General features: G+C 64.0%; 78 protein-coding genes and 2 tRNA genes (2 of these 80 cut by a window edge). 54 read left to right on the top strand and 26 right to left on the bottom strand.

What is annotated here, in order from left to right; translation table 11 throughout:
- A protein-coding gene (glnE, locus tag BMX85_RS09045) for a bifunctional [glutamate--ammonia ligase]-adenylyl-L-tyrosine phosphorylase/[glutamate--ammonia-ligase] adenylyltransferase (RefSeq protein ID WP_090316062.1) crosses the window boundary here: on the bottom strand, positions 1-1,474 show its 5' portion. Its footprint begins 1,316 nt before the window's first position; only the first 1,474 of its 2,790 coding nucleotides appear in the window; it begins with the start codon at positions 1,472-1,474; its stop codon lies beyond the left edge, outside the window.
- Positions 1,475-1,654: 180 nt separating this feature from the next.
- Between glnE and BMX85_RS09040 the strand changes: the two genes are divergently transcribed.
- The 3 genes from BMX85_RS09040 to tldD are packed head-to-tail and all read left to right on the top strand — an operon-like array spanning position 1,655 to position 8,241.
- Positions 1,655-5,890 carry a YhdP family protein gene (locus BMX85_RS09040; protein ID WP_090316059.1) on the top strand — a complete coding sequence of 1,412 codons (4,236 nt, stop codon included), beginning with the start codon at positions 1,655-1,657 and terminating at the stop codon, positions 5,888-5,890.
- Between the two features lie 50 nt (positions 5,891-5,940).
- Positions 5,941-6,738: a carbon-nitrogen hydrolase family protein gene (locus BMX85_RS09035; RefSeq protein ID WP_229210362.1), complete on the top strand. Its 798-nt coding sequence runs from the start codon at positions 5,941-5,943 to the stop codon at positions 6,736-6,738.
- Between the two features lie 42 nt (positions 6,739-6,780).
- Positions 6,781-8,241, top strand: a complete 1,461-nt coding sequence (tldD, locus tag BMX85_RS09030; protein ID WP_090316056.1) for a metalloprotease TldD — start codon at positions 6,781-6,783, stop codon at positions 8,239-8,241.
- 54 nt (positions 8,242-8,295) lie between these two features.
- Here tldD and BMX85_RS09025 read toward each other — a convergent pair whose 3' ends face one another.
- Complete coding sequence (locus tag BMX85_RS09025; RefSeq protein ID WP_229210361.1) at positions 8,296-10,968, bottom strand: TonB-dependent receptor; 2,673 nt, start codon at positions 10,966-10,968, stop codon at positions 8,296-8,298.
- Between the two features lie 554 nt (positions 10,969-11,522).
- Between BMX85_RS09025 and aroG the strand changes: the two genes are divergently transcribed.
- On the top strand, positions 11,523-12,602 hold the full coding sequence (aroG, locus tag BMX85_RS09020) for a 3-deoxy-7-phosphoheptulonate synthase AroG (RefSeq protein WP_090316047.1): 1,080 nt from the start codon (positions 11,523-11,525) through the stop codon (positions 12,600-12,602).
- A gap of 268 nt (positions 12,603-12,870) precedes the next feature.
- A complete protein-coding gene (locus BMX85_RS09015) occupies positions 12,871-15,792 on the top strand; it encodes a TonB-dependent receptor domain-containing protein (protein ID WP_090316045.1) in 2,922 nt (973 codons plus the stop codon).
- 52 nt (positions 15,793-15,844) lie between these two features.
- On the opposite strand, the gene BMX85_RS09010 is transcribed toward BMX85_RS09015, so the two are convergent.
- The 3 genes from BMX85_RS09010 to BMX85_RS09000 form a co-directional block, all read right to left on the bottom strand.
- Positions 15,845-18,685: a TonB-dependent receptor domain-containing protein gene (locus BMX85_RS09010; protein ID WP_090316042.1), complete on the bottom strand. Its 2,841-nt coding sequence runs from the start codon at positions 18,683-18,685 to the stop codon at positions 15,845-15,847.
- Positions 18,686-19,098: 413 nt separating this feature from the next.
- Entirely contained in the window at positions 19,099-21,771 is a 2,673-nt protein-coding gene (locus BMX85_RS09005; protein WP_090317624.1) for a TonB-dependent receptor, read from the bottom strand.
- A gap of 434 nt (positions 21,772-22,205) precedes the next feature.
- A complete protein-coding gene (locus BMX85_RS09000; RefSeq protein WP_229210360.1) occupies positions 22,206-24,983 on the bottom strand; it encodes a TonB-dependent receptor in 2,778 nt (925 codons plus the stop codon).
- A gap of 574 nt (positions 24,984-25,557) precedes the next feature.
- Between BMX85_RS09000 and BMX85_RS08995 the strand changes: the two genes are divergently transcribed.
- The 14 genes from BMX85_RS08995 to BMX85_RS08930 all read left to right on the top strand — a co-directional run bounded on the left by BMX85_RS08995 (position 25,558) and on the right by BMX85_RS08930 (position 46,154).
- Positions 25,558-26,496 (top strand): ABC transporter permease, encoded by a 939-nt coding sequence (locus BMX85_RS08995; protein ID WP_090316038.1) that lies wholly within the window; start codon positions 25,558-25,560, stop codon positions 26,494-26,496.
- Positions 26,493-27,518 (top strand): ABC transporter permease, encoded by a 1,026-nt coding sequence (locus BMX85_RS08990; protein WP_090316035.1) that lies wholly within the window; start codon positions 26,493-26,495, stop codon positions 27,516-27,518. Before BMX85_RS08995 ends, BMX85_RS08990 begins: the two co-directional genes overlap by 4 nt.
- Complete coding sequence (locus BMX85_RS08985) at positions 27,518-29,284, top strand: ABC transporter ATP-binding protein (RefSeq protein ID WP_177196715.1); 1,767 nt, start codon at positions 27,518-27,520, stop codon at positions 29,282-29,284. Before BMX85_RS08990 ends, BMX85_RS08985 begins: the two co-directional genes overlap by 1 nt.
- Positions 29,285-29,309: 25 nt before the next feature.
- Positions 29,310-30,272: a VTT domain-containing protein gene (locus BMX85_RS08980; protein WP_090316029.1), complete on the top strand. Its 963-nt coding sequence runs from the start codon at positions 29,310-29,312 to the stop codon at positions 30,270-30,272.
- A 208-nt stretch (positions 30,273-30,480) separates the two neighbouring features.
- On the top strand, positions 30,481-31,506 hold the full coding sequence (locus BMX85_RS08975; protein ID WP_090316026.1) for a glucokinase: 1,026 nt from the start codon (positions 30,481-30,483) through the stop codon (positions 31,504-31,506).
- Positions 31,507-31,824: 318 nt separating this feature from the next.
- A complete protein-coding gene (gene scpB / locus BMX85_RS08970) occupies positions 31,825-32,619 on the top strand; it encodes an SMC-Scp complex subunit ScpB (protein WP_090316023.1) in 795 nt (264 codons plus the stop codon).
- Entirely contained in the window at positions 32,606-34,918 is a 2,313-nt protein-coding gene (locus BMX85_RS08965; RefSeq protein WP_090316020.1) for a pseudouridine synthase, read from the top strand. Before scpB ends, BMX85_RS08965 begins: the two co-directional genes overlap by 14 nt.
- A 258-nt stretch (positions 34,919-35,176) precedes the next feature.
- Positions 35,177-35,665 carry a ribosome maturation factor RimP gene (gene rimP, locus BMX85_RS08960; protein WP_090317618.1) on the top strand — a complete coding sequence of 163 codons (489 nt, stop codon included), beginning with the start codon at positions 35,177-35,179 and terminating at the stop codon, positions 35,663-35,665.
- Positions 35,662-37,227 carry a transcription termination factor NusA gene (gene nusA, locus BMX85_RS08955; protein ID WP_090316017.1) on the top strand — a complete coding sequence of 522 codons (1,566 nt, stop codon included), beginning with the start codon at positions 35,662-35,664 and terminating at the stop codon, positions 37,225-37,227. Before rimP ends, nusA begins: the two co-directional genes overlap by 4 nt.
- Before the next feature lie 46 nt (positions 37,228-37,273).
- Positions 37,274-40,144 (top strand): translation initiation factor IF-2, encoded by a 2,871-nt coding sequence (infB, locus tag BMX85_RS08950; protein ID WP_090316015.1) that lies wholly within the window; start codon positions 37,274-37,276, stop codon positions 40,142-40,144.
- A gap of 97 nt (positions 40,145-40,241) precedes the next feature.
- The gene (gene rbfA / locus BMX85_RS08945; RefSeq protein WP_090316012.1) at positions 40,242-40,664 is read left to right on the top strand and encodes a 30S ribosome-binding factor RbfA; all 423 of its coding nucleotides are present in this window, start codon (positions 40,242-40,244) and stop codon (positions 40,662-40,664) included.
- Between the two features lie 17 nt (positions 40,665-40,681).
- A complete protein-coding gene (gene truB / locus BMX85_RS08940; RefSeq protein ID WP_090316008.1) occupies positions 40,682-41,617 on the top strand; it encodes a tRNA pseudouridine(55) synthase TruB in 936 nt (311 codons plus the stop codon).
- Positions 41,618-41,937: 320 nt separating this feature from the next.
- Positions 41,938-43,770 carry a translational GTPase TypA gene (gene typA / locus BMX85_RS08935; protein WP_090316005.1) on the top strand — a complete coding sequence of 611 codons (1,833 nt, stop codon included), beginning with the start codon at positions 41,938-41,940 and terminating at the stop codon, positions 43,768-43,770.
- A gap of 143 nt (positions 43,771-43,913) precedes the next feature.
- Positions 43,914-46,154, top strand: coding sequence for a DUF3141 domain-containing protein (locus tag BMX85_RS08930; RefSeq protein WP_090316002.1), 2,241 nt, complete (start codon positions 43,914-43,916; stop codon positions 46,152-46,154).
- Between the two features lie 15 nt (positions 46,155-46,169).
- On the opposite strand, the gene BMX85_RS08925 is transcribed toward BMX85_RS08930, so the two are convergent.
- Positions 46,170-46,640, bottom strand: a complete 471-nt coding sequence (locus tag BMX85_RS08925; protein ID WP_307172930.1) for a GNAT family N-acetyltransferase — start codon at positions 46,638-46,640, stop codon at positions 46,170-46,172.
- A 48-nt stretch (positions 46,641-46,688) separates the two neighbouring features.
- Here BMX85_RS08925 and BMX85_RS08920 point away from each other — a divergent pair, with 48 nt between their 5' ends.
- The 7 genes from BMX85_RS08920 to BMX85_RS08890 all read left to right on the top strand — a co-directional run bounded on the left by BMX85_RS08920 (position 46,689) and on the right by BMX85_RS08890 (position 52,466).
- Positions 46,689-47,273, top strand: a complete 585-nt coding sequence (locus tag BMX85_RS08920; protein ID WP_090317613.1) for a helix-turn-helix domain-containing protein — start codon at positions 46,689-46,691, stop codon at positions 47,271-47,273.
- Positions 47,274-47,294: 21 nt separating this feature from the next.
- Complete coding sequence (locus tag BMX85_RS08915; RefSeq protein WP_143067935.1) at positions 47,295-47,900, top strand: hypothetical protein; 606 nt, start codon at positions 47,295-47,297, stop codon at positions 47,898-47,900.
- Positions 47,901-47,951: 51 nt separating this feature from the next.
- A complete protein-coding gene (dusA, locus tag BMX85_RS08910; RefSeq protein WP_090315996.1) occupies positions 47,952-48,986 on the top strand; it encodes a tRNA dihydrouridine(20/20a) synthase DusA in 1,035 nt (344 codons plus the stop codon).
- A 337-nt stretch (positions 48,987-49,323) separates the two neighbouring features.
- Entirely contained in the window at positions 49,324-51,069 is a 1,746-nt protein-coding gene (locus BMX85_RS08905; protein ID WP_229210359.1) for a methyl-accepting chemotaxis protein, read from the top strand.
- 93 nt (positions 51,070-51,162) lie between these two features.
- Positions 51,163-51,498 carry an energy transducer TonB gene (locus BMX85_RS08900; RefSeq protein ID WP_090315990.1) on the top strand — a complete coding sequence of 112 codons (336 nt, stop codon included), beginning with the start codon at positions 51,163-51,165 and terminating at the stop codon, positions 51,496-51,498.
- A gap of 68 nt (positions 51,499-51,566) precedes the next feature.
- The gene (locus tag BMX85_RS08895) at positions 51,567-51,914 is read left to right on the top strand and encodes an energy transducer TonB (RefSeq protein ID WP_090315987.1); all 348 of its coding nucleotides are present in this window, start codon (positions 51,567-51,569) and stop codon (positions 51,912-51,914) included.
- 144 nt (positions 51,915-52,058) lie between these two features.
- The gene (locus BMX85_RS08890) at positions 52,059-52,466 is read left to right on the top strand and encodes a hypothetical protein (RefSeq protein WP_090315983.1); all 408 of its coding nucleotides are present in this window, start codon (positions 52,059-52,061) and stop codon (positions 52,464-52,466) included.
- A gap of 364 nt (positions 52,467-52,830) precedes the next feature.
- Here the strand turns inward: BMX85_RS08890 and BMX85_RS08885 are convergent, their stop codons facing one another.
- From BMX85_RS08885 to BMX85_RS08865, 5 genes are all read right to left on the bottom strand, one after another.
- Positions 52,831-53,280, bottom strand: a complete 450-nt coding sequence (locus tag BMX85_RS08885) for a hypothetical protein (protein WP_090315980.1) — start codon at positions 53,278-53,280, stop codon at positions 52,831-52,833.
- Between the two features lie 305 nt (positions 53,281-53,585).
- Positions 53,586-53,661, bottom strand: a tRNA-His gene (locus BMX85_RS08880).
- A 114-nt stretch (positions 53,662-53,775) separates the two neighbouring features.
- Positions 53,776-54,624: a glutamate racemase gene (gene murI / locus BMX85_RS08875; protein ID WP_090315977.1), complete on the bottom strand. Its 849-nt coding sequence runs from the start codon at positions 54,622-54,624 to the stop codon at positions 53,776-53,778.
- A complete protein-coding gene (locus tag BMX85_RS08870) occupies positions 54,624-56,153 on the bottom strand; it encodes a fumarate hydratase (protein ID WP_090315975.1) in 1,530 nt (509 codons plus the stop codon). The genes murI and BMX85_RS08870 overlap by 1 nt, the downstream gene beginning before the upstream one ends.
- Positions 56,154-56,189: 36 nt before the next feature.
- Entirely contained in the window at positions 56,190-56,786 is a 597-nt protein-coding gene (locus BMX85_RS08865) for a TIGR00645 family protein (RefSeq protein ID WP_090315972.1), read from the bottom strand.
- Between the two features lie 251 nt (positions 56,787-57,037).
- Here BMX85_RS08865 and acs point away from each other — a divergent pair, with 251 nt between their 5' ends.
- Positions 57,038-59,026, top strand: coding sequence for an acetate--CoA ligase (gene acs, locus BMX85_RS08860; RefSeq protein ID WP_090315970.1), 1,989 nt, complete (start codon positions 57,038-57,040; stop codon positions 59,024-59,026).
- Between the two features lie 49 nt (positions 59,027-59,075).
- Here acs and BMX85_RS08855 read toward each other — a convergent pair whose 3' ends face one another.
- Positions 59,076-61,124, bottom strand: coding sequence for a hybrid sensor histidine kinase/response regulator (locus tag BMX85_RS08855; RefSeq protein WP_090315967.1), 2,049 nt, complete (start codon positions 61,122-61,124; stop codon positions 59,076-59,078).
- A 296-nt stretch (positions 61,125-61,420) separates the two neighbouring features.
- Here BMX85_RS08855 and BMX85_RS08850 point away from each other — a divergent pair.
- The 5 genes from BMX85_RS08850 (at position 61,421) to BMX85_RS30010 (ending at position 63,971) form a co-directional block, all read left to right on the top strand.
- Positions 61,421-61,510: transfer RNA gene (locus BMX85_RS08850), tRNA-Ser, on the top strand.
- Positions 61,511-61,959: 449 nt separating this feature from the next.
- Complete coding sequence (locus tag BMX85_RS31560) at positions 61,960-62,382, top strand: site-specific integrase (protein WP_090315964.1); 423 nt, start codon at positions 61,960-61,962, stop codon at positions 62,380-62,382.
- A 311-nt stretch (positions 62,383-62,693) separates the two neighbouring features.
- On the top strand, positions 62,694-62,930 hold the full coding sequence (locus tag BMX85_RS30020; protein WP_143067934.1) for a hypothetical protein: 237 nt from the start codon (positions 62,694-62,696) through the stop codon (positions 62,928-62,930).
- Positions 62,917-63,621: a zinc ribbon domain-containing protein gene (locus tag BMX85_RS30015; RefSeq protein WP_143067933.1), complete on the top strand. Its 705-nt coding sequence runs from the start codon at positions 62,917-62,919 to the stop codon at positions 63,619-63,621. Before BMX85_RS30020 ends, BMX85_RS30015 begins: the two co-directional genes overlap by 14 nt.
- Positions 63,622-63,653: 32 nt before the next feature.
- The gene (locus tag BMX85_RS30010) at positions 63,654-63,971 is read left to right on the top strand and encodes a hypothetical protein (protein WP_143067932.1); all 318 of its coding nucleotides are present in this window, start codon (positions 63,654-63,656) and stop codon (positions 63,969-63,971) included.
- Between the two features lie 477 nt (positions 63,972-64,448).
- Here the strand turns inward: BMX85_RS30010 and BMX85_RS08840 are convergent, their stop codons facing one another.
- Both BMX85_RS08840 and BMX85_RS08835 read right to left on the bottom strand, forming a co-directional pair.
- On the bottom strand, positions 64,449-64,745 hold the full coding sequence (locus BMX85_RS08840; protein WP_090315961.1) for a hypothetical protein: 297 nt from the start codon (positions 64,743-64,745) through the stop codon (positions 64,449-64,451).
- Positions 64,746-64,880: 135 nt separating this feature from the next.
- Complete coding sequence (locus BMX85_RS08835; RefSeq protein ID WP_090315960.1) at positions 64,881-65,117, bottom strand: hypothetical protein; 237 nt, start codon at positions 65,115-65,117, stop codon at positions 64,881-64,883.
- A 118-nt stretch (positions 65,118-65,235) separates the two neighbouring features.
- On the opposite strand from BMX85_RS08835, the gene BMX85_RS08830 reads away from it, so the two are divergent.
- Positions 65,236-65,916 carry a hypothetical protein gene (locus BMX85_RS08830; protein ID WP_090315957.1) on the top strand — a complete coding sequence of 227 codons (681 nt, stop codon included), beginning with the start codon at positions 65,236-65,238 and terminating at the stop codon, positions 65,914-65,916.
- Positions 65,917-66,048: 132 nt separating this feature from the next.
- On the opposite strand, the gene BMX85_RS08825 is transcribed toward BMX85_RS08830, so the two are convergent.
- Positions 66,049-66,699, bottom strand: coding sequence for a PEP-CTERM sorting domain-containing protein (locus tag BMX85_RS08825; protein WP_090315953.1), 651 nt, complete (start codon positions 66,697-66,699; stop codon positions 66,049-66,051).
- 193 nt (positions 66,700-66,892) lie between these two features.
- Between BMX85_RS08825 and BMX85_RS08820 the strand changes: the two genes are divergently transcribed.
- From BMX85_RS08820 to BMX85_RS08755, 14 genes are all read left to right on the top strand, one after another.
- Positions 66,893-68,176, top strand: coding sequence for an MFS transporter (locus BMX85_RS08820; RefSeq protein WP_229210358.1), 1,284 nt, complete (start codon positions 66,893-66,895; stop codon positions 68,174-68,176).
- Positions 68,173-69,819: a glycoside hydrolase family 43 protein gene (locus BMX85_RS08815; protein ID WP_090315949.1), complete on the top strand. Its 1,647-nt coding sequence runs from the start codon at positions 68,173-68,175 to the stop codon at positions 69,817-69,819. Before BMX85_RS08820 ends, BMX85_RS08815 begins: the two co-directional genes overlap by 4 nt.
- 133 nt (positions 69,820-69,952) lie before the next feature.
- Entirely contained in the window at positions 69,953-73,363 is a 3,411-nt protein-coding gene (locus tag BMX85_RS08810) for a GDSL-type esterase/lipase family protein (RefSeq protein WP_090315946.1), read from the top strand.
- A 138-nt stretch (positions 73,364-73,501) separates the two neighbouring features.
- Positions 73,502-74,725, top strand: a complete 1,224-nt coding sequence (locus BMX85_RS08805; protein WP_090317610.1) for a XylR family transcriptional regulator — start codon at positions 73,502-73,504, stop codon at positions 74,723-74,725.
- Positions 74,726-74,881: 156 nt separating this feature from the next.
- On the top strand, positions 74,882-76,849 hold the full coding sequence (locus BMX85_RS31485; protein WP_307172929.1) for a D-xylose 1-dehydrogenase: 1,968 nt from the start codon (positions 74,882-74,884) through the stop codon (positions 76,847-76,849).
- Positions 76,850-76,853: 4 nt separating this feature from the next.
- Complete coding sequence (locus BMX85_RS08795; protein ID WP_255372378.1) at positions 76,854-78,644, top strand: IlvD/Edd family dehydratase; 1,791 nt, start codon at positions 76,854-76,856, stop codon at positions 78,642-78,644.
- A gap of 163 nt (positions 78,645-78,807) precedes the next feature.
- Complete coding sequence (xylF, locus tag BMX85_RS08790) at positions 78,808-79,815, top strand: D-xylose ABC transporter substrate-binding protein (RefSeq protein ID WP_090315940.1); 1,008 nt, start codon at positions 78,808-78,810, stop codon at positions 79,813-79,815.
- A 132-nt stretch (positions 79,816-79,947) separates the two neighbouring features.
- Positions 79,948-81,474 carry a D-xylose ABC transporter ATP-binding protein gene (gene xylG, locus BMX85_RS08785; protein ID WP_090315937.1) on the top strand — a complete coding sequence of 509 codons (1,527 nt, stop codon included), beginning with the start codon at positions 79,948-79,950 and terminating at the stop codon, positions 81,472-81,474.
- Positions 81,475-81,493: 19 nt separating this feature from the next.
- The gene (locus tag BMX85_RS08780) at positions 81,494-82,636 is read left to right on the top strand and encodes a sugar ABC transporter permease (protein ID WP_090315934.1); all 1,143 of its coding nucleotides are present in this window, start codon (positions 81,494-81,496) and stop codon (positions 82,634-82,636) included.
- Between the two features lie 437 nt (positions 82,637-83,073).
- On the top strand, positions 83,074-86,082 hold the full coding sequence (locus BMX85_RS08775) for a TonB-dependent receptor (protein ID WP_090315931.1): 3,009 nt from the start codon (positions 83,074-83,076) through the stop codon (positions 86,080-86,082).
- A 66-nt stretch (positions 86,083-86,148) separates the two neighbouring features.
- Positions 86,149-87,750, top strand: a complete 1,602-nt coding sequence (locus tag BMX85_RS08770) for a GH35 family beta-galactosidase (protein ID WP_229210357.1) — start codon at positions 86,149-86,151, stop codon at positions 87,748-87,750.
- 25 nt (positions 87,751-87,775) lie between these two features.
- Complete coding sequence (locus BMX85_RS08765) at positions 87,776-90,652, top strand: glycoside hydrolase family 31 protein (protein WP_090315925.1); 2,877 nt, start codon at positions 87,776-87,778, stop codon at positions 90,650-90,652.
- A gap of 88 nt (positions 90,653-90,740) precedes the next feature.
- Positions 90,741-93,089, top strand: a complete 2,349-nt coding sequence (locus tag BMX85_RS08760; protein ID WP_090315923.1) for a glycoside hydrolase family 95 protein — start codon at positions 90,741-90,743, stop codon at positions 93,087-93,089.
- Positions 93,086-95,857, top strand: a complete 2,772-nt coding sequence (locus tag BMX85_RS08755) for a glycoside hydrolase family 2 TIM barrel-domain containing protein (RefSeq protein WP_229210356.1) — start codon at positions 93,086-93,088, stop codon at positions 95,855-95,857. The genes BMX85_RS08760 and BMX85_RS08755 overlap by 4 nt, the downstream gene beginning before the upstream one ends.
- 246 nt (positions 95,858-96,103) lie before the next feature.
- On the opposite strand, the gene BMX85_RS08750 is transcribed toward BMX85_RS08755, so the two are convergent.
- Both BMX85_RS08750 and BMX85_RS08745 read right to left on the bottom strand, forming a co-directional pair.
- Entirely contained in the window at positions 96,104-96,973 is an 870-nt protein-coding gene (locus tag BMX85_RS08750; RefSeq protein ID WP_177196699.1) for an alpha/beta hydrolase family protein, read from the bottom strand.
- Between the two features lies 1 nt (position 96,974).
- A complete protein-coding gene (locus BMX85_RS08745; protein ID WP_090315919.1) occupies positions 96,975-97,754 on the bottom strand; it encodes an alpha/beta fold hydrolase in 780 nt (259 codons plus the stop codon).
- A gap of 155 nt (positions 97,755-97,909) precedes the next feature.
- On the opposite strand from BMX85_RS08745, the gene BMX85_RS08740 reads away from it, so the two are divergent.
- The gene (locus BMX85_RS08740; protein ID WP_090315916.1) at positions 97,910-98,794 is read left to right on the top strand and encodes an alpha/beta hydrolase; all 885 of its coding nucleotides are present in this window, start codon (positions 97,910-97,912) and stop codon (positions 98,792-98,794) included.
- A 128-nt stretch (positions 98,795-98,922) separates the two neighbouring features.
- On the top strand, positions 98,923-100,524 hold the full coding sequence (locus tag BMX85_RS08735) for a methyl-accepting chemotaxis protein (RefSeq protein WP_090315912.1): 1,602 nt from the start codon (positions 98,923-98,925) through the stop codon (positions 100,522-100,524).
- 2 nt (positions 100,525-100,526) lie between these two features.
- Here the strand turns inward: BMX85_RS08735 and BMX85_RS08730 are convergent, their stop codons facing one another.
- The 6 genes from BMX85_RS08730 to BMX85_RS08705 form a co-directional block, all read right to left on the bottom strand.
- The gene (locus BMX85_RS08730) at positions 100,527-101,921 is read right to left on the bottom strand and encodes a DUF3422 family protein (protein ID WP_090315908.1); all 1,395 of its coding nucleotides are present in this window, start codon (positions 101,919-101,921) and stop codon (positions 100,527-100,529) included.
- Positions 101,922-102,010: 89 nt separating this feature from the next.
- Complete coding sequence (locus BMX85_RS08725; RefSeq protein WP_090315905.1) at positions 102,011-103,042, bottom strand: 2-hydroxyacid dehydrogenase; 1,032 nt, start codon at positions 103,040-103,042, stop codon at positions 102,011-102,013.
- Positions 103,039-103,587, bottom strand: a complete 549-nt coding sequence (locus tag BMX85_RS08720; RefSeq protein WP_090315902.1) for a DinB family protein — start codon at positions 103,585-103,587, stop codon at positions 103,039-103,041. Before BMX85_RS08720 ends, BMX85_RS08725 begins: the two co-directional genes overlap by 4 nt.
- 20 nt (positions 103,588-103,607) lie before the next feature.
- Positions 103,608-105,155 carry a hypothetical protein gene (locus BMX85_RS08715; protein ID WP_090315899.1) on the bottom strand — a complete coding sequence of 516 codons (1,548 nt, stop codon included), beginning with the start codon at positions 105,153-105,155 and terminating at the stop codon, positions 103,608-103,610.
- 55 nt (positions 105,156-105,210) lie between these two features.
- Positions 105,211-106,485: an NAD(P)/FAD-dependent oxidoreductase gene (locus BMX85_RS08710; protein ID WP_090315896.1), complete on the bottom strand. Its 1,275-nt coding sequence runs from the start codon at positions 106,483-106,485 to the stop codon at positions 105,211-105,213.
- A 96-nt stretch (positions 106,486-106,581) separates the two neighbouring features.
- Positions 106,582-107,298, bottom strand: a complete 717-nt coding sequence (locus BMX85_RS08705; protein ID WP_090315893.1) for an HAD family hydrolase — start codon at positions 107,296-107,298, stop codon at positions 106,582-106,584.
- Positions 107,299-107,400: 102 nt separating this feature from the next.
- Here BMX85_RS08705 and BMX85_RS08700 point away from each other — a divergent pair, with 102 nt between their 5' ends.
- The 3 genes from BMX85_RS08700 (at position 107,401) to BMX85_RS08690 (ending at position 109,576) form a co-directional block, all read left to right on the top strand.
- Complete coding sequence (locus BMX85_RS08700) at positions 107,401-108,408, top strand: LysR family transcriptional regulator (RefSeq protein WP_229210354.1); 1,008 nt, start codon at positions 107,401-107,403, stop codon at positions 108,406-108,408.
- A gap of 108 nt (positions 108,409-108,516) precedes the next feature.
- The gene (locus BMX85_RS08695) at positions 108,517-109,116 is read left to right on the top strand and encodes a LysE family translocator (protein WP_090315890.1); all 600 of its coding nucleotides are present in this window, start codon (positions 108,517-108,519) and stop codon (positions 109,114-109,116) included.
- A gap of 37 nt (positions 109,117-109,153) precedes the next feature.
- On the top strand, positions 109,154-109,576 hold the full coding sequence (locus BMX85_RS08690) for a hypothetical protein (RefSeq protein ID WP_229210353.1): 423 nt from the start codon (positions 109,154-109,156) through the stop codon (positions 109,574-109,576).
- Between the two features lie 13 nt (positions 109,577-109,589).
- Here BMX85_RS08690 and BMX85_RS08685 read toward each other — a convergent pair whose 3' ends face one another.
- On the bottom strand, positions 109,590-111,092 hold the full coding sequence (locus BMX85_RS08685; RefSeq protein WP_090315888.1) for a CYTH and CHAD domain-containing protein: 1,503 nt from the start codon (positions 111,090-111,092) through the stop codon (positions 109,590-109,592).
- A 68-nt stretch (positions 111,093-111,160) separates the two neighbouring features.
- Entirely contained in the window at positions 111,161-112,096 is a 936-nt protein-coding gene (gene gluQRS / locus BMX85_RS08680) for a tRNA glutamyl-Q(34) synthetase GluQRS (protein WP_090315885.1), read from the bottom strand.
- A 126-nt stretch (positions 112,097-112,222) separates the two neighbouring features.
- On the opposite strand from gluQRS, the gene BMX85_RS08675 reads away from it, so the two are divergent.
- A complete protein-coding gene (locus tag BMX85_RS08675) occupies positions 112,223-113,854 on the top strand; it encodes a M28 family peptidase (protein WP_090315882.1) in 1,632 nt (543 codons plus the stop codon).
- A 124-nt stretch (positions 113,855-113,978) separates the two neighbouring features.
- Positions 113,979-114,872, top strand: coding sequence for a family 43 glycosylhydrolase (locus BMX85_RS08670; protein ID WP_090315879.1), 894 nt, complete (start codon positions 113,979-113,981; stop codon positions 114,870-114,872).
- Between the two features lie 84 nt (positions 114,873-114,956).
- On the opposite strand, the gene BMX85_RS08665 is transcribed toward BMX85_RS08670, so the two are convergent.
- Positions 114,957-115,343, bottom strand: the 3' portion of a protein-coding gene (locus tag BMX85_RS08665; RefSeq protein WP_090315876.1) for an MFS transporter. The gene runs 792 nt beyond the window's last position; the window shows 387 of its 1,179 coding nt (coding positions 793-1,179); its start codon lies off the right edge, out of view; it ends in the stop codon at positions 114,957-114,959.

The raw sequence follows: 115,343 nt of genomic DNA, 5'->3' as shown, positions 1-115,343 counted from the left end.
GGCTCGCTTCCGGCAACGATTGCAGGCGCGGCGCCTGCCAGGTGGCGATCAGGCGCTTGGTGGCGACCTCGGGGGCGTCGAAGCCCAATTCGGCGAAGCGGGCGATCATGGCGTCCCGGTTGTCGGGGTCGGCGCATTCGTTGCTCGACTGCGGATTGATGTCGTTGTCGCTGCCGCTGGTCTTGTCCGAAAACATTTCGTCGAACTGCCCGGCGACGAACTGGCGGTGGGCTTCGAGCTGGGTCAGCAGGGTGGCGCCGTCGGGCAGGCCCATCATCCGCGCCACCAGCAACTGGTCGGCCTCGTTGGCCGGGAGGGTATGCGTCTGGGCGTCGTCCAGGTATTGCAGGCGGTGCTCCAGATTGCGCAGGAAGGTGTAGGAAGCCAGCAGTTGATAGACGATGGCGTGGCTTAGCAAGCCTTTTTCGGCGATGATGCGCAGGGTGGTGCGGGTCGAGCGGTCGCGCAGCGCGGCGTCGCGGCCGCCGCGGATCAGCTGGAATACCTGCGCCAGGAACTCGATCTCGCGAATACCGCCGCGGCCCAGCTTGACGTTGTTGCTGCGGTCCGGATGCAGCCGCTCCTGGCGGTTCACCTCGGCGCGAATCTGCGCGTGCATGTTGCGGATGGCGTCGATGACGCCGAAGTCCAGATAACGGCGGAACACGAACGGCCGCACGATGGCGTCGAGCGCGTCGATTTCCTCGGGTTGGCCGGTGACGGCGCGCGCCTTGACCCAGGCGTAGCGTTCCCATTCGCGCCCTTGGACGATCAGGTATTGTTCCACCATGTTGAAGCTGGCGGCCAGCGGACCGGAGCCGCCGTTGGGCCGCAGGGCCATATCGACGCGGAACGTGTAGCCATCTTCCGTGATCTCCGCGATGGCGGCGATCAGCTTCTTACCCAGGCGGATAAAGTATTCGTGGTTGGACAGGGTGCGCTGGCCGGGCGCGGCCACCGCCGTGTCGCCGTCCTCGGGGTAGACGAAGATCAGGTCGATGTCGGACGAGACGTTGAGCTCCCGCCCGCCCTGTTTGCCCATCGCCAGCACGATCAACTCTTGCGGCAAGCCGGATTCGCGCCCGGTCGGCGTGCCGTGGGCGGCGGTCATCTCGACGCTCAGTTCGCGCAGGTGCCGCTGGATGGCGAAGTCGGCGAAACGGGTCATGGTCTCCACCACCTCGGCCAGATTGGCCCGGCCTTCCAGGTCGCGGCGGATCAGTCCGCACACCAGCAGGTTGCGCAGCCTGCGCATGGCGCGCTGCAACGGCAGCGGCGCGGCGCCTTCCGCCACGCAAGCCGCCTCCTTGGCGAGATACGCGTCGAGGTCGATGTCGGCCAGCGTGATTTGCGCGATTTCATCGACTTTGGCGGCGCGGTCCGGCGCGGCGGCCAGCCAGCGTTGATAGAAGCGCGACGCGGTTGGCGCGACGGACGGGGCGGCTGAGGCGGAGTTGACGGCGGTTGGGTTCATTGGCTGCGATTATCCCGATGCAAATAAGTTGGCCCCCGCCGGACACGTAAAACCGACGCAACAAGGGCTAACAGGCGCTGTGTTAGCGGTGCGATGCGGTAGAATGCGCAGACTGGGATGCTTGAAAAAACCGAGTGTAGCGATTTTATTTGACGCATGGCCTGATTTATTAGCTTATTGATGCAAAAACAAGAAGAGGAGACCGTGACAGACGAGGGGCCGTTGGCTGCCCGCTGGCACCGGCTTCGTGCCGCCTACCGTTTCTGCAATCTGGCCACCCACCATGTGCTGGGGTTCTCGGTCAAGCTTCTTCTGCTACTGTATTTCGCCTTCACCATCCTGTTCCTGGTGCTGCGCTATGCCGTGCTGCCGAATATCGACCACTACAAGGGCGATATCGAGCGCGCCGCCAGCCGCGCGGCCGGCAACCAGGTCACCATTTCCCGCATTTACGCTGCCTGGAACGGCTTGCGTCCCAGCCTGTACCTTGGCGATGTCGTGCTGCACGACAGCCAGGGCCGGCAGGCGTTGGCGCTGCCCGGCGTGTCGGCCACCCTGTCGTGGTGGAGCGTGCTGGCCGGCGGCCCCCGTTTCGAATCGCTGGTGCTGACCCGTCCCGACCTCGACCTGCGGCGCGAAGCCGACGGCCGCCTGTTTGCGGCCGGCATGTATCTCGACCCCGACAAACCGAGCGACGGCAAGGCCGCCGACTGGCTGCTGTCGCAGCGCGAGATCGTCATTCGCGACGGCCGCGTGCGCTGGACCGACCGCCTGCGCGCAAATAAGCCGGCGCCGCTGGCGCTGGAAGGCGTCACCCTGGTGCTTCGCAACAAATGGCTGCGCCACCAGCTCGCGCTCAAGGCCACGCCGCCGGCCGCGCTGGCCGCGCCGCTCGACGTGCGCGCCGACTTCAGCCATCCCGCGTTCGCCAGCCGCGTGTCCAACGTGTCGATGTGGAAAGGCGAGCTGTACGCCGACATCCGCGACACCGACGTCGCCGCCTGGAAAGCCTGGATCGATTTCCCGTTCGTGCTCAACAGCGGTGGCGGCTCGCTGCGCACCTGGCTCGGTTTCGACCAGTCGCGCCTGACCGCCGTGACCGCCGACGTGGGCCTGCGCGACGTCTCGGCGGTGCTGGGCCAGGACTTGCCGCGGCTCGAGCTGCGCGAGCTGACCGGCCGCATCGCCGCCCGCGAGGACAGCCCGGCTTTCGCGTCGGCGGCCGCCAAGGGCGCCGGCGTGCAAAAGTTCGGCGAGCGCGGCCACAGCATCGAGCTGACCAACCTGACCCTGACCACCAGCGACGGCCTGGTGATGGCGCCGACGTCGCTGTCGGAAACGTATGTGGCGGCCACCGCGTCGAAGCCGCAGAAATTCCAGCTGCGGGCGCCGCAACTGGACCTGCGCACCGTCGCCGGCCTGGCCGAGCGCCTGCCGCTGAGCGCTGCCCGGCGCAAGCTGCTGGCCGACGCCGCCCCGCGCGGCCTGCTGCGCGACTTTGCCGCCGAGTGGAGCGGCGCCTTCCCGGCGGTGCAGTCGTACCGCGTCAAGGGCGAGCTGGTGGGCGTCGGGCTGCAGCCGCAGCCGCCGCGTCCGGCGCAGCCGAAGGCCGGCAAGACGCCGGCCACCGCCGCCGTGCCCGGCATTCCCGGCTTCGACAACCTGACCGGCTCGATCGACGCCACCGACAAGGGCGGCCGCTTCAGCCTGGATTCGCGGGACCTGGTATTGCAGATGCCGGACCAGTTCAGCGACGCGGCCATGCCGTTCGACAGCCTGAACCTGAAGGCGCGCTGGTCGTTCGAGCCGGACAACCAACTGCTGTTGCAGATCGATGAAATGGCGTTCCTGCAGCAGGGCCTGAGCGGCACCTTGCGCGGCACGCACACGATGCCGCTGGCGGGCAAGGGCATGGGCAAGGCCGACCTGACCGGCAGCTTGAACAACTTCGAGCTCAACCGCATCGACCGTTTCCTGCCGATGCAGACGCCGCACGACCTGCGCGCCTGGCTGAGCGGCGCGCTCGAAGGCGGCGTCGCCAGCGACGTCAGCGTGCGCCTGCGCGGCGACCTGGCGCATTTCCCCTTCCATGGCGAGCACGCGTCGCAAGGCGAGTTCCGCGTCGCCGGCAAGCTGACCGAAGGCAAGCTGAATTACTCGCCGAATCATTACCTGCAAGACGGCAAGGTGCTGGGCAAGGACGGCAAGCCGCTGCCGCTGTGGCCGCAGGCCGAGCACATCAAGGGCAGCTTCGTGTTCGAGCGCGCCCGCATGGAAATCCATGGCGACACTGCCACCACCGGCGGCGCCGCGCTGACCAGGGTCAAGGCGGTGATCCCGGACCTGACGATCCACGACGCGATGCTGGAGATCGACGGCAACGCCGCCGCGCCGATGCAGGAATTCCTCAAATACGTCGCCAACAGCCCGGTATTGAACTGGATCTCGCACTTCACCGAGGATACCCAGGCCAGCGGCAACGCCACCTTGGCGCTCAAGCTGCAACTGCCGCTGTCGCACATGATCGACGCCAAGGTGCAGGGCGCGTTGCAGCTCAATAACAACGACATCACCTTGATGAACGACTTGCCGCCGGTGCAGGCGGCGCAGGGCAAGATCGAATTCAACGAGCACGGCGTCAACCTGAACCAGCTGTCGGGCATCTTCCTGGACGGGCCGATTTCGATCACCGGCGGCAGCCAGCGCGACAACGCCATCGTCATCAAGCTGGGCGGCATGCTGACGGCCGACGGTTTCCGCAAGCAGTACACGATGCCGGTGATGCAGCGCCTGGGCAGCCATTTCTCCGGCGCCACGCGCTACAACGGCACGGTGACGGTGCGCGACCACCAGTTGACGGTGGCGGTCGATTCCAGCCTGGCCGGGTTGGGGCTGGACTTGCCGGCGCCGGTCGGCAAGGCGGCGCCGGACGCGCTGCCGCTGCGATTCCTGCTGACCAGCGGGCTGACGCCGGACGCCAACAACTCGCTGCACGACGAGATCCGCATCGCGCTGGGCAGCAGCATCGCGGCGCGCTACCAGCGCCAGAAGATCGTCAAGTCGCCATGGAAACTGGTGCGCGGCGGCATCGGCGTCAACACGCCGGCGCCGGAGCCGGACAGCGGCCTGGCGGTCAACATCAGCCTGCCGGCGCTGAACGTCGACTCCTGGCTGGACTTCGGCGGCAGCGTGGCCGGCAAGAATGCGCCGACGCCCGCGACCGCCCCCGCGACCGCCGACGCCACCGCGCCGGACGCCGACGCCGCCGACTTCGCCCAGTACGTGGTGCCGGACACCATCGCCGCCCGCAGCATCGAACTGATCATCGGCGACCGCAAGCTGGAAAATGTCGTCGTCGGCGTCAGCCGCCAGAAAACGGTGTGGCAGGCCAGCATCGATTCGACCCAGGCCAACGGCTACCTGACCTGGAGCGAGCCGTCCACCGGCCACGGCCTGGGCAAGGTGACGGCGCGCCTGTCGTCGCTGGTGATCCCGGCGTCGGCGTCGAAAGAAGTGCAGGACCTGCTGTCCGACGGCAAGAGCGCGGCCGCGTCGATCCCCGCGCTCGACGTGGTGGTCGAGCGGCTCGAACTGTTCAACAAGCCGCTGGGCCAGTTGGAGCTGCAAGCGAGCAACGCGCAACTGCCGAGCGAGAAGGCGCGCGAATGGCGCATCAACAAGCTGTCGCTGGCCAACGCCGACGGCGAGCTGACCGGCACCGGCAAATGGGTCACGCGCGAAGGCGCGCACAACACCAGCCTCAATTTCAAGCTGGACATCGCCGACGCCGGCAAGTTGCTGGACCGCTTCGGCTTCGTCGGCACCGTCAAGAACGGCAAGGGCGCGCTCAGCGGCGACATCGCCTGGAAAGGCCTGCCGTATTCGCTTGATTTGCCGAGCCTGGAAGGCCAGATCACGATGAACGTGGAAAAAGGCCAGTTCCTCAAGCAGGACCCGGGCGCGGCCAAGCTGCTGGGCGTGCTGAGCCTGCAAGCCCTGCCGCGCCTGCTCAAGCTCGATTTCCACGACGTCTTCTCCGAGGGCCTGGCGTTCGACGGCATCACCGCCAACGCCAGCATCCACCAGGGCATCGCCAAGACCGACAACTTGAAAATGCACGGCGTCGCCGCCACGGTGTTGATGGACGGCACCGCCGATATCGCCAACGAGACCGCCAACCTGCATGTGGTGGTGATTCCGGAAGTGAATCTGGGCACGGCGCCGCTGGTCTACGCGCTGGCCGTCAATCCGGTCATCGGCCTGGGCAGCTTCCTGGCGCAGCTGTTCCTCAGCGCGCCGGTGATGCGGGCGCTGACCTATCATATGCAGGTCACGGGGCCGTGGAAGGCGCCCGTGGTCACCAAACTCGACGGCGCCAAGGCGGAGCCGCCGCCGGCCGCCAAGGGCGCGCAGTGATCCGCGCCGACCCGCCGCCATTTCCCGCCCCAGCCACGATTGGAACCGCCATGACTCAAGTCGCCGCAGTACAAATGATTTCCTCGCCGTCCGTGACGGAGAACATCGCCACCGCGCGCCGGCTGGTGAAGCAGGCCGCCGACGGCGGCGCCAGCCTGGTGCTGTTGCCCGAGTACTGGGCCATCATGGGCCTGAGCGACAGCGACAAGGTGGCCGTGGCCGAGCCGCTGGGGCGGGGCCCGATCCAGGACTTCATGTCCTCGCTGGCGCGCGAACTGGAGATCTGGCTGATCGGCGGCACCCTGCCGCTGGCGTCGGACGACCCGGAAAAAGTCGTCAACACCACCCTGGTCTACAACGCCCAGGGCGAGCACGTCGGCCGCTACGACAAGATCCACCTGTTCGGCTTCACCAAGGGCACGGAGTCGTACAACGAATCGAAAACCATCGTGCCGGGCAAGAACGTCGGCGTGGTCGAGGCGCCGTTCGGCAAGGTCGGCATGTCGGTCTGCTACGACCTGCGCTTCCCCGAGCTGTACCGCGCGATGGGAGCGGTCTCGCTGATCGTCGTGCCGGCCGCCTTCACCTACACCACCGGCCAGGCCCACTGGGAAATCCTGCTGCGCGCGCGCGCCATCGAGAACCAGTGCTACGTGCTGGCGGCGGCGCAGGGAGGCATGCATCCGAACGGCCGCCGCACCTGGGGCCACAGCATGCTGGTCGACCCGTGGGGCGCGATCAAGGACGTGCTGGCCGAGGGCGAGGGCGTGGTCAAGGGCGACATCGATCCGCTGTTCATCGACGGCGTGCGCCAGAGCCTGCCGGCGCTGAAGCACCGCACCATGTGAACCCCGTACAATTGCGCAACCATCCCGAACCGGAGCACCATCATGAAGCCTTTTGAACCGAACCTGTCCACCCTGGCCGTCGCCCGCGATATCCTGCTGACGCCGTTCGGACTGGACGAGGCCAAGCTGCTCAAGACGCTGGGCGCGATGTTCACGCACAAGGTCGACTATGCCGACCTGTATTTCCAGTTCACCAAAAACGAGGGCTGGAGCCTGGAGGAGGGCATCGTCAAGACCGGCAGCTTCTCGATCGACCAGGGCGTCGGCGTGCGCGCCATCTCCGGCGACAAGACCGCCTTCGCCTACTCCGACGAGATTTCCGAAGCGGCGCTGCTGGACGCGGCCGCCGCGACCCGCACCATCGCCCGCGCCGGCGCCGGCAAGATCAAGGTGGCCGGGGCGATGACGCCGACCGGCGGGCGCTCGCTGTACCTGCCCAACGATCCGCTGGCGTCGCTGGACGCGACCGCCAAGGTCAAGCTGCTCGAGCGCATCGAGAAGATGGCGCGCGCCAAGGATCCGCGCGTGGTGCAGGTGATGGCGGGCCTGGCCGGCGAATACGACGTGGTGCTGGTGGTGCGCAGCGACGGCGTGCTGGCGGCCGACATCCGGCCGCTGGTGCGGGTCTCGCTGACGGTCATCGTCGAGCAGAACGGCCGGCGCGAGGTGGGCTCGTCCGGCGGCGGCGGCCGCTACGATTACGCTTACTTCAGCGACAGCTTGCTCGACTTCTACGCCACCGAGGCGGTCAAGTCGGCGGTCGTCAACCTGGACGCGCGCCCGGCGCCGGCCGGGCCGATGACGGTCGTGCTGGGACCGGGCTGGCCCGGCATCCTGCTGCACGAGGCGATCGGCCACGGCCTCGAGGGCGACTTCAACCGCAAGGGTTCGTCGACGTTCTCCGGCCGCATCGGCGAGCGCGTCGCCGCCAAGGGCGTGACGGTGGTGGACGACGGCACCCTGGCCGATCGCCGCGGTTCGCTCAACATCGACGACGAAGGCAATCCGACCCAGTGCACCACGCTGATCGAGGACGGCATCCTGAAAGGCTACATCCAGGACACGATGAACGCGCGCCTGATGAAGATGCCGGTGACCGGCAACGCCCGGCGCGAATCGTTCGCGCACCTGCCGATGCCGCGCATGACTAACACCTACATGCTGGGCGGCGACAAGGACCCGGAGGAGATCCTGGCGTCGGTCAAGAACGGGCTGTACGCGGTCAATTTCGGCGGCGGCCAGGTCGACATCACCAACGGCAAGTTCGTGTTCTCGGCCAGCGAGGCGTATATGGTGGAGAACGGCAAGATCACGTATCCGGTCAAGGGCGCGACGCTGATCGGCAACGGCCCGGAGGTGTTGAACCGGGTCGCGATGATCGGCAACGACATGCGGCTGGACCCGGGTGTCGGCGTGTGCGGCAAGGAAGGGCAGAGCGTGCCGGTCGGCGTCGGCCAGCCGACCTTGCGCATCGACGGCGTGACGGTTGGCGGCACCGCGTAAATCGGTACAAGCTGAAACCGAACCCCTGCATCCGGGGTCCGGTTCAATCATACGTTAAAACTTATACGTCGCCTTCACATAAAACGTCCGGCCCAACGGATCGGTGTAACGCGGATCGTAACCACTCTGGAACGTCGTGCCCTGGTTGGTATATGGCGGATTGGTGTCGAACAGATTCTTGATCCCCACCGTCAAATCCGTATTCTTGATCCCGGCATAACTGGCCGACAGCGAATACGTCGAATACGCGCGCACCTTGTGATAATAAGCGTCCGCCACGTCGTTCTGGTCGACATAACCGCTCATGTACTTGTTGGCGAAACTGGCGCTCCACGGACCCTTCTTCCAGTTGATCGCCGCGTTGTGCTTCCAGCGGAACACCGGTGAATTCTCCGCATAGACGCCGACATTTTCCACATACGCGCCGCCCGGTTCGTTCTGGTATTCATAGCTGTGCACCCAGGTGCCGTCGACCACGAAGCTGAAGTCGCCGGCCGCGCTGCGCGGCAATTTCCAGCGCAGGCTGGCGTCGATGCCCGACGTGTGCACCTCGCCCAGGTTGTCCAGCACCGCGTTCACATACTGCAAGGTCTTGCCGTCGGCCGAGTAGACGAAGTAGCTGGCGTACTTGTCGTAGTTGTCGAAGATGGTGGTCTCCGACACCGTGCCGATCTTGTCCTTGATCTTGATATTGAAATAGTCGAGCGACATGCTGAGCGCGTTGGTCGGCTCGAACACCGCGCCGATGCTGAAGGTCTTCGATTTCTCCGGGTTCAGATTGATGTTGCCGCCGCTGCGGATGTACTGCTGCTGGTTGCACGCCAGGTTGGGATTGGCGCCAGCCGCCGCCGTGCCGCCGGGACACAGCACCGGATCGTCATACGAGTTGCTGGTGAAGGTCGACGTGGCCGGACCGTGCAGGTCGTACAAGGTCGGCGCGCGGAAGCCGGTGTTGAACGAGGTGCGCAGCAGCAGTTCCTTGGCCGGCTGCCAGCGCAGGCCGATCTTCGGATTGAAGCTGCCGCCGACGTCGTTGTAGTGGTCGTAGCGCGCGGCCATCGACAGCTCCACGTCCTTGGCCAGCGGCACGCTCAGCTCCGAGTACAGCGCGGCGATGTTGCGCTGGCCGGCCTGGTCCTGGGCGTCGGCATAGCCCGAGCTCGACGCCTGCGAGGCCAGCTCGGTGTTGACGTCGTAGCTGGCCTTGTCGTGACGGAACTCGGTGCCGACGGCGAAGCCGACCGCGCCGGCCGGCAGGCGGAAGATCTCGCGGCTGACCTTGGCGTCGACGCCGACGCTGGTCATCTTGGCCGACAGGTATTCGCCGCGCAGTTGCGCCGCGTCGATGTAGGCCTGGCCCGCGGCCGATTGCGCGCCGAACGGATTGAGCGTGCCGTTGAGCACGCCGGCCTGCATCAGCGAGTCGTTGGTGTAGCCGCCGACGAAGGCGCTGCTGGCCTTGCTGACGGCCCAGGTCAGGCCGACGTTGTAGTCCCAGCCGGCCACCAGGCCCTCCGAGCCCAGCACCAGGCGGTCGGAGATGCTGGTGTCGTAGCCCATGCGGTTGCCGGCGGCCACGGTGCGCCAGTTGACGCTGAGGTTTTCGCCGGTCAGCCCGGCGACGGCCGGCACGCCGCCGCTGCCGCCCGGATAGTACGGGCTGGCCGAGGTCAGGGTCAGGCCCGTCAGCGGCGACGGCGCGATGGCGCTGGCGTTGGTGCTGCGGCTGTGCAGGTATTCGACCGTGGCGAGGTTGTCGCCGCCCAGCTTGAAGGTGGCCCTGCCGAGGAAGGATTCCTGCTGCGTCTTCGGAATCGCCTGGATGTACTGGGTGGTATCGGTGCGGCAGGTGCCGTTGGCGGCGTTGGCGACGGTGTTGGCAACTAAGCCCTTGCCGACGCAGCCGCCGGCGTAGTACGGATTGCCGGTGATGCCATTGTCGGAGAAGAAGTTGCCCGGCTGCGAGGTGCCGCTGCTGTTGTTGACGCCGCGGTCGGGCCGCACGCTGGTGCCGGCGAAGTCGCGGTCGGCGGCGGCCAGCGCGGTCTGCTTGTGCAGGTCGACCACGCCGAAGAAGTTGTAGCCATCCTTGTCGAGGTCGCCGAAGCCGCCCGACAGGTTCAGGCGCGATTCGCCACCGGCGCCGCTGGCCTGCGGCTGGAAGCGTTCGACGCTGACGGTCAGGCCTTGCACTTCGCGCTTGGTGATGAAGTTGATGACGCCGCCGATGGCGTCGGTGCCGTAGATGGCCGAGGCGCCGTCGCGCAGCACTTCGACCCGCTCCAGCGCCGACAGCGGAATGATGTTGAGGTCGACGCTGGAGCCGTTGAACGGATGGCTGGCGATGCGGCGGCCGTTGAGCAGCACCAGGGTCTTGTTGGCGCCCAGGCCGCGCAGGTCGGCGCTGGCGACGCCGCCGGTGCCGGAGCCGACCGACTGGCTGCTGCCGGTCGAGCTCTGGTTCATCGAAATGGTGTTGAGCACTTCGGCCGCCGTCGTCAAGCCTTGCTTGACGAAGTCGCTGGCCTTGATGGTGGTGATCGGCAACGCCGTTTCCGACGCCAGGCGCTTGATGCTGGAACCGGTCACTTCCACGCGCTGCATGCCGGCGTCGTTGCCGTCGGACTGCGGGTCGGACTGGATTTGCGCATGGGCGTGCATCGACACCGCCAGGCCGCCGGCGAACATCAGGCGCAAGGTGCGGGACATCGCTGTTTCAATCATCATTGTTATTACTCCTGCTGGATATTGGATGGGTGGGTTTTCATCTGCGGCCCGGCCTGGGCTCTTGGCACAAGCGGGGCGAGCCATCAAAACATTTGGCATGGCAAGCGGACAATGACCATTCAATAACAGTGCTGATAACCAACAGTCGCAAACCCTCACACCTGTAAAGAGCGATTTCTGCGCAAAGCACCAGGGTTGGCGCCGGCGCGCGCGGCGCGGCGATTGCAATTGCTTACAGTCGATAAGATGTAAAGAGGAATGCGCAGGTGTAAATTTTTGTAGGGACGGCATTGAAGCCAGTCAAGAAATAGCTTGCCAAGCGTCGCGCGTTGGCGTTATAGTCATTCCACGATATTTACCCAATACCTGTCGAACACGTTCATGACCCACTTCTTCTTTACCGGCTACTTTTACTTTAGCGATTCCAACCCCAAGGCGGTGGAGTAGCGGCCGGTGCACGTAGAAGTAAAAACGAGTTCCCGCAAATCCTGAAAAAACCGCCTGATGAGGCGGTTTTTTTTTACCCCGACATTTTTGAATACCTGGAGAACAGCATGCCCCGTACCGACGATCTGCGCATCCGCGAGATGAAGGAATTGGTTCCACCGTCGCACCTGATCCGCGAGTTCGCCTGCAGCGAAGCGGCCGAGCACACCGCCGCCAACGCCCGCATCGCGCTGCACCGCATCCTGCACGGCCAGGACGACCGCCTGATGGTGGTCATCGGCCCGTGCTCGATCCACGATCCGAAGGCGGCGATGGAATACGCCAACCGCCTGATCCACCTGCGCCGCGAACTGGCCGGCGAGCTGGAAATCGTCATGCGCGTGTATTTCGAGAAGCCGCGCACCACCGTCGGCTGGAAGGGCATGATCAACGACCCGTACATGGACAGCAGCTTCCGCATCAACGACGGCCTGCGCATGGCGCGCGAGCTGCTGCGCGACATCAACGAACTGGGCCTGCCGGCCGGCACCGAATATCTCGACGTCATCAGCCCGCAGTACATCGCCGACCTGATCAGCTGGGGCGCGATCGGCGCCCGCACCACCGAGTCGCAGGTGCACCGCGAGCTGGCCTCCGGCCTGTCCTGTCCGGTCGGCTTCAAGAACGGCACCGACGGCAACGTCAAGATCGCCGTCGAGGCGATCAAGGCCGCCTCGCAGCCGCACCATTTCCTGTCGGTCACCAAGGGCGGCCACTCGGCCATCGTCTCGACCGCCGGCAACGAGGATTGCCACATCATCCTGCGCGGCGGCAAGGCGCCCAACTACGACGCCGCCAGCGTCGAGGAAGCGTGCAAGGCGATCGCCGCGCAAGGCCTGGCCGCGCGCCTGATGATCGACGCCTCGCACGCCAACAGTTCCAAAAAGCCGGAGAACCAGGTGCCGGTGTGCGCCGACATCGCCCGGCAGGTGGCCGGCGGCGACAACCGCATCGTCGGCGTGATGGTCGAGTCGCACCTGGTGGCGGGCCGCCAGGACCTGGTGCCGGGCAAGGAACTGACGTACGGCCAGTCGGTGACCGACGGTTGCATCGATTGGGACAGCAGCGTGCAGGTGCTGCAAGGCCTGGCCGCCGCCGTGCGCCAGCGCCGCCTGGCCACGCAGGCGGCGGAAGCTGCCTCGAAGTAAAATTGCCGCGCTACGCTCCGGCAACAAACGGCCCCAGTCGCCATATGGGGCCGTTTGTTTTTGCATCGCGCGGCCAGGCTGTTGTAAGAACCCCGAATCGGCCGCCAAGACCGGTTGACACTTAATTCCGTGGCATGTTTTTATATCAACCACGCCAGGTGTCGATGGACACCTTCCCGAAGTAAAAAACGCCGATCATGAGCGCGACCCGTTGCCACCCCGGCGGCGGGCGTTGGAGCGGTGTTTTTCCAAACATCGGAGGTTTGCCATGATGCAGGAAACAGTGTTGTGCCGTTCGTTGCGCATGATGTTCGCCGGGGGCGCGTATTGCGCGCTCGGCCTGCTGGCGCTGCCGGCGCCGGTCCTCGCGCAGGAGGCGGCGACCGGCAATCCCGTCATGCCGCGCGTGGAAATCACCGGCTCGTCGATCAAGCGCATCGCCAGGGAGGGCGCGCTGCCGGTGCAGGTGCTGAGCGCGGCCGAGATCCGGCAGAGCGGCGCCACCTCGGCCACCGAACTGATCCAGATGCAACCGTCGATGCAGGGCTTCGTTCCGGCGTCGAGCTCGGTCAACGGCGGCGGCGCCGGTGTCACCACGGCCGCGCTGCACTCGTTGCCGTCGAAGTACACGCTGGTGCTGGTGGACGGCCAGCGCATGGCGCCGAGCGCGCTCGGCTCGAGCCAGGGCGGCGGCTACGCGGTCAACATCGAGAGCATCCCGCTGGCGGCGGTCGAGCGGGTCGAGATCCTGGCCGACGGCGCCTCCGCCTTGTACGGGTCGGACGCGATCGCCGGCGTGGTCAACTTCATCCTGAAAAAGAACCTGACCACGGGCGAGGCGTTCGCCACCTACGGCCAGCCGGGCAAGTCGTCGGCCGGCGGATGGTCGAGCGCGGGGATCACCAAGGGCTGGGGCGACCTGGAAAAGGACCGCTGGAACATCCTGGCCTCGTACAGCCACGACGAGCAGAAACGGCTGACGGCGCTGCAGCGCGACTTTTCGGCGCGCGGTGCCTTCTTCCGCTTCGGCAGCGGCGGGCGCCAGTATTACTTCGACCAACGCACCGGCAACACCGAGCCGGCCAACATCACCTTCAACGTGCGCCCGCGCGGCGCGGCCGACACGGTCGAGACCAGCGGCGTGGCGATCAATCCCTACCTGGCCGCCAACGGCAATTGCGGCGGTCCGCTGGCCGGGCCGCAGGGCACGCAGTGCCGCTTCAACTATGCGTCGACGGTGGAGAACATTCCCGGTTCGCACCGCGACAGCGGCCTGCTCAAGGGCACGTTGAAGCTCGGCGACACGGTCTCGGTGTGGGGCGAACTGATGCTGTCGAGCTACGCGATGATCGCCCAGTTCGCGCCGTCGGCGCAGCCGATGGGCGTCAACGCCACCGACCGCTTCCCGCAACTGTACGCGCGCTACGTGCAGCCCTACCTGGACGCCAACAACCTGGAGAACCCCAGCGGCGAGGCGACCTTGGGCTACCGCTCGGTGCTGATCGGCGGGCGCGCCGACAAGTACCAGACCGACGCCCGCCACTTCGCCGCCGGCATCGACGGCAACCATTTCGGCTGGAGCTGGAACGCCAGCCTGATCCTGTCGAAAGCCAAGCTCAAGGACGTGGCCGCCGGCGGCTATTCCGACTACGACAAGCTGTCGGCGCTGGTGGCCGCCGGCGCCTACGATCCGGTGACCGGCGCCGGCGCCGAACAGCTGCGCGGCGCGCTGGTCGACGGCACCGTGTTCTCCCGGACCGACTCCAAACTCGACACCTTGCACGGGGCGGCGCAGCACGACCTGTTCAACCTGCCGGGCGGCACGGCCATCGTCTCGCTGGGCGGCGACTTTTCCAAGACGCGCTACCAGACCGGCTACCATCCGACCATCCTGTCGGGTTCCGGCTACGCGACCCAGCCGGCGTCGGCCAACTACCCGGTCGGCGGCAGCTACGGCCAGGTGCCGTTCGACGCCAAGCGCGACAACTGGGGCCTGTTCACCGAGCTGCTGCTGCCGGCCGCCAGGACGCTGGAGGCGACCGTCGCCGCGCGCTACGACAGCTACGACAAAACCCACAGCGGCTACATCTTCGAGCGGCTGGCCGACGCCAGCGGCCTGCGCCAGCGCCTGCCCGGCGGCGACGTCGGCAACGACTTCAGCAAGGCGACGTACAAGGTCAGCGCGCGCTGGACGCCGCTCGACACGGTGCTGCTGCGCGCCTCGTACGGCACCGGCTTCAAGGCGCCCAACATCAACGACATCGCCGGTTCGCCGACCTTCTTCGGCAGCACGGCCGGCAGCTACGCCTGCCCGTTCCCCGGCTCGCGCGGTTGCCAGGTGGGTTCGGCGCAATATGATTTGCTCACCGGGCCGAACGGCGCCAGCGGCGCCGAGGGGCTGCAGCCGGAGAAGTCGAAGCAATGGACCGTCGGCGGGCGGGTCGAGCCGCTGGCCGGCCTGTCGCTGGGAATGGATTTGTGGAACGTGCAGATCCGCAACCAGGTGTTGTCGGCGGGCGTGCCGGAGCAGGTGGGCTTCGCCAATCCGCAGGCCTACCAGCGGCTGTTCGTCAATCCGTATCCGGACCCGGCCGGCTACACCACGATCGGCTACATCCTGGCGCCGATCAACGGCGGCGTCGCCAACTACCGGGGTATCGATTGGGACTTCAGCTACCGGCTGCGCTCGCGCGCCGGCGATCTGCGGGCGGCGTGGAACGGCACCTACATGCTCAAGCAGGATTACACCACCACCGCCGGCGGCGAGGTGCAGTCGGACCTGGGGCGCTTCGGGCCGGACAACGCGGTGGTGTTCCGCTGGCAGAGCCATGTGAATCTGAGCCTGGTCACGGGCAAGCTGACCAACACCTTGACGGCCAATTACCGTTCGGGCTACCGCGACCAGCCGTATCCGCTCGACACGGCGATCTTCGCGGTGGCGCCCGATGGAAGCATCGGCGGGTCGGTGGCGTTCGAGGGTTTGCGCACGGCGTCGTACACCACCGTCGATTGGCAGGGCAAGTATGACTTCGGCGCCTTTTCGCTCACGGCCGGGATCAGGAACCTGTTCGACCGCGACCCGCCGCTGACGTTGCAGAACGCCGGCGGCGGCAACCAGCTCGGGTATGACGCCCGCTACAGCGATCCGCGCGGACGCTCGTTCTACCTCACCGGCAATTACCGCTTCTGACGGCGCAAAAAAAAGGACTCCGAGGAGTCCTTTTCGATCGTTGCAGCCGGGCTTAAAACTTGTAATTGCCGGTCAGGTAGAAGGTGCGGCCCAGCGGGTCGGTATAGCGGCCGTCGTAACCCGACTGGTTGCCGCCGCCGGCGTTGCGCATGGTGAACGGCGGGTCCATGTCGGCCAGGTTCTTGATGCCGGCCGTCAGCGAGAACTGCTTGGTCAGCTGCGCCTTGGTCTGCCAGTCGAACGTGGTGTACGAACTGACCCGGCGCGTCAGCGGCACGTAGCCGCCGAGGCTGCCGTCGGCCAGCACCTCGCGCACCACCGAGTTGTCCTCGTTGTACTCCTGGTCGGTGTAGCCCGAGTGGTAGTTGGCCGTCAGCGAGTGCAGGAACATATTGGTGCGCAGCGACGCGGTCAGCTTCGAGATCACGCGGAAGGTGACGTCGGCGTACGAGTTGAAGCGGCCGATGTTCTTCTCCAGCCCGGTGCCGGGGTTGTCCTGCTCGGCCTTGGTCATGAAGGTGCCGGTCCACTGCAGCGCGACCTTGCCCAGCGCCGTGCTGGTGCGGTAGGTGTGGTCCCAGTCGATGCCCTGGTAGTGCGCGGTCGACAGGTTGAACGGCGTCAGCGCCGCCACCAGCACGTCCTGCTTCTGGATCGGGTCGAAGTAGCTGCGCAGCAGGCTGTCGTACACGGCCGGATTCTCGAACACCAGGTTTTCCGACAACGTGGCGATCTGGTTGGTCAGCTTGACGTCCCAGAAGTCGAAGCCGAGCGACAGGCTGGGAATCGGCTCGAGGCGGAAGCCCAAGGTGGCCTGCTTCGATTCCTCCGGCAGCAGCGCGCCCTCGCCGGTGGCGGCGTTGCCGCCGGTGAGCAGCGCGTATTCGGCCGGGCCGTGGCACAGGCGGTAGCGCGGATCGGTCGGCGAGGTGATCGGGCAGTTATGGAATTGCGACGAGCCGCCGTTGACCAGCGGCTTGACGATGTCGGTCAGCACCGGGGCCTTGAAGCCGGTGCCGTACGACGCGCGCACCAGCAGCATCTCGACCGGATTCCAGCGCAGCGCCAGCTTGTAGGTGGCCTTGCTGGCGGTCTTGCCCTGCTTGCCCGAGCCGAGCAGGTTGCCGTCGGCGTCGAAGTTCTTGTCGTTGGTGACGGCGCCGAAGTCGTCGTAGCGGGTCGAGGCGGTCAGGTCCATGTTCTTGAGCACCGGCAGCAGCAGCTCGCCGTAGGCGCCCCAGTTCTTGCGGCTGGCGTCGACCGGCAGCGCGCCCGAGGTGCCGCCGACGGCGGCGTCGGTGAAGTCGGGCTGCTGCTTGTTCGGCCCCTGGTTGTAGGCGCTCGGCGCCTCCGAATACTTCTGCCGCGTGAAGTCGGCGCCGACGGCCAGCTGGGCCGCGCCGGCCGGCATCTTGAACAGTTCGGTCGTGGCGCTGGCCTGGATCTGGTCGAGCGTCGACTTGGTCTCGCCGAACTGGACGTCCAGCACGGCCGGCGCCAGGATGGCTTGCGAGGTGCCCGGCGGCGCGAACGGGTCGAAGGCGCCGGAGGTGACCAGGGCGTCGAAGGCGTTCAGGCTCATGTAGCCGCCGGCGGCGGTGTCGGTCTGCTTGTTTTCCGAGTGGGTGAACGCGGCGCGGTAGTCGAATCCCTTGAAGCCGCCATCGACGCCGAAGGCGAGGTGCTTGGCGACGGTTTTGTAGTTGTCGGCGCGGCCGCCGGCGTCGACCAGGCGCAGGCTCATCGTCGCGCTGTCGACGGTGGCGCCGGCCGGCACGCCGACCCGCGCCAGGTACGGCGCGATGGCGCGCGCGTACAGCGCGCTGTTGAGCGGCACGCCCAGCGGCTGGGCCGGCGGCGCGTACTGGGCGGTGTTGGTGAACGACGAGCCGAGCGCCTCGGCGAAGAAGTTGGCGCTGTCGCTGATTTTATAGTTGAGCGAGGCGAACACGCTGTCGCGCTTGATGGCCGGCGTGTTTTGCACGGTGGCGGCGTAGTCGAACTGGCAGCGGGTCGGGCTGATGCGGAACAGGTTGCTGCCGTTGCAGGCGCCGGTGGCCAGCAGGTTGGGGCTGAACAGCACGCTGCCGGCCGACTGGTCGGCGTTGGTGTACTGGACGGTGGCGGTGCCGGGCATCGAGTTCGAGCTCAGCTGGTAGAGGCTGTAGTTCTTGCCGTTCGCCGAGAACGGGATCACGCCGCTCTTGGAAAAGTCGCGGTCGCGCGCCCACGAGGCCTTGGTCTCGTCGTGCGAGGCCGACACCAGCACGTTGAAGCCATCCTTGTCGATGTCGCCCCAGCCCTTGGAGATCGACGCGGTCTGGGTGCGGCCGCCGCGGCTGCGCGGCTGGCTGTACGAGCCTTCGATGATGGCGTCGGTCTGGTTTTTCTTGAGGATGAAGTTGACCACGCCGGCGATCGCGTCCGAGCCGTACAGGGTGTTGGCGCCGTCGGTCAGGATCTCGACGCGCTCGACCGCCGCCAGCGGGATGCTGGCCAGGTTGACGGTCGAGCCGGACGTGGCCGGCGCCAGGCGGCGCCCGTTGAGCAGCACCAGGGTGTAGCCTTCGCCGATCGAGTGGATCGACGCCGATTGCAGGCCGCCGCCGCCGCCGTTGACCGACATCGACGAGGTGGTGAAGCCCTGCATCGACGGCAACGTGGCGATCAGGTCGGCCACGCTGGCCGCGCCGCTTTGTTCGATCTGCGCCTTCGACAGCGTCTGCACCGGCAGCGCGCCCTCGGCGGTGATGCGTTTGATGCTCGAGCCGGTGATCTCGACGCGCTGGATCGCCGCGTCCCCGCTCTGCGCGACGGCCGCGTGCATGCCGAAGGCCAGGCCGCCGGCGCAGATCAACCGTACCGATCGTGACAATACTGTTTCAACCATCATTGTTTAACTCCCGATTTGAACGAGACACACGGGCGGGTCTCTTGACTCATCAAATCATTTGGCGCGAAGCACTGTCAATCGGCAAGCGACGGCGCGCTAGCCCGAGCTGCGCACGCCCGCGCGGCGCCGGCGCGCGCCAAGTTCGCGCGGGAAAACGCTCTAATTTGGTGAGGGGAGGGCAGGCGCGCATCGAATGTGCGCGCCGCTATTAAAACGGAAGTGATTGTACGGCGGGCGCGCCGGCCGGCGGTGCAATGTTTGTGCGGAACTAATCATGATGAAACTGGATCAATACCGGGCCCGGGCGTGGGATTTCCACAACAACCTGCCGCACCCGCGGCGCGGAACGTGAAAAACCCGGACGCGCCGTGCGGCGGGTCCGGGTTGGCCGGATTTCAGCGGACTGGAACGGCTTAGAAGGTGTAGCTGCCGCGCAGGTAGACCGCACGGCCGACGGCGTCGGTGTAGCGCGGATCGTAGCCCTTCTGGAACAGCGTGCCCTGGTTCGAGAACGGCGGCTCCTTGTCGAGCAGGTTCTTGACGCCGGCGGTCAGGCTCAGGCCCTTGAAGCCGGTGTACGTGCCCGACAGGTTCCACAGGCTGTACGACGGCACCTTGTTGAGGTACTGGTCGTCGATGTCCAGGTTCTGGTCGGTGTAGCCGGACTTGAACGACTGCGCCAACGTCGCCGCCCAGACGCCCTGGCGCCAGTTCAGCGCGGCGTTGTGCTTCCAGCGGAACACCGGATTGTTGGCGGCGTAGCGGCCCACGTTCTGGGTGTACGGGCCGCCGCGCTCGTCCTGGTACTCATACTTGTGGACGTAGGTGCCGTCGACGGTCAGGGTGAAGTTGCCGAACGCGGTGGCGCCGGAACGCAGCGTCAGGCTCACGTCGAGGCCGTCGGTGTTGACCTTGCCCAGGTTTTCCTTCAAGTCCAGGATCGCGTACGGCGAGCCGTCCGGGTTGCGCAGGAAGCGCTCCTGGTACTTGGCGTAGTCGCCGTAGATGGCTTCTTCCGGCAGCGCGTTGATCTTGTCCTTGAGCTTGATGTTCCAGTAGTCGACCGACAGCGTCGCTTGCGGGATCGGCTCGACCACCACGCCGAAGGCGAAGGTCTTCGATTTTTCCGGGCTCAGGTTCTGGTTGCCGCCCTGCAGTTTGTACTGTTGCAGGTCGCAATCGCGCAGCGGATTGGCGATCGGGTTGGTCGACAGCACGCCGCCCGGGCACAGGATCGGGTCGTTGTACGAGTTGTTGGTGTCGTTCTTCGACTGTGGCGCGTTCTTCTCGAACAGGGTCGGGGCGCGGAAGCCGGTCGAGGCCGAACCGCGCAGCACGATTTGCTTGGTCGGCTGGTAGCGCAGGCCCAGTTTCGGGTTGGTGGTGTTGCCGACGTCGCTGTAATCGTCGAAACGGGCGGCCAGTTGCACCTCCAGGTCCTGGATCAGCGGCAGGTTCACTTCACCGAACACGGCCTTGATGGTGCGGGCGCCGTCGGTCGACTGCGAACCGGACAGGCCGGAGCTGGTCGCCTGGCCGGCGATGGCGCGGTTGACTTCGAAGTCGGCCTCTTCGCGGCGCAGTTCGCCGCCGATGGCCACCGCCAGCTTGCCGCCCGGCAGGTCCATCAGCTCGCGGCTGGCCTTGACGTCGATGCCGGTGTTGCGGCTCTTGCCCTTCTGGACCTGGCCGCGCAGCGCGGTGCTGTCCAGGTAGGCCTTGCCGGCGGCGTCCTGCTTGCCGAACGGGTTGAGGATGCCGTTGCGCACGCCGGCGGCGAAGCTTTCGTCGCGCACATAGCCGCCGGTGAAGTACTCGGCCGAGCGGCTTTCCGACAGGTTGAAGCCGGTCTTGTAATCCCAGCCGGCCAGCAGGCCTTCGACCGAGAACACCAGGCGGTCGGCGGCGCCCTTGGAATTGATTTCACGCTGGCCCGCTTCGGTCGGACGCCAGTTGACCGACAGCGGCTGGCCGGACAGGCCCGGCATGGCCGGCACGCCGCCCGAGTTGCCCGGGTAGTATTTGCTGGAGGTCGGCAGGATCAGGCCGGTCTGCGGCGGCGGCGCCGTGTGCGAGACCACGTCGTTTTCCGAATGCAGGTACTCGATCGAGGCCAGGTGGTCGTTGTTGAGCTTGAAGGTGGCCTTGCCGAAGAAGGCGGTTTGTTTCTGCTCCGGCAGATCGTCGATCTGGCGCGTGTAATCCTGGCGGCAGGTGCCGCTGCCGCCGATCGGCAGCGACAATGGCGCGTCGCAGCCGCTGGCGTAGCCGGGGTTGCCGGTGGCGTTCGAACCCGGATCGAAATAGTTGCCTGGGAAGGTGGTGCCGGAGGTCAGGTTCAGGCCGCGACCGGGGATCACGCCGGTCTTGGAGAATTCGCGCTGTTGCGAGGTCAGGATGTCGATCTTGTGGTGGTCGAACACGCCGAAGACGTTGTAGCCGTCTTTTTCCAGGTCGCCGAAGCCGCTGGAGATGTTGACGCGTTTTTCGTCGGCGCCCGGGGCGCGCGGCAGCACCGCCTCGGCGGTGATGGTGGTGGCGTTGACCGAGCGTTTGGTGATGAAGTTGATCACGCCGCCGATGGCGTCGGTGCCGTAGATGGCCGAGGCGCCGTCGCGCAGCACTTCGACGCGTTCGAGGGCCGAGACCGGAATGATGTTGAGGTCGACGCTGGCGCCGTCGTACGGATGGTTGGCGATGCGGCGGCCGTTGAGCAGCACCAGCGTTTTGTCGCCGCCCAGGCCGCGCAAGTCGGCGCTGGCCGCGCCGCCGGTCGGCAGGCCGCTGCTGTTGCCGCCGACGACGTTGCCGGCGGTGAAGCTCGAGCTGTTCGACGGGATGCGGTCCAGCACTTCCTGCGCGGTGGTCAAGCCCTGCTTGACGAAGTCGTCGGCCTTGAACACGGTCAGCGGGTTGGCCGTCTCCGACACCAGGCGCTTGATCGACGAGCCGGTCACTTCGACGCGCTGCATCGGCTGGTCGGCGGTTTGCGCGAGCGCTTGTCCGACCGGCGCCATCAGTCCCAGGCCCAGCAGGCCGCCGGCGCAGACCAGGCGTACCGATCGTGCCAAAGTTGTTTCAACCATCATTCTGTTGTTCTCCCAATTCTTATGTCGATGACCACGAAGTGATCGCTGTTTTTAGAGGCGCACGCCAATGAGAAAAACGTAACGTTTTTCGCATTCGCCATCAGATCATTCACCGATAGCCGCTGTCAACGTACAAAGTTTTGTAAAAGGACGTAAAAGACGGGATTTCGTGCAAGCAACATTGCGCCGTAAACGCGCTAAAAAACGCTCTAATTTGGTGCGCGAGCCGATCCGGTGCTGCGAAACATTGGCTTAACGGCATAAATTTAGCGAATATCTTGGGGCGGCGTGGCCGGCGCGCCACACGACGGTGCGCCGCCGACACGCGTGCCCCAAGTTTAGGCACATTTACAACGTTACATTTCCACCACAAAAAAAGGGCGGCGCCGCGGCGCCGCCCTTGCGGGTCACTCCAACCGGCCGTCAGGCGGTTAGAAGAACTTGTAGCTCGCGCCGATCTTCATGTAGCGGCCGATGGCGCCGGAGGCGTCCATCGGGTTGTAGCTCATGGCGCCGTAGGTCTGGGGATCGAGCGGCGCGATCTTGTCGAGCACGTTGTTCATCGACGCGAACAACGTCAACTGCTTGTTGACCGCGTAGCGGGTCGACAGGTCCAGGGTGGTGAACGAGGCGATTTCGCACTTGGCGTTCGGCGCGTTGGCGCCGCCGACGAAGGTGTTGGCGCACACCGAGGCGGCATCGGCGGTGTTACGCATCTTGTCGCGGTAGTTGACGTTGCCCGTCACGTTCAGGTTGCCCAGGTCCCACGAGGCCATCAGGCTGACCTTGTTCTTCGGGGTGCCGGCGCAGTTGGACGTGTCGCAGTTGCCGTGGGTGCCGGCGTACTGGTACGTCTTGGTGGCCGACTCGGCCCGCAGCCACGAGGCGACGTGGGTCCAGGTCAGGCCGACGACCGCGCGGCCGTAGGCGCCCAGGCGCAGGCGCTGCTTGATGTCGAAGTCGACGCCGCTGACCTTGGTGTAGCTGGAGTTGCGGTACGGCGCCTGGGTCAGCACCAGGGTGCCGGTGTTGGGCTGGGCGACGCCGCCGACGACCAGGTTGTTGTCGTTACGAATCGCCGTCGACAGCGCCGCCGCCTGGTCGTACGGCAGCGAGTTGATCTCGTTGCTGCGCTTGATGGTCCAGCCGTCGAGCGACAGGCTGGTGCCGTCGAGCGGGTCCCAGACCAGGCCCAGCGTCTTGCCCTTCGATTCCTCCGGCTGCAGCTTCGGATCGCCGACCTTGACGGCGGCCACAGTGATGGCGCAGTCGGTCGAGGTGGCGCCGCCGGCGGCCGGCACGCCGCCCGGGCAGCGAATCGGATCGCGCACCGGCGCGTTGCCGGTCGATTGCGACGTCGCGTTGCCCTCGGCCGCGCCCGGTGCGCGGAAGCCCTCGGTGTAGGTGCCGCGCAGCGCGAAGCTCTTGACCGGGGTCCACTTGATGCCGGCCTTCGGCGTCGACGAGCTGAAGTTGTCGTATTTGTCGTAACGCATGGCGGCCGACAGTTCGACCGTCTTGAGCACCGGCGCCAGGATCTCGGCGTACACCGCCTTGACCTTGGTGTCGCCGAAGGCGGCCACGTAGCTGGCGTTGATGGTGCCGTTCTCGGAGCCCGACAGCGACGGGTTCGACAGTTGTTCCTTGCGGTATTCGCCGCCGACGGCCAGGCCCAGCTTGCCGCCCGGCAGGTCGAACAGTTCACGCGAGGCCTTGAAGTCGACGATGTCGAGCTTGGTGGTCGACTTCGAGGTCGCGTTCACGCGCAGCGCCGCGTACAGCGAGGCCGGGTTGCGGTAGGCCTGGTCGCCGATGTAGTACGGGAAGTACTGCGAGGCCGGGTCGCCCAGCGCCGCGCGCAGCACCGGCATGTTGAGCATGTTGGTGTATTCCAGGTCCAGGGTCGACTCGGAATGGGTGTAGCCGGTGTCGTAGTCCCAGCCCATGGCCGAGCCCTTGACGCCGATGACGGCGCGGGTGAATTCGTTGTTGGCGTAGCGGGTGCTCGGGCCGACGTCGAAGGCCGAGTAGCGCAGGCGGGCGGCGACGCCGTACGGGTTCTGCGGGTGGGTCGCGCCGAGCAGCGCGAGGCTGCCGTAGTTGACGAAGCCTTGCGGGTTGGTGCTGTTCGGCGGGAAGGCCGGGGTCGGCGTGGCCGACGACGGCGGCATCATGAACGAGGTGTCGCGCTTCGAGTAGCCGGCCTCCGCGTAGGCCTGGGTGTCGTCGTTGATCTGCCAGGTGCCGCGGGCGTACAGGTTGGTCGATTCGATTTCCGGCTGCATGTCGCGGAACTGGTCGTGGTGCCACAGGCAGCCGCCATTGGCGCCGGTCTGGTCCTTGGTGGCCGACAACGTCGCGCAGCCTGGCAGCGAGACGTAGTCGTTGGTGACCGGATTGCGGATCGAGCCGGTCGGGCTCGGGCTGGCGTTGTTGTTGCCGGCGATGTAGCCGTTGGCGAACTGGGTGCCGACCGGGTAGCCGAACGGACGCAGGTCCGATTTGCCGATGTGGGCGCGGTCCTTGCGGTCGCTGTTTTTGATGCTGTCGGACTGGAAGTACTCGGCGTTGAAGACGAAGTTGTATTTGTCCTCGTCGAGGTTGCCCTTGCCGTAGGTCAGCGAGGCCTTGTTCTGCTTGCCGTCGTCGTAGCGCGACCAGCCGGTGTCGCCCTTGATCTGCAGGCCTTCGAAGTCCTTGCGCAGGATGATGTTGACGACGCCGGCGATGGCGTCGGCGCCGTAGGTCGACGAGGCGCCGTCCTTGAGGATCTCGATGCGCTCGACGATCTGCATCGGGATGGTCGACAGGTCGGTGAAGCTTTTCTGGCCGTCGTCGGCGCGCGCGAACGGCGCCATGCGGCGCCCGTTGAGCAGCACCAGGGTCGAGGTGGCGCCCAGGCCGCGCAGCGAGATCGCCGTCGAGCCGGCCGCGAAGCCGTTGCCGAAGCCGGTCGGCAGCGAGCCGGCGCCGTCGGCCGTCAGCGTTTGCAGGTATTCGGACACGGTGCCCTTGCCCGATTTCAGCAGGTCTTCGCTGGTGATGACTTGCACCGGCGACGCCGTCTCGGCGGTCGCGCGCTTGATGCTCGAACCGGTGATCTCGACGCGCTGGATCGGCGCGTCGGTCGTTTGCGCCATGGCTGGCACGGACATCAGGCCCGCGGCGGCGATGCCACCCGAGAAAATAAGGCGTACTGAACGGGACAATACTGTTTCCATCATCATGCTGACACTCTCCAACTGAACTGGGACTACCCTGAAATGAGCCGCCGGCCATGCGGCCGATCGCGACATGGCGGCACTCTCGTGCGAGGATTTTTTTTTCCTCTGTTTTTTATAAGAGCATCGGCATTGCCGGGGTGTCAACGTGGCCCGGACGTATCGAATTTGTTTCATTCCGGCTTGCGCGGCCGCGCCGCGCGATCGGTCAAAAGTAAGAGTTGGTAGCGAAGTGGCGCTAAATCGCCGCTATCTTCGATCAACTTGCGCGAAATATTTGGTTTTTAGCTAACGCCATAAACGTTAATAAAATTCCGGATAGAACACTTTTTAGCGGAAATTAAACTGTAACAATCCTGTCATGTGTTACTTTTCGACGACAGAATGCGGATTTTCAATGGAATGTTTGTCCAGTTCAGCCCGCTTATAATTCGGCCGCCCACGGCGGTTCGGCGCGGCGGCGCCGGCGCGCGGCGTGCGGCGTAGTCAGCGCGCGCCGGATCGGGTATAACTGCCCGGGTGGAAAATCGGTGGCGTAACGTCGGCATGGGGAGTGGGCGGAATGGGGGCTTTTGTGGTGCGCCGCGTATGGCAGATGCTGCCGACGATGCTGGGCGTGGTGCTGCTGGTGTTTATGTTGTTTAACTGGGTCGGCGGCGATCCGGCCTATCTATTGGCCGGCAAGATGGCCAACGCCGAGGCCATCGCCAACATCCGCCACCAGCTCGGCGTCGACCGGTCCTACCCGGCGCAGCTGTGGATTTTCATGCGCCAGATCGCCACCTTCGACTTCGGCCTGAGCTGGGCGACCGGCGAGCCGGTGTCGCACATCATCGCCACGCGGCTGGGGCCGTCGTTGACGGTGCTCATTCCGCTGACCTTGCTCGAAACGCTGATCGGCATCGCGCTGGCGCTGGCGGTCGCCTTCGTGCGCGGCTCGCGCACCGACCGCGCGGTGATGATCGCCTGCACCGTCGGCATGTCGGTCAGCATCCTGGTGTACATCATCGTGCTGCAATACGGACTGGCCTACAAGCTCGGGCTGTTTCCGGTGCAGGGCTGGGGCCAGGGCCTGGGCGAGAACCTGCTGCGCTACGCGGCGCTGCCGATCCTGATCGGGCTGGCCGTGTCGATCGCGCCGACGTTGCGGCTGTACCGCAGCTTCGTGCTCGACGAGGTCGGCCAGGATTATGTGCGCACCGCGCGCGCCAAGGGGCTGGGCGAGCGGCGCGTGATGTGGGTGCATGTGCTGCGCAACGCCGCCATTCCGATCGTCACGCACGTGATGGCCAGCCTGCCGGCGTTGCTGATCGGCGCCTTCCTGCTGGAGCGTTTCTTCGGCATCCCCGGCATCGGGCGCGAGGTGATCCTGGCCGTCGAGCGCAGCGATTTTCCGGTGATCAAGGCGATCACCGTCTACGTGGCGGCGGCGACCATGGTCTTCAATCTGCTGACCGATGTGATGTACCAGGCGCTCGATCCGCGGGTGAAGCTCGCATGACGGGCGCGACCCTGGCGGGGCCGCCGGCCGGCCTGTGGATGCTGGCCTGGCGCCGGCTGCGCGCGGACCGGGTGGCGATGCTGTCGCTGGCGGTGGTGGCCGCCTTCCTGCTGATGCTGGCGCTGTCGGCCGGCGGCCTGGTGGCGGCGGATTGGGAAGACGAGGTCGGCGTCAATTACGCGCCGCCGGGGTTCGTCGGCGCCGCGGCCGGCGCCGCGCCTGCGCCCGCGGCGGCGCGGGCCGCGTTGCCGGACAATCCCTTCGATCCGCTGGCCGACGATATCCGGGCCTTGAAGGCCGGGCTGGCCGCGCGCGGCGCTGCCGCGCCCGCGCCCGGCCGCCGCGCGACCTTGCCCTTCGGCGGCGATAAATGGGGCCACGACATCGTCAAGAAGACGATCAAGGGCGGCGAGACGTCCATCGTGGTCGGCCTGGCGGCGGCCGCGCTGGCGGTCGGCATCGGCACCGTGTTCGGCGCGCTGTCCGGTTACTGGGGCGGCGTGGTGGACGACGTCTTCAACTGGTTCTACAGCATCTTCACGGCGATTCCGTCGGTGCTGATGATCCTGGCGGTGGCCGCCGTGCTGCAGCAGCGCGGCGTGGCCACCATCGTGCTGATCCTCGGCCTGACCGGCTGGACCGGCCCGTACCGGCTGATCCGCGCCGAGTACATCAAGCACAAGGGGCGCGAATACGTGCTGGCCGCCGACGCCATCGGCGCCTCGCACTGGCGCAAGATGTTTTCGCACATCTTCCCCAATGTCAGCCATGTGGCGCTGGTGCAGTTGTCGATCCTGGTGGTCGGCTTCATCAAGGCCGAGGTCATCCTCAGCTTCCTGGGCTTCGGCGTGCCGGTCGGCGTGGTGTCCTGGGGCAGCATGCTGAACGAGGCGCAGAACGAGTTGATCCTCGGCCGCTGGTGGCAGTTGACGGCCGCCGCCATCGCCATGGCGTTGCTGGTGACGGCGTTCTCGCTGCTGACCGACGCGCTGCGCGACGCCCTCGATCCGAAGGTGAAATGATGGCCGACGACATGTTGCTGGAAGTGAGCCAGTTGCGGATCGCCTTCCGGGTCGAGCGCGACACGGTCGTCGACGCGGTCAAGGGCGTGTCCTTCAGCGTGCCGCGCAACGGCACGGTGGCGCTGGTGGGCGAGTCGGGCAGCGGCAAATCGGTCAGCTCGCTGGCGGTGATGGGGCTGCTGGCGCCCGACACCACCGTCATCGGCCCGGCGAGCAGCATCCGCTTCGACGGCCGCGAGTTGCTGTCGCTGCCGGCGTGCGGGCGGCGCGCGTTGTGCGGCAAGGAGATCGCGATGATCTTCCAGGAGCCGATGTCGTCGCTCAATCCGGTGTTCACCGTGGGCGCGCAGATCGGCGAGGTGCTGCGCCTGCATCTGGGGATGGGGCGGGCGCAGGCGCGCCGCCGCACGCTCGAGTTGCTCGACGAGGTGGGCATTCCCGATCCGGCGGTGAAAATCGACGCCTATCCCAGCCAGTTGTCCGGCGGCCAGCAGCAGCGCGTGATGATCGCCATGGCGATCGCCTGCGAACCGAAGCTGCTGATCGCCGACGAGCCGACCACCGCGCTCGACGTGACGATCCAGAAGCAGATCATGGAACTGATCGCCGGTTTGCAGAAGCGCCGCGCGATGGCGGTATTGCTGATCACGCACGATCTGGCGCTGGTGGCGGAGATCGCCGACCACGTGGTGGTGATGCGCCATGGCGAGGTGCGCGAGGCCGGCGCGGCGCGCCAAGTGCTGACCGAACCGGCGGACGCCTATACCAAGGCGCTGCTGCATTGCCGGCCGAGGCTGGACCAGCGGCCGTGGCGCTTGCCGGTGATCGCCGATTTTATGAACCCGGCCGGAGAACGCCGGCGCCCCGACCAGGCGCCGGAGCGCGAGCGCCCTGCCGGCGGCGACATCGCCGAAGGGCGGGGCGTGACCTTTTTGCACCCGCTGCAGCGCGAACGCGGCTACCGGCCCGACGACCAGCCGGTGCTGGTGGTGAACAACCTGAGCAAGAGTTTTTACCTGCGCGACGGCTGGTTCGGCAAGCGCGAGTTCAAGGCGGTCGACAATGTGTCGTTCACGCTGGCGCGCGGCAGGACGCTGGGCGTGGTGGGGGAGTCCGGTTCCGGCAAGACCACGGTCGGGCTGACCCTGCTGCGGCTGCACCGGGCCACCGGCGGCAGCGCCATGTTCGACGGGCGCGACCTGCTGTCGATGACGGCGCGCGAGTTCCAGGCGTATAAACGGCGGATCCAGATCATTTTCCAGAATCCATACGCGTCGCTGAACCCGCGCTTTACCGTCGGCCAGATTTTGCTGGAGCCGATGCGCATCCACCGCATCGGCGCCGACGACCGCGAGCGGACCGCCGCCGCGTACGCGCTGCTGGACAAGGTCGGCTTGCCGGCGTCCGCGTTCCAGCGCTATCCGCACGAGTTTTCCGGCGGCCAGCGGCAACGGATCGCCATCGCGCGTTGCCTGACGATGAAGCCGGAGATACTGGTGTGCGACGAGTCGGTGTCGGCGCTGGATGTGTCGGTGCAGGCCCAGGTGCTCAACCTGTTGCAGGATCTGCAGGACGAGTTCGGTCTGTCGTACATCTTCATCTCGCATGACCTGTCGGTGGTGAAATATATCGCCGACCAGGTGATGGTGATGCGGCACGGCGCCGTCGTGGAGATGGCCGATTCCGACCAGTTGTATCGCGATCCCGAACATCCGTACACCCGGACCTTGCTGGCCGCCATCGCGGGGCGCGCGCGGGACGGTTAAGCGATTTTTAAGTTAAGATATACAGATGCCGAACTTAATCCACCTGCTGCAAGAATATGGCGTACTGATCGTGTTTGCGATCGTGCTGATCGAGCAGATCGGCATGCCGATTCCTGCTTATCCGATCCTGATCGTCGCCGGCGCCTTGTCCGTCGATGGCGACTTCAGCTGGCCCGCCGTGCTGGCGGCGGCCATCTTCGCCTGTTTGCTCAGCGACGGGTTCTGGTTCCGCATGGGGCGCTTCTATGGCAAGCGCATCCTCAAGCTGCTGTGCAGGATTTCGCTTTCCCCTGATTATTGCGTCAGCCAGACCGAGGACAGCTTCACCAAGTGGGGGCCGAAGATGTTGATCGTGGCCAAGTTCATTCCCGGGTTCAATACGATCGCGTCGCCGCTGGCCGGCGCCATGGGCACGCGGTACCAGGTTTTTCTCGGCTACAGCGTGCTGGGCGGGGCGCTGTGGAGCGGCACCGGTATTCTGATCGGCGCGTTCTTCCATTCCAGTATCGATTCGGTGTTGACCACCTTGAGCGACCTCGGTTCGACGGCGCTGATGGTGTTGCTGGCGCTGCTGGCGCTGTTTGTCTCGTATAAGTATGTGGAGCGCAAGCGTTTCCGCCAGTCGGTGCAGATCGACCGGGTCACGGTGGACGACTTCAAGCAACTGATGGAAGAGGGGCACGACCCGGTGCTGGTCGACGCGCGCAGCGTGACGGCGCAGATGCTGGAGCCGGCGATTCCGGGCGCGCTGCTGTTCAAGGGCGGCGAGCCGAGCACGGAGATCATCGCGTTGGACAAGCGGCGGCATATTGTTGTGTATTGCAGCTGCCCCAACGATGTGACGGCGGCGCAGGTGGCCAAGGAGTTGAAGGCGCACGGGTTCACGCTGGCGCGGCCGCTGCATGGCGGCCTCGATGCGTGGAATGCGCGCTTCGGCACGCCTGAGCCTGCCGCCAACGAGGCGATCGATACGGCGCCGGCGGCGTAAGCGGCTTGTGGCCCGGCCCGGCCAAGCCAGGCCAGGCCAGGCCCGGCGGCGCCGGTGCGGCCGGCCGGGTAGTCATACTACTCAAAATAAATTCTCAAAAGTAATTTCGTGCGGCAAACGGCACAGAACTGTACTAAAACTACAAACTTCGCTTGCCTGAAATAGTGGAAATACCTTAAGCTTAGGCCTCAACTATTTTCGACCGACCATGACAGCCCAGTCCCTTCAATCGCCATCCTCCCCGACCACCGACTACATCGGCGGCCCGCGTCTGCTAGCGGATATCGGCGGCACCAACGCGCGCTTCGCGCTGGAGACCGCCCCGGGCACGATCGAGGCGATCGAAGTGCTGCCGTGCGCCGCCTATCCGACCATCGCCGACGCGCTGGTCGCCTACCTCGGCTCGCCAGCGGTGGCCGGCAAGGGCGTCACCGGCATCCGCAATGGCGCCATCGCCATCGCCAACCCGGTGACCAGCGACATGGTGCGCATGACCAACCATCACTGGCAGTTCTCGATCGAGGCGCTGCGCCGCGAAGTGAACTTCGACATCCTGGTGGTCGTCAACGATTTCACCGCGCTGGCCAGCTCGCTGCCGCAACTGTCGGCGACGCAAAAACACCAGGTCGGCGGCGGCGCCGCCGTTCCGGGCACGCCGCTGGGCCTGATCGGCGCCGGCACCGGCCTGGGCGTTTCGGGCCTGATTCCCGGCAAGGACGGCTGGACCGCGCTGCTGAGCGAGGGCGGCCACGTCAGCTTCTCGCCGGTCAACGCCAAGGAAGTGGCGATCCTGCAATTCGCCTGGAAAGAATTCGAACACGTCTCCGCCGAGCGCCTGATGTCCGGCGCCGGCATCGAGCTGATCTACCGCGCGCTGGCCGACCAGCAAGGCGTCACCGCCGAGCCGCTGAGCGCGGCCGACATCTCCACCCGCGCGCTGGCCGGCGAATGCGCGCTGTGCGACGACGTCATCGAGACCTTCTGCCGCATGCTCGGCACCATCGCCAGCAACATCGCCATCACCCTGGGCGCGCAGGGCGGCATCTATATCGGCGGCGGCATCGTGCCGCGCCTGGGCGACCGTTTCGACAAGTCCGGCTTCCGCGCGCGCTTCGAACAAAAGGGCCGTTTCAACAAATACCTGTGCCAGGTGCCCACCTGGGTCATCACCGCCGAATACCCTGCCTTTGTTGGCGTATCCGCAATCTTGTCCGAACGACTTGCTGCTGCGTAAGGCAAGTTACACATCGATGTGACCGAAACGCGCGTTTTGCGCTTTTATCAGGTACAATTCGGCTTGTAGGATGAAACGTCATTGATTGGTCTCGCATGTTTTCGCCCGAAAATCGCGTTTCGCAATCGCGTTTCACGTAGAAAAGCGGCGGCCTCGGTCGTCGTCGGCATGCCTCTCTCTCCCGCCCGGCGCGTATCGCCCGGGCTCGGAAAACAGCTTCAGCGAGTACTCCGGCAGGCGGCATTTCGAATGCGGCCACTGCCTCACTGAATGTGATTGATTTCTTTCTTTGCATGACAATGCAACCACAAGATTGCTATGGATACAGCTGAGGCTAAAAGAGTCCTCGAAACCGCCTTGCTATGCGCCCATGAGCCGTTGTCGATCCACAGTCTGAAGAAGCTGTATGTCGATGTCGATGACCAGGGCAGGCCGCGCGGTCCCGGAGTAGGTTCCGATACGATCAAGGAATTGCTGGAAGAACTGCGGCTCGATTGGGCCGGCAAGGGTATCGAAGTGGTCAGCCTGTCGACCGGCTGGCGCTTCCAGAGCCGCCCGGAGATGAAGCCGTACCTGGACCGGATGAATCCGGAAAAACCGCCCAAATATTCGCGGGCGACGCTGGAAACGCTGGCGATCATCGCGTACCGGCAGCCGGTCACGCGGGGCGATATCGAAGAGATACGCGGCGTAGCCGTCAATTCACAGACGATCAAGATGCTGGAAGACCGGGGCTGGGTAGACGCCATCGGTTACCGCGACGTCGTGGGCCGCCCGGCGTTGCTGGGCACGACCAAGCAGTTTTTGGATGATTTGGGATTGAATTCGCTGTCCCAGCTGCCGCCGTTGCAGCAATTGAGCGATGTGCAGGGCGGCGGTCCGGATATGGAAGCGCTGGAGGCGGCCCTGCAAGAGAACTTTGATAAAGCCGCGCACAGCGAAAGCGTCGCGCAACAACGAGATGGTACGGATAGCGAGTTGCAAGTGGCCGACGAAGCAGTAGACGCCGCGACTAGCCCGGAAGCCGGCCAGCAAGCAATCAATCACGACCATGCGCCAGATTTAACGGTTGACGCTGAGCACAACCAAGAAACGAATAATGAACAAATCTAATACCCCTGAGACAGTCAACGACGCCACCGCAGAAGTGGTCGCCAAGCCAAAACGCCGCACCAAAGCACAGATCGAAGCCGATGCGGCCGCGTCGCCGACCGCCGGCGCCGCCGAGGCGGCGCCTGCCGTCAAGGCCAAGCGCAAGCCGAAGGCTGAAGCCGCCGCGCCTGCCGCCGCTGCGCCAGTCGCCGCTGCCGTCGCCGCCGACACTCCCGCGCCGGTGAAAAAGCCGCGCGCCAAACCGGTCGCCAAGGTAGCCGTCGAGGTTGTCCAGGCTGTTGAATCGGCGCAAGCCGCGCCGGCCGCGCCAGCGGACGCGCCGGCCAAGGCGCCGCGCGCCAAAAAACCAGCCGCCGCCGCCACGGCGTCGGCCGAATCGCCGGCGCCGGCCGTGGCAGTGGAAGCGCCAGGCGCTCCTGCCGCGGTGGTTGCCGGTGCCGAAGGCCAGGAAGGCCAGCCGGCCGGCCAGCGCGAGCGCAGCGAGCGCGGGCCACGCGGCCCGCGCGGTCCGCGCCAGATGCGCGAGCAACGCGCGTTGCGCGAAGCGACGATGCCACGTCCGGAGCCGGTGGTCGCGGCCGAAGGCGAAGTGGCATCGGCCGAAGAGGGCGCCGAGCCGAACGGCAAGCCGCGCAACGAGCGTGGTCCGCGTCCCGAAGGCCAGCAGCGCAACGGCAAGGGCGGTCGCGGCGGCAAGGGACCGAAGCCGCAGCGCGTGCATGGCGCCTTCGGCAATGTCGGCAAGGGCAACGACGCCGATGCCGCGTTCTCGTACGTGACCTCGGACGCCTTCGACAGTGAAGAAACCGGCAAGGGCCGCAGCGCGCCGAAAGCCGTGCGCCGCGACCTGACGTCGGAAGACGACGCGCCGAAGCTGCACAAGGTGCTGGCCGAAGCCGGTCTCGGCTCGCGCCGCGACATGGAAGAGTTGATCGTTGCCGGCCGCGTGTCGGTCAACGGCGAGCCGGCCCATATCGGCCAGCGCATCCTGCCGGCAGACGCGGTGCGCATCAACGGCAAACTGCTCCAGCGCCGCGTCAGCAAGAAGCCGCCGCGCGTGCTGGTGTACCACAAGCCTGCCGGCGAGATCGTCAGCCATGACGATCCGGACGGCCGTCCGTCGGTGTTCGACCGCCTGCCGACGATGAAGGCCGGCAAATGGCTCGCCATCGGCCGCCTCGACTTCAACACCGAAGGCTTGCTGCTGTTCACCACTTCCGGCGACCTGGCGAATCGCCTGATGCACCCGCGCTACAGCATCGACCGCGAGTACGCGGTGCGTACGCTGGGCGTACTGGAAGAGGGCATGCGCCAGAAGCTGCTGGCCGGCGTCGAGCTGGAAGACGGCCTGGCGCAGTTCTCCAAGATCGCCGACGGCGGCGGCGAGGGCATCAACAAGTGGTACCGCGTGATCATCGGCGAAGGCCGCAACCGCGAGGTGCGCCGCATGTTCGAGGCGATCGGCCTGACCGTGTCGCGCCTGATCCGTACCCGCTACGGCGCGATGACCCTGCCAAGCAGCTTGAAGCGTGGTCGTTGGGAAGAGATGGAAGAAAACACCGTGCGCGACCTGCTGGCCGCCTACGGCGTCGACAAAAAAGGCAGCGATGCGCCGGCGGCCGCGCCGCGCGGCAAAGGCCCGCAGCAAGCCAAGCCGACCGCGCAGAACAAGGGTCCGGAAAAGCGTCCGCAGCGCGGCCGCGCCGATTTCGACGACCGCGACGATGACGACGACGAGGATGATGGCGACGAGCCGAACTTCAACCGCGCCGATGTCAGCAACGACAACGCGATGCCTTTCGCCAAGCAGCAACGCGGTCCGCGTTTCGGCAACCAGGGCCGTCCGGGCAATGGCGCCGGTGGCGCCGGCGGTCCCAACGGCGGCGGCAATGGCCGTGGCGCGCAGGGCTCGGGCCGTCCGGGTGGCAATGGACAAGGCGGCCAAGGTGGCGGCCAGGGCCGTCCAGGCGGCGCGCAAGGTTCGGGTCGTCCGGGCGGTCGTCCGCAAGGCATCGGCGGTTACGCCGGTGGCCGTCCGCTGGGCGAAGGCCCGGCGCGCAGCGCCGGTGGTGGCCAGGGCCGGCCGCAAGGCCAGGGCCGTCCGCAGGGGCAGGGCGGCCAAGGCGGCCAGGGTGGTATGGGCGGCGGCCAGTCGGCCAAGGGTCCAAGCCGCGGTCCGCGCCAGCCCGATCCGCTGCAGACCACGTTCGGCTTCGGTAACGCCGGCGCGCCGCGCCGCAACCAGCCGCCGCGCGGCGGTGCGATCGACCACGGCATGCCGCGTCGCCGCAAGGGTTAATTGCTGTCCGGCGGCCAATCAGGCCGCTTGTTTTCTGGTCCATCGACCTTATTTGTGTTATGCGCCGATTGCAGCGAAGACCAGATAAGGTTATAATAACCAGCCTAGTAAAAGTTCTTCGCGGGTAGCTCCCACAGGAATCCTTTCATCTGGCTAGGTATTACAGGAAGATGGGCAGATGCCCATTTTTTTTTTGTTAAAGCGTTTTGTACGGTCTGCTTTGAGTAATTGCAAACAGGCCTTGATTTGGAGAATTTCTTGCAGCTGCCGGAACTAATTGAAAAGACCGTCATGGGTCTGGGCTACGAGCTGGTTGATGTCGAACGGGCCGAGCGCGGAGTCTTGCGCGTGTTTATCGATTTCAGCGCAGCCGACGCGGAAGAAAAAGGCCCGATCACCGTGGAGGATTGCGCCACGGTAAGTCACCAGCTGTCGCACGTGCTGACAGTCGAGAACGTCAATTACGAACGCCTCGAAATTTCGTCGCCGGGTCTGGATCGTCCGGTGCGCAAGCTGGAAGACTTCGTGCGTTTTGCCGGTTACGAGATAATCGTCAAGCTGCGCACCGCAATGCCGGGTACGAACAACCGGAAATCGTTCCAGGGCGTTCTGCAAGAACCCCAGGGCGATAATTTGTCGTTGGAATTTGATAGCAATGATGGTCCGGCGCTGTTGGAGTTTACGCTCGCCGACGTGGATAAGGCACGCTTGGTGCCGCAGGTGGATTTTAAGGGACGCAAAGCATGAGTCGCGAAGTTTTGTTATTGGTAGACGCGCTGGCGCGTGAGAAAAACGTCGATAAGGATGTGGTTTTCGGCGCGCTGGAATTCGCGTTGGCGCAAGCCACGAAGAAACGCTATGAAGGTGAAGTCGATATCCGCGTTTCGATCGACCGCGAGTCGGGTGAGTTCGAATCCTTCCGCCGCTGGCACGTCGTCCCCGATGAAGCGGGCCTGCAGCTGCCGGACCAGGAAATCCTGCACTTCGAAGCCAAGGAACAGATTCCGGACATCGAAGTGGACGACCACATCGAAGAACCGATCGAGTCCGTCGAATTCGGCCGCCGCTTCGCGCAAGACACCAAACAGGTGGTCCTGCAGCGTGTGCGCGACGCCGAGCGCGAACAGATCCTGGTCGACTTCCTCGAGCGCGGCGACTCGCTCGTGACCGGCACCATCAAGCGCATGGAACGCGGCGACGCGATCGTCGAGTCGGGCAAGATCGAAGCCCGCCTGCCACGCGACCAGATGATTCCGAAGGAAAACCTGCGGATCGGCGACCGCGTGCGCGCCTTCATCCTGCGCATCGACCGCAACATGCGCGGCCCGCAAGTGATCCTGTCGCGCACCGCGCCGGACTTCATCATGAAGCTGTTCGAGCTGGAAGTGCCGGAAATCGAACAAGGCATGCTGGAAATTAAATCGGCCGCCCGCGACGCCGGCGTGCGCGCCAAGATCGCCGTCTACACGGCCGACAAGCGCATCGACCCGATCGGTACTTGCGTCGGCATGCGCGGTTCGCGCGTGCAGGCCGTCACCGGCGAGCTGGGCGGCGAGCGCGTCGACATCGTGTTGTGGTCGGAAGATCCGGCGCAATTCGTCATCGGCGCGCTGGCCCCGGCCAACGTGTCGTCGATCATGGTCGATGAAGAGAAGCACGCGATGGACGTCGTTGTCGACGAGGAAAACCTGGCGATCGCGATCGGCCGCTCCGGCCAGAACGTGCGCCTCGCTTCCGACCTGACCGGCTGGAAGATCAACATCATGACGGCCGAGGAATCGGCCGACAAGGCAGCCCAGGAAACCGCGGCGGTGCGCGCACTGTTCATGGAAAAACTGGACGTCGACCAGGAAGTCGCCGACATCCTGGTGGAAGAGGGCTTTGCCAGCCTGGAAGAAATCGCTTACGTGCCGATCTCCGAAATGCTGGAAATCGAATCGTTTGACGAAGATACCGTCAACGAACTGCGCACCCGCGCCCGTGACGCCCTGGTCACCGAAGCGATCGCTTCGGAAGAAGGCCTGGAAGGCATGGACGAGGCGCTGGTCGGTCTGGAAGGCATGGACCGCATCACCGCCGGCAAGCTGGGCCTGGCTGGTATCAAGACTGTCGATGCATTTGCTGCACTGGCCTACGACGAATTTGGCGCCATCCTGGCCCTGTCCGCCGACCGTGCGCGCGCACTGATTACAAGTGAATTTGAAGATGTGACCGACGATGAGATGAAGTTGGTTGACTCGAAGTACGACGATCGTGCCAAAGGCCTCCAGGCCAAGGCATGGAGTCTTGCCGAATCTGCAAAGGCATAATTTGAGTATCTTTATCATCTCCGCGACACATAGAAAAGAGGACTGAATGGCGAGTAACAACGTAGCCCAATTTGCCACCGAACTGAAGATGCCTGCAGATTTGCTGCTGACGCAGCTGCGTTCTGCCGGCGTCGAAAAAAGTTCGACGTCAGATCCATTGTCGAAAGATGATAAGGATAAGCTGCTTGATCACTTGCGTCGTACCCACGGCGCATCGGCTGATACCGAAAAGAAGAAGATCACGCTGACGCGCAAAGAAACCACTGAAATCAAGCAGGCCGACGCCAATGGCAAGGCCCGCACGATTCAGGTCGCTGTGAAGAAGGTTCGCACCTTCGTCCAGCGCGACGAGCCGGTCGCCGCTCCCGCCCCCGCCCCCGTGGCGCCGGTGGTGGACGCGGCCGAGGTGGCCCGTCGTGAAGAAGACGCCCGCAAACAGGCCGAACTGATCGCGCGCCAGGAAGCCGAGCTGCGCGAGAAGCAAGACCGCCTGGCCAAGCTGGACGCCGAGAAGGAAGCCCAGGCCAAAGCCACGGCCGCCGCCGAAGCCGAAGCGAAGAAGGAAGCCGACGCCGAAGCGAAGAAAGCCGCCGCCAAGGCAGCGGCCGCCGCGACCAACGCCGGCGCCGCGGCGCCAGCGCCGGCCGTCGACGCCGCAGCGGAAGAGAAGAAAAAAGCCGCGGCGGAAGAGGCCAAGAAGAAGGCCGCCGCCGCCGCCAAGGAAGCCGCTGAAAAAGCCGAAGCCACCGACCGCGCCCGCAAGGCCGTGGCGGACGAGGTCGCCCAGATCAAGGCCATGATGAACGCGCCACGCCGCGCCATCAAAGCCCCTGAGCCAGCACCGGTGCCAGTCAAGGCCAAGGTTGCCGAAGGCACCTTGCACAAGCCTGCGACCGGCGCCGTCGCCAAGCCTGGCGACAAGCCGGGCGACAAGAAGCCGGTCACCGCCGACAAGAAGTCGATCAAGTCGGCCAATGTCTCGTCGACCTGGTCGGACGACGCCAAGAAACGTGGCGCGCCGGGCAACACCGCCAACAAGGGCCGTGGCAACACCGGCACCGGCGGCCGTGACGGCTGGCGCAGTGGTGGCAAGAGTGGCGGCCGTCGTGGCTCGCACTCGGACGACCGCGAAACCAACTTCCAGGCGCCGACCGAGGCGGTCATCAAGGACGTGTACGTCCCTGAAACGATCACCGTGGCCGAACTGGCGCACAAGATGTCCGTCAAGGCATCCGAGGTCATCAAGCAGCTGATGAAGCTGGGCCAGATGTGCACCATCAACCAGGTGCTGGATCAGGAAACCGCGATGATCCTGGTCGAGGAGATGGGCCACAAAGCCTTCGCCGCCGAACAGGACGATCCGGAAGCGCTGCTGGCGGACCAGGGTGAGCACGCTCACTTCGAGTCGGTCTCGCGCGCACCGGTGGTGACCGTCATGGGTCACGTCGACCACGGTAAGACCTCGCTGCTGGATTACATCCGCCGCGCCAAAGTGGCGTCGGGCGAAGCCGGCGGCATTACCCAGCACATCGGCGCGTACCACGTGGACACCCCGCGCGGCATGATCACCTTCCTCGATACCCCGGGTCACGAAGCCTTTACGGCGATGCGTGCCCGCGGCGCGAAAGCGACCGACATCGTGATTCTGGTGGTGGCCGCCGACGACGGCGTGATGCCGCAAACGAAGGAAGCGATCGCCCACGCGAAAGCGGCCGGCGTGCCGCTGGTTGTCGCGATCAACAAGATCGACAAACCGGGCGGCAACGTCGACCGTGTGACGCAGGAACTGGTCGCCGAACAAGTGGTGCCGGAAGAATACGGTGGCGAATCGCCATTCGTGCCGGTCTCGGCCAAAACCGGCGTCGGTATCGACGCCCTGCTGGAGCAAGTGCTGCTGCAGGCCGAAGTGCTGGAGCTGAAAGCCCCGGTCGACGCGCCAGCGCGTGGTCTGGTGGTCGAAGGCCGTCTGGACAAGGGCAAGGGCCCGGTCGCGACGATCCTGGTGCAGTCCGGTACCTTGAAGCGCGGCGACGTGATCCTGGCCGGCTCCTCGTATGGCCGCGTGCGCGCGATGCTGGACGAGAACGGCAAGCCGATCAACGAAGCAGGTCCTTCGATCCCGGTCGAAATCCAGGGTCTGACGGAAGTGCCGCAAGCCGGTGAAGAAGTCATGGTCATGGCCGACGAGCGTAAAGCCCGTGAGATCGGTCTGTTCCGTCAAGGTAAGTTCCGCGACGTGAAACTGGCCAAGCAGCAAGCCGCGAAGCTGGAAAACATGTTCGACCAGATGGCCGAAGGCGAAGTCAAAAACCTGCCGATGATCATCAAGACCGACGTGCAGGGTTCGCAGGAAGCACTGGTCAGCTCGTTGCAGAAGTTGTCGACTTCCGAAGTGCGCGTCCAAGTCGTGCACGCCGCGGTCGGTGGCATCACCGAGTCGGACGTCAACCTGGCGGTGGCCTCGAAAGCGGTCATCATCGGCTTCAACGCCCGTGCCGACGCACAGGCGCGCAAGCTGGCCGAGTCGAACGGCGTGGACATTCGCTACTACAACATCATTTACGATGCGATCGACGAAATCAAGGCGGCGTTGTCGGGCATGCTGGCGCCGGAGAAGCGCGAAACCGTCATCGGCCAGGTCGAGATTCGCCAGGTCATCCTGGTCTCGAAGGTCGGCGCGGTTGCCGGTTGCCTGGTCACCGACGGCGTGGTCAAGCGCGCCTCGTCGGTACGCCTGCTGCGCAACAACATCGTCGTGTGGACCGGCGAGATCGACTCGCTCAAGCGCTTCAAGGACGACGCGAAAGAAGTCCGCGCCGGTCTGGAGTGCGGCCTGTCGCTGAAGAACTACAACGACATCCAGGTTGGCGACACCCTGGAAGTGTTCGAAGTTCAGGAAATCGCCCGTACGCTGTAATCGTTACGGACAGTAGTAATAGACAGCAGGGCTAGGCACGGTGGACGGGGGCAACAGCTCCCGTCCACTTGCCGTTTATGGAAAGCAGTACCGAATCATGGCAAAACACAGTAAAACCATTCCGCAGCGCGGTCAGCGCGTCGCGGACCAGATCCAGCGCGATCTGTCCGAAATCATCGCCTACGAGTTGAAAGACCCACGGGTCGGCATGATCACCATCACCGAAGTGCAGGTCACGCCGGACTATGCGCACGCGAAGATCTTCTTCACGATGCTCAAGGACAGCCCGGAGCAGGTCAAGCAGACCGTCGAAGGCCTGTCGGCCGCCGCCGGCTACATGCGCGGCCAGCTGGGCAAGCGCTTGCACATCCACACCCTGCCGGCGCTGCACTTCGTGCACGACACGTCGACCTCGCGCGGCATGGAACTGTCGCTACTGATCGACCAGGCCAACGCCACGCGTTCGCTGGACGACGACCAGGCCAAGCCGGCCGACGAGAACAAAGACGGCGCCGAATAAGCCTTTCGGCCCCCTCCATGAAGCAAAATCATCCTAAAAAAGTCCGCGACCTGGTCGACGGCGTGCTGTTGCTCGACAAGCCGGTCGGCTTCTCGAGCAACGATGCACTGATCAAAGCCAAGCGCGTGCTCAACGCCAAGAAGGCCGGCCACACCGGCACGCTCGACCCGTTCGCCACCGGCTTGCTGCCGTTGTGCTTTGGCGAAGCGACCAAGTTTTCGCAGGACTTGCTGGAAGCGGACAAGACCTACGAGACCACGGTGCACCTGGGCCAGAGCACCGACACCGGCGACACCGAGGGCGAGGTCATCGACACGCGCGACGTCGATGTCACACTGGATCAGATCCACGCGGTGCTGGAAAAGTTCCGTGGACCGATCGCGCAAGTGCCGCCGATGTATTCGGCGTTGAAGCGTGACGGCAAGCCGCTGTACGAATACGCGCGCGCCGGCATCACGCTGGAGCGCGAGGCGCGCAATGTGATCATTCACAACTTGGAGCTGGTGGCGTACGAGGCGCCGATGCTGAAGCTGTCGGTCACGTGCAGCAAGGGCACGTACATCCGCGTGCTGGGCCAGGACATCGGCGAAGCGCTCGGTTGCGGCGCGCATTTGAACGCGCTGCGCCGCACGCAGGTCGGCCCGCTGACGATGGACAACATGATCACGTTGGAAGCGCTGCAGGTGCACGCCGAACCGTTGACTCTGCTGGCCCCGGTCGACGCCTTGTTGGCCAGCTTCCCGGCGGTGCAACTGAACGCCGAGCTCGCCAAGCGCTTCCTCAACGGCCAGCGCCTCGCCTTGGGCAAGGAGCCGGTCGCGGTGCCGGCCGAGCAGGGCAGGGTGCGCGTCTACCTCGACGACAAGCTGCTGGGCACGGCGCTGCTGGGCGAATACAGCATCCTCGCCCCCGAGCGCCTGATCGCCTTCACCGCGCCAGAGGCCGCCGCCTAAACCTCGGGGTCAAGTCTGTCATTCGGACACGGCCTGGACCGTAGAGAGGCTTTTAAACCTCGGGGTCAAGTCTGTCATTCGGACACGGCCTGGACCGTAGAGAAGCTTTAACGCCGGGCTCGTGTCCGAATGACAGACTTGACCCCCGGGGTTTGGAAAGCAACTCTTTGAAAATACTCGATTTTTTTAAGGAGTTGCAACGCAACATGCTATACTACGCGGTTCCAGAAATTGGCTAAGAAGTTGTAGCCCACGAACATCCCGGAATACCCCCCGTACAGTTTGTACGCACCCGCAGTTTTTCAGCAAATATAACGACCATGTCTACTACAAAACGCGCAATTCGTAACATCGCAATCATCGCCCACGTTGACCACGGCAAAACCACCCTGGTGGATCAGCTGCTGCGCCAGTCCGGCACCTTCCGTGAAAACCAAGCGGTCGATACCCGCGTCATGGACTCGAACGACCTCGAAAAGGAACGCGGCATTACGATTCTGTCGAAGAACTGCGCGGTTGAGTACGAAGGCACCCACATCAACATCGTCGACACCCCAGGCCACGCCGACTTCGGCGGCGAAGTGGAACGTGTGCTGTCGATGGTCGACTCCGTTCTGCTGCTGATCGATGCGCAGGAAGGCCCGATGCCACAGACCCGCTTCGTGACCCGCAAGGCACTGGCGCTGGGCCTGAAGCCTATCGTCGTCGTCAACAAGGTCGACCGTCCGGGCGCACGTCCTGAATGGGCGATCAACCAGACCTTCGAACTGTTCGACAAGCTGGGCGCGAACGACGAGCAGCTGGACTTCCCTATCGTCTACGCCTCGGGCCTGAACGGCTACGCCGGCCTGACCGAAGACGTACGCTCGGGCGACATGAAGCCGCTGTTCGACGCCATCCTGGAACACGTTCCAGTACGCGACGACAATCCGGAAGGCCCGCTGCAGATGCAAATCACGTCGCTGGACTACTCGTCCTACGTCGGCAAGATCGGCATCGGCCGCGTCAACCGCGGCACCGTCAAGGTCGGCCAGGACGTGCTGGTCATCAACGGCCCAGGCGCCACCCCGATCAAGGGCCGCATCAACCAGGTGCTGAACTTCAAGGGCCTGGAGCGCGTGCTGGTCGATGAAGCCGTCGCCGGCGACATCTGCCTGATCAACGGTATCGATGAAATCGGCATCGGCTCGACGCTGTGCGCCGTGGACACCCCGGAACCGCTGCCGATGCTGACCGTCGACGAGCCTACCCTGACCATGAACTTCATGGTCAACAACTCGCCACTGGCCGGCCGCGAAGGCAAATTCGTGACCTCGCGCCAGCTGCGCGACCGTCTGGACAAGGAACTGAAAGCCAACGTCGCGCTGCGCGTGGCGCCAACCGACGACGACACGATCTTCGAAGTGTCGGGCCGCGGCGAGCTGCACCTGACCATCCTGATCGAAAACATGCGTCGCGAAGGTTTCGAGATGGCCGTGTCGCGTCCGCGCGTGGTGTTCAAAATGGTCGATGGCGTGCGCCACGAGCCGTTCGAGCAACTGTCGGTCGACGTTGAAGAAGCCAACCAGGGCGGCGTCATGGAAGAGCTGGGCCGTCGTCGCGGCGACCTGCAAAACATGGAATCGGACGGCAAGGGCCGTGTGCGTCTGGAATACCGTATTCCCGCACGTGGCCTGATCGGCTTCCAGGGCGAATTCATGACCCTGACCCGCGGTACCGGCCTGATGAGCCACGTGTTCGACGCGTACGCGCCGGTCGACAACACCAAGGGCGAACTGGGCGGCCGTCGCAACGGCGTGCTGATCTCGCAGGACGACGGCGCCGCCGTGGCCTACGCCATCTGGAAACTGCAGGATCGCGGCCGCATGTTCGTGGTCCACAACGACCCGGTGTACGAAGGCATGATCATCGGTATCCACTCGCGCGACAACGATCTGGTCGTCAACCCGATCAAGGGCAAGCAGCTGACCAACGTGCGTTCGTCGGGTACCGACGAAGCGGTGCGCCTGGTGCCGCCGGTTCAAATGTCGCTGGAATACGCCGTTGAATTCATCGACGACGACGAACTGGTCGAAATCACGCCGAAATCGATCCGTCTGCGCAAGCGCTTCCTGAAAGAGCACGAGCGTAAAAAAGCGTCGCGCGAATCCTGATCGGTTTGCACGCTTGACAAGAAAACCCCGGCCTCCATGGAGCCCCGGGGTTTTTTTTCGCGGCAACGGATTCAATTGCCTTTTTACCAGTGCTGGAGTAATTTGACGCATGGCAGCATAAATCAGTATTGAGGAGTCTCAAGGTGAGTGACGAAAAGTTGAATCCGTGGTCCGGCTGGCCGACCAATCCATTTTCCCTCGCGCAGCAGGCGACCGACTATTGGGTCGACGCCTGCCAGCGCGGCGTGCTGTTCATGGACGTGCTGCGCCAGCGTGGCGACGAGCGCAACCTGCGCACCGAAGAGACCGCTCCGCACGTGCTCAGTTTTGCCTTCGAGGTCATCATGGACGGCCGCGATCTGGAGCGTCCCGTCAACTACGGCTTGTGCTACATCGCGCCGCCGGACGGCCTCACCCCCGATCCCACCAAGCGTCCGTTCATCGTGTTCGATCCGCGCGCCGGCCACGGCCCCGGCATCGCCGGCATGAAACAGGACAGCGAGATCGGCGTCGTGCTCAAGGCCGGCCATCCGTGCTATTTCGTCGGCTTCCTGCCCAAGCCGGTGCCGGGCCAGACCATCGAGGACGTGTGCCGGGCCGAGGCGCAATTCATCGCCCATGTGGCCAAACTGCATCCACAGGCCGACGGCAAGCCCGCGCTGATCGGCAATTGCCAGGCCGGCTGGCAAATCATGATGACGGCCGCGCTGCAGCCGGACCTGGTCGGTCCGCTGGTGCTGGCCGGGGCGCCGCTGTCGTACTGGGCCGGCGTGCGCGGCAAGAACCCGATGCGCTACCTGGGCGGCGCGCTCGGCGGGACGTGGACGACCACGCTCGCGGGCGATCTGGGCAACGGCATTTTCGACGGCGCGCAGCTGGTCGAAAATTTCGAGAAAATGAACCCGGCCAATACGATGTGGAGCAAGAACTACAACGTGTATTCGAAGATCGACACCGAAGCGGCGCGCTTCCTGGAATTCGAGCGCTGGTGGGGCAATCCGGTGCTGCTCAACGCCGGCGAAATGCAATACATCGCCGATAACCTGTTCGTCGGCAACCAGCTGAGCGCGGCCGCGCTGCTCGACAGCGAAGGCCGCCGCATCGATCTGCGCAACATCAAATCGCCGATCGTGGTGTTCTGCTCGTGGGGCGACGACATCACGCCGCCGCAGCAGGCGCTCGGCTGGGTGCTGGACCTGTACGAGGACGACGCCGCGCTGGTCGCCGGCGGCCAGACCATCATTTACACGATGCACCAGAGCATAGGGCACCTGGGCATCTTCGTCTCGGCCTCGGTGGCCAACAAGGAGCACGAGGAGTTCACGGCCGCGATGGACATGATCGACATCATGCCGCCGGGCCTGTACGAGGCGGTGTTCCTCGACAAGGACGAGGAGATGCTGCAAGCGGAGATCGCCGCCGGCGACATGATGGGCGGCGACTTCGTCATGCGTTTCGAACGGCGCGGCCTGGACGCGTTGCGCGTGTTGGGCGGCAACGACGCCGAGGACGAGCGCCGTTTCGCCACCGTGGCGCGGGTCTCGGAAATCAACCAGGGCCTGTACCGCCAGTTTGTCAGCCCGATCGTCAAGAACCTGGTGACGGAACAGAGCGCCGAACGGTTGCGCGAATCGCACCCGCTGCGCTTGCGCTACACGGCCTTCTCCAGCAAAAACAAGCTGCTCGACGGCATCCCGGCGCTGGCCGAAAAGGTGCGCGCGCAGCGCCGTCCGGTGGACAAGGGCAACGTCTTCCTGCAGTTGCAGGAGCACATGTCGAAGCAGATCGTCGCCACGCTGGACGCCTATCGCGACGCGCGCGACGAGGCGACCGAAAAATTCTTCCTGAGCGTGTATGGCTCGCCGGTGTTGCAGGCGCTGGTGGGCTTGCGTTCCGACGTGGGCGCGCCGCGCCGCATCGGCCGCGATCTGGCGCACGAGGCGGCGTTGAACGCGTTCCGCGCGGCGGCCGCCACCAAGACGGCCGAGGGCGGCGTGACCGAGGCCATCATCCGCGGCTTGCTCTACATCTATCGCAGTCCGGAGATGAGCGCCGCCGACGAGCGCGCGTTCGCGACGATACGCCAGCTGCGCTTGCGCACGTCGGACGACGAGGAGCTGAGCGTGACGCAGTTCAAGACCATCGTGCGCGACCAGTATCTGATGTTGCAGGTCGACGAGGAGGCGGCAATGCGCGACCTGCCGCTGCTGTTGCCGGAGGAGCCCGAAGCGCGCGCGGCGGCCCTGGGCATCGTGCGGCAGGTGGCCGGCGCCACCGGCACGCTGGTCGGCGACGGCGCGGTGCGGCTCGAACGCGTGGCCGAGATGTTCGGCCCGCAAGCGCCGAAGCTGGCCGTGGTGCGCAAGAAGAAGAAGGAAGCGTGAGGCGAGGGCGGCCGGCTATGCGCGCCGCTCGATGTCCTTGCGCATGAACACGCTCATCGGGTCCTCCGGATAATCGCCGAACGCGCCGCAGCGCTGGAACCCGTGCCGCTGGTACAGCCCCATCGCCTCGGGCTGCGACGGCCCGGTCTCGAGCACCATCTGCGCGCAGCCGGCTTCCACCGCCGCCTGTTCCAGCAGGCTGAGCATGCCTTTTCCGGTACCCTTGCCGCGTCCGGCGGGGTCCACATACAAGCGCTTGATCTCGCCGAATTCCGGCGACAGCACGATCGCGCAGCAACCGACGATCTTGCCGGCGGCGCCGCCCTCGCGCGCCACGGCGAACTTCACGTGCGGCGCCATCAGCGAGGACAAATCCAGTGCATACACCAGTTCCGGCGGATACAGCGACAATTGATAAGCATCGAGATCGGCGATCAGGGCGATGACTTCAGGCTGGTTCGGAGTTTCAAAGGCGATATGCATCATGGATGATCGGTCATTTTATTGGACGGTAAATCCAGTATAATGGATTCCATGGATATAAACAAACTAATTGCCGGCCGCGTGTTGGCGCTGCGCGAAGCGCGCCAGCTGTCGTTGACGTCGCTCGCCGAATTGAGCGGTGTAAGCCGCTCCAACATTTCCCTGATCGAACGCGGCGAGAGCAGCGCCACCGCCACCGTGCTCGACAAGCTGGCCGGCGCCCTCGGCGTGACACTGGCCTCGTTGTTCGAGGCCGCCGACGCCTCGTCCGCGCCATCGCCGTTGCGCCGCGCCGCCGAGCAACAGGTGTGGACCGACCCGGCCTCCGGTTATGTGCGGCGCCACTTGTCGCCGGCCGCGCGTTCGCCCTTGCAACTGGTCGAGGTGGTGTTCCCGCCCGGCCAGCGCGTCGTCTACGAGCGCATGGCGCGGGCGTCGGACATCCACCATCAAATGTGGATGCTCGACGGCGTCATGGATATCGCGTGCGGCGAGCAGCAATGGCGGCTGGAAGCGGGCGATTGCGTGGCGATGCGCGAGGATCAGCAGATCGTCTACGCCAATCCCGGCAGCCGCCCGGCGCGCTATCTGGTCGGGCTGGTGACCTTGCCCGTGGGCGTGCACGCTGCCGATTAGCCGTGCGGTATGATTGCATGCATGACTACTCAAACGCCACCCCCCGGCAAAGCCAAGACCGCGCTGCTGCTTTTATCGATGTTCGTCGGATCGGCGCTTGTGACGGCCGCCCTCGCTTATGCGGCGCTGGAAGGTGAGTGGATGCCGTGCCGCTCCAACTTCGAGGGCGGCTGCGGGTATGGCGCCGTGATGGCGGTCGCCGGCATGTCGGTGATCCTCTTTCCGGTGCTGTTCGTCGGCTCCGCGCTGCTGTATTTCCGTCGGACGAAATCGGGCGCGCCCGCGCAGGCGGCGTCCGCCGGCACCGCTTCGCCGCGCGCGCAATTGCTGACCCAATGGCGCGCGGCGTTCGCGGTGGCGCTGTTTGTCAACGTGTTGCCGTTGCCGCTGGTGTTCGCCGGGTTCGACCTGTCGCCGCTGTGGGTGAACGTTTTGTGGGGCGCGGGAATGCTGACGCTGCTGGCGAACGCGGTGATGGCGTACCGCGTCGCCACCCACGCGCTGCAAAAGCCGATGCCCATCGTCATCGCGGTGCTTTCCTGCGTGGTGGGATGGGTCGGCGCCGCCGGCGTGTTCATCTACCTGCACGTGACGATCGCGCGCCCGGCCAGAAACCGGGGCGGCTGACAGCGCGGCGCTGTATAATGACGACCCTCATCCGATTACCGTAGCAGAACCATGACCATCATCGACCAGCCGACCACCGATACAGCCGCAGCGCCTGGCGTCAAGCCGGGCCGCCGCCTGTCGGTCGCGCCGATGATGGACTGGACCGACCGCCACTGCCGCGTGTTCCACCGCCATATCAGCCGCCACACGTGGCTGTACACGGAGATGGTCACCACCGGCGCGCTGGTCTACGGCGACGTCGAGCGCCACCTGCGCTTCAACGAGGAAGAACACCCGGTGGCGCTGCAACTGGGCGGCAGCGACCCGACCGACCTGGCCACCAGCGCCAGGCTGGGCGAAAAATGGGGCTACGACGAGATCAACCTGAATTGCGGTTGCCCGTCCGAACGCGTGCAGAAGGGCGCTTTCGGCGCCTGCCTGATGGCCGAGCCGCAACTGGTGGCCGATTGCGTCAAAGCCATGCGCGACGCGGTCAGCATCGACGTCACCGTCAAGCACCGGATCGGCATCGACCAGACCGAAAGCTACGATTTCGTCCGCGATTTCGTCGGCACGGTGGCCGACGCCGGCTGCAAGACCTTCATCGTCCACGCCCGCAACGCCATCCTCAAAGGCTTGTCGCCGAAGGAAAACCGCGAGGTGCCGCCGCTGAAATACGACTTCGCCTACCGCCTCAAGCGCGAGTTCCCCGACTTCGAAATCATCATCAACGGCGGCATCAAGACCGAGGCCGAGATCGACGAGCACCTGCGGCATATCGACGGCGTCATGCTGGGCCGCGAGGCGTACCACAATCCGTTCGTGATGGCCACGTTCGACCAGCGCTACTACGGCGACGCCGACGCCGTCGTCAAGTCGCGCGAGCAAGTGATCGAGGCGATGATCCCCTACATCCGTGCCCAGCTGGCACTGGGCGAGAAGGGCCTCAAACTCAACAGCATCACCCGCCACATGCTGGGCCTGATGACCGGCCTGCCCGGCGCGCGCCAATTCCGCCAGGTGCTGTCCGACTCCAAAAAGCTCGCCGCCGGCGACGCCAACCTCCTCCTCGAAGCGGCCGCCCGGCTGCGCACCACCGCCTAAATCTTGCCGATCCGGCATTGAATTCGCGAAACTGTTGGTATTTCCACGCAGAAATTCAGCATGCGTAAATTAGTGGCATTTTTTTCTTGCTTTGAGGAAAAATTTGCATCTATAATTCATCAAATACCACATATTTTCGACACCACCCACGGCACTTTGCGGCGCAAAAACTACACCTAAGGCTTTGTGTGGCGCTAAATTTTGCATTCGCAGTCATTGTTTGCTAATGTCATGTTTTATTGATTTACGGCAATTAGCGTGCGGGTAGTGTTCTCGTAGTAACGAGGCAGTCCAGGGCAAATTCTTATCAACGGTGTCACTTAAGAAGAAGACGGAAATGAATTTAGCAAAAATGAAAGTCGGAACGCGCCTGGGCCTCGGATTCGCCCTGGTATTGTTGTTCCTGATCGCCGTGACCACGGTCGGCATCTTCCGCATGGCACAAATCCAGGACCGCCTGGACCACGTTATCAGCGTCAACAACGTCGTGTCGCGCCTGGTCCTCGACATGCGCGCCAACGTCAACGACCGCATCAGCTCGCTGCGCGTGCTGACCCTGATGACCGATCCGGCCGACATGGAACCGGACCTGAACCGCGTCAAGGAACTGGCCGGCAAGTACACCGAAGCACAGAACAAGCTGAGCGCGAAATTCGCGGTGGAAGCCACCGCTGAAGAAAAAACGCTGCTGGCGACCATCAAGGAGCAGGAAGGCGTGGCCATGCCGGCGATCGCCAAGGCGACCGAGCTGTGGTTGGCAAGCAATGCCGAAGGCGCCACCCGCGTGCTGATCAAGGAAATCCGTCCGGCCCAGAAAAAATGGATGGCCGCGCTCGACCAACTGGCCGCGCTGGAAGACAAGCTGAACGCCCAGATGCAGGTCGACGCCGCCAACGGCTTCTCCAGCGGCCGCAATTTCATGATCGTCATGGGCTTGCTGGCGGTCGGCATCTCGATCGTCGCCGCGCTGCTGATCACCCGTGGCCTGCTCAAGCAGCTGGGCGGCGAACCGGACTACACCGCCTCGATCGCCAGCAGCATCGCCAACGGCGACCTGGCCGTGTCGATCGACACCACCGGCAACGACAAGGACAGCCTGCTGTTTGAAATGAAGGAAATGCGCAACAGCCTGGTGGACATCGTCGGCCAGGTCCGTTCGGGCACCGAAACCATCGGCACCGCCTCGCGCGAGATCGCCGCCGGCAACATCGACCTGTCGGCCCGCACCGAAATGCAGGCCAGCTCGCTGGAAAAAACCGCCTCGGCGATGGAAGAACTGACCTCGACCGTCAAGCAGAACGCCGACAACGCCCGGGAAGCCAACCAGCTGGCGTCGGTGGCGTCGGACGTGGCGATCAAGGGCGGCAAGGTGGTGTCCGAAGTGGTCAACACCATGAGCTCGATCGACGCGTCGGCCAAGAAGATCGTCGACATCATCGGCGTCATCGACGGCATCGCTTTCCAGACCAACATCCTGGCGTTGAACGCCGCCGTCGAAGCGGCCCGTGCCGGCGAACAGGGCCGCGGCTTCGCCGTGGTGGCGTCGGAAGTGCGCAACCTGGCCCAGCGTTCCGCTGGCGCCGCCAAGGAAATCAAGATGCTGATCGACGACTCGGTCGAGAAGGTCGGCGCCGGCACCAAGCTGGTCGGCCAGGCCGGCGTCACGATGGACGAAGTGGTCGCCTCGGTGCGCCGCGTGACCGACATCATGAGCGAGATCGCCAACGCCAGCCAGGAACAAAGCGCTGGTATCGAACAGGTCAACCTGTCCATCATCGAGATGGACAGCATGACCCAACAGAATGCCGCGCTGGTGGAAGAATCCGCCGCCGCAGCACAAAGCTTGCAAGACCAGGCCTCCGAGTTGTCCCGGGTGGTCAGCATCTTCAAGCTGGTGGAAGGCGAGGAGCGCGTTGCCGCTCCGGTATTTACGCCAGCCCCGAAGGCAGTGGTCAAACCGATCACCGCCGCCCGCGCTCCTGTGAAGAAACTGGCCGCCAAGCCGGCCGCAGCGATCGCCAAACCGAAGAAAGTCGTCAACGGCCCGAGCAGCAACGCCGCCGACGAGTGGGAAGAGTTTTAAGCTTGCCTCGGCCTGCTGTCGCCCTTTGCGACACGTGTGCGGGCCTTGGCGTCTATCTAATCAGTGTCTAAAAATAATTGTTGGGAAATACAAATGAACAAGTTTTCGATCATCGCCGCCGTCGTCCTGTCCGCCGTCTCCGCCGCCACCATCGCCGCCGAAGTGCCGGCATCGGTCGACGCCAAGAACTGCAAGGCCGAATACCCGAAGGCATCGCTGATGAATGAAGAGCAGGGCGACGTCAAGATGTCGTTCCTGGTCGGCGCCGACGGCAACGTCGTCGAGTCGAAGCTGGAAAAGTCGAGCGGCTTCAAGAACCTCGACAAAGCGGCGCTGAAAGCGCTGAGCGGTTGCAAGTTCAAGCCGGGCACCAAGGACGGCGCGGTAGCACAGACCTGGACCAAGGTCGACTATAGCTGGAAGCTGTAACACCTGTCTCAAGTGGCCATGCCAGGGGGCGTGGCCGATTGCCGAATCCATCCACTAGGGGAAATCAGATGTCTACAAATAAGCGTTGGTTGAGTGTGGTTGCAGCAGTGCTCGTGTCGAGCGTTCCAGCGGCGTTCGCCGCCGAAGTGCCGGCCAGTTTCGATGCCAAAAACTGCAAAGCCGAATATCCGAAAGCGTCGCTGATGAACGAAGAGCAGGGCACGGTATCGATGTCGTTCCTGGTCAAGGCAGACGGCTCGGTGTCCGATTCCAAGCTCGACAAGACTAGCGGCTTCAAGAATCTGGACAAGGCCGCCATCAAGGCGCTGAGCGCCTGCAAATTCAAGCCGGGCACCAAGGACGGCGCGCCGGCCGAGACCTGGACCAAGGTCGATTACGCCTGGAAACTGGACTAAGCATAGTCCCGCAGGGCAATACCAAGGGGAGCCGCATGCGGCTCCTTTTTTTCGCCAAGTCGATTACGTGTAACAAGCTGTAATCGGGCTGCGAACGCGCTAAACTTCCTTATATAATACGATTCTGGAACAAGGAGATTTGCCATGAAGATTATCTTTGCCGTCGTCGGCGCGCTCGTGGCGCTGACCGGGTGCGCCGTGCAGCAGCCGTATTACACCACCGCCCAGGTTCAGGATCCCTACCAGTGGCGCACTGTTTCCGTGACGCCGTCGAACCGCGCGCCGGGCAGCGCTCCAGCGACCGTCTACACGACCGAGGAATTGCCGGCGCCTAGCTCGCGCGTGGTCTACGCCGAACCGGTCAGCACGACCACGTACGTCGTCGCGCCGCCGGTCTATTACGCGCCCGCGCCCGTGTATTACCAGCCGGCGCCGTCGTACTACTATCCGCCGGTCTCGATCGGGCTGGACTTCTCGTTCAGCCGCTTCTCGGGCGGCCATCGCGGTGGCTGGGGACGCGGCGGTTGGGGACGTGGCGGCTATCGCCGTTGATCGCCGGTTGCTGAATTAGCTGCGGACATAAAAAATCCCGCCATGCCTCGTAAGGCCTGGCGGGATTTTTACATCCGTCCGGGAATTCATGCGGCGCCATCGGCGCCGGCGTGTTACTAGCGCAGCACGTAGACCGATGCCTGGCCTAGTGCGTTACCCTCTACCAACACATAGGTCGAAGCGCAGGCAAGACTGAGCAGTAATGCGCCGTATGCGAAGTGGAGATAGCGTGCCATGACAGACTCCCGGATTGGGTTAGGGTTGTTGATGTCTTCAGAATAGTCTTAAGGCCACATTAAGAACATCAGCAAAAAGTCCGGCGGCGTGTAGGACAACACGCCGTCTCTATCTTTTTATCAACTTCTTATTTAATTTTCCACAGTACGACCGGGCCGGCTGGGGCGGTGTCGGCGGCGTTGGACGTTTCCAGCCAGCGCTGCAAGCCTTCCGGTTGCTTGAGATGGATGCCCATGCCGTCGATCAGGCCGACCTGGTCCAGCATCTTGGCGTCGATCTTGGCCTTGGAGACGGTCGGCGCGCCCATGACCATGCGGTCGTAGGCTTTGCGCGCCTTGTTTTCCCATTTGTGCAGGCTGCTATCCTCGAAGCGGTTGGCCTCGAAGTAGACGGTCAGCGAACCGTCCGGGTTGCCGAAGCCGACGATGCCGCAGCCGCTGCGGATGGCGGCGTTGCTGCCGGGGTCGAACAATTCCGACGGAACGAACACGCCGGCGCGGCCGTCGAGGTCCGGACGGCCGACGGGCGTGTCTTTGCTATAGGTACTGACTTCTGACAGGGATTTTGGTTCAGACATGGCTGCGCTTAGGTGAGACTTGGATGACGTAATTCGGGGAGCGAAGTAGATGCTCGTTGTGCCGAAGGGCAGCCTTATTGTAGCGTCAATCTAGTGCTATCGGGCAATGACTTGCAAAATTATTCCGAGATCAAGGCATCCATTTTTGTAGCGTGGATTAGGCGGCGCCAATCCGCTTTACACTCCAGATAAGGGGGGAGTTAGGATGGGACGGATGGGCACCTTTTGGATGGTCCCCTTTTGCATCTCGAGCACGCAGAATGCAAAAAGCCCAGTCAGAGACCGGGCTTTTGTACTTAATTTTTTGGGGTGGCTGATGGGGCTCGAACCCACGACAACAGGAATCACAATCCTGGACTCTACCAACTGAGCTACAGCCACCACTGTCTTACTTCAACTATCCAGCTATTCGCTGAACAGGTGCCGAATTATACAAGCCAGATTTGAATCCTGCAAATCTAAATGCAAAGTTTCCTGCGTACGATGTGATTTTGCTTACACATCAACTTTTTCGACCGGAGGACGCAAGCCCAGCAGCTTGTCGAAGGCCGGCGCCAGCGCGCCGACGTCGGCCGTGGTGTAGCCGCGCAGCGTCGGTGCGCCGCCGGCGGCCGTGCGCAGCAAGGCGGCCGCCTCCAGCAGACGCACCAGCTGGCGCGCCACGGCGTCGCCGGTGTCGATCAAGGTCACGTCGCTGCGGGCGTGATCGCGCAGCACGCGTTCGATGCCGGTCTTGATGAACGGATAGTGCGTGCAGCCAAGCACCAAGGTATCGGCGCCCTGGTCGAGCAGTGGGGCGACATAGCGCTCCAGCATCGCGCCGATGGCTGGGGCCTCCAGGTCGCCTTGTTCGATCAGGTCGACCAGCCCGACAGCCGGTTGCAGCAGGAATTCGGTATTGTTGGCGGCGGAAATCTGCTCGCGCAGTTGCAGGAACTTTTCGCCCTTGAGCGTGCGCGCCGTCGCCAGCACGCCCACTTTGCCGTTGCGCGTGGCGGCCACGGCCGGCTTTAGGCCCGGTTCGACGCCGACCACCGGCAACTCCGGATAGCGCGCGCGCACCGCCTTGATGGCGGCCACGGTGGCGGTATTGCAGGCCACCACCAGCGCCTTGGCGCCGTGCTCGAGCAGGAAAGCCGTCACGGCCAGCGCGCGGTCCACGACAAACTGTTCGCTCTTGTCGCCATACGGCGCGTGGCCGGAATCGGCGAAGTACATCAGGTGTTCGTGCGGCAGCTGCGCGCGGATATGGCGCAGCACCGACAGCCCGCCCACGCCGGAATCGAAAACGCCGATGGGCGAGTCAACCAGGGCGTCGGCCGAACGGGGGCGGGCGCTGCTCATCAGGCGGTGACGACCGGGATGTTCAACTGCTCGATCTTGGCTTTCCACTCGGCCGGGCCGGTGTTGTGCACCGAGGTGCCGGCCGCGTCGACGGCCACCGTCACCGGCATGTCGACCACGTCGAACTCGTAGATCGCTTCCATGCCCATGTCGGCGAAGCCGAGCACCTTGGCGCCCTTGATCGCCTTCGACACCAGGTAGGCCGAGCCGCCGACCGCCATCAGGTAGGCCGACTGGTGCTTCTTGATCGATTCGATCGCGACCGGGCCGCGCTCGGCCTTGCCGATCATCGCGATCAGGCCGGTTTGCTCGAGCATCATGTCGGTGAACTTGTCCATGCGGGTGGCGGTGGTCGGGCCGGCCGGGCCGACGACTTCGTCACGTACCGGATCGACCGGGCCGACGTAGTAGATCACGCGGTTCTTGAAGTCGACCGGCAATGGCTCGCCTTTGGCCAGCATGTCCTGGATGCGCTTGTGCGCGGCGTCGCGGCCGGTCAGCATTTTGCCGTTCAGCAGCAGGGTCTGGCCCGGCTTCCACGAGGCGACTTCTTCCTTGGTCAGGGTGTTGAGGTCGACGCGCTTCGACTTTTCGGTGTCCGGCGCCCACGAGACGTCCGGCCAGGTCGACAGCGGAGGCGGCGTCATGTAGGCGGGGCCGGAGCCGTCGAGCACGAAGTGGCCGTGGCGGGTGGCCGCGCAGTTCGGGATCATCGCCACCGGCTTGGAGGCCGCGTGGGTCGGGTGCATCATGATTTTCACGTCGAGCACGGTCGTCAGGCCGCCCAGGCCCTGCGCGCCGATGCCCAGGGAGTTGATCTTGTCGCACAGTTCGATGCGCAGCTCTTCGAGCTTGTTCTGCGGGCCGCGCTGTTTCAGCTCGAACATGTCGATGTCTTCCATCAGCACTTCCTTGGCCATCAGCATGGCTTTCTCGGCGGTGCCGCCGATGCCGATGCCCAGCATGCCCGGCGGGCACCAGCCGGCGCCCATCGTCGGCACGGTCTTCATGACCCAGTCGATCAGCGAATCGGACGGGTTCATCATGATCATCTTGGATTTGTTTTCCGAGCCGCCGCCCTTGGCCGCGACCTTGACGTCGACCGTATTGCCTTCGACCAGTTCCATATGCACCACGGCCGGCGTATTGTCCTTGGTGTTCTTGCGGTCGAAATGCGGGTCGGCGACGATCGAGGCGCGCAGTTTGTTGTCGTCGAAGTTGTACGCGCGGCGCACGCCTTCGTTGACGGCGTCGGTGACGGTGCCGCTGAAGCCCTCGAAGCGCACGCCCATGCCGATTTTCAGGAAGACGTTGACGATGCCGGTGTCCTGGCAGATCGGACGCTTGCCTTCCGCGCACATGCGCGAGTTCGTCAGGATCTGCGCGATCGCGTCCTTGGCCGCCGGGCTCTGCTCGTGCTCGTAGGCGCGCGCCAGGTGCTCGATGTAGTCGGCGGGATGGTAGTAGCTGATGTACTGGAGCGCGGCGGCAACGGATTCGATCAGGTCTTCTTGCTTTATGATGGTCATGATGTTCTCGCGAGGGAAGGATGGTGCTTAGTGGACTTAGTGAGACTTGGAATCTTGATGCGTCATCGTGGTGAGGCGGTCGGTGTAGGCGATGGCCAGCGCGGACAGCAGGAACGCGATGTGAATCACGGTTTGCGCGATTAACACTTTTTCGGTGTAGGAGGCGGCGTTGATGAAGGTCTTCAGCAGATGGATCGACGAGATGCCGATGATCGCCATCGCCAGCTTGGTCTTCAGCACGGATGCGTTGACGTGCGACAGCCACTCCGGCTGGTCCGGATGGTCTTCCAGATTCATGCGCGAGACGAAGGTCTCGTAGCCGCCGATAATCACCATCACCAGCAAATTGGAAATCATCACCACGTCGATGAGTCCGAGGACCACCAGCATGATGGTGGTCTCGTTGAGTTTGGCCGGCGCGACGCCCCCGGGCACCGCTATCGCCTGGAAGATGTGCTGCAGCGCCGCCTCGTTGCCCATGGCCGCGCCGATCAGGTCTTTCAGCTCGACCCAGAAGTGGAACACATACACGCACTGCGCCAGGATCAGGCCGAGATACAGCGGCAACTGCAGCCAGCGCGACATGAAGATAAACGCTGGCAGGGGACGCAGCTTGGGTTTAGGATCGGTCATTAAGGCAGTACTCCTGAAAATAAGGCAGACTAGATAAAGGTTGCCGACATTTTACACGTGCTGCACAGCTACCGCACCGCCGTGTTGCGGCGCAACGCCTATGCGTAATGCGTTGGAAATGTTGGTAAAATTGTATAACGCATGGATGGCCGTCCCCGCCTGACCGCGGTCATAGCGGCTAGCAGTCTGTAAGGGCTCAGTAAGCGACAAAGTTTATGTTGGTGCAAAACACTACAACAATGGAGACACGTATGAGCAGCACAACCACGCAGCAAGGCCCACAGGAATCCCGCATCTTCACGCCACCGGCGGCGTTCACCGCGCAGGCCACGGTCGCCGGCATGGACGCCTACAACGCGCTGTGCGCCGAAGCGGAGGCCGACTACGAAGGCTTCTGGTCGCGCCTGGCGAAAGAACACCTGGTCTGGCAAAAGCCGTTTACCAAAACCCTCAACGAAGACAACGCGCCGTTCTACAAATGGTTCGAGGACGGCCACCTGAACGTCTCATACAACTGCCTCGACCGCAACCTGCAGAACGGCAACGCCGACAAGACCGCCATCATCTTCGAGGCGGACGACGGCATGTCGACCAACGTCAGCTACCGCGAATTGCACGAAAAAGTCTGCAAATTCGCCAACGGCCTCAAATCGCGCGGCATCAAAAAGGGCGACCGCGTCATCATCTACATGTCGATGTCGGTCGAAGGCGTGGCCGCGATGCAGGCGTGCGCGCGCATCGGCGCCACCCACTCGGTGGTGTTCGGCGGCTTCTCGGCCAAATCGCTGCAGGAGCGCATCATCGACGCCGGCGCGGTGGCCGTCATCACCGCCGACGAGCAACTGCGCGGCGGCAAGCACCTGCCGCTGAAAGCCATCGTCGACGAAGCGCTGGCGCTGGGCGGCTGCGACACCATCAAGGACGTCATCGTCTACCGCCGCACCGGCGGCGCGATCGCCTTCAAGGAGGGGCGCGACACCTGGCTGCACGAGCTGGTCGCCAGCCAGCCGGCCGAATGCGAGCCGGAATGGGTCGACGCCGAGCACCCGCTGTTCATCCTCTACACGTCCGGCTCGACCGGCACGCCGAAGGGCGTGCAGCACTCGAGCGGCGGCTACCTGCTGTGGGCCGCGCTGACGATGAAATGGAGCTTCGACATCAAGCCGACGGATGTGTACTGGTGCACCGCCGACATCGGCTGGGTGACCGGCCACAGCTACATCGCCTACGGCCCGACGGCGGTCGGCGCCACCCAAGTGGTGTTCGAAGGCATCCCGACCTTCCCCAACGCCGGACGCTTCTGGGACACCATCGCCAAGCACAAGGTCAGCATCTTCTACACGGCGCCGACGGCGATCCGCTCGCTGATCAAGGCGTCCGACGTCGACCCGAAAGTGCATCCGAAAAACTATGACCTGTCGTCGCTGCGCCTGCTGGGCACTGTGGGCGAGCCGATCAATCCGGAAGCGTGGATGTGGTACTACACGCAAGTGGGCGGCGAAAAATGCCCGATCGTCGACACCTTCTGGCAAACGGAAACGGGCGGCCACATGATCACGCCGCTGCCGGGCGCCACGCCGATGGTGCCGGGCTCGTGCACGTTGCCGCTGCCGGGCATCATGACCGCCATCGTCGACGAGGCCGGCGTGGACGTGCCGAACGGGCAGGGCGGCATCCTGGTCGTCAAGCGTCCGTGGCCGTCGATGATCCGCACCATCTGGAACAACCCCGAGCGCTTCAAGACCAGCTACTTCCCGGAAGAGCTGGGCGGCAAGATGTATCTGGCGGGCGACGGCGCCATCCGCAACAAGGACACCGGCTACTTCACCATCACCGGACGCATCGATGACGTGTTGAACGTCTCGGGCCACCGCATGGGCACGATGGAAATCGAATCGGCGCTGGTGGCCAACCCGCTGGTGGCGGAGGCGGCGGTGGTCGGCAAGCCGGACGACACCACCGGCGAATCGATCTGCGCGTTCGTCGTGCTCAAGCAGGCGCGTCCGACCGGCGACGAAGCCAAGAAGCTGGCGCTGGAGTTGCGCAACTGGGTCGCCAAGGAGATCGGTCCGATCGCCAAGCCGAAGGAAATCCGCTTCGGCGACAACCTGCCGAAAACGCGCTCTGGCAAGATCATGCGGCGTTTGCTGCGGGTGCTGGCCAAGGGGGAGGCGATCACGCAGGACGTCTCCACGTTGGAAAATCCGGCCATCCTCGAGCAGCTCAAGGAAGCTTCCTGACCAGAGGCGGCGCGCCGGCCGGCCCGGCCGCCGCCCGCCGCGCCGCCGGTCAGCGCGGCGCCAGCATCTTGTCGACCCGTTCCGACAGCGCATCGATATTAAACGGCTTGGTCATCACCTCGACGCCCTCGTCGAGCTGGCCGCCGCCGAACACGGCCGTTTGCGCATAGCCGGTCAAGAATAGTACGCGCATGGCGGGCCGGTCCACGCGGCCGGCCTCGGCCATCTGGCGCCCGTTCATGCCGCCGGGCAGGCCCACATCGGTGATCAGCAAATCGACGTGCACGTCCGACTGCAGCAGCGCCAGGCCGGCGGCGCTGTCGGCCGCCTCCAGCACCTTGTAGCCCATATCCTCCAGCACATCGACGATCAGCAAGCGCACGCTGGGCTCGTCGTCGACCACCAGCACGGTCTCGTGCGAGCCGTGATGCACCGGCAGCGACGGCAAGGTCGGCGCCGGCACGGGCTCGGCCACGCCATGGTGGCGGGGCAGGTAGATGCACACGGTGGTGCCGCGTCCCACCTCCGAATAGATGCGCACCAAGCCGCCGGACTGCTTGGCGAAGCCGTACACCATCGACAGGCCCAGGCCGGTGCCCTCGCCGGGCTGCTTGGTGGTGAAGAACGGCTCGAACACCCGGCTCATCACCTCAGGCGGAATGCCGTTGCCCGAGTCGGTCACGCTCAGCGACAGGTACTCGCCCTCGGGCATTTGCTGGGCGGCGGCGGCCTTGCGGTTCAAGCGCTGGTTGGCGGTCGCGATCCGGATATGGCCGCCGGACGGCATCGCGTCGCGCGCGTTGATGCACAGGTTCAGCAGCGAATTTTCCAGTTGGGACGGATCGACCAGGGCGGTCCACAGGTCGGCCGCGCCGATCACCTCGATCGCCACGGCCGGGCCCACGGTACGGCGCAGCAAGTCCTCCATGCCCAGCACCAGGCGGTTGACGTCGGTCGGTTTCGGATCGAGCGTCTGCTGGCGCGAGAAGGCCAGCAAGCGATGGGTCAGCGAGGAGGCGCGCTTGGCCGCGTCGCTGGCGGTCTCGATATAGCGGGCCATGTCGCCGAAGCGGCCCTGGCTGGCGCGCAGCTCGAGCAGCTCGAGGCTGCCGGTGATTCCGGCCAACAAGTTATTGAAGTCATGGGCCAGGCCGCCGGTGAGTTGTCCCACCGCCTCCATCTTTTGCGCCTGGCGCAGGGCGTCCTCGGCCGAGCGCAGCGCCTCGGCGTTCTCGCGTTCCGACGTGAAATCGCGGCCGACGGCATAGATGCTATCGGCGTCGGCCTGGGTCGACCACGAGATCCAGCGGTAGGTGCCGTCCTTGTGCCGGTAGCGGTTGTCGAAGCGGGTATGGTAGCCGCCGTCGGCCAGCTCCTGGACGCCGGCGATGGTGCGGTCGACGTCGTCGGGGTGGAGCAGTTTCAGCAGGCTTACGCCGACCAGGTCGTCCTCGTCCCAGCCCAGCACGTCTTTCCACGCCGGATTGACGGTTTTGATTTCGCCGTCGAAGCCGCAGCGCAGCATGATATCGGCCGACAGTTCCCACAGGCGGTTGCGGTCGCGGGTGGTTTCATCGACGGTGCGTTCCAGCGTCTGCTGGGCGCGATGGATGGCTTTCTCCTTGCGCACTTGCTCGGTGATCTCGATGCCCTGGTTCAGCAGGCCGGCGATGCGGCCATCCTCGCCGGTGATGGGCGCGGCGGAAAAGTTCCAGGTGGTCTCCTCGAGCTGGCCGTTGCGCATGATCGTCAGCTCGACGTTGGAACTGGAGAAGCCGATGCCGGTCTTCATGGCTTCGTAGAATTGCGGGGCCACTTGCTCCCAAGCACTGCCCCATACGTCGGCCACCGGTTTGCCGAGGGCGGCGGGGTGGCGGTCGGCCAGCGAGGGGACATAGGCGTCGTTGTAGAGCATGCACATATCCGGGCCCCACAGGATGGTGCCGAGGATGGGCGAGTTCAGGCAGGCGGACACGACCGAGCGCAGCGATTGCGGCCAGGTGTGGGGATCGCCCAGGCATGACGTGGACCAATCGTGGCTGCGCATGCGGGCGCCCATTTCGCCGCCGTTGTCCATGAAAGAAAGCGAAGTCGTCATAGTGTCTTTTGGTGTGGCCTTTTTCCGCTAGCCCGAGGTGGGGACAAGTTTGGATGTTGGTGGTGCGTGCGTGGTTGGGGCTTGGTGCTTTTGCCGGGGCGCGGTCGGGGGCCAGGCGGAGGGATTTCGGGTCGCCGCCACGGGATTAGCGGGCCGCTCGGCGGCTGCGTGGGGGACGCTGGTTATTGTAGCGCAGGATTTGGCGGGGTTGGTTGCATGTGGGAGGGGAAATAAAGTTGGTGGTATGGGGAATGTTTGCTATAATTCGCGGCTTCTCCGAAAGGGGAAGGAATGCAGGAGAGGTGGATGAGCGGTTGAAGTCGCACGCCTGGAAAGCGTGTATAGGGTCAAACCTATCGGGGGTTCGAATCCCCCTCTCTCCGCCAAGAATAAGAAAAGCCCTATAAATCAATGATTTATGGGGCTTTTTAGTATCGAGATTGGCAGCAAATTTGGTAGCAAACTATGCTCAAATTGCCAATCTACTTAAGAAATTCGTCGTATTATTTACACACTAGAATCAACGGTAAGCAAGTCAAGCGGTCACTGAACACAAGTGACCAGCTGACAGCTATCATGAGGGCTTCGCAGCTTTTGCAGAGTGCTCGTATGCCGTCAGATTCGTCCCATATTAAGACATTTGAGATTGACCTTTCTAGAGGTTTGCTGAAGGCAGACGTTCCAGAAGATCATGCCCGTATGCTCGAAGCTCTAGCATTGCTCAAAGCGGCGCATATCGCCCCTAATGCACAGCCAGCGCCCTCTGTAGCCAATTACAACACCGAACCTCTACCGCAAGCCAAATCTAAGAGCGGCTTGAAGCTGTTGGACTTGATTGACAAGTTCTTTCTTCTCAAGAGTCAGCAAGCCCGCAACTGTCGTCGCTTACAAGAATGTCGCAAAAGAAGCTTCTCACTTCCTCGGCAATCCGTTCATACGAGACATACAATTGTCGGACATTCCGAGACTTCAAGAACACCTCTCAAAGAAAAACAGTGCGAGAACTGTTGATAACAAAATGGCGGTGTTGCGAACTGTGTTCAGCTTCGCAAAAACTCAAGGCTACTTCTTTGCAGAAAATCCCGCGAAAGACAGAAAAATTCTGTCGGAGAAGGATAGAGCAAAAGCGGGATATGCAATCTTTGAACGAGAGGAAATCAAGAAATCTATCGTTCGGAATTTATGCAGAAGGCGAAAAACGAGGACAAGGACTACTATTGGACTTGATTCTTGGTCTGTATTCTGGTGCTCGCATTAGTGAAATCACAGGCCTCACAAAGAAGCAGTTTAAGAAGTCCGAGCAAGGTGTAAATTACATTACTATCAATGACTCAAAGACTCTTGCGGGCATCCGAAAGTTCCTTTATCTCAAAAATTGTTTGACGAAGGTTTGCAAGAGTTCATTGACGGAAAAGACAAAATTTTTAAGTATCAAGAGAAGTTAGGTAAAGGTTCTGGCAATGCTGTGGGTAAGAAATTTAAGCGACATATAGCAGAAGTAAAAATTGATAGACCGAAGCTTTTTTTCATCTCCGCAAGTTATTGGATGACTATCTACTCAAGGAAGGAATGCCTTACGAACCTCGGTGTGGGCATGAAATTGACGACACAAATGTAAGCAATTATAGTGGTGATTTTTCTGTTGATCAGTTGGCGAAAATTATGCAAGAGCCGATTAAAGGGATTGCACAATATTTCGGGTCTGTTGAAGTTAGATTTTCCATAAGCGTTCTCAATAGTTTTATCATTGATAATGAAAAAAAATATATAATAAATTTTCTAGGGGTAGGGAATGGCTTTAGTTAAGTGTAAAGAATGCGGTACGGAAGTAAGCACGGAAGCAAAAGCTTGTCCGAAATGCGGAGCGAAACCGCCAAAAAAAGTCGGTCTTCTCGGTTGGATTGCTGTCTTGTTTGTGGGTTTTTTTGTCTATCAATGCACTTCACAGAGTTCAAGAACTTCAGTCGCTGAGAAGCCCGCAGAGGTAGCGGTTCCAAGCAAACCGAAAATGACACCAGAGGAGACGGCGAAAGCAATAGCTCCAATATTGAAAAATTTTAAACTTAGTAGAGATAAAATGGAAAAAATCTCTTTCTATACCGCTCCTAATACAAATATTTTCGACGACCATTTATCTACTTATCTTGCAGTGACCGAAACGGGGCGAGCAATATTGAGAGTTCAAGTCGCTTTTCATGGGGATACTTGGATTTTTTGGGATAAGTTCAAAGTCATGGCTGATGATTCTATAGCTTATGAAAGAGATTTTTCGTATGGTAAAGTCTCTAGAGATAACAATACGGCGGGAGTTTTTGAGAACATAGATATCCCTGCAAGTGAGCTTGATATAGCTTCGTTGCGAACCATTGCAAACTCGAAGAAATCTACCATTCGCTTGTCGGGGAAAGACAAAAGAGAAGATTTTGAATTGTCTGCTAAAGCTATCAAAAATATTAAACAAACTTTAGAAGCATACGATAAACTTAAAGATTTATAACTCTGTATAAATCAAACATAAGAGGTTTTATCATGGAAGAACAATACGAAGCTGAGAGCCGTAACGAAGCTTTGCAAGCATTGCTGGACTATGATTTGATTGAAGGTGCTGCGGCGGGAATTGCTAAGAAAGTGATAGGCGAAAGCAGTCTTGACGGTCTCTCAGGTAAGCAAAAAGGAGTCTATCAAACTGTCATTCATCCTCACTTTGAAATTGCTTGTGACAATGAAGAATGTGGGCAAACGCTCCCTATGGATATGGTTGCGGACGCAATACGAAATGATCAAGCGGGAGAAGACTTTTATTGTGTAGATTGTCAATATCAATTCCGAGACAGAGGCGACGACTGAAGTTCATATCTCAACCCTGATTGCCTGCCCCTTAGCGGCGAACCATAAAACAAAAGCCCCGAAATTCGGGGCTTTTTTTTATAAAATTTCTTCGAAAATTTCTGCATAATTCTCATTGAAGACATTTTCTATCACTTCGTTTGCTTTCGTTTTATCAATCTCGCCGGTCAAGTCATCGTCAAGATAATTATATATTTCCAGAAGCCCCACAAACTTACCATTGTATTGTATGAGTGTTTGAGTTATTTGCAACTAGCAAAAATAGAGCTTGATTGTGTTCGTTCTCTTCTTGCGTTCCGTCGGTGTAATGACCCCACTCCTTGATAATTTTAAAGCCGTTGCTCTACAATTTTCATACGGGCGTGCCTCTAGAATCGGCTGACAGCCGCCGCGTAGCGGAAAAGCTGAAGCCGCCTGATGCTAACGTGTACTCCAGTTTGAGCGTGGGAATCGTGTAGGCGTATTGCGCACAGTAGTTCAGGCTTGCGGTGCATCCTTTTTCATCGCGCACATGCTGAGCAGTGTTGCCGCCAGGTAGTGCACGCCGCTCCAAACCGCCAGGCAAAGTGTCCAGCCAACCGGACCAGGCATGCATGTGAACCCTCTGCAGGCGTCGAGCTTGATTCCGGCTTCTTCCAGAGCGATCACTGGCGCCAGGGCGGCGATCTCCAAGTACAGCCAGTCTAATTCAAACGCTTTCCATGTCAGGATGAGGTGCGTCGATAGCAAGAAGATAAAAAGCACCCACCTCAGCGTGGCGGTCGGTGTGAACATGCTTGCACCTCGTCGAATAAATGGATATTCGAGGATAGCCCGGGAGTGCGCTTGCAGTATTGCTCAGGCGCAATCGGTTGCGGCCGGTGCCAGGCTTGCGCTACAGTGGCGCCGTTGGCGCATGTCATTGCCGCGTTAGCGAATTTCGTACAGCGCCTCGATGATCCAGGACAGATCGATGCCCGGTTCGTTCCGGTAGGCGTGGAAGAATGACACGGCCCAACCGGGATCGAGCAAGGTATTCCAGCGAACGAATTCCGCCTCCGAGTGTGTGGAAAGGAATGCGGCGCGGACCGACAGTTCCGCTTCGGCAAACGTGCAGGCGGGGTCCCAATAGATGCCGAATTGAGCTGCAAGAACCAGTTTTCTCATGGCGCCACCCTCCGGTGCATTTCAGCCGAATGTGTTCTCGGTTGAGAAAATGTATACGTCGAGACAGCACTAACGGTTTCAAACGAAGCCTGAATACGAAGATGGAACGGGAGTCGATATGACGCTGGGCGCGCTGTTGGCGGGATGGGTGGTACTGTGCGTTAGCACGCATGCGCTCGCCGCGAAGCCGGTCGACCCATGCCCGCGCACCAGCTCCGGCGACGAGTGGTCGGCACGATGCTTCATAGAAAAGGGCGGCGAACGCAAAGTGAAGCCGCGGTACTTAAAACGCATCGAGGCCAACGGCTACGGCATGGCCGTCATCGTCATCGAACAACCGCGCGAGATGGTCGCCGTCAACCGGCAAGGTATCGTGGTGGTACCGAATATCCGTCACACCGGTGATTTTGATTACCCGACGGCGGAGCGCGGGATCGGACGGTTCGCTATCGATGTGGCCGGCGATGGCCGGCGCCCGGTGCTTCAGTGCGGCTACTTCAAGGCCGAGCAGTTTCGTATCGTGGTGCCCGCGCAGTACGATCACTGCGCTCCCTTTCGCCAGGGGGAAGCACAAGCCTGCAGGGAATGCGTCAGTTATTGCACGGATGAGGATTGCCACGACAGGGTCTACGTTGGCGGGGAGGGCGCGGCACTGGCGCCGAATGGCGAAATCTTGCGCACCTACACGCTGCCAGGTCTTGACAAGGTGTGCGGTGCGGGCCAGGTGGCGCAGACGCGTGCCGCGCGCGGAGGCGGCACGTTATTCCTAAATTGCAAAACGCTTGCGGACCCGCCATGAAGACGTGACAGCAAGCGCGGGCTGACTGCGGGGTACGTCACCCCGCGGTTATCGGCGTTGCGGATTCAAGATGCCATCGCCGTTGCGCAGTCCAAGTCGGCGCTAAACGACGCGGCCTTGTTCCGCCGAAGCTTACGCCTGGTTTTTACGGCGGCGGGCGATGGCGCCCATCATGCCCATGCCGGCCAGCAGCATGACGTAGGTGCCGGGCTCCGGCACGGCGCTGGCCGTGCCGAACGTTGCCGTGTAGGCCAGGTGTTGCGTGGAAAACGCGTTCCAGCTTTCGCTCAGCGTCAGCGGGTCGGTCAGGTTCGAGTTGAGGTAGCGGAAGCCGCCGCCAAGGCCGGTGTCGCTGTCGGAGCCGGCGAAGGTCACGTACGAGACCGGCGAGGCGATATTGGCGACCGTCAGGTAGGCGATGTAGTTGGTGCCTGCCGTCAGCGCCAGGTTGATACCGCTCGCGCCCAGGAATTGGCTGCCACCCTCGTAGGTGATCGGCGCGCTGGTGTACAGCGCCGGACCGACCGCCTTGCTGCCGTCCCAGGCGGCAACGACGAGCGCGAGATCACCGCTCGCGCCAGATAGTGCCTGGAAACTAAAATCTTTCAACCAACCACCCGGCGCCGTGAAAAACTGGCCGTAGCTGGTCGTGTCCGGCTCACCCATGTAGGCGATGGCGCTGGTTCCGTCGTCGGCGTTGCTGTACACCGTGTCGGCGTGCGCAGCGCCGGACAAGGTGGCCGCAGCAATCACAATCGCAGTGAAAAGTTGCTTTAGATTCATATTGTTCCCCGTTTGGAAATATTTTTGGTTAAAACTACATCATAACTGCACGGCTAGCAATTGCAACAATAATCGTTGTGTATTGCTCAATGTGAGGCCGGCAGCCGACAGTCCGTCGGGCGGAAGATTGCGCTATCATTTCGCCGGCAAAATGTGGTAATGTTGCCCCTCCATGGTAAATGATAGCGCAAACATGTCTTTGTCCAAGATCAAGGGATTACGCTGGTGGATGATCAGTCTGATCATGCTGGGCGCTGTCATCAACTACCTGACGCGCAGCACGTTGGCGGTGGCGGCGCCCACCTTGCTCACCGAGCTCGGCATCACCACCAAGGAATACTCGTACATCACGGCCGCCTTCCAGGGCGCGATCATGTTGCAGCCCGTATGCGGCTACATCCTCGATGTGATCGGCCTGAAGTACGGCTTCGCCATGTTCGCCGCCGCCTGGTCGGTCATTTGCATGATGCACGGCATGGCCACCAACTGGCAGACCCTGGCCGCGCTGCGCGCCTTGCTGGGGCTGGCGGAGGGCTCGGCCAATCCGGCCGGCATGAAGGCCGTGTCCGAATGGTTCCCGGCCAAGGAGCGCGGGCTGGCGGGCGGCATCTTCAATATCGGCGCCTCGTTCGGCTCGATGCTGGCGCCGCCGCTGGTGGTGTGGGCCATCCTGTATTACAACTGGCAGTCCGCGTTCGTGATCACCGGCGCGCTGGGCCTGGTGTGGGTGGCGGCCTGGCTGCTGCTGTACGACGCGCCGGCCCGCCACCGCCGCCTGTCGGCCGCCGAGAAGGAGCATATCGCCGCCGGCCAGGAAAAGCATCTGGAAGGCGACGGCAAGCGGCCATCCATCGTTAGCATCCTCAAGATGCGCAATTTCTGGGGCATCGCGCTGCCGCGCTTCCTGGCCGACCCGGCCTGGGGTACGCTGTCGTTTTGGGTGCCGCTGTATCTGACCACGGTGCGCCATTTCGACCTGGCGCAGATCGCCATGTTCGCCTGGCTGCCGTTCCTGGCCGCCGACCTTGGCTGCATGTTCGGGCCGCTGGTGGTGCTGGCGCTGCAAAAGCGCGGTGTGCGCCTGATCAACGCGCGGCGCGGCGCCTTCACCCTGGGCGCCTGCATGATGATGGGCGTGGCGTTCGTCGGCTTCGTCGACAGTCCCTACGCCGCCATCGCCTTGCTCAGCCTGGCCGGCTTCGCGCATCAGACCTTGTCCGTCACCGTCATCACGATGTCGTCCGATCTGTTCAAACGCAACGAAGTGGCGACGGTGGCCGGCATGTGCGGCACCTTCGGCAACCTGGGCCTGTTGATTTTCTCGTTGCTGATCGGCGGCCTGATGGCCAGCGTCGGCTACACGCCGTTCTTTGTCACGCTGGCGGTGCTCGACCTGGTCGCCGCTGTGCTGTTGTGGACGCTGGTGCGCGAACCGGCGCCGACGATCCAACAACCCCTCACCACCCAACCAGCATGATCCAGAATCCCATCCTCCCCGGCTTCAATCCCGATCCGTCCATCGTGCGGGTGGAGGACGACTATTACATCGCCACGTCCACCTTCGAATGGTATCCGGGCGTGCAGATCCACCATTCGCGCGACCTGGTCAACTGGCGCCTGCTGGGCCGTCCACTCACCCGCGCCAGCCAGCTCAACATGCTGGGCGCGCCGGATTCCTGCGGCGTGTGGGCGCCATGCCTGACTTACGCGGATGGTTTGTTCTGGCTGATCTACACCGACGTCAAGCGCTACGGCCGCACCTCCACCGGTGGCGCCGCGGGCAGCGCATCGCTGCGCGACTTCCATAACTACCTGGTCACCAGTCCGGCCATCGACGGCCCATGGTCCGATCCGGTTCATCTGAACAGCAGCGGCTTCGATCCGTCGCTGTTCCATGACGACGACGGCCGCAAGTATTTACTCAACCAGCTGTGGGACCACCGGCCGGGCGGCAACCGTTTCGCCGGCATCGTGGCGCAGGAATATTCGGTGGCGCAGCGGCGCCTGATCGGCCGGCGCGAAAACATCTTCCAAGGCACAGCGCACGGGTTGACGGAGGCGCCGCACTTGTACAAGCGCGACGGCTATTACTATCTGTTGACCGCCGAGGGCGGCACCGGCTGGAACCATGGCGTGACGATGGCGCGGGCGCGCGATCTGCATGGGCCGTATGAGTTGCATCCGGACCAGACCATCCTCAGTTCCCGCCACCGGCCCGACGCCGGCTTGCAGCGGGCCGGCCACGCCGATCTGGTCGACACGCAGGACGGCCAGACTTATATGGTGTACCTGTGCGGCCGGCCGCTGCGCAATCGCGGCACCTGCACGCTGGGGCGCGAGACCGCGATCCAGCCGGTGGTGTGGGGCGACGATGGCTGGCTGCGCACGGTCGACGGTCTGGGGACGGCGCAGCGCGTGGCCGCCGCGCCGGGCTTGCCGCCGCATCCCTGGCCCGTCGAGCCGGTCCGCGAGGATTTCGACGCGCCGCAATTGCCGCTGGCGTTCCAGTGGCTGCGCTCGCCGTGGCCGGAGGAGCTGTTCAGCCTGACCGAGCGGCCGGGGTATTTGCGTCTGTTCGGCCGCGAGAGCCTCGGCAGCCAGTTCCGTCAGGCACTGGTCGCGCGCCGCCAGCAGTCCCACTGCTACAGCGCCTCGACCGTGGTCGATTTCGAGCCGGAACATTACCAGCAGCAGGCGGGGCTGGTCTGCTATTACGGCGGCGCCAAGTTCCACTATCTGCACATCACACACGACGAGGCGCTCGGCAAGCACTTGCGGGTGATGACGAGCCTGCCCAACCATGTGCAGACGGACACCTTCACGGCGCCGATCGCGCTGCCGTCCGGCGCGCCGGTGGCCCTGCGCGTGGAGGTCGACGAGGAGCGGTTGTACTTCGGCTACCGGATCGCGGACGGCGACTGGCAGTGGCTGACGCAGCAGTTCGACGCCAGCATCCTGTCGGACGAGGCCAACGCGCCCGGCCAGCCCAACTTCACCGGGGCGTTCGTCGGCATGGCGTGCCAGGACATGGCCGGCACGGGGCTGCACGCCGACTTCGATTACTTCGCGTACCGCGAGCGGGCGTATTGCATCGATGCGATGCGGCTGGCGTGCGGGTGAGCCGACGGTCGTAGCCCGTGGCGCTCCGGCGCCGGGCCCAATATCATTCGCCCGCTTGGTGATTTTCGCAATTGCGGCGGCTCGGCGCTGCTTGCAGAATAGCTGGAAAATACCATCTCCACGAGACAGCTTAATGACCATCACCCATCGGCGTGCCTACGCCGCCATCGCGCTCGCCTGCGCGGCCCAGGCAGGCGCAGCCGCGCCGACCAACGAACTCAATATTTATAACGGCCGCCCGTCGGGCGCCTTGCAGCCGGCCGTCGCCGATTTCGAAACGCAAAAAATGCTCGACGGCGCCAGCGCCGTCATTGCACCGGCGAACAAGTCGCCCAACGGTAGCGTGAGCGTCAGCAAGTCCGGCATGAAGCAGGCCGACGACGCGCTGACCCTGCAATGGAAGGACACCTGGTACGCGGGCCTGCGCATCGACGGCGGCAAGCAGCCGCTCGACCTGCGGCCGTACATGGCCAAGGGCGTGCTGGCGCTGGACGTCAACGTCAAGGAGCTCGGCAACGGCGGCATCAATTTCAAGGTCGGCTGCGGCGACAAGTGCGAGCGCAGCGTGCCCTATGTGCTGCCGGGCCGCGAGGCGGCGGGCAAGGGCTGGCGGCGCGTGGCGTTCGCCATGAGCTGCTTCGCGCGCGACGGCGACGACTTCAGCAAAGTGGCGCGGCCGTTCGCGCTGGAAGGCACCGGCACCGGCGAGGTGGCCATCGCCAACGTCAAGATCCTCAAGACCGGCAAGCCGAACGCCAGCTGTCCCGACTACCGCACCGTGTCGGTCACGCCGGACAAGCTCAATGAATCGTGGTCGATCGGCTGGTGGACCAAACGCCACGAGGACAAGCTGGCGCAAGTCAAGGCGATGGGCGCTAACAGCCAGATCGTCTTCATCGGCGACTCCATCACCCAGGGCTGGGAGAAGGAGGGGGCGCCGGTCTGGGATCGCTATTACAAGCCGATGAACGGCCTGGCGCTGGGCTTCGGCGGCGACCGCACCGAGAATGTGCTGTGGCGCCTTCAGCATGGCGAGGTCGATGGCATCGCGCCCAAGGTCGCGGTGCTGATGTTCGGCACCAATAACACCGGCCACCGCCAGGAGGAGCCCAAGACCACGGCCGCCGGCATCAAGCGCAATATCGAGGAGCTGCGGCGCCGCCTGCCGGACACCAGGATCCTGCTGCTGGCGATCTTCCCGCGCGGCGAAAAGCCGAACGACCCTCTGCGCGAAATCAACAACAAGGTCAACGCCATCATCGCCGGCTACGCCGACAACCAGAAGGTGTTTTTCGCCGATTTCAACCAACAGTTCCTGGCGCCGGACGGCACGCTGTCGACCGACATCATGCCGGACCTGCTGCATCCGAACGAGAAGGGCTATGAGATATGGGCCAAGGCGCTGGCGCCGGAGCTGAAAAAGCTGATGCCGGCGGCGGGGGATGCGGGCGTGCCTTATGCATGGCAGCCGGTGGCCATCGGCGGCAGCGGTTTCGTCTCCGGCATCATCACCAGCAAAACCGAGAAAGACCTGATCTACCTGCGCACCGACGTCGGCGGCGCCTACCGCTGGGACGCGCCGAACAAGCGCTGGATCGCGCTGATGGACTGGGTGTCCGACCGCGAGACCGGCCTGCTGGGCGTGGAGTCGATCGCCATCGATCCGACCACGCCGGGCCGGGTGTATATGTCGACCGGTATCGAGTACCTGAACGGCGGCGCCAGCGCGATCCTGAAATCGAGCGACTACGGCAAAACCTTCACCAAGATCGACGTCACCAGCCAGTTCAAGGTGCATGGCAACGGCATGGGGCGCGGCAACGGCGAGAAGCTGCAGGTCGATCCGGCCGACGGCAAGGTCCTGTACATCGGCACGCGCGCCAACGGCATGTTCAAGAGCGTCGACGAGGGCATGACCTGGCGCCGCCTCGATGGCCTGGACGTGACCACCACGCCGGTCAACAAGAACGGCGTGAGCCTGGTCGTGCTCGACCCGTCCAGCGTCAAGGACGGCGCCACGCAGCGCCTGTTCGCCGGTATCTCGCGCTTCGGCAAGGACGGCGCCAATATGTATGTGTCCGAGGACGCCGGGAAAACCTTCAGCGCGATGGCGGGCGGCCCGTCCAGGCTGATGCCGCACCGCGCCGTGCTGGCCGGCGGCAAGCTGGTGGTGACGTTCGCCAAGGGCGCCGGTCCGTGGGGCGACGTCGCCCACGGCGAAGGCCTGGAGGAGGGCGGCGTGTGGCAGTACGATATCGCCGCGAAGAAGTGGGCCGATATCTCGCCGCCGCTGAACCGCGCCTATGCCGGCATCACCGTCGATCCGGGTAATCCCAAGCGCATGGTGGTCACCACCATCAGCTACTACCGCAACCACACCAACGCGATCCGCGACCAGTTCTTCGAGACGCTCGACGGCGGCAAGAGCTGGAAGAGCATCGTCGACCAGGGCGTGAAGATCGACGCCAATGGCGTCAGCTGGATCGCCGGCAGCTTCATACACTGGGCGGCCAGCGTGGAATTCGATCCCTTCGACACCAGGAAGCTGATGGTCGTCTCCGGCAACGGCATCTTCAATTCGACCGACATCAACGCCGCGCCGGCGATCTGGAAGTTCGAGGACGAGGGGCTGGAGGAATCGGTGCCGCTCAACCTGGTCAGCATTCCCGGCGGCCCGGTGATTTCGGCCATCGGCGACTACGATGGCTTCCGCCACACCGATCCGACCAGGTATTCGCCGATCCACACGCCGACCATGGGCACGACCTGGGGTCTGGACTACGCGGCCGGCAATCCCAACGTGGTGGCCCGCGCCGGCAGCGCGATGTACATCTCCAACGACATGGGCGTGAGCTGGAAAAAAACCGCGTCCATGCACGGCACGAAAGGCCAGCTGGCGCTCAGCGCCGACGGCAAGACGATCGTGCACAGCCCGGAGAAATCGGAGACCAGCTACGTCAGCACCAACGGCGGCGACAGCTGGAACCCGGTCCAGGGCCTGGGCGGCGCCCGTCCGGTGGCCGATCCGGTCGACGCCAGGAAGTTTTACGCCATCGGCGGCGACCATGTACTGGTGAGCACTGACGGTGGCGCCAGTTTCGCCCCGGCCGGCGCGCTGGCGTCGGCCAAGCGCACGCGCGCGGTGCTGCGCGCGGCGCCGGGCCGCGAGGGCGACATCTGGGTGCCGCAATACGACGGCGGCCTGGCCCGTTCGACCGATGCCGGCAAGCGCTTTACCAAGCTGCCGGGCGTCAGCTACGCGGCGGCGGTCGGCTTCGGCAAGGCGGCGCCGGGCGCCAATTATCCCGCCGTCTATATATGGGGCACCGTCGGCGGCGTGCGCGGCGTGTTCCGCTCGACCGACATCGAGAAGGGCGACGGCGCCACCTGGCTACGTATTAATGACGACGATCATCAATACGGCGGTCCGGGCGATGCCCAATTCGTTATCGGTGACCTTAACACTTTTGGCATCGTTTTCATGAGTACGGCCGGCCGAGGCATCGTATTTGGGAAACCTACCCCTCTGACAGGAGAAAAATAGCCGAATAGATGGCTTCATTTACGGACGGGAACGTCTTTTTCATCTAAATCGTGACGGAATCATGCCACAATACAAATCGCATCCGCGAGAGGGTGCGATGAGACGTGCCGTTTCCGATTGAGGTAGTTGAAGATGCCGATGAAGTCCCACCGTATTGCGCTGTTATTTAACGCAAACAAGATTTTTGACCGCGAAGTCATCGCCGGTATTGCCGCGCATTTAAGCAGCACCCGCGCCTCCTGGGACTTGTTCCTGGAGGAAGACTTCCGCCTGCGCCTGCCCGGTATCGAACATTGGCAGGGCGACGGCATCATCGCCGACTTCGACGATCCGGCCGTGGCCGCCGCGCTCGCGCGCACCCGCATCCCGGTGGTGGCCGTGGGCGGCTCCTACGCCAGCGAGAGCAACTACCCGAGCGGCGTGCCCTACGTCGCGACCGACAACTTCAAACTGATTAAACTTGCCCACGATCATCTAATCGAGGCCGGGCTGCGCCATTTCGCCATGTTCAGCCTGCCGGAGGCGCAGGAAAACCGCTGGGCGCAGGAGCGCGAGACCGCCTTCCGCAAGCTGATGGCCGACGACAAGATGGAGCCGCAGATCTATCGCGGCCTGGGCACCAGCGCCGCCTCGTGGGACGAGGCGGTCGAACAGCAGATCAAATGGCTGCACAGCCTGCCCAAGCCGGTCGGCATCATCGCCGTCACCGACGCCCGCGCGCGCCAGCTGCTGCAAGCGTGCATCATGGCCAATATCGAGGTGCCGGAGCAGGTGGCGCTGATCGGCATCGACAACGATCCGCTGGCGCGCATGCTCACCCGCATCCCCCTCAGTTCCGTGATCCAGGGCGCCCAGGAGATGGGCCGCACCGCCGCCCACCTGCTGGACCAGATGCTGCACGGCGTGCGCCTGCAGGGCACGCGCGTGATGGTGCCGCCGGTCGGCATCAACGTCCAGACTTCCACCCGCCACGAGGCGCCCAAGCATCCGCACGTGATGCGCGCGCGCCATTTCATCCGCCAGTACGCCTGCCAGGGCATCAAGACCCACCAGGTGGCCGAATATGTCGGCATTTCGCGTTCGTCGCTGGAGTCGTACTTCCGCCAGGAGCTCGATTGCAGCGTGCACGATGTGATTTTGCGCTTCAAGCTTGACGCGGCCACCGAGCGCCTGGCGCGCGGCGACAGCAGCATCGCCGAGGTGGCGCTGACGTGCGGCTTCACCTCCGTCCAGTACATGCACGCGGTGTTCAAGCGCGAGCTGGGTTGCACCCCGCGCGCCTACCAGGACCGCATGCTCAAATGCCCGGAAGCGGCGGCCGCGCCGGAGGGCGCGCCGCCGGCCTTGCGCAGCGTCGCCTGAATTGGGCCGGTCGGCGCCGCGCCGCCCGGGTTTAACGTAATTGACCAAATTACGCGTAAATCATGACCGTGCTTGGCGGTTTTCATAATTGCCCCCACCCCTGAATAAGGTGAAAATCTCCCACGCAGTTTGCTAGCCTGCTTGGAGAGAGAGACCTTGGAAAATAATATAAATTCGATGCTGCCGGACGATGTGAGCCGCGCAGTGCTGGTGGGACGTGTGTGGCGCAATGGCGTCATCAACGGACCATGTGTGGTCGCCGTACGCAACGGCGAGGTGTTCGACATCACCGGCCACGCCCCGACCATGTCCGATTTGCTGGAGCGCGACGACGCGCTGGAAGTGGCCCGTTCCGCTCCCGGCGAATCGCTCGGCCCCGTGCAGGCCTTGTTGGAGAACGCCATCGGCGGCTCCGCCGACGACGGCATCCCGCGCCTGCTGGCCCCTTGCGACCTGCAGGCGATCAAGGCTTGCGGCGTGACCTTCGCGGTCAGCCTGCTGGAACGCGTGATCGAAGAGCAGGCCGCCGGCGATCCGTCGCGCGCCAACGCGCTGCGCGCCGAAATCCAGACCATCATCGGTTCCGACCTGTCGGCCATCCGTCCCGGTTCGCCGGAGGCGGCCAAGCTGAAGGCCGACCTGATCGAGCGCGGCCTGTGGTCGCCGTACATGGAAGTCGGTATCGGCCCGGACGCCGAGGTGTTCTCCAAGTCGCAGCCGATGTCCGCTGTCGGCGTGGGCGCCGACGTCGGCCTGCATCCTGATTCGAAGTGGAACAACCCGGAGCCGGAGATCGTCCTGGCCGTCAACAGCCAGGCCAAGGTGCTCGGCGCCACCCTGGGCAACGACGTCAACCTGCGCGACATCGAAGGCCGCAGCGCGCTGTTGCTCGGTAAAGCCAAGGACAACAACGGTTCGTGCGCGATCGGCCCGTTCATCCGCCTGTTCGACGAACACTTCACCATCGACACCATCCGCAACGCGGAAGTGAGCATGCTGATCGAAGGCCAGGACGACGATTTCCGTCTGGCCGGCGCCAGCCGCATGCGCGAAATCAGCCGCGATCCGCTGGACCTGGTCAGCCAGGTGTGCGGCCGCCACCACCAGTACCCGGACGGCTTCATGCTGTTCCTCGGTACGATGTTCTCGCCGATCAAAGACCGCGACGCCGTCGGCGGCGGTTTCACCCACCACCTGGGCGACCGTGTCAGCATCTCGACGCCTTCGCTGGGCGCGCTGGTCAACCACGTGCAGCGCAGCGACCAGATCGCACCATGGACCTACGGCGTGCGCGCGCTGATGAACCGCGCCCGCGCTTCCGCTGCCGTTTCCGCCACGGTGGCCGCCAAGCCGGCCGCGCAGACCAAGCCGGAACAGGCGATCTATCCTAGCCTGGCCGGCAAGCGCGTGGTCGTCACCGGCGGCGGCAGCGGCATCGGCGCCGGCATCGTCGAGGCGTATGCGCGCCAGGGCGCCCGCGTGACCTTCCTCGATATCGCCGAAGCCGACTCGCGCGCGCTGGAGCAGACCTTGTCGACCTTGCCGGTGCCGCCGAAGTACCTGCACTGCGACCTGACCAACCTCGATGTGCTGGCCAAGACCTTCGCCGACATCGGCACCGTCGATATCCTGATCAACAACGCCGCCAACGACGACCGCCACAACCTGGCCGACGTCACGCCGGCATACTGGGAAGGCCGCATGGCGGTCAACCTGCGCCACCAATATTTCTGCGCCAAGGCCGTCGCGCAGGGCATGCGCGAGCAGGGCGGCGGCGTGATCCTGAACTTCGGTTCGATCTCGTGGCACCTGGCGCTGCCGGACCTGACCTTGTACATGATGGCCAAAGCCGCCATCGAGGGCATGACCCGTGGCCTTGCGCGCGATCTCGGACCTGATAATATCCGTGTCAATTGCATTATCCCTGGTGGCGTACGCACGCCGCGCCAGGAAGCGCTGTGGCACACGCCGGACGAGGAAGCCCGCATCCTGGCCGGCCAGTGCCTGAAAAAGCGCGTGCAAGTGGACGACGTGGCGGCGATAACGCTGTTCCTTTCCTCGGACAGCGCCTCGGCCTGCTCCGGTCGCGAATACTTCGTCGACGCCGGCTGGTACGGCGCATAAAGATATGGGTAATGACATGAACAACCAGCAGCCACGCCGCTACCGCTCGCAAGACTGGTTCGACAATCCAGACCACATCGACATGACCGCGCTCTATCTGGAGCGCTTCATGAACTACGGGATCACGCCGGAAGAACTGCGCTCGGGCCGGCCGATCATCGGCATCGCCCAAAGCGGCAGCGACATCAGCCCGTGCAACCGCATCCATCTGGAACTGGCCAAGCGCGTGCGCGACGGCATCCGCGACGCCGGCGGCATCGCGATGGAATTCCCGCTGCATCCGATCTTCGAGAACTGCCGCCGTCCGACGGCGGCGATCGACCGCAACCTAGCCTATATGGGCCTGGTCGAGATCCTGCACGGCTATCCGATCGACGCCGTGGTCCTGACCACCGGCTGCGACAAGACCACGCCTTCGCAGATCATGGCCGCGTCGACGGTGGATATTCCCGCCATCGTGCTGTCCGGCGGCCCGATGCTGGACGGCTGGTTCGAAGGCGAGCTGGCAGGTTCCGGCGCGGCGATCTGGAAGGGCCGCCGCCAGCTGGCTGCCGGCACCATCGACAACGAGAAGTTCCTGCAGATCGCCGCCGCGTCGGCGCCGTCGGCGGGACACTGCAACACCATGGGCACGGCATCGACGATGAACGCCATCGCCGAGGCGCTGGGCATGTCGCTGACCGGCTGCTCGGCGATTCCCGCGCCGTACCGCGAGCGCGGCCAGATGGCGTATGAAACCGGCCGCCGCATCGTCGAGATGGCAAAGCTGGACATCAAGCCTTCGTCGATCCTGAACCGCGACGCCTTCCTCGACGCGATCGTCGTCAACGCCGCCATCGGCGGTTCGACCAACGCGCAGCAGCACATCGTCGCGATGGCGCGCCACGCCGGCGTCGAGCTGCATTCGAGCGACTGGATGGAATACGGCCACAAGGTGCCGCTGCTGCTGAACATGCAGCCCGCCGGTAAATTCCTGGGCGAGCGGTTCCACCGCGCGGGCGGCGTGCCGGCCGTGATGTGGGAGCTGGAGCAGCAGGGCATGCTGCGCTCGGAACGCGCCACCGTCACCGGCCGCACCATGCGCGACAACCTGGCCGGCAAGGAAACGCACGACCGCGAAGTGATCTTCCCGTTCAACGCACCGTTGAAAGAAGATGCCGGTTTCTTCGTCTTGAAGGGCAACCTGTTCGACTTCGCCATCATGAAGACCAGCGTGATTTCGCCGGCCTTCCGCGAGCGTTATCTGAGCAAGCCGGGCCAGGAGAACATCTTCGAGTCGCGCGCCGTGGTGTTCGACGGTTCGACCGATTACCACAACCGCATCAACGATCCGGCGCTGAACATCGACGAGGACTGCATCCTGGTGATTCGCGGCGCCGGTCCGGTGGGCTGGCCCGGTTCGGCCGAGGTGGTGAACATGCAACCGCCGGACGCGCTGGTCAAGCGTGGCATCAACTGGCTGCCGACCTTGGGCGACGGCCGCCAGTCCGGCACCTCGGACAGCCCGTCGATCCTGAACGCGTCGCCGGAGAGCGCCGTCGGTGGCGGCCTGGCATGGCTGCGCACCGGCGACATGATCCGCGTCGACCTGAACGCCGGCACCTGCGACGCGCTGGTGCCGCAGGCCGAGTGGGAAGAACGCAAGAAGGGCGCGCTGCCGGCCATCCCGGCCAGCCAGACGCCGTGGCAGGAAATCTACCGCAGCACCGTGGGGCAGATGGAAAGCGGCGCTTGCATGGAACTGGCTGTACCATACCGTGGCGTGGCGGATAATCCGGCGCGGCATAATCATTGAAGGTGACGCCGCTGGCGGCTCATGGCGGCTCATGGCGGATTACGGCGGTGCCTAATCCGCCCTGCGAAAATCTGTAAAAATGGGCATAGACCTGTACGGTAACGAGCTAGAAATGTAGGGCCTGTGTCAGGCAAAACGGCATTCGAATCAGGAGACGAAACAAATGAAGAAAATATTGAGTGCGGCCGCCATCGCGGTCATGATGGTATGCGCCGGCGGTAACGCCATGGCGGACGCCAAGAATCCCAAGATCGGCTTTTCCATCGACGACCTGCGCCTCGAGCGCTGGGCGCGCGATCGCGACTACTTCGTCGCCGCCGCTGAAAAGCAGGGCGCCAAAGTCTTCGTGCAGTCGGCCGACGCCAGCGAGCAGCGCCAGATCGCCCAGATCGAAAACCTGATCTCGCGCGGCGTCGACGTGCTCGTCATCGTTCCGTACAACGCCACGGTGCTGAACAACGCCGTCAAGGAAGCCAAGAAGGCCAAGATCAAGGTTGTCTCGTACGACCGCCTGATCCTCAACGCCGACATCGACGCCTACATCTCGTTCGACAACAAGGCTGTCGGCGAAATGCAGGCGCAGGGCGTGGTCGCCGTCAAACCAAAGGGTAACTACTACCTGCTGGGCGGCGCCCCGACCGACAACAACGCCAAGATGCTGCGCGAAGGCCAGCTAAAGGTGCTGCAGCCGCTGATCGACAAGGGCGACATCAAAGTGGTCGGCAAGCAGTGGGTCAAGGACTGGAATCCGGCCGAGGCGATGTCCATCGTCGAAAACGCGCTGACCGCCAACGGCAACAAGCTCGATGCGGTGGTCGCCTCCAACGATGCCACCGCCGGCGGCGCGATCCAGGCGCTGGCTTCGCAAAAGCTGGACGGCAAAGTGGCCGTCTCCGGCCAGGACGCCGATCTGGCCGGCGTGCGCCGCGTCATCGCCGGCACCCAGACCATGACCGTCTACAAGCCGCTCAAGCTGATCGCCACCGAGGCGGCCAAGCTGTCGGTTCAACTGGTGCGCGGCGAGAAGCCGGCCTTCAACTCGCAGTACCAGAACGGCTTCAAACAAGTCGACACGCTGCTGCTGAAGCCGACCATGCTGACCAAGGCGAATATGGATGTCGTCGTTGCCGATGGCTTCTATACCAAGGCCCAACTCGCGGCTGCGAAGTAATCGCCGCTTCATGAAGACCGGGGCGTCGTCCACGCCCCGCCGTGCGTTCGCACTGTCTTTCGCCACGCCCCGTTGCGCCGATCGCGCGGCGGCTTGCGCGTGGCGAGTTCCACCACCTCTGCGAGAACCAGTATGTCCGGCTATTTGCTAGAAATGAAGGGCATCGTCAAAAAATTTGGCGGTGTTCCGGCGCTCGACGGCATCGACCTGCAAGTGCGGGCCGGTGAGTGCATCGGCTTGTGCGGCGAGAACGGCGCCGGCAAGTCGACCCTGATGAAAGTGCTGTCCGCCGTCTACCCGCACGGCACCTGGGACGGCGAGATCCTCTTCGACGGCAAGCCGCTGCGCGCGCAGTCGATCCGCGAGAGCGAGGCCGCCGGCGTCGTCATCATCCACCAGGAACTGATGCTGGTGCCCGAGCTGTCCGTCACCGAGAATCTGTTCCTCGGCAACGAGATCACCTTGCCGGGCGGGCGCATGGATTATTCGGCCATGAACCAGCGCGCCGAGGCGCTGCTGAAAGAACTGAACCTGCACGACGTCAACGTGGTGCTGCCGGTGTCGAACTACGGCGGCGGCCACCAGCAGCTGATCGAGATCGCCAAGGCGCTCAACAAGAACGCGCGCCTGCTGATCCTGGACGAGCCGTCGTCGTCGCTGACGACCTCCGAGATCCAGGTGCTGCTCAATATCATCCGCGGCCTCAAGGCCAAGGGCGTCGCCTGCGTCTACATCTCGCACAAGCTCGACGAGGTCGAGGCGATCTGCGACACCATCGTCGTCATCCGCGACGGCCAGCACATCGCCACCACGCCGATGGACAAGATGGACGTCAAGCAGATCATCGCGCAGATGGTCGGCCGCGAGATGAACCAGCTGTATCCGACCCTGGAACGCGCGCCGAGCGAGGACATCGTGTTCGAGGCGCGCAACGTGATTTGCTACGACGTCGAGAAGCCGGAGCGCCGCAAGGTCGACAATGTCTCCTTCGCGCTGCGCCGCGGCGAGATCCTCGGCATCGCGGGCCTGGTCGGCGCCGGCCGCACGGAGCTGGTGTCGGCGTTGTTCGGCGCCTATCCGGGCCGCTCGGAAGCCGAGGTGTGGCTCAACGGCGTCAAAATCGACACCAGCACGCCGCTCAAGGCGATCCGCGCCGGCCTGGCGCTGGTGCCGGAGGACCGCAAGCAGCACGGCATCGTGCGCGACCTGGACGTCGGCCAGAACATCACCTTGTCGGTGCTGGGGCGCTTCGCCAAGTTCACCCGCATCGACCGCGAGGCGGAACTGAAGGTGGTCAGCGAGGAGATCGCGCGGCTCGGCCTGAAGACGGCCAGCCCGTTCCTGTCGATCACGTCGCTCTCGGGCGGCAACCAGCAGAAGGCGGTGCTGTCGAAGATGCTGCTGACGCGCCCCAAAGTGCTGATCCTCGACGAGCCGACGCGCGGCGTCGACGTCGGCGCCAAGTTCGAAATCTACAAACTGATGCTGGACCTGGCCAGCCAGGGCGTCTCCATCATCATGGTGTCGTCCGAGCTGGCCGAAGTGCTGGGCGTGTCCGACCGCGTGCTGGTGATGGGCGAGGGTAAGCTGCGCGGCGATTTCGTCAACCAGGACCTGAGCCAGGAAACGCTGCTGTCGGCGGCACTCGATCATTCGTGATGACTTATCTGTGAACTCCATGAAAACCATAAATCTCAAACAGCTCTTCACGCAGTACAAGATCCTCGCGCTGCTGATCGCCATCGCCATCATCTGGGCTTTCTTCAGCTGGAAGACGGAGGGCGGCTTCATCTCGCCGCGCAACCTGTCGAACCTGATGCGCCAGATGGCCGTCACCGGCATCGTCGCCTGCGGCATGGCCTTCGTCATCATCGCCGGCGAGATCGACCTGTCGGTCGGCTCGCTGCTCGGCCTTCTGGGCGGGGTGGCGGCGGTGCTCGACGTCACGCACCACCTGCCGCTGCCGGCCACCGTCGCGGTGGTGCTGGCATGTGGCCTGGTGCTTGGCCTGTTCAACGGCTACCTGACGGCTTATAAGCACATACCGTCCTTCATCGTGGGCCTGGGCGGCATGCTGGCCTATCGCGGCATCGTGCTGGGCGTGACCGACGGCGTGACGGTGGCGCCGGTGTCCGAGCCGCTGGTGCACCTGGGCCAGGGCTACCTGTCGCCGCAAATGGGCGTGGTGCTGGGCGTCGGCCTGTTCATCCTGGGCGCCGTGCTGACCTGGCGCCAGCGCGCGAGCCTGGCGCGCCACGGCCTGCCGGTGCCGCCGATGTGGCGCGACGGCCTGCGCCTGGCGGCGATCGGCGTGGTGCTGTTCGCGTTCGTGCGCACCTTGAACAGCTACGAGGGCATTCCGCTGCCGGTCCTGCTGCTGCTCGCGTTGCTCGGTGTGTTCAGCTACGTCGCCACGCAAACGGTGTTCGGCCGCCGCATCTACGCGGTGGGCAGCAACATGGAGGCGACCCGTCTTTCCGGCGTCAACGTGCAGGCCGTCAAGCTGTGGATCTTCGGGATCATGGGTTTGATGTGCGCCCTGGCTGGCCTGATCAACACCGCCCGCCTGGCGGCAGGTTCGCCGTCGGCCGGCACCTCGGGCGAGCTCGATGCGATCGCCGCCTGCTTCATCGGCGGCACCTCGATGCGCGGCGGCTCGGGCACCGTGTACGGCGCGTTGATCGGCGCGCTGGTGATGGCCAGCCTGGATAACGGCATGTCGATGCTGGACGTCGATACCTACTGGCAGATGATCGTCAAGGGCTGCATCCTGACGTTGGCGGTGTGGGTCGATGTGGCGACGCGCTCGGGCCGCCGTTGAGTTTGAATAGCTGAGTCCAGTTTCACCGACACGCGGCCCGCAACGACGGGCCGCGTTGTCGTTTACGGCCGTTGTTTTTCTGCGGGATTGGCTGCGGGCAGGCCGGCGGGGGCGTGCGGACGTGCGGACGCTTGCGGATTATCATTCCGCCGCTTGGTGAATTTCGCAATTGCCACACTTTTGCGTAACTTGCAAAATGTTTGCATATCATCGTGTGGCCTTGGCACCCTGCCAGTTAAGCCAGAACGAAAAAAAATATCTAAGAGCGAGACGTATCCATGAAGATCAAAGAACCGCGCCTTATGGCGCCTGCGGGCGTTGTTCGTCCCGCGTCCGTAATCATCGACCCCAGGCTGGTCCTCAGCGCCCCTGAAAAGCACCAATAACAAATAGCCTTAGAGCTATGAAAAATTCATATACCTTTTGGAGAGCATAACATGAAACAATTTAAAAAAACAGCAATCGCTTTGGGCCTGGCCCAAATGGCGATGATGGCCAGCAGTGCTTCGCACGCGCAGACCACCCCGGCGCCTGCGACGCCGGCCACCACGCCGGCCGCCGAGCCGGTGGCGGTGGTGATCACCGGCCAGCGCGCGGCGCTGCAGTCGGCCCAGAAGATCAAGCAGAATTCCGACGAGGTGGTCGATTCGATCGCCTCCGACGACATCGGCAAGCTGCCGGACCGCTCGGTGACCGAGGTGCTGCAACGCGTCGCCGGCGTGACCATCGACCGCACCATGTCCAAGAGCGATCCGGAGCACTTCTCGGTCGAAGGTTCGGGCGTATCGATCCGTGGCCTGAGCTACGTGCGCTCGGAATTGAACGGCCGCGACTCGTTCTCCGCCAACGGCGGCCGCTCGCTCAACTTCGGCGACGTGCCGCCGGAGCTGCTGGCCGGCGTCGACATCTATAAGAACCCGTCGGCCGAACAGACCGAAGGCGGCATCGGTGGCCTGGTCAACCTGCGCACCGCGATGCCGTTCGACTTCAAGGGCTTCCATGGCGCCTTGTCCGCGGAGACCACCTATTCGGAACTGAAGAAGGGCAAGAAGTCGCCGTCGTATTCCGGCCTGGTGTCGAACCGCTGGAAAACCCCGATCGGCGAAGTGGGCGTGCTGGTCGACCTGGCCTCCTCGGAAAGCGGCACCCGCACCGACGCGCTGCAGGTCGAGCCGTACTTCCCGACCACCGACGCCAATGGCAAGACCGTCTACGTGCCGAAGGGCGCGCAGTGGCGCACCCTGGAATTCAACCGCAAGCGCGAAGGCGCGTACGGCGCCTTGCAGTGGAAGCTGGACAGCACCTTGAGCAGCTCGCTGACCTACTTCAAGTCGAAGTACAAGATGACCTGGGACGAACAGGCGATCTTCTCGGCCGCCAATCCGGCGAACCTGAGCGTGACCAACGGCGTCTATGATGGCAGCGGGCGCTTCATGTCCGGCACCCTGAACTCGACCGGAGGCATCGACTTCGGCAACGACAACCGCACGGCGACCCGCAATTCGGACACCACCGACATCTCGTGGAACCTGCGCTGGCGTCCAAGCGACGCCTGGACCGTCAGCACCGATGTGCAGCGCATCCGCGCCAACACCGACAGCCTCGATTCGACCGTGGCCACGGCCGTCAAGATGCCGTCGCAGAAGCTGGACCTGACCGGATCGCTGCCGAACCTGATCTTCAACGACGCCGACCGCGCCGCGCTGCTCAACCCGGCCAACAACTACTGGAACTTCACCCAGGAGCACCTGGACCGCAGCAAGGGCAAGGAAACCGCATGGCGCACCGACGCCACCTACGCGTTCGACAATCCGGTGCTGCGCGACGTCCGTTTCGGCGTGCGCCTGACCGACCGCGACGCGGTGACGCAGAAGTCCAACCCGGACTACAACTGGGCCGCGATCTCGGCGCCATGGCAGGTCGGCAGCGGAGCCGGCCAGATCACGTCCGAGGCGTTCCTGAGCGATCCGCGCTTCGCCGGCAACACCACCATCAAGCACTTCGATAACTTCTTCAACGGCAAAATGAACATGCCGTCGCTGATCATCCCGGCCATTTCGACGTCGGCCGGTTATCCGAACAGCTACGCCGAACTGCACAAGTACCACGAGATGCTGTGCGCGCAGCCGGGCACCTGCACCCCGTGGAAAGCGGCCACCTTCGGCAGCGATCCGGCCGGCACCAACGAGCAAAGCGAGAAGACCCAGGCCGCCTACGGCCAGCTGCGCTTCGGCTGGGATGAGCTGAAATATCCAATCGACGGCAACGTCGGTCTGCGCTACGTGAGGACGAACTCGAAAGCGGCCGGCTACACGGTGTACACGCCGCCGAACAACCAGCCGGCGCCGGGTTCCTATACCGGCGAGACGATCCCGGTGATCGCCGCCTACTCGCAGGCCGAGACCTACGAGAACCGCTACCACAACTTCCTGCCTAGCCTGAACCTGCGCCTGAAGGCCACCGACAAGCTGCAGTTCCGCTTCGCTTTCGCGTCGGCTCTCTCGCGTCCCGACTACGACAGGCTGCAGGCATACACCACGCTGTCGACCGGCTACAACACCACCACCGTCAACGGCGTGACCAACGTTTCGGGCGTCAGCTTGAGCGGCACCGCCTCGGGAAACCCGAACCTGATGCCGACCACCTCCAAGCAGCTCGACCTGACGGCCGAATGGTACTTCTCGCCGGTTGGTTCGCTCACGCTGGCGGTGTTCAACAAGCGCCTGAAAGACATCGTCGTCAACCAGACCTACAACTTCTCGCTGGCCGACACCAGCGGCACGCTGCGCAACTTCTCGGCCACCGGTCCGATCAACGGTGCCCGCGGCCACGCGCGCGGCTTCGAGCTGGCCTACCAGCAGACCTTCGACAAGCTGCCAGGCCTGTTGTCCGGCCTGGGCATGCAGGCGAACTTCACGTTCGTCGACAGCAAGCGTAAGTTGTACAACAACGTGTTCTCGGAATACTGCAGCAGCGATTCGTCCGCCGCCAACGTCAACCTGAACATCAACGGTTGCGACACCAACGGCCGCACCTTCGGCAACCTGCCGCTGGAGAACCTGTCGCGCCAGTCGTACAACATCGCGCTGATCTACGACCAGGGTCCGTTCTCGAGCCGCCTCGCGTACAACTGGCGTTCGAAGAGCCTGCAGGGCGTGAACGTCAACGGCACCAAGGGCACCGATGGCGTGGATACCAATCCGGCCAGCGCCACGCCGGGTGCGCGTAACATCGTCTGGGGTCTGCCTACCTGGGCCGACGCTTACGGTCAGCTCGACGGTTCGATCAACTACAAGATCAGCGAAAACATGTCGCTGGGCCTGGAGGCGCAGAACCTGACCGACGCGAAGTTCAAGCAGCTGATGCAGCAAACCACCGGCATGAACGGCCGCGCGTGGTTCGTCACGGGCCGCCGCTATACCGCGCAACTGCGCTATCAGTTCTAATACGACGAAAGGCTAGACCGCATGAAGATTACCGCCCGCCAGCTTGTAAGCTCTCTTGGTTTCGTTATGTTGGCCGCAGCTGGCGCGGCGGCCGCGCCCATCCCCGAACTGGTGCAAAAGGACGGCCGTCACGCCTTGATGGTGGACGGCGCGCCTTTTGTCATGTTCGGCGGCCAGGCGCAGAATTCGAGTAACTACCCGCTCGCGCTGAACAAGGTGTGGGCGGCGATCAAGGACATGAACGCCAACACGCTCGAGATCCCGGTCGCATGGGAACAGATCGAGCAAGTGGAAGGCAAGTTCGATTTCAGCTACGTCGACACGCTGGTGGCCCAGGCGCGCAAGAACAAGGTGCGCCTGGTGCTGCTGTGGTTCGGCACCTGGAAAAACACCGGCGCCAATTACGCGCCGGAGTGGGTCAAGTTCGACAACGCCCGCTTCCCGCGCATGCTGGACAAGGAAGGCAAGCCGATTTACTGCCTGTCGCCGCAAGGCGAGGAAACGCTCAAGGCCGACAAGAAGGCCTTCGTCGCGCTGATGACGCACATCAAAAAAATCGACGAGGCCCATCGCACCGTCATCATGATGCAGGTCGAGAACGAGGTGGGCACGTACGGCTACGCGCGCGACTACGCGCCAAAGGCGGAGGCGGCGTTCAACGCGCCGGTGCCCGAGGCTGTGTTGAAGCGTAAAAAATCGCCGGTGGCGCTGGCCGCCAGCGGCACCTGGAAACAGGTCTACGGCGACTACGCCGACGAGTACTTCCACGCGTATTCGGTCGCCAGCTACATCGGCGAGATCGCCAAGGCGGGACGCGCGGTGTACAACCTGCCGATGTACGTGAATAACTCGGTCCGAGATCCGCTCGAGGAGCCCGTCAAGCCGTGGAACAAGAACTTCGCCAGCGGCGGCCCGACCTTCGACGTGATCGACATCTACAAGGCCGCCGCGCCGGCGATCGACTTCGCCGCGCCGGACATCTACAGCCCGGATTCGAAGAAGTTCGCCGCCACGCTCGACAAGTTCCAGCGTCCGGATAACCCGCTTGCCGTGCCGGAGATGAGCAACGCCGCCGAATACGTGCGCTATGCCTATCTGGTGCTCGGCCGGGGCGCGATCAACTTCTCGCCGTTCGGCATCGACTACGCGGACTACAGCAATTTCCCGCTCGGTCACAAGGCCACCGACAAGACCATGGTTGAACCGTATGGCAAAATCTACTCGGCGTTCCGCCCGATGGAGCGCCAGTGGTCCAAGTGGGCTTTCGAGGGCCGCACCTACGGCGTGGCCGAAGGCGACGACCGCGCGCCGCAGACCATCGCGATGAAGGGTTGGAAGGGCACGATCTCGTTCCGCGAATGGCAGTTCGGCGAACGTGAGTATTTCAAGGAAGTGAAGGATCTGCCGGCCGGCACCGATAAGCCCAACGGTGGCGTGGCGATCGCGCAGATCGCCGACAATGAGTTCATCATCGTCGGCCAGCATGCGCGTGTGAAGATCGACAACGCGGACGGCAAACCAACCATGTGGGCGCGCGTCGAAGAGGGCTATTATGATCCATCCGGTAAATGGATCATGGAGCGTAACTGGAACGGCGACCAGACGGATTACGGCCTCAATTTGACCGGCAAGCCGGTGGTGTTGAAGGTCAAAGTCGGTACGTACTGAGTAAAAAAAACAGGAGATTGAGAATATGCGATTCAAAGCGATAGTACCGGCGGCTTCGTGCCTGGCGGTGATGATGTCCGGCCATGCCCTGGCCGGAACGTTTGAAAAAACCTCCACCGGCGTGGTGGTCAAGCCCGATTCCGGCGCCAAGGAAGTGCGCCTGGAGGTCATGAGCGACAACATCATCCACGTCGTCAAAACCGACAAGGAAGGCAAGGAGCTGACCCCATCGCTGATGACGGTGGCGGCGCCTGTTAGCGGTATCTTCAGCGTGACCTCGTCCGGCAAGGACAAGGTCACGCTCAAGGCCAAGAAAATCTCGGTGGCGGTGTCGCTGGCGACCGGCCAGGTGCAGTTCTTCAACGCGGCCGGCAAGGCTTTCCTGAGCCAGGCCTCGGAGAGCATGGCCGCCGTCGATGTCGGCGGCAAGCCGTTCATGGCGGTCAAGCAGGGCTTCAACCACGGCACCAAGGACGCTTACTACGGCTTGGGCCAGCACCAGAACGGCCAGATGAACCTGAACGGCGAAGACGTGCTGCTGATGCAGCACAATATGGTCATCGCGGTGCCGTTCATCGTCTCGGACAAGAACTACGGCGTTTTGTGGGATAACAATTCGATCTCGCGCTTCGGCGACGCCAAGCCTTACGGCTTCCTGAGCCGCGACCTGAAACTGGTCGACGCCGAAGGCAAGGCCGGCGGCCTGACCGCGCGCTACTACGTCGACGACAAACTGGTGCTGACGCGCCAGGAAAAAGACATCGATTACCAGTACCTGAAGGACGTGGCCGAAAACTGGCCGAAGGAACTGGGCGATCCGAAGAAGGCCACCGGCGTCAAGGTGGTGTGGGAAGGCACGCTGACGTCCGACAAGGCCGGCGTGCACAAGATGCAGATGTATTCGTCGGACTACGCCAAGCTGACCATGGACGGCAAGGAAGTCATGGACGTTTGGCGCCAGGGCTGGAACCCGTGGTACCACAACTTCGAGCAGAAGTTCGAAGCGGGCAAGCCGGTCAAGCTGCACCTGGAATGGAAACCGTCGGGCGGCATGATCGCCATGACCCACAACGATCCGCTGCCGGCGCCGGAACGCCACTCGCTGACCTTCTCGTCGGAAGTCGCGCAGAGCATCAACTACTACGTCGTCAACGGCGAGACCAGCATCGACAACGTCATCGCCGGCTACCGTCACCTGACCGGCCAGGCGCCGATGATGCCGAAATGGTCCTACGGCCTTTGGCAGTCGCGCCAGCGCTACGAGACGCAGGAGCAGCTGCTCGGCGTGTTGAAGGAGTACCGCAAGCAGGGCTGGCCGGTCGACGCCATGGTGCAGGACTGGTTCTACTGGCCGCAGGACGGCTGGGGCTCGCACGATTTCGACAAGCAGCGGTTCCCCGATCCTAAAGGTCTGGTGGACGAGGTCCACAAGAACAACGCCCGCATCATGATTTCGATCTGGGGCAAGTTCTACGACAACACCGCCAACTACAAGGAGCTGGCGTCAAAGGGTTATATGTGGACCAAGAACGTCGAAAACGGCGATCTTGACTGGGTTGGCCCTGGCTACAAGAACAGCCACTACGATCCTTACACCAAGGGCGCGCGCGAAATGTACTATCGCCAGATGAAGTCCAAGCTGGTCGACCTGGGCTTCGACGCCTGGTGGATGGACAATACCGAGCCTGACGTGCTGTCGAACACCCGCCTGGAGGACTTCAAGAAGCTGATCGGACCGACCGTCTACGGCGCCGGCGAAATCACCTTCAACCCGTATAGCCTGGTGCACACCGAGGGCTTCTACCAGGGCCTGAAGAACGACCAGCCGGAGAAGCGCCAGTTCATCCTGTCGCGTTCCGGTTTCGCGGGCATCCAGCGCAACGCCACCGCCCTGTGGAGCGGCGACACCGTCGGCCGCTGGAACAATCTGTACGACCAGATCTCGGCCGGCGTGAGCATCTCGATGTCGGGTATCCCGAACTGGACCCACGATATCGGCGGCTATGCGCAGGAGACGCGCTTCCAGGACGGCGCCACCGGCACCGCGCAGGAAAACCGCGTTGTCGCCGCAGCGAAGGCCAATCCGGAGGACATGAAGGAATGGCGCGAATTGAATCTGCGCTGGTGGCAGTTCGGCGCGTTCTCGCCGCTGTTCCGCTCCCACGGCGAAGTGGTCAAGCGCGAGATCCACGAGATCTCGCCGGAAGGCTCGCCGATGCGCGACTCGATGGTCTGGTACGACAAACTGCGTTATCGCATGATGCCGTACATTTACTCGACCGCCGCGACCACCCACCACGAATCGGGCACCATCATGCGCGGCCTGGTGATGGATTTCCCGAAGGACGACGCGGTCAAGAACATCGCCGACCAGTACCTGTTCGGCCACAATCTGATGGTCGCTCCGGTGTACGTCTACGGTGCGCGCGAGCGTAACGTCTACATGCCTAAGGGCGCGAACTGGTATGACTTCTATACCGGCGAAGTGCACAAGGGCGGCACCAAGACCTCGATCAAGGCGCCGGAAACCCGCATGCCGCTGCTGGTCAAAGCCGGCGCGATCCTGCCGATGGGTCCAGTGACGCAGTACGTCGACGAGAAGCCGGATGCACCGATCACGCTGAATATCTACACCGGCGCGGACGGCAAATTCAGCCTGTACGAGGATGACGGCGTGTCGAATGCCTACATGCGTAACGAGTTCACGCGTATTCCGCTGAGCTACAACGACAAGACCGGCACCGTCACCATCGGCGAGCGCGTTGGCCAGTACAAGGGCATGGTCGCTAAGCGCGAGTTCAAGGTACGATTCATCAAGCCTGGTGTTTCGAGCTCGGACGACTTCGACGCGGCCGACAAGACGGTCAGCTACGAAGGCAAGGCGGTCACCGTCAAGCGCTGATTTTCGCACCGACGATGATTCCTCGATGACGGCGGGGGCGGTGCATGCCGCCTCCGCCGTTTTTGTTTCGCTTCACAAGACAATATTCATGAAAATTCTGCTGCGCTCCACATTTTTTTTCTCTTCGGCCCTGGTCGTCGCCGCGGCGACGGCGGCCCCGGATCTGACGCTGCGCTACAAACAGCCGGCGCCCGATACGCCGCAAGGGTGGGAGCGCGAAGCGCTGCCGATCGGTAATGGCCGTATCGGCGCGATGATCTTCGGCCAACTGGCGCGCGAGCGCATCCAGTTCAACGACATCACGCTGTGGACCGGCGACGACAAGGTGATGGGTTCCTACCAGCCGTTCGGCGACGTGTATGTGAACCTGCCGGGACACGACCAGGCCACCACCAATTATTCGCGCCGGCTCGATATCGGCCAGAGCCTGCACAGCGTCAGCTACACGCACAAGGGCGTGAAGTTCAAGCGCGAAGCCTTCGCCAGCTATCCGGCGCAGGTGATCGCCGTGCGGCTGACGGCCGACAAGCGCGGACAGTACACAGGTTCGATCGAACTGACCGACGCGCACGACGCGCAAGTCAACGCGCTGGGCAACCGCATCGTCGCCAGCGGCTCGATGCGCGGCAAGGGCGATCCATCGTCGAACGCGATGGACTACGCCAGCCAGGTGCAGGTGCAAAACGAGGGCGGCACCATCGCCATCGACGGCAACAAGATCACCTTCACCGGCTGCGACGCCGTGACCCTGATACTCGGCGCCGGCACCAGCTACGTGCTCGATGCAACGAAGAAGTTCCAGGGCGAGCATCCGCTGGCGCGCGTGTCGGCGCAGGTGGGTGCGGCGGCGCGTCCGTGGCCGTCGCTGCTGGCCGAGCACCGCAAGGATTTCCAGGCGCAGTTCAACCGCGTGGGCGTGGACTTCGGCGCGGCCACGGCGGCTCGGCGCGCGCTGCCGACCGACCAGCGTATCGAGACCTATACGACCGAGGGCAGGGACCCGGAGCTGGAAGCGCAGTTCTTCCAGTACGGCCGCTACCTGCTGATCTCGAGCTCGCGCGGTTCGCTGCCGGCCAATCTGCAAGGGCTGTGGAATAACAATCCGAATCCGCCGTGGAGATCGGATTATCACACCAACATCAACGTCCAGATGAACTACTGGCCGGCGGAACCGGCCAACCTGTCGGAACACGCGCTGCCGTTCCTGAACTTCGTTCAGGGCGTGGCGCCGGTATATCGCCAGCTGATCGCCGACACCGCGGCCAAGGCGATCGCGGATCCTACCTCCGTGGTGATGGCCGCGCCGGACCTGAGCGGCGAGGCGGTGCAGAAGGAGGAAACCTTCGTCAGCGCCGCCGGCAAGCCGGTGCGCGGCTGGACCTTGCGCACCGAGTCCAATCCGTTCGGCGCCATGGGCTACATCTGGAACAAGACCGGCAATGCGTGGTACGCCCAGCACTTCTGGGAGCACTATGCGTATACGCAGGACAAGGCATACCTGCGCGACGTCGCCTATCCGGTGATGAAGGAGGCTGTCGCCTTCTGGCAGGACTACTTGAAGGTGCTGCCCGACGGCCGTCTGGTCGCGCCGCTGGGATGGTCTCCGGAGCACGGCCCGATCGAGGACGGCGTGACCTATGACCAGGCCATCATCTGGGACCTGTTCAACAACACCGTCGATGCGGCGGAGGTGCTGGGCGATACCGGGTTCCGCGACCAGATCGCGGGTCTGCGCGACCGGCTGGCCGCGCCGCGCATCGGCAGCTGGGGCCAGCTACTGGAGTGGATGGAAGAGAAGAAGAACGATCCAGTGCTGGACAAGCCGGGCGACACGCACCGCCACGTGTCGCATTTGTTCGGCGTCTTCCCGGGCCGTCAGATCTCGCCGACCAAGACGCCTGAACTGGCGGCCGCCGCCCGCAAGTCGCTGGACAGCCGTGGCGACGCCGGCACCGGCTGGTCGATGGCGTGGAAGACGGCTTTCTGGGCGCGCCTGCTGGACGGCGATCGCGCTTACAAGATGCTGCGCGGGCAGCTGGCGAAGCCCGGGGCGCGCGCCGCGCAGCAGAGCGGCCAGGGCACGGAATCGAACAACGCCGGCGGCACCTACGCCAACATGTTCGATGCGCATCCGCCGTTCCAGATAGACGGTAACTTCGGCGCCACCGCCGCGATTTGCGAAATGCTGCTGCAGTCGCAGACGGGTGAACTGCACCTGCTGCCGGCGCTGCCGTCGGCATGGGCCACCGGCTCGGTCAAGGGCTTGCGCGCGCGCGGCGGTTACGAGGTCGATCTGGCGTGGAAGAACGGCAAGCTGGCGGCGGCGACGATACGCCGCACGGCGGGCGAGGGCGCCGGCAAGGTACGCTACGGCGACAAGGTCATACCGCTCAACCTCAAGGTCGGGGAGAGCAAACGTCTGGGAGAAAAACTATGATGCGACTGGTCCTTGGAACGCTGCTGCTGGCATTGAGCGGACTGGCTTTTGCGGAAGGTACGCAAGTACGGTATTTGAGCGGCACCGACAAGGACCATCGTGTCGACTGGGAGTTCATGGTCAACGGCGGGCGCAATAGCGGCGCGTGGAAGACCATACTGGTGCCGTCGAACTGGGAGATGGAGGGCTTCGGCACCTACCGTTACAACAACGATTGGGAAAAGGACCCGGCGCCGGACACCACCGGCATCTACCGCCACAAGTTCGACGTGCCCGCGAATTGGCAGGGCAAGCAAATCGATATCGTGTTCGGCGCCTCGATGACCGATACGCTGGTCAAGATCAACGGCGAGCCTGCGGGCGCGGTTCACCAGGGCGGCTTCTACGAGTTCCGCTACGATATTTCGAAGTTGTTGAAGCCCGGGCAGAGCAACCAGCTGGAGGTGACGGTCAACCGGTTCTCGGCAAATAAATCGGTCAACCGCGCCGAGCGCAGCTCGGACTTCTGGCTGTTCAGCGGGATCTACCGGCCGGTGTGGCTGGAGGCCAAACCGCTGGATAACATCGACCGTATCAGCCTCGATGCGCGCCACAACGGCGATTTCAGCGCCGACGTCTTCTTGGCGGGCAAGCCGGATGGCAAGGTCGTCGCGCGCGTGACCACGTTGGACGGCAAGGCGCTCGGCAAGGAGATGGCCGCGCAGGTCGTCGGCGGCAAGGCCCGCATCAGCGGCAACGTGCCGACGGTGACGCCCTGGTCGGCGGAGAATCCGCAGCGCTACAAGGTCAACTTCCGGCTGGTCAGCGGCAGGAATTTGGTGCATGAGGTGAGCAAGACCATCGGCTTCCGCACCATCGAGCTGCGTCCGCGCGACGGCGTGTACGTCAACGGCTACAAGGTGCGCTTCAAGGGATCGAACCGGCATACGATCTGGCCGACATCGGGCCGCGCCAGCAGCAAGGCGCTGAGCTACCAGGACGCGAAGCTGATGAAGGAAATGAACATGAACGCGGTGCGCATGTCGCACTATCCGCCAGACCCGCATTTCCTCGACGTAGCCGATGAAGTCGGGCTGTACGTGATCGACGAGTTGACCGGCTGGCAGAAATTCTACGACACCGATGTCTCGACGCCGCTGGTGAAGGAGCTGGTGACGCGCGATCAGCATCACCCGTCGATCGTCTTCTGGGCCAACGGTAACGAGGGCGGGTTCAATCAAGATCTGGACAAGCTGTATCCGGAATGGGATACGCAGAAGCGTCCCGTCATCCATCCGTGGGCGAACTTCGGCGGCATCGATACCGCGCACTACCCAACCTACGACTGCTGCGCGACGTCGCTGTTCCATGGGCGCGATGTGTTCATGCCGACCGAGTTCCTGCATGGGCTGTACGACGGCGGCGCCGGGGCGAGCCTGGACGACTGGTGGAAGGACATGCTGGCCAATCCGCTCAGTGCCGGGGGCTTTATCTGGGCCTTCGCTGACGAGGGTATTGTTCGCGACGACAGGAATGGCGCCATCGACGTCGCCGGCAATCGGGCGCCGGACGGCATCGTCGGGCCCTATCGCGAGAAGGAGGGCAGCTTCTTTGCCGTGAAGAAGATCTGGACGCCGGTGTATTTGCCGCTGTCGGAAATGGCCTTCCTGCCACCTACATTCGACGGCAAGATCACGCTGGAGAACCGCTACGACGTCTCCAATCTGAATCAGGTGAAGTTGGGTTGGCAGCTGGTGAAGTTCGGCAGCGAGGCGGGACACAAGGTGGTTGCGAAAGGTAGCGCCAAGGCGCCGGATGTCGCCGCCGGCATGCGCGGCGCCACCCGCATCGCCTTGCCGGCCGACTGGGCACAGCAGGATGCGTTGTATTTTACGGCGACGGATCGCGACGGCCGCGAGATCTATACGTGGTCGTGGATGATCGCCAGCGCGCAGCAGGTGGCGCAGCGCATGCGACCGGCGACTCCGGCGTCAGGTGCGGCCACGTTGACGGAAGCTGGCGACGGGTTCGAGTTGAAGGCCGGCGGCCTGAATGCTGTCATCGACAAGGCCACCGGCTATCTGCGATCGCTGAAGAAGGGCGATATCGTGGTGCCGTTGACGAATGGTCCGCGCCTGGTGGCGGGAACCGCGACGTTGAAGGGCATCGCCGCGCGGCGTGAGGGCGACGACGTGGTGGTGCAGGCAGAGTACACCGGCAATCTGCGCAAGGTCAACTGGCGCCTCAACGCGGCCGGCACGTTGAGCGTGAACTACGCGTATAACATGGAAGGCGGCAAACCGGCCGATGCGCTGGGCGTGACTTTCGATTATCCGGACGCGCAGGTGCAGTCGATGCGCTGGCTGGGACGTGGTCCTTATAGGGTGTGGAAGAACCGCACGCAGGGTGTGGAATTCGACGTGTGGCAGAAGGATTACAACGACACCATCACCGGCCTGTCATGGAACTACCCCGAGTTCAAGGGCTTCCACGACAAGGTGTACTGGGCGGAGCTGGCGACGAGGAATCTGCCGATCAAGTTCATCAACCACAGCGACGACATCGCGCTGCGGGTGTTCACGCCGAGGGAGGCCAGCGGCGAGGGCTTCGAGCCGAAAGGGACGCATATCGACTTCCCTCCGGGTGATATCTCGTTCCTGAACGCGATCCTGCCGATCGGCACCAAGTTCAACCCGCCGCACGAACTGGGACCGTCGGCGCAGCGCGGCCGCACGCCCAACCTGGGGATATGGCTGGAAAACACGATCGATATCGTCGTAGGTGACTAGAAACAGTCGGGGGTCACAGGCGGGGGTCAAGTCTGACATTCGGACACGAGCACATCTTTGAACATCTTGCGTCCCTGGTGCCGAAAGCGATACCTATCAGCTCGTGTCCGAAAACAGGCGGGGGTCAAGTCTGACATTCGGACACGAACACATCTTTGAACACCTTGCGTCCCTGGTGCCGAAAGCGATACCTATCAGCTCGTGTCCGAATGTCAGACTTGACCCCCGCCGTGGTGCCCACCGTGGTTACAGGGTTTTGGCGAGCCACGCGGCGGTGAGGTCGATCAGGCGCTGCGCCGCCGGGCTTCCGGCCTCGAATACGTTGAACACGTGGTCGGCGCCGTCGATCATTTCCGCCTGTGCGGGCTTGCCCGGGGCGATCCGGATCAAGTCGAAATCGCGCTGCGGCAGGTAGTCCCTGCTGCCCCGGATCGTCAGAAACGCGCCCGGGTATTTGGCCAGCGATTGGTCCAGATCCACGCCTTTGAAGCTCTCGTAGAATTCACGCTTGGTGGTGATGGTCTTCCAGCCCGGTACCACCTCCGATGCCACGCCTTCCCGCACCGCTTTTTGCGCCGTCGGCTTCGACATCATGTACTTGTAGATATCGCCGCTCGGCGTCGACCACAGCACCATGCTGCGGAACCAGTCGGGATGTTTTCCGCCCACGACCATCGCGGTGGCGCCGCCCAAACTCCATCCCAGCACCGCGCTGTGCGCGATCTTGACGCCGGGCTGCTTCCGCAGGAACGCATACGCGGCCTCGGTGTCCGCGATCCGGGTGTCGAGCGTCGAGTCGATGTCGCTGCGCATGCGCGCGCCTTCGCCACGGAAGTTGATGCGCAGCGAGGCGATACCCGCCTGCGCCAGCTTGGTCGACATGCGTTTGCTCAGGTCCCCGGCGCCATTGAGGTCGTCGGCGAAGCCGTGCAGCAGCAACACCGTGCGGCCGTCCCACGCGCCGTCCGGCGTGACCCATTCGCCGGTGACCTCCGGCGCCACCGTCACCGGCTTCACGGCTGCATGCGACAGGGCTGCGATGGCGCTGAAGGCCAGTGCCGGCAAGCCGCGTTGAAGGAGCGAGGATACGCCGCGCGATCGGAGTTTGCTTTGCATGTCAGCCTTGGTGGATGTCTTCACCGCGCAGGAACGCGGCGATGGTGGGGTTGACCGCGTCACCATGGGTGATCGGCGCCATATGGCCGCCGCGCGTTTCACGCGCGCGGACGTCGGGCAGCGCCGACGCCAGCTGCGCGGCCAGAGATCGCGTGGAGGCGGGACTGTGCTGGCCGGACAGCACCAGCGCCGGCATCGTCAACGCGGCCAGATCGGCCAGCGCGACCGGCTCGCCCAGCAGCGCCTGGAAGTCCAGCTTGACCTTGGCGATCTGCGCGATCATCTTGTCCTGGGCCGATGCCGGCGCGGCGTCGAAGGAACCCGGACGGTTCCAGTAGTCGATGAAGATGCGGGTGGCGTCGCGGTCGGACGCGCAGGCCATGATGCCGCCGACGACGGTGACGATTTCCACCCGCGCCGCGTCCCGCTCCGGCAGCAGGTGGAAGGCGACCGGCTCGAACAATGTCAACGTGCGCACGCGGCGCGGCATGCGGCGCGCCAGGTGCAGCGCGCAGACGCCGCCGAACGAGTGGCCAACCAGATGGAACGCTTCGTCCGGCGCCAGCTGCGCGGCGATGGCGTCGGCGATGGCCTCGGCTTCGTGCGCCAGCGTGTGGGTGTATGCTTCGTCCTGGGCGGCGCCAGGCGGATAGGGCGCGGCGCCGTAGCCGAGCAAATCGAGCGGGATGCAGCGGAATTCGGGCGTGAGCTGTTCGACGAGTGGCGCCCATTGGGCCTTGGAACTCATGGAGCTGTGCAGCAGGACGATGGCCGGTTTCATAGGGGGCGGGAGAGCAAAAACGAAGCGCCGATTATACCGGTTCGCCTCCTGCGCCTTGAGAAAAGGCGGCCCGCCCGGATTTACTGTTTGCCACGGGCAAATGTATTTGTACGCTGGCGTACAGCAGAGAGTCAGGACAAGGGTAAAGTAGAGGGATGGACAATTCAAAAAAAGTCGCCGGTTTGGCCGGCATCGTCAGCGTGTTGTGGATGGGATTGACTGCGGCGGTCGCGGCCAACCAGAAACGGCTGCTGTTTAATCCTCTCGGCAGCCGCCGCGAGGTGCTCAAGCCGTACAGCACCGGCCACCGCACGCGCCCGATCGTGGTGCGCGCCAAGGACGGCACCCGGTTATCCGGCTGGCTGATGACGCCGCTGGTGGCGGGTCAAACGCCCGGCGTGGTCTATTTCGGCGGCCGCTCGGAGGAGGTGTCGTGGGTGGCGCGCGACGCCGGCAAGCTGTTTCCCGGCATGGCGGTGCTGGCGGTGAATTATCGCGGCTACGGCGATTCGCATGGCGATCCGGCCGAGGCCCATTTCGTCGAGGACGGGCGCATGCTGTTCGACTGGCTCAGCGAGCGTCATCATGTCGATCCGACGCGCATCGCCGTGGTCGGCCGCAGCCTCGGTTCCGGCGTGGCGATCCAGGTGGCGATGGAGCGCGAGGCCAACGCGGTGGTGCTGATCACGCCCTACGATTCGATCCTGGCGATCGCCAAGCGCAAATTCAGGACGCTGCCGGTGGAGTATGTGCTGCGGCATAAATTCGAGTCGGTTAAATATGCGCACCAGCTGAAGGCGCCGACCTATGTGCTGCGGGCCGCTTTCGACGATGTGGTGCCGCATTCGCATACCGATTTGCTGGTGCAAAAACTCGGCACCTTGCACGCGGACGAAACCGTGCCCGATTCGGACCACATGAACATCCCCTATCTGGAGTCGACGCAGCTGCGCATCGCCAGCTTCCTGGCCGACCGGTTCAGCCAGCCGGTGCCGCGCCCGGCCGACCGGCCACTGCTGCCGCCGGTGATGGCCGGCTAATCCCGCATCGACTTGTTGTTAGCGTCAACTGTTGTTTAAGAGTAACAATGTGAAGTTTATGCTTTATTTTGGCGCTATCATGGCTCCGTTGCTGCGCGCCCGCAGCGTTCCCTCACAGGACGGACCAGATGTTCCAATTGCTAAACAACATTAGTGTTAAACGTCGTCTCGTCCTCGGCTTCGCCAGCATCCTGTTGCTGGCGCTCGTCGCCATCGTGGTCAGCATCACCCGCCTGAACAGCGTGGCGGCCGCCACCCGCCACATGATCGACGAGCCGATGGCCACCGAGCGCTATCTGCAGGACTGGTATCGCTACATGTTCGCGGCGGTGCCGCGCACCACCGCCATCATCGTCAGCACCGACGCCAGCCTGGGCGACTACTTCGCGGCGAACATCAAGGCCTCGTCGGATGCTTCCAGCGCGCTGCAAAAGCAGGTCGAGGCGCGCATGGACGGCGATGTCGAGAAGGCGCTGTTTGTGGAGCTGGGCGTGCGGCGCAAGGCCTTCCTCGCCTCGCGCGACGCCGCGCTGGCGCTCAAGAAGGCCGGCAAGGTCGACGAGGCGCAGCAGCAAATGCGGGACGTCTATACGCCTGCCAGCGTGACGTATCTGGCCACGGCCGACGCGCTATTGAAGGAACAGCGGCGCCAGATCGAAGAGGCGACCGCGGAGATCGAACAAATCAATGTCGCCAGCCGCAACCTGATGATCGCGTTGGCGGTCGTGATCCTGCTGCTGGGCGGTACGCTGGCGTATGCGCTGGGCCGCTCGATCGCGGAACCGCTGGCGCGCGCGGTGGCGCTGGCGCGCCGCGTGGCCGAGGGCGACCTGACCTCGCGCGTGGACAACCAGGCGCGCGACGAGACCGGCCAGCTGCTCGACGCGCTGGGCAAGATGAACGGCAGCCTGTCGCAGCTGGTTGGCGACGTGCGCCTGTCGACCGACACCATCACCGTGGCGGCGCAGGAGATCGCGGCCGGCAACGCCGATTTGTCGGCACGTACCGAGGCGCAGGCCGGCGCGCTGGAGGAAACCGCCAGCTCGATGGAGGAGTTGACCAGCACCGTGCGGCAGAACGCCGACAGCGCGCGCCACGCCAATGAGCTGGTGGTGGCGGCCAGCGGCATCGCCGTGCGCGGCGGCGACGTGGTCGGGCAGGTGGTCGAAACCATGGGGTCGATCAAGACCAGCTCCAGCAAGATCGTCGACATCATAGGCGTCATCGACGGCATCGCATTCCAGACCAACATCCTGGCGCTCAACGCGGCCGTCGAGGCGGCGCGCGCCGGCGAACAGGGACGCGGTTTCGCGGTGGTCGCGTCCGAGGTGCGCAACCTGGCGCAGCGCTCTGCGTCGGCGGCCAAGGAGATCAAGGGTTTGATCGACGATTCCGTCGGCAAGGTCGACGAGGGTGGGCGGCTGGTCGACCGTGCCGGCCAGACCATGAGCGAGGTGGTGGCCAGCGTGCGGAAGGTGGCCGAGATCATGGGCGAGATCACGCAGGCGAGCGAACAGCAAAGCTCCGGCATCGAGCAGGTCAACCGCGCGATCGGTCAGATGGACGAGATGACGCAGCAGAACGCGGCGCTGGTCGAGCAGGCCGCGGCCGCCGCCGCCAGCATGCGCGAACAGGCGCAGGCCTTGCTGTCGCAGGTGGGGCGCTTCACGGTGGAGGGGGGCGGTGGCGCCGGCGCCGGCAAGCTGTCGACGCGGTTGCGACTTTCCTGACCTTACGCCGGATGGCGCTGGGCGGCGGCCGTGCCGCGCGAAACCAGCTGCTTGTGCACCCGGCGTAGTCCCATCCACACCGCCAAAATCACCACCGGCACCGCTACGCCTTGCAGGATGTCCGGGTTGACCGGCAATCCGCCGGCCTTCATCGCCTTGCCGGCGTAGCCGATCAGCCCCAGCGTGTAGTACGAGATCGCCACCGCCGACAGACCCTCGACCGCCTGTTGCAGCCGCAGTTGCTGGGCCGCGCGCGCGTCCAGCGATTGCAGGATCTTGCGGTTCTGGCGTTCCTGCTCGATGCCGACGCGGGTGCGCAGCAGGTCGTTGCTGCGGGCGATACGCTTGGCCAGCGCTTCCTGCCGCTGCGAGACCGAGGTGCAGGTGTGGATGGCCGGCGCCAGCCTGCGGCCCATGAATTCGGCCAGGGTCGGAATGCCGGTCATGCGCACCTCGCGCAGTTCGTGGATGCGCGCCTGCACCAGGCTGAAATACGCCTGCGACGCGGCGAAGCGGTAGCTGTTGTTGACCGAGAGTTTTTCCAGCCGCGCGGCCAGGCTGGTGATCCGGTGCAGCAGGTTCTGTTCCTCGCGCGCGTCCGGGCCGCGCGCGTCCAGCGACTGCGGCATATCGGCCTGCACCAGCGTCGCGGTGAGGTCGGCCAGCTCGTTCTCGATACCGTTCAACAGCGGCTGCGACGCTTCGGCGTGGGGCAGGCCGAGCAGGGCCATCATGCGGTAGTTCTCGATTTCGAGCAGGCGCCCGACCAGGCGGCCGGCCTGGAATTCGCGCAGTCCCAGGTCGCGCACGATGAAGCGGCTGAAGCCATCGGGCTGGATCAGGAAATCGGTCCACACCTCGGCGCCGCTGCCCACGCTGCTGCCGACCATCGATTTACCTTGAAACAGTTCGGCGATCGCTTGCTCGTCGGCGCCGGCGCTGTCGCCGTTGCGCAGCACGACGTGCGAGGCGACGATGATTTTTCCGTGCAGGCCGGCCAGCCATTGCTGCGGCACGTGCTGCAGCGGCATGCGGTCGAACGCCGTGCGGAAGTCCAGTCCCGGCTCGCCGCGTTCGACGAAGGTGTAGGTGGCGAACTCGGTGTGGCATTCCCACTTCAGGCGAAAACGCCCGAAGTCGTGGAAGAAGTAGCGCGCCTGCGGATGCGGCCCGGCCACGCCGTAGTGGGTGCACAGCTGATGCAAAATCTGGTGCTGCGTCTCGCGGTGGTATTTTTGCGAAGGCTGTTCCTGCTGCACGTAGAGCGCGAAGTGGGTCAGGCTTTCCGGCGCCTGCAATTGCAGGAAGGGGCGTGAATGGATCTCCGCCGACAGCGGCACGCGCATCGGGTGGTTCAATTTGGCGAAATCGGCGGTGGCGCGATAAGCGAGGGACATGACCTTCTCCGGTGGATCGGTGTTGTGCGTAGAGGTGATGTTACCGGGGAAAACGCCGTCGGGTGATCACTTTTTTGATGATTGCGATGCTAAGTCGGCCGCGCGCCGGTGCCCAACGCGTTGGCGGTCGGCTCGCCGCGCATGTAGGCGGCCAGGTTGGCGAAGGTGACGGCGGCGATTTCGCGCATCGCCTCGATGGTGAAAAAGCCCTGGTGGCCGGTGACCAGCACGTTCGGGAACGTCATCAACCGCTGGAAGACGTCGTCGTCGATGATGTCGCTTGAATGGTCGTGAAAAAACAGGTCGCTTTCCTGCTCGTAGACGTCGATCGCCAGCGCGCCCAGTTGCTTGGACTTGAGCGCGGCGATGACGGCCATCGTGTCGATCAACGCGCCGCGCGAGGTGTTGACCAGCATCGCGCCGGGCTTCATCAGCGCCAGGCTGTCGGCGTTGATCAGGTGGCGGGTGGCTTCCATCAGCGGGCAATGCAGGGAGACGATATCCGACTGCGCCAGCAGCTGTTCCAGCGTGACGCGCGCCGCGATGGCGCCCAGTTGCAGCTGCAGTTGCGGCGCCGGATCGCTGACCAGCACCGTGCAGCCGATGCCCTTGAATATCTGCGCGGCGGCGGTGCCGATCTGGCCGGCGCCGATGATGCCGACGGTCTTGCCGTGCAAGGTCATGCCGAGCAGGCCGTCGAGCGCGAAATTGCCTTCGCGGACGCGCGCGTAGGCGCGGTGCGTGCGGCGGTTGAGCGTCATCACCAGCGCCAGCGCGTGTTCGGCCACCGCCTCCGGCGCGTAGGTGGGCACGCGCGCCATGAACATGCCGAGCCGCTCTCCGGCCTGCACGTCGACGTTGTTGAAGCCCGCGCAGCGCAGCAGCACGGCGCGCACGCCCAGCGCGTGCAAGGCATCCAGCACCTCCGCATCGAGGATGTCGTTGACGAAGACGCAGACCACGGCGCAGCCGTGCGCCAGCGGCACCGTGTCGATGGTCAGGCGGTTGTCGAAGTAGACGGCGTCGATCGGCGACGCCGGCGTGGCTGCCAGCGCGTCGAGCCGCGCCTCGTCGAGGAAGCGGCGGTCGTAGGGTTGGGCGCTGTAGACGGCGATTTTCATGGAGTTGTCGGTGCCAGGTCGGGTACCCACAGCAGCAGGTCGGTGACGCCGATGTCGACGTCGGCCTGGGTCAGCAAGGTGCTCGCCTGGCCCCGGTGGTGGGTTTGGTGGTTGAAAAAGTGCATTAACACGCTGCCGAAATGCTTGCGGTAGACGTCGCCCCGGGTGCTGCGGTATTCGAACGCATGCGCCAGGCCGGCGGCGGTCAGCTGCGGCGCCCAGGCGCTGATGATGGCGTCCAGCTGTTCGCGGTGGCGGCGCAGCGTCGGCAGGTCGTCGCTGAAAATATGCGACAGTCCGCCGGGTTGCGGCATTTCGGCCACCGCCGCCAGTGCGGGAAAATCGGCCGGGTGCGTGGCGAAGCGTTTGAGCCAGATGGTGTCGCCGGCCAGCAGATGGTTCATGGTGCCGGCCAGTGAGCCGAAGAAGGCCTTGCGGTCCGCCGTCAGTTCGCCCGGCGGCAGGTTGGCCGCCGCCGCGTACAGGTTGCGGTTCATGTCGGCGTTGTAGGCCGCCAGCAGGACGAAATGTTCGGGTGTGCTCATTGGCTCGCGTATTGCCTTGGTTAGTTCGCCGCCAGCGCGTCGGGATCGGATTGCAGGAATATGGCGTCGTTCACCCTGGCCAGTATCCGCGCGCGATCATAGTCGTCCATCGATAGGCCGCCGTCCTCCGGGTCGAGTGTCGGCAGCAGGTCGCGCGTCAGCGCTTTGCCGGACGGCGTGGTGTGGTCGTCTTTGAGCTTGCCGAACATGTATTCCAGTACCCGTGTCGAGCGGCTGGCCTGCATTTCCAGCGAGGCCTTCACCAGCTTGCCCTTGTCGTACTCGATGCTGGTGGTGCTGCTGGCCGATTCGTCGACCATTATATATTTGTAGTTCTGCGACTGCGGCTCCAGGTCCAGCGCCAGCTTCGCGGTCGGGGAGGCCGGCGCGTGGTAGCGCGCCTTCAAATGCGACTGTTGTTGCTGCGACAGCGCCAGGTCCATCTGCGAGCGGCCGGAGATCGTGGTCTTCTGCGACAGCTCGTAGGCGAACCTGTCCTTCTCGGTGGACTTGGCGGGATTGGACGCGACCTCGGTTTGCGTGACGGAGGCGGTGAAGTCGGCCAGGCCGGTGGTCGTGGCGCGATCGCGCTCGGTCAGCAGCATGTCGCGCGGCGCCAGCGGCGGCGTGCCGTAGTCGCTGTTCATGTCGACCAGCGCGTCCTTGAACATGGTGAGCATGGCGGCGTTGCCCTGGCCACGCATGCCGGCCTGGTCGACCTGTTGCAGATAGCGGTTGAGCGCCTTGGCCTGCTGTTCCTTGTTGCCCCAGCTGGCGGGCTGGCTGAGGTCCACGCCGATTTTGGCCGCGCCATCCGGGCCGCTGAAACTGAGCGTGCGTTTGCCGCCGTCGGCATGGAACTCGAGACGCTGCGTTTCCTTGGGATTGAGCTTGATCTCGCCCTTCAGATCGACCGATGACAGCACCGCGCCATCGAATTGCGTCAGGCCGGCAAGGTCGACGCGGGGCGGGTCTTCGGCCAGGCCGTCGACCGCTTTTTGGAAAGCGTCCGACAATTTGCCCAGCGCCTTGCGTTCCACTTCGGTGAGTTTGCCGCTGCTCTTGGCTTCGAAGGCGATGCTGTTGTCGCCGGCGTCCAGCGACAGCTCGACCGTGACGCCGCTGCGGGTGGTGATGGTCAGGCCGATGCGGTTGTCGCCCATGCCATGCTGCGACACCGGCGACGGCGAGACCAGCATGTCGTAGGTATCGGCTTGCATGCCGGTAGGGGCTTGCTGGATCGATTGCGAGAAATTTTCGCCGTCGTAGGCGACTTGTTTCAGCAGTTCGCCGCCGAGGCCCTTGAGGCGTCCGGCAACCGGCTGTTCGGCGAAGTTGCGCGCCATGATCGTGCTGGCGGTGCTGCGGGTGCGGTTTTCCCAGACCACGGCCTTGGGCTGCCCGGCATCCTGTCCGCCGCTGAGCGACACCGTCGTCGACGCGCCGCCGCCGCTGCTGCCGGAGACCGGGCCGCTGGCGCCCGGGGAAATGGCGCGGGAGGCCGATGCGGTAACGCCGGCCGCCGCGTTGGCGGCCGTGTCCCGGCTGTATGGGGTGATGGTGGTCATGAACCCATTATAGAACGGTTCCCCGGCGCCGGGCACCGGGAGACAGGCACGCCGCTTAGTGCAATCGCACCGGCGGCAGGATTTTCGCGCGCAGCCAGTCCACCAGCGTTTGGGCCGCCATGCGCAAGCTGCCATGCAGCTGCAGCAGGTGCTTTTGGTACATCAGCGCATACAGCACGCTGGCGGCCGCGCCGCCGACCCGGATGCTCTTGCCGGTAAGGGCGCCCGTCAGCACGCCGACCGCCGCCTGTGGTCCGAGCGAAACGAGGGAGCCGTAGTCGTGATAGCGGAACTCCGGGCGCGGCCCGTCGTCGCGGCGCGCCAGCAGATCGGCCAGGAACATGGCTTGCTGGTGCGCGACCTGCGCGCGCGGCGGCGCCGCGCCCTTGATCGGGCAGACGTAGCTGGCGCAGTCGCCGAAAGCGTAGATGCGGCTGTCGCAGGCCGCGCGCAGGCTCGAATCGACGACGATCTGGCGGATGTGGTTAAGCGTCAGGCCGAGCGTGGCGCACAGCTCGGGCGCTTCGACGCCGGCCGCCCACAAGGTCAGGTCGGCGCGATGGGCGGCGCCGGTGGTGTCGATCACCGCGTTGTCGGTGACATGGGCGACGGCCGTGGCGGTGCGCACGTCGATGCCGAGCGAACGCAGATGGTTGGCGGCGCGCTGCGATTGCAGCGGATGCAGGTGCGGCAGCAGGTGGTCGCCGCGTTCGATGACGGTGATGCGGATGTCGCGCTCCGGATCGAGCGTGTGCACGCGGTAGTCGGCCAGCGCGCGGGCGCTGTTGCTCAGCTCCGCCGCCAGTTCGACGCCGGTGGCGCCGCCGCCGACGATGACGACGTTGAGCTGCTCCTTGCGTTCGCCGGCGCGGATGCAGCCGTCGACGAAGCGGCGCCGGAAGGCTTCGGCGTCGGCCACGCTGTCCAGGGTCATCGCGTGGCGCGCCGCGCCCGGGACGCTGTAGAAGTTGGTGACCGCGCCCAGGGCCAGCACCAGTTTGTCGTAGCCGAGGGTGCGGCAAACGCCATCGTCCTGGCGGCCGCCGCGCGGCGTGAGGGTGATGGTTTGGTGTGCCCGGTCCACGCACAGGACTTCGCCTTGCAGGAATTCGAAGTCGTGGTCCAGGGCTTGCGCCGTGAAGGATAGTTCGGTCACTTGCGGGTCGCATTTTCCGGAGGCGACGGTATGCAGCAGCGGCTTCCAGAAGTGGCCCGGCGAGCGGTCCACCAGCAGGATGCGGGCGCGCTTGCCGGCGCCCATGGTGTCTCCAAGACGGGTGGCGAGTTCCAGTCCGCCCGCACCTCCCCCTACGATGATGATCGTTTCCATTTTTTTCTCCAGGTTGGTGAGTCGATTGCGTTCGTGGCGGAGCGTGGCCGATTACGCGCTTTGCGTTAATCCGCCCTGCGCGTCTCCGTGTTTTTTTTACGCGGCCAGGTGTTGATGTTCCTGGCTTTGCTGCTGGTCGGGGGTGTAGGGACTGGAGCGCAGTTCGTTCAGCGCTTCGAAGGTGATGAACTGGCGCGGGCGGACCAGGTCGGCGCCGTAGGGGGCGACCGAGACCGTCCACAGGCCGGCTTCTCCAGCCGCGCGCAGGCTCGGGACGGCCGTGTCGATGGCGATGGCGTCGCCGGGCGTCACGCCCATCGCGTGCAGCGCCTTGGCATAGGGGCCGGTGCCGGACGGACCATCGAAAGCGGCGCCGCCGGTGACGACCGTGAACACGCTGTTGACGTTCGTTCCGAAGCTGCCGGCCAGCAGCGCCGAGGTGGCCGGCGCCGGCAGGTCGGTGAGGATGCCGATCTTGCAGCCGGCGGCGATGGCGTCGTCGATCAGCGTGAGCGCCGCCGGCAGCGCCGCCGGCGGGGTGGCGACGATCGCCTGGTGGAACTGGCGGTGCTTGTCGGCGTACAGTTCGGCCGCGCGGCCCCGGTCTTTGCCGCGGCCGAGCAGTTCGCGGGTGATGACGGTGCCGATGGCGCGCGCATAGCCGTGGCTGGCGGCGGCCGCGCGCAGGGCGGGCAGGGTCCAGCGCAGCGACAGGCCGGCGTTGGCGAAGGCCGCGTTGCAGGCCGCCAGATGCAGCGCTTCGGTGTCGAACAGGACGCCGTCGAGGCCAAGGAAGATCACGTCTATGCTCATATCGTTCCCTCAAAAATTTGATCTATCGCATTGACGTAAATATAACGGTAGAATCTACAAAAGAAAAATTAAAGATATTCGATAGTTGATAAGGGAGAGCTTATGTATCACGCCAGTTTCCGCCAGCTGCAATCGCTGGTCTTGGTGGCGCGCCACGAGAGCGTGTCGCGCGCGGCCGAAGCGATGCACGTCACGCAGCCGGCCGTCTCGCTGCAACTGCGCACGCTGGAGGACATCGCCGGCATCGCGCTCACGCGCAAAGTGGGGCGCAACATCCAGCTGACCGCCGCCGGCGAGGTGATGGCCACTTTCTCGGAACGCATCCTGCGGCTGCTGGAGCAGGCCGGCGACGAACTGGCGGCGCTGCAGGGCGTCACCAGCGGCACGCTGCGCATCGGCGCCGTCACCACCGCCGAGCACCTGCTGCCGCCGATGCTGGTGCCGTTCACGATCAAGCGGCCGGACGTGCGCCTCAAGCTGCAGGTGGGGAACCGCTCGGAAATCGTCAACATGCTGGCGCGCCAGGAGATCGATCTGGCCATCATGGGCACGCCGCCGCGCGAGCTGCGCACCAACGCGGCCAAGTTCGCGCGCCATCCAATGGCCTTTGTCGCCAGCCCCGCGCATCCGCTGATGAAGAAGAAAAAAATCACGCTCAACGACGTCATGGCCGCCAACCTGATGGTGCGCGAGCGCGGCTCCGGTACCCGCACGGCGGTCGAGAAGCTGCTGCGCGAGGCCGGACACCCGGCCGAATTCGGCTCCGAGGTGTCCAGCAACGAGGCGATCAAGCGCATGGTGTCGGCCGGATTGGGACTGGGATTTTTATCGGTGCACGCCTGCGGCCTGGAGTTCGAAGCCGGCTTGCTGGCGATCCTGCCGATGCAGGAAAATCCGGTGGAGGCGGACTGGCACATCATGCACTTGAGCGGCCAGCCGATCCCGAAGGTGGCCGCCTCGTTCCAGGACTTCGTCATCGAGAACGGCCAGGACCTGGTGCGGCGGGAGCTGGAGAGCTTTTACAAGCTGCTCGGCGGCCAGCGCAAGCCGGCGCCGGCGGCGCCCAAGGCACGGGGGGCGAGGGGGGCGGCGGTCGTATCGGCCAAATGACCAATACACGCCGGTGCACAGTGTGTGAAACTGTACCGGTACGCGCCAGAACAGTTGCGTCTACAATCAAGCAATCGATTCCCCTCATTGATCGCCACTGGAAAAACTATGTCGCCCGAACTCTTGCTGCCCTTGTGCACCTTCGCCGCCGTCACCTCGATCACGCCGGGACCGAACAACGCGATGATCATGGCCTCGGGGTTGAACTATGGATTCAAGCGCTCGCTGCCGCATCTGTTCGGCATCACCTTCGGCTTCGCCTTCATGATCTTCGCCACCGGGCTGGGCTTGCACGCGGTGTTCGTCCGGTTTCCGGTGTTGCAGCTGATACTGAAGTACGTCGGCGCGATTTACTTGCTGTGGCTGGCGTGGAAGCTGGCCAACGCCGCGCCGATGAACGCCGAGCAGGCGGGGCGGTCCAAGCCGATGGGGTTCGTGGGCGCGGCGGCGTTTCAGTGGATTAATCCCAAGGCCTGGGTCATGGCCATCAGCGCGATCACCACGTATCTGCCGCAGGGCTTTGGCGTGCTCGACGTGGCGCAGCTGGCGCTGGTGTTCAACGCGGTCGGCACGTTCGGCGTCGGCGCGTGGGCGATGTTCGGGGTGGCGATGCGCCGGCTATTGCAGGACCCGCGTTCGGTGCGCATCTTTAACGTGGTAATGGCGCTGCTGTTGGTGGCCACGCTGTATCCAATTCTCGTGGGCTGATACCATGGCGGCTTGATTCAAATTTTGAGGAATGCCCATGTCCCGCCGTCCCGTTTCCTCCATCGTCCGCGCCGCCTTGCTGGCCGCCGCCGCGTTCGCCGCCAATGCCGGCGCCGCCACCTTGCCATCGAACCTGATGCTGCCCGACCCGGTGCTGGCGGCGCGCGGCGTGGCCGAGCGCTGGGTGTTCGGCATCAAACTGGAATCGCTCGATTTGAAGGGACTCGAGCCTTGCCGGCAAATTCTCGTCGAGCGTGGCTACGCGCCGGTGCTGTCGAAGACGGCCAGTTCCACCATGCCCGAGCTGCATTTCAAGATCGAGGGCAGCAAGGAATACCCGCTGGCGACCGAGGAGGCCGACGATACGCTGGCGGCCGTGGTGCGGGCCAGGTGCACCGGCACGCTGGCTTGGACGGTGACGTCGAAGCCGGTGCCGGCCGCGAGCGGCGCGGCGCGCTAGGCGGTTGCGGCGGTCAGTGCGGCAGCTTGAGGTGGTGCAAGGTGCCGCGGATCTGGTCCAGGTCGACCGGCTTTTGCGACTGCAACGCCTGTAGGTAGCCGCGCGCGTAGCCGATGGTGTCGGCCGCGTCCGGATGCTGCTCGGCCATTTCCTGCAGCAGCCGGTCGGCGATGATGAGGTCGTTGTGCTGGCCCAGCTCCGACTGGATCGCCGCCAATGTCTTCAGGTACTGCCGCGAGCCCTTCTGCCGGTATAGCGAGTGGAAGAATTCCAGCGCGTAGCGGGCGCGCTTGGCGGCGATGCGGGTGCGGTGGATGGCGTCGGCGTCGTCGTCGTCCATGCGGTTGGCGCGCTTGATCAGTTGCTTGTGCAGCCGCTGCATCGTCGAGTGGACGAATTTGGGCAGCGGACTGTCGGGCACGTCGGTGGCGATGTGCTGCATCCACACACCCATCGATAATAAGAGTTGCGTGTAGCGCGGCGACAGCAGCGCCTTGGCCGCCGTTTTGCGGTAGCCGCGCGCGGCGGCCAAGGCCAGCGCCTGCAATTCCAGCAGCCCGTTCTTGCCGCCCGGATTGGACTGGATGCGCGGCAAGGTCGACATCAACAGCACGTCGGCGTCGCGGGCGGCGCCCAGCTCCGTGCCCAGCCAGGCGATGTCGGCCGCCAGCGCGTGCGGGCAGGGGGCGGCGGTGTCGAACAGTTTCAAGGCCGAACGCAGGCGGCGCAGGCCGACGCGCATCTGGTGCAATGTTTCCGGATCGTCGCCATGGATGACGGCCTCCTCGTTGCGCTGGATGTGCTGCAGGCAGTTGTCGAGGATGGTCTTGAGCGCCTCGCCGACGGTGGCGTCGGGGTCCAGGCCCAGCGCTTGGGCGCGGTAGGGCGCGGTGCCGGTTTGGCGGCATAGCAGATAGCCCCGTTCGGCCTTGCTGATATTGCTAAGACGCAGGGGAATCTGCTTGTGCAGTTCCAGCGCGAAGGCGTACAGCGCCGCCGGTTCGCCTTCCTTCAGTTCCAGTTCGATCTCGTTGATGTCGATTGTGCGGCCATGGCGTTCGATGTGGCCGTGGTCGAGCACCAATTCGATCGAATTGCCTTCGATTTCCAGGTCCCAGGTGTGGCGTTCGACCTCCACCACGAACAGCGGTTCCAGCCGCTCCTTCAGGTCCGGCAGGTCCAGCATGTCGCGCCATTGCGGCTCGTCGCCGATCAGCTTGCGCAGGCGGCCGAGGCGCGGCCAGGCCCGGTCCACCGGACATTCCCACTCGTTGCGGCTATGCAAGCCGCTTTGCACGCTGCCGCCGGCCTTCATCGTCTGTATCCACTCCTCGCCGACTTTGCGCACGCGCAAGCCGGCGCCGTGGTGCAGGAAATGCAGATCCGGCGTATCGAAGTAGCGCGCCGTCATTTGTTGCGAGCGCGCGGGTCGGCCGGCGTGCGCGGCGATCAGCGGGTGGGCCATCAGCGCCTCGTTGTCGGCGGCGGCGAGTAAGAGTTTGAGTTCGACTTCCATGGCGCCAGTGTAGATGAAAAATCCGGACGGGCGGCGCACGGCTCTGCCGGGCTTGACCGGGGTCGAGACTAGCGCGAAATAGGCAGATTCCGCAGAACTTGCGCCCAGGCCGGCGTGGCGGCCCGCCAGAAGCCTTCGATCGTGTCGGCCTGGACATCCATGCCGAGGAAGCGCGCGGCCGGCAGCAGCGCCTGTTGCAGCAGCTGGTCCGGCGGCGCGCCGTTGTCGAAGGCCATGGCGCCGGTCTGCTTGGAGAGTTTCTCGCCCAGCGCGTTGACCACCACCGGCACATGCAGGTAGCGCGGCCGCGGCAGGCCGAGCGCCTGTTGCAGATAGAGCTGGCGCGGGGTCGAGTCGAGCAGGTCGGCGCCGCGCACGATGTCGGTCACGCCCTGGTCGCCGTCGTCGACCACCACCGCCAGTTGATAGGCCCAGAAGCCGTCGGCGCGCTTGATGACGAAGTCGCCGGCCTCGTCGGTCAGGTCCTGGCCGATGTGGCCGGCCCAGCGGTCGTCGAAGCCGATCACGCAGTGCGGCGATTGCGGCACTTTCAGGCGCAGCGCGCGGGCGCTCTTGCCGGGCGCCAGGCCGTGGCGGCAGGTGCCGGGGTAGATCAGCGCCTGCGCCTGCCTGCCGGTCAGGCCCAGTTGCGAATCGGCGATTTCCCTGCGGGAGCAGCCGCAGGGGTAAACCAGGTCGCCAAGCCGTCGCAGCGCCTGTTCGTACAGGTCGGTACGGCGGCTTTGCCAGGTGACCTCGCCATCCCAGTCCATGCCGCAGCGTTGCAGCGAGGCCAGGATGTGCTGGTCGGCGCCGGCGACGTTGCGGTCGCCGTCGACGTCTTCGATGCGCACCAGCCACCGGCCTTGGTGGACTTTGGCGTCCAGGTAACTGGCCATCGCGGCCACCAGCGAACCGATGTGCAGCGGGCCGGTCGGGGAGGGCGCGAAGCGGCCTATGTAGGGTGCAACGGCGTCTTCGGCAGTATTGTCGCGATCGGTCATGCCGCCATTTTAACGCGGCGGACCATGCTGCGCTGCGCAATGGACGGCCGTCGGCCGCGGCGGCAAATGTCTTACAATGTGCGCGCGCTCATTTAGCGCGTTCATCATCCACGCCTTCAGGACATCATGCAAAAAATGACCCCATCCTTTATCGCCTCCGCCTTGGCCATCAGCCTGGCGCTGGCTTTCCCCGCGCAGGCGGCCAGCGGCAAAACCGCTGCCGTGGTGCAGGAAGCGCCGCTGCGCGCGCACCTCGCGTTCCTGTCCAGCGATTTGCTGGAAGGCCGGGGCACCGGCCAACGCGGCGCCGACCTGACCGTCTCCTATCTGGAAACGCAGTCGCTGGCGCTGGGCTTGAAGCCCGGTAACGGCGACAGCTATCGCCAGGCGGTGCGGATCGCCGGCGTCAAGACGCTGCCCGCCGAGAGCACGCTGAAGCTGGAAGCGGGCGGCCAGGCGCTGCCGATCAGCTTTGGCAAGGACTGGGTGTTCGCGCCGGGCGACGCCAGCGCCGCGCACAGTTTCACCGCGGACCTGGTGTTCGTCGGCTATGGCATCACCGCGCAGGACGAGCAATGGGACGATTTCAAGGGCGCCGATCTCAAGGGCAAGATCCTGGTGATGATGGTCAACGATCCGCAGCCGAGCGCCGAGCAGCCGAACCGCTTCAACGGCAAGGGCCTGACGTACTACGGCCGCTGGACCTACAAGTTCGAGGAGGCAAAGCGCCAGGGCGCCGCCGGCGTGTTGCTGATCCATACGACGCCGACCGCCTCGTACGGCTGGAGTGTGATCCAGAACAGCTGGTCGGGCGTGGAGCGCTTCCAGCTGGCGGCCGGCACGCTGGGTACCGAGCTGCAGGGCTGGATGACGGACGACACCGCGCGCACCCTGTTCAAGGCCGCCGGCCAGGATCTGGATGCGCTGCGCGCCGCCGCCGAGCGCAAGGACTTCAAGCCGGTGCCGCTGGCCGCCAAGCTAAGCGGCGAGATGAAGGCCGCCGTGCGCAAGGTCGACCAGTTCAACGTTGCCGCCGTGGTGCCGGGCACCGATCCGAAGCTGAAGGATGAAGTCGTCATTTACAGCGCCCACTACGATCATTTGGGCAAGCAGGGCGATGGCGGCGACACCATCTTCAACGGCGCGGTCGACAATGCCTCGGGCACGGCCGGTTTGCTGGCGATGGCGCAACAGGCGGTCCGTTCGCCCGCCAAGCGCAGCCAGATGTTCCTGTGGGTCGCCGCCGAGGAGCAAGGGCTGCTGGGCAGCGCGGCCTACGCGACGGCGCCGTTGTGGCCGCTGGCGAAAACCGCCGCCAACCTGAATCTGGACAGCCTGAATTTCGTCGGCGCCACGCGCGACATCGGCACCCAGGGCAGCGAGCGCACCGAACTGGGCAAGATGGCGCAAGCCACCGCCAGCAAGATGGGCATGCGCATCGCCGAAGCGGAACCGGATCTGGCCGGCGGCTATTTCCGCAGCGACCACTTCAGTTTCGCCAAGCAAGGCGTACCCGCGTTCTCGATCGAGGGCGGCCGCGAGTACGTCAAGGACCCGGCCGGCTCCAAGCTGAAGGCGGACGCCTACGGCAAGCGCTACCACCAGGTCAGCGACGAGTACGACGCCAGCTGGGACTTGTCGGGCATGGTGCAGATGGCGCAATACACGCTGAACCTGGGCCGCATGATCGCCGACAGCCCGAAGCTGCCCGAATGGAAGGCCGGCGACGCCTTCGCCAAGCCGCGCAACGTCAAGTAAGCGCTGGTGGTTCTGTCGGAAAGCAGCCTTCGGGCTGCTTTTTTTATGGCTGAACCCAATAAAGTTATATCTCGGCGGTCGTTCCCGGTTTTACCATCGTCTCAATAAAAATATTGGAGACTGCATGAACACTATCCTGGCCGCCGTGCTGCTTGCAGCGAGCGCCTGCGCGAATGCGCAGACTTTGCTGACCAAAAACTTCGCCGCCGATCCGTCGCCGCACTTTTTCGCCGGACAGTATGTTGTCTACGCGACCGACGATCAGAACAACTCGGGCAAATACTGGGACTCGACGTCATGGCGCGTGCTGACCTCGCCCGATTTGAAGAACTGGAAGGATCATGGCCCGATTCTGCCGGCGAGCATATTCAAGTGGGCCAGCGCGGACGCCAAGGCATGGGCGCCGGAGGCGGTCGAGCACGGCGGCAAATACTATTTCTTCGCGCCGGTGGGCGGCAAGCAAATCGGCGTGGCCGTCAGCGATAGTCCGATGGGACCGTTTGTCGACCTGATCGGCAAGCCCTTGATCGACACCCCGCGCGACGCCAATGCCGGCGACGAGCCGATCGATCCGGCCGTGTTCATCGACAAGGACCAGCGCATTTATCTGTACTTTGGCACGCGGGTGCCGAAGGTGGTCGGGTTGTCGGCCGACTTGAAGAGCGCGGTCGGCGGCATCAAGAACGTGGTGGTGGACAAGTTCCCGGCCAAGACCGGGTACGGCGAAGCGCCGTTCCTGCATCGGCACGAGGGCGTCTATTACTTCTCGTTCTCGACCGGCTGGCCGGGGCAGATCGTCTACGCGACCGGCAAGTCGCCGCTGGGACCGTTTGAATATCGCGGCGTGCTGATCGACTTCCTGAAGATCTCGACCAATCACCAGGCGATTCTGGAACACGATGGCAGGACGCTGCTGTTCTACCACGACAATGTGCTGCCGGGCGGCGGCGACCATCGCCGCTCGATCCTGATGCAGGAAATCGCATACGGCGCCGACGGTAAAATGCGGCGTAAGTAACGCCTGCGAACGCGGACCAGGTTCGGATTTACGCGGGCGGTTGAGGCCGGTCCGCAATCCGCCGCCACCGGTCCGCCCGCGGGCCTACTGTCGACGCCGTGTAGCAATGGCAGACTTGACCCCGGGTTCGGAGGCGAACACGCACAGCGCCAGCAGCGGGAACACCAATCCCGCCCACAATACGCCGCGCCATCCGTGCGCGGCGAACATCCAGCCGCCCAGCGAGGAGCCGACCGCGCCGCCCATGAAGAATAGCGCCATGTAGAGCCCGTTCAGGCGCGCGCGTATCTCCGCCGGCAACGCGAAAATCGCCCGCTGGCCCGTGACCAGGTTGGCCGACACGCCCATGTCCAGCAAGATCGAGGTGAGCACCAGCACGCCGAGATCGACGATGCGGTTGGTGTGTATCGCCAGCGGCAGCAGGAACGCCACGGCGCCGAGAACGAACGCGATGAAGGTGGTCGACAGGCT

The sequence above is a fragment of the Duganella sp. CF517 genome, assembly GCF_900110275.1.
In the GTDB taxonomy this organism is placed as follows: domain Bacteria; phylum Pseudomonadota; class Gammaproteobacteria; order Burkholderiales; family Burkholderiaceae_D; genus Rugamonas.
Note: the sequence above shows the minus strand (reverse complement) of the source record. Positions and strands in the feature narration are given on the sequence as shown.

What these genes read in the sequence shown, in the direction of transcription:
- BMX85_RS08765 (WP_090315925.1), top strand. Translation starts at nt 87,776, where the DNA reads ATGCGATTCAAAGCGATAGTACCGGCGGCTTCGTGCCTGGCGGTGATG.
- BMX85_RS08750 (WP_177196699.1), bottom strand. Translation starts at nt 96,973, where the DNA reads ATGCAAAGCAAACTCCGATCGCGCGGCGTATCCTCGCTCCTTCAACGC.
- BMX85_RS09010 (WP_090316042.1), bottom strand. Translation starts at nt 18,685, where the DNA reads ATGATGGTTGAAACAGTATTGTCACGATCGGTACGGTTGATCTGCGCC.
- BMX85_RS08725 (WP_090315905.1), bottom strand. Translation starts at nt 103,042, where the DNA reads ATGAAAATCGCCGTCTACAGCGCCCAACCCTACGACCGCCGCTTCCTC.
- nusA (WP_090316017.1), top strand. Translation starts at nt 35,662, where the DNA reads ATGAGTCGCGAAGTTTTGTTATTGGTAGACGCGCTGGCGCGTGAGAAA.
- gluQRS (WP_090315885.1), bottom strand. Translation starts at nt 112,096, where the DNA reads ATGACCGATCGCGACAATACTGCCGAAGACGCCGTTGCACCCTACATA.
- BMX85_RS08820 (WP_229210358.1), top strand. Translation starts at nt 66,893, where the DNA reads ATGTCTTTGTCCAAGATCAAGGGATTACGCTGGTGGATGATCAGTCTG.
- BMX85_RS09005 (WP_090317624.1), bottom strand. Translation starts at nt 21,771, where the DNA reads ATGGTTGAAACAACTTTGGCACGATCGGTACGCCTGGTCTGCGCCGGC.
- BMX85_RS08745 (WP_090315919.1), bottom strand. Translation starts at nt 97,754, where the DNA reads ATGAAACCGGCCATCGTCCTGCTGCACAGCTCCATGAGTTCCAAGGCC.
- dusA (WP_090315996.1), top strand. Translation starts at nt 47,952, where the DNA reads ATGACCATCATCGACCAGCCGACCACCGATACAGCCGCAGCGCCTGGC.
- BMX85_RS30010 (WP_143067932.1), top strand. Translation starts at nt 63,654, where the DNA reads ATGGAAGAACAATACGAAGCTGAGAGCCGTAACGAAGCTTTGCAAGCA.
- BMX85_RS09040 (WP_090316059.1), top strand. Translation starts at nt 1,655, where the DNA reads ATGCAAAAACAAGAAGAGGAGACCGTGACAGACGAGGGGCCGTTGGCT.
- BMX85_RS08775 (WP_090315931.1), top strand. Translation starts at nt 83,074, where the DNA reads ATGAAACAATTTAAAAAAACAGCAATCGCTTTGGGCCTGGCCCAAATG.
- BMX85_RS08700 (WP_229210354.1), top strand. Translation starts at nt 107,401, where the DNA reads ATGTATCACGCCAGTTTCCGCCAGCTGCAATCGCTGGTCTTGGTGGCG.
- infB (WP_090316015.1), top strand. Translation starts at nt 37,274, where the DNA reads ATGGCGAGTAACAACGTAGCCCAATTTGCCACCGAACTGAAGATGCCT.
- BMX85_RS08770 (WP_229210357.1), top strand. Translation starts at nt 86,149, where the DNA reads ATGTTGGCCGCAGCTGGCGCGGCGGCCGCGCCCATCCCCGAACTGGTG.
- BMX85_RS09035 (WP_229210362.1), top strand. Translation starts at nt 5,941, where the DNA reads ATGACTCAAGTCGCCGCAGTACAAATGATTTCCTCGCCGTCCGTGACG.
- BMX85_RS08675 (WP_090315882.1), top strand. Translation starts at nt 112,223, where the DNA reads ATGCAAAAAATGACCCCATCCTTTATCGCCTCCGCCTTGGCCATCAGC.
- BMX85_RS08730 (WP_090315908.1), bottom strand. Translation starts at nt 101,921, where the DNA reads ATGTCCCTCGCTTATCGCGCCACCGCCGATTTCGCCAAATTGAACCAC.
- aroG (WP_090316047.1), top strand. Translation starts at nt 11,523, where the DNA reads ATGCCCCGTACCGACGATCTGCGCATCCGCGAGATGAAGGAATTGGTT.
- BMX85_RS08825 (WP_090315953.1), bottom strand. Translation starts at nt 66,699, where the DNA reads ATGAATCTAAAGCAACTTTTCACTGCGATTGTGATTGCTGCGGCCACC.
- BMX85_RS08920 (WP_090317613.1), top strand. Translation starts at nt 46,689, where the DNA reads ATGGATATAAACAAACTAATTGCCGGCCGCGTGTTGGCGCTGCGCGAA.
- BMX85_RS08670 (WP_090315879.1), top strand. Translation starts at nt 113,979, where the DNA reads ATGAACACTATCCTGGCCGCCGTGCTGCTTGCAGCGAGCGCCTGCGCG.
- BMX85_RS08755 (WP_229210356.1), top strand. Translation starts at nt 93,086, where the DNA reads ATGATGCGACTGGTCCTTGGAACGCTGCTGCTGGCATTGAGCGGACTG.
- truB (WP_090316008.1), top strand. Translation starts at nt 40,682, where the DNA reads ATGAAGCAAAATCATCCTAAAAAAGTCCGCGACCTGGTCGACGGCGTG.
- acs (WP_090315970.1), top strand. Translation starts at nt 57,038, where the DNA reads ATGAGCAGCACAACCACGCAGCAAGGCCCACAGGAATCCCGCATCTTC.
- BMX85_RS08965 (WP_090316020.1), top strand. Translation starts at nt 32,606, where the DNA reads ATGAACAAATCTAATACCCCTGAGACAGTCAACGACGCCACCGCAGAA.
- BMX85_RS09015 (WP_090316045.1), top strand. Translation starts at nt 12,871, where the DNA reads ATGATGCAGGAAACAGTGTTGTGCCGTTCGTTGCGCATGATGTTCGCC.
- BMX85_RS08715 (WP_090315899.1), bottom strand. Translation starts at nt 105,155, where the DNA reads ATGACCACCATCACCCCATACAGCCGGGACACGGCCGCCAACGCGGCG.
- typA (WP_090316005.1), top strand. Translation starts at nt 41,938, where the DNA reads ATGTCTACTACAAAACGCGCAATTCGTAACATCGCAATCATCGCCCAC.
- BMX85_RS08740 (WP_090315916.1), top strand. Translation starts at nt 97,910, where the DNA reads ATGGACAATTCAAAAAAAGTCGCCGGTTTGGCCGGCATCGTCAGCGTG.
- BMX85_RS08890 (WP_090315983.1), top strand. Translation starts at nt 52,059, where the DNA reads ATGAAGATTATCTTTGCCGTCGTCGGCGCGCTCGTGGCGCTGACCGGG.
- BMX85_RS08805 (WP_090317610.1), top strand. Translation starts at nt 73,502, where the DNA reads ATGAAGTCCCACCGTATTGCGCTGTTATTTAACGCAAACAAGATTTTT.
- BMX85_RS08870 (WP_090315975.1), bottom strand. Translation starts at nt 56,153, where the DNA reads ATGACCATCATAAAGCAAGAAGACCTGATCGAATCCGTTGCCGCCGCG.
- BMX85_RS08780 (WP_090315934.1), top strand. Translation starts at nt 81,494, where the DNA reads ATGAAAACCATAAATCTCAAACAGCTCTTCACGCAGTACAAGATCCTC.
- BMX85_RS08720 (WP_090315902.1), bottom strand. Translation starts at nt 103,587, where the DNA reads ATGAGCACACCCGAACATTTCGTCCTGCTGGCGGCCTACAACGCCGAC.
- BMX85_RS09025 (WP_229210361.1), bottom strand. Translation starts at nt 10,968, where the DNA reads ATGATGATTGAAACAGCGATGTCCCGCACCTTGCGCCTGATGTTCGCC.
- BMX85_RS08925 (WP_307172930.1), bottom strand. Translation starts at nt 46,640, where the DNA reads ATGATGCATATCGCCTTTGAAACTCCGAACCAGCCTGAAGTCATCGCC.
- BMX85_RS08690 (WP_229210353.1), top strand. Translation starts at nt 109,154, where the DNA reads ATGTCCCGCCGTCCCGTTTCCTCCATCGTCCGCGCCGCCTTGCTGGCC.
- BMX85_RS08905 (WP_229210359.1), top strand. Translation starts at nt 49,324, where the DNA reads ATGAATTTAGCAAAAATGAAAGTCGGAACGCGCCTGGGCCTCGGATTC.
- BMX85_RS08980 (WP_090316029.1), top strand. Translation starts at nt 29,310, where the DNA reads ATGCCGAACTTAATCCACCTGCTGCAAGAATATGGCGTACTGATCGTG.
- xylG (WP_090315937.1), top strand. Translation starts at nt 79,948, where the DNA reads ATGTCCGGCTATTTGCTAGAAATGAAGGGCATCGTCAAAAAATTTGGC.
- murI (WP_090315977.1), bottom strand. Translation starts at nt 54,624, where the DNA reads ATGAGCAGCGCCCGCCCCCGTTCGGCCGACGCCCTGGTTGACTCGCCC.
- BMX85_RS08815 (WP_090315949.1), top strand. Translation starts at nt 68,173, where the DNA reads ATGATCCAGAATCCCATCCTCCCCGGCTTCAATCCCGATCCGTCCATC.
- BMX85_RS08830 (WP_090315957.1), top strand. Translation starts at nt 65,236, where the DNA reads ATGACGCTGGGCGCGCTGTTGGCGGGATGGGTGGTACTGTGCGTTAGC.
- BMX85_RS08710 (WP_090315896.1), bottom strand. Translation starts at nt 106,485, where the DNA reads ATGGAAACGATCATCATCGTAGGGGGAGGTGCGGGCGGACTGGAACTC.
- BMX85_RS08795 (WP_255372378.1), top strand. Translation starts at nt 76,854, where the DNA reads ATGGGTAATGACATGAACAACCAGCAGCCACGCCGCTACCGCTCGCAA.
- BMX85_RS08760 (WP_090315923.1), top strand. Translation starts at nt 90,741, where the DNA reads ATGAAAATTCTGCTGCGCTCCACATTTTTTTTCTCTTCGGCCCTGGTC.
- scpB (WP_090316023.1), top strand. Translation starts at nt 31,825, where the DNA reads ATGGATACAGCTGAGGCTAAAAGAGTCCTCGAAACCGCCTTGCTATGC.
- BMX85_RS08900 (WP_090315990.1), top strand. Translation starts at nt 51,163, where the DNA reads ATGAACAAGTTTTCGATCATCGCCGCCGTCGTCCTGTCCGCCGTCTCC.
- BMX85_RS08885 (WP_090315980.1), bottom strand. Translation starts at nt 53,280, where the DNA reads ATGTCTGAACCAAAATCCCTGTCAGAAGTCAGTACCTATAGCAAAGAC.
- BMX85_RS08915 (WP_143067935.1), top strand. Translation starts at nt 47,295, where the DNA reads ATGACTACTCAAACGCCACCCCCCGGCAAAGCCAAGACCGCGCTGCTG.
- BMX85_RS08810 (WP_090315946.1), top strand. Translation starts at nt 69,953, where the DNA reads ATGACCATCACCCATCGGCGTGCCTACGCCGCCATCGCGCTCGCCTGC.
- BMX85_RS08695 (WP_090315890.1), top strand. Translation starts at nt 108,517, where the DNA reads ATGTCGCCCGAACTCTTGCTGCCCTTGTGCACCTTCGCCGCCGTCACC.
- BMX85_RS08975 (WP_090316026.1), top strand. Translation starts at nt 30,481, where the DNA reads ATGACAGCCCAGTCCCTTCAATCGCCATCCTCCCCGACCACCGACTAC.
- BMX85_RS08895 (WP_090315987.1), top strand. Translation starts at nt 51,567, where the DNA reads ATGTCTACAAATAAGCGTTGGTTGAGTGTGGTTGCAGCAGTGCTCGTG.
- BMX85_RS30015 (WP_143067933.1), top strand. Translation starts at nt 62,917, where the DNA reads ATGGCTTTAGTTAAGTGTAAAGAATGCGGTACGGAAGTAAGCACGGAA.
- BMX85_RS08855 (WP_090315967.1), bottom strand. Translation starts at nt 61,124, where the DNA reads ATGACGACTTCGCTTTCTTTCATGGACAACGGCGGCGAAATGGGCGCC.
- tldD (WP_090316056.1), top strand. Translation starts at nt 6,781, where the DNA reads ATGAAGCCTTTTGAACCGAACCTGTCCACCCTGGCCGTCGCCCGCGAT.
- BMX85_RS08705 (WP_090315893.1), bottom strand. Translation starts at nt 107,298, where the DNA reads ATGAGCATAGACGTGATCTTCCTTGGCCTCGACGGCGTCCTGTTCGAC.
- BMX85_RS08835 (WP_090315960.1), bottom strand. Translation starts at nt 65,117, where the DNA reads ATGAGAAAACTGGTTCTTGCAGCTCAATTCGGCATCTATTGGGACCCC.
- BMX85_RS08985 (WP_177196715.1), top strand. Translation starts at nt 27,518, where the DNA reads ATGGCCGACGACATGTTGCTGGAAGTGAGCCAGTTGCGGATCGCCTTC.
- BMX85_RS08685 (WP_090315888.1), bottom strand. Translation starts at nt 111,092, where the DNA reads ATGGAAGTCGAACTCAAACTCTTACTCGCCGCCGCCGACAACGAGGCG.
- BMX85_RS08995 (WP_090316038.1), top strand. Translation starts at nt 25,558, where the DNA reads ATGGGGGCTTTTGTGGTGCGCCGCGTATGGCAGATGCTGCCGACGATG.
- BMX85_RS08840 (WP_090315961.1), bottom strand. Translation starts at nt 64,745, where the DNA reads ATGTTCACACCGACCGCCACGCTGAGGTGGGTGCTTTTTATCTTCTTG.
- xylF (WP_090315940.1), top strand. Translation starts at nt 78,808, where the DNA reads ATGAAGAAAATATTGAGTGCGGCCGCCATCGCGGTCATGATGGTATGC.
- BMX85_RS08865 (WP_090315972.1), bottom strand. Translation starts at nt 56,786, where the DNA reads ATGACCGATCCTAAACCCAAGCTGCGTCCCCTGCCAGCGTTTATCTTC.
- BMX85_RS08990 (WP_090316035.1), top strand. Translation starts at nt 26,493, where the DNA reads ATGACGGGCGCGACCCTGGCGGGGCCGCCGGCCGGCCTGTGGATGCTG.
- rbfA (WP_090316012.1), top strand. Translation starts at nt 40,242, where the DNA reads ATGGCAAAACACAGTAAAACCATTCCGCAGCGCGGTCAGCGCGTCGCG.
- BMX85_RS08735 (WP_090315912.1), top strand. Translation starts at nt 98,923, where the DNA reads ATGTTCCAATTGCTAAACAACATTAGTGTTAAACGTCGTCTCGTCCTC.
- BMX85_RS30020 (WP_143067934.1), top strand. Translation starts at nt 62,694, where the DNA reads ATGCCTTACGAACCTCGGTGTGGGCATGAAATTGACGACACAAATGTA.